This window comes from Streptomyces shaanxiensis (assembly GCF_039537145.1).
Lineage (GTDB): Bacteria > Actinomycetota > Actinomycetes > Streptomycetales > Streptomycetaceae > Streptomyces > Streptomyces shaanxiensis.
The window spans coordinates 303212-418554 of the sequence record NZ_BAAAZY010000010.1 but is presented as its reverse complement, the minus strand read 5'-3'; the positions used below and the strand labels follow the sequence as shown (position 1 = coordinate 418554).

Genomic DNA, 115343 nt, shown 5'->3' with positions numbered 1-115343 from the left:
TCGGGGTCGTAGGCGTGGCTGACGTTCGACAGCTGTGGCCGGCCGTCACGTTTGAGGGTGACCAGCACCCCGCCGTGGCCCTCGGAGAGCAGCGCGAGCAGTGCGTTCTGGGTGGCGTCCTGAGTCATGCCTGGATCAACCCTGGTCGGCGGCCGTTGCATTCCCTCCCGGGCTCCGCCGTCAGCCCTCGTAGACACTGTCTACTCGATCATGGTAGACACTGTCTATGCCTTCTGGTCAGGAACCCGCTCATGAATCCGACACCGGGCTGCGCGCCCGGCTGATCGACGTCGGCGTGGATCTCGTCGCCCGGGAGGGCGCCCCGGCGCTCACCCTGCGGGAGATCGCCCGCCGTGCGGGTGTCTCGCACGGCGCCCCGCGTCGCTACTTCCCCACCCACCTGGAGCTGCTCTCGGCCATCGCGCGCCGCGGCTTCGAGGAACTCGCCCATCGGGCGACGGTGGCCGTCGGCGACAGCAAGGCGGTCGGCCCGCGGGCACAGTTGACAGCGCTCGGTCGCGGCTATCTGGAGTTCGCGCTCGGCAACCGCGGCATGTACGAGCTGATGTTCCGTCACGATCTGTTGGAGAGCGGCCACTTGGGTCTGCGAGACACCAGTCTTCCTCTCTTCGGCCGCCTGGTGGACCTGGTCGGCCAGGTGCGCCCCGACGCCGATGCCCGGCTAGTCGCCGGCGCGCTGTGGGCCAATCTGCACGGCGTCGCCCAGCTGTGGGGCTGGGGCAGCCTCCAACTGGCCACGGGCGCCGACGACTTCGTACCGCTGCTGCGATCGGTCCTGGACGCCCATCTCGGGCAGGAGGGCGAGTGAACCCGCGGCTCACCCTCGTCGGCAGCGTCGTCGGAGCCGTGATCGTCGTGCTCGACGGCACGGTCCTGACCGTCGCCCAGCCCGCCCTGCGAAACGACCTCGGCGCCTCCTTCGGCCAGGTCCAGTGGACCAGCACCGGCTATCTCATCGCGGTGGCGAGCCTGTTGGTGTTCGCCGGGCGGCTCGGCGACCGGTACGGCCACCATCGGGTGTTCGGGATCGGCATGCTCGGCTTCGGGGCCGCGTCGGCCGGGATCGCACTGGCGCCGGACATCGGGTGGGTGATCGCACTGCGGGTCGTGCAGGGCGTGTGCGGGGCACTGCTGCAACCGGCCACGCTGGGGATGCTGCGGGCCGCCTTACCGGCGGACCGGCTGCGGACGGCGATCGCCGTACGGACGGCCGCGATCGGGGTGGCGGCGGCTGCCGGGCCGGTCCTGGGCGGTGCGCTGGTGGCGGGGCCGGGCTGGCGGGTGGTGTTCCTGCTGAACGTCGTCCCCGCCGCCGTCTTCGGTGGGCTCGCCCTCACCGTACGGCCCCCGCGCGCGGCCTCCCCGGTGCGGCTCGACGTGCCCGGCGCCGCCCTTCTCGCCGTATGCCTGGCCTGCCTGGTCCACGCCCTCGTCGCGCAGCCGGGGTGGGTCTGGACCGCCGCGATCGCCACGGTCACCGGTGCCGCCTTCGTCCGACACGAGCGCCGGAGCGCGAGCCCTCTCCTGCCGCCGATGGGGGCGCCTCCCGCTCGAGCGAATTCGAGAGTGGGGGACATCGACTCGCGGGCGGTCGGCTCGGCGCTCGGCATGCTGGTGGCCGCTTCGGCGGCGCTGTCCGGCAGCCTCTTCGTCGGCACGTTCCTGTTGCAGGGCCCCCTCGGCCTGAGCCCCTTCCACAGCGCCCTGGTCAGCCTGCCGCTGGCCGCCCTGATGGTGATCGCGGCGCCCTCGTGCGCGGTGCTGCTGCGCCGGGCCGGCGCCCGCCGCACGACCACTGCGGCGATGGTGGTCCTCGCGCTCGGCATCCTCGTCCTGTCCCGTGCGTCGGCCGTGCCCGCCCTCTGCGTGGGGTTCGCCCTGGTGGGAGCCGGGTTCGGCACGGTGATGGTGGCGGCGACCCATGCCGTCGTACGGGAGGCCGCCGTCGAGTCGGCCGGAGTGGCGGGCGGGCTCCAGCAGACCGCGATGAACGTCGGGCCGGTGCTGGGCGTGGCGGCCGCCACCGCGCTCATGGGAGCGGGCGGTGACCCTGAGCTGCCGCTGACGGTCCTCGCCGCGCTCGCCCTGGCCGGTGCGGTGCCGGGCCGGGCCCTGCCGGGAAGGACCGACCCCACGATCGACGATCATGGTCAATCTAAGGACCGTACACCTGTTCCTGCGCGACCATGAGGTCAGAGGCCGTTCCGACGGGGTATGCCGGAGCGCATCCTCGTCGCAACGCATTCGGAGGAGAGCGATGGCACTGCTGACACAAGAGGTCGACCCGGGTGAGGTCGGGCTGGACGCGAAGGCGCTGGACCGCCTCGACCAGCACTTCGCCCACTACGTCGACGAGGGGCGGCTGCCCGGCTGTCTGGTGTCCGTCGCCCGCGGTGGACGCGTCGCCCACCTCACCGCGCTCGGCCACCGCGACCGTGCGGCCGGGCTGCCCGTCGAGGCGGACACCCTGTGGCGGATCTACTCCATGACCAAGCCGGTCACGTCGGTCGCCGCGCTGCTGCTGGTGGAGGAGGGCAAGCTGTCGCTCGACGACCCGGTCGGCCGCCATCTGCCCGCCTTCGCCGAGCCCCGGGTGTACGTCAGCGGGTCCGGCGCCGACACCGTGACCCGTCCCGCCGACGGTCCGATAACCGTCCGGCACCTGATGACGCACACCGCGGGACTGACCTTCGCCTTCTACCACACGCACCCCGTCGACGCCCTCTACCGCGACGCCGATCTGGAGGCCGCGGTGGTGCCCGGTTCCGACCTGGCCCACACGGTCGACGTGTACGCGAGCCTGCCGCTTCAGTTCGAGCCGGGCACGCAGTGGAACTACTCGGTCGCCACCAACGTCCTGGGCCGGGTCATCGAGGTCGTGTCCGGGCAGCCGCTCGACGAGTTCTTCGCGGAGCGGATCTTCGGGCCGCTCGGGATGACCGACGCCGGGTTCTGTGTGAGCGACGAACAGGCGGGCAGGCTGGCGGAGTTGTACGGCGAGTCCGAGGACGGCGGTATCGAGCCGATCCCGGGCCTCCCGTTGCACGGCCGGCCCCGCTTCCTGTCCGGCAGCGGCGGCATGGCGGCCTCCGCCCACGACATCCACCGCTTCATGGAGCTCCTGCGCCGCCGCGGCGAACTCGACGGCACCCGCCTGCTGGCCCCCGCGACCGTGGACCTGATGACGTCCAACCAGCTCCCCGGCGGCGTCGACCTGCGCGCCTTCGGCAGCCGCCCCGCGCATGACGAGCCCGGCAACGACGGCCTCGGCTTCGGACTCGGCGTCTCCGTGGTGATCGACCCGACCCGTACGAAGGCCCCGGCCGGCCTCGGCACGTTCGGCTGGAGCGGGGCGGCGACGACGACGTTCTTCGTCGACCCGGGCCGCGATCTGACGGTGCAGTTCATGACGCAGGTGCGGCCGAGGACCTCGCACACGATGTTCCAGGACCTGAAGCGGCTCGTGCACGAGGCCGTCACGGGCGACTGAGTCTTCTGCACGAGGCCGCCGTGGACGGCCGAGTCCTCCTGGTTCGGCCCGGCCCTACTGGTCCACGCGCAGGGTGAACTCCAGCCCCTCCAAGGCGAGTTCGCGCAGCCACTCCTCCGAGCGGGCCGCCGTCTCGGCGGCACGGTTCAGGCCCGCCGGCAGGGAGCCGTCCAGGATGTGGCGGACGCCGAGGGCCAGGGGGCGGGACACGCACCGGGCCATCGCGCTCTCCTCCTTGTCCCCCACCAGGTCGAGGAGGTAACTGCCGGACCACGACTGCCCTTCCCCGCCGCGCACGTCCAGTGACACGGCGAGGACGACGCGGTCGCGGTCGGTGTCCGTGGTGGGGTAGGCGGCCGCCAACTCCCCTGCCAGAGCGGCGATCTGGGCGTCGTCACCCGCCTTCAGCTCCTCGAAGACGGCGTCCCAGGCACGCAGCCAGCCCTCCAGACGCAGCGTTCCGCGCACGAAGGTCTGCGGCTTCCAGGCGGGCGGCAGCCCGTACTGCTCGACGAACGGCACGCTGTCGCGGTTGGGGTAGACCTCGAACGTCTCCCCGTCGACGACATGCCGCCGGGTCACCTCCCACGGCCGCTCGGCGACGGTCTCGGCACCGTCCTTCAGATAACGCGCCGGTGAGCGAAGGGCGTTCAGCACCCCGGCGGGCGCCCAGCTGAAGCGGTACCGGAAGGAGTTCGGGATCGCGGGGACACCGCCGCAGTACGAGGTGAGGCTGTACGAGGCCGCCGTGTCGTCTCCGATGGCCTCCCGGGCGCGGCCGACGAGGCAGTGGGCGAAGAGGTGGTCGATGCCCGGGTCCAGGCCGGCCTCGGTGAGGACTACGAGCCCGGCCGCGGTGGCGGCGGGGACCTGTTCGAGGACCGCGTCCGACACATAGCTGGAGCAGCCGAAGTGGGCCTGTTCCCGGATGCAGGCCGCCAGGATCCCGGCGTGCTCCGGCGCGGGCAGCATGGATACGACGATGTCGCCGGGCGCCAGTTCGGCCGTGAGCGCGGGAAGCGTGAACGCGCGGGGCTCGGCGCGTCCGGTGAGGCCCAGCCGGGCCAGGGCGTCGGCGGCGCGGTCCTCGGTGCGGTGCCACAGCCGCACGCGGTCGGCCGTGTCGCACAGCCGGGCCAGACCGCTGCCCGTGGACAGTCCGGCGCCCACCCAGTGGACGGTGCCGCTCGCGGGAACCCTGACGGCGTGGTCAGACATTGCGGAACTCCCCTTCTGCGATGCCGAGTTCACAGCAGGCCTGGCGGAACCGGTCGACGCAGCGGCCCCATGGCCCGCCGGTCTCGAACTCCATCAGCTGGGGCAGCAGCGCCGAGGAGAAGTCGGTGCTGGACTCGCGGGGCAGCAGGGAGGGGAGGTTGTCGATGGCGATCAGATCGAGCGGGGGTTCCTTGCGCAGGCGGCGTACCGGATCGGTCCACTCGGTCGTGCGGTCGTAGATCGGCAGGACGTTCAGCGGGGAACCGACGTCGACGGTGACGTCGCAGAGGGTGCGCAGTCGGCGGGCCGGGTCGTCGAGGTCCTGCTCGCGCAGAAAGGGCGGGACGGGGGTGGTGGCGAGGACGGCGTTCACCATCACGTCGTGCGCCAGCAGGGCCCCGCGGTCCAGGTCGCGGGTCTCGGCGAGGTCCCAGGGCGTCGCCTCGACGCCGGCGGTCAGGAACGCCAGGCGCGCGCCCCGGCCGCTGCGGCCCAGAGCTCCTGTCACCAGGGCGGTGAACTCCTCGTCCCCTGCGGCCGGTTGGAGGAGCTCGTCCAGCTCGTCCTTGGACGTGGGGGTGAGCGGCGCGACGAGTTTCCCCCGGTGCTGGAGGACGGCCAGGGCGGCACCCAGGTAGCCGGCCCAGAAGCCGAAGGCGGCGAGGCGGCGGCCGTTGTCGTCGACCAGGTACTCCAGGTCGAGCAGCCTGCCTCCCCCGGCCGCGAACCGCCGGAGCAGGTCGCCGGCGCCGGGCTGCTGTTTGTAGGCGTGTCCGAAGTAGATGTGCCGGTGCGTCAGCTCGGCGGGTTCGTCCGGGAGTTCCTTCAGTCCGAGGATCACCGCGTCCGCCGGGGCCGACACCCACGAGCCGGCGGGCGCGATCCGGCAGCCGGCCGCCTCGTACTCCTCGACGGGGAAGATCCGTTGCGGTGACTCCTCGACGGTCAGCGTCACCCCGCTCTCCACCAGCCGCCGTGCGTCGGAGGGCACGATCGGGGTGCGTCGCTCGGTGGAACGGACCTCGTGGCGCAGCCACAGGTGGAGAACGGTCATACGCGGTTGGCCTCCGGGCGCGGTGCGTCGGCCGCGAACCGGCCGGCGCTCAAGGGGCTGACGTCCACGAAGGGTACGCGGCCGAGATACAGGTCGCGGACGACCTCGCCGACGGCCGGTCCCTGAAGAAAGCCGTGGCCGGAGAAGCCCGTCGCATACAGAAAACGGGATACGGAAGTCGCCTCGCCGATCAGCGCGTTGTGGTCCGGGGTGATCTCGTACAGGCCCGCCCATCCTCCCGTGCGGCGCAGGTCGAGAAGGGCGGGGGCGCGGCGCTCCATGGCCGCGGCCAGGCGGGGGATCCAGCGGTCGTGGGTGTCGGTGGCGAAGCCGGGCCGCTCGTCGGGGTCGGACATGCCGAGGAGGAGGCCTGGACCCTCGCCGTGGAAGTAGAGGCTGGTGGTGAAGTCGATGGTCATGGGCAGGTGCGGCGGCAGTCCTTCGACGGGTTCGGTGACCGCGACCTGGCGGCGCAGCGGCACCAACGGCAGGTCCACGCCCACCATCGCGCCGACGGCCCGCGACCAGGCGCCCGCCGCGCAGATCACCGTGTCGGTGGCGATGCGCCCGATGGTCGTCGTCACGGCGGTGATCCGGTCGCCGTGCCGTTCGATGCCGGTGACGTCGGTGTGGCGTAAGATCCGCGCCCCGTACTGGCGGGCGGCGGACGCGTAGCCGTGGACCACGGACTCGGGCGTGCAGTGGCCGTCGTCCGGCGAGAACGCGGCCGCGAGCAGGCCATCGGTGGTGATCAGCGGGGAGAGCCTGCGGGCCTCGGCAGGGTCGATCATCCGGCTCGGCACTCCGAGGGAGTTCTGCAGCCGGACGCTCGCCTCGAATCCGGCGACCTCCTGCGGCGTCGAGAGCAGGAACAGATACCCGACCCGGTGCAGCCCGATGTCGTACCCGGTGTCCTCCTCGAACCGGCCGAACGCCTCCAGACTGCGCGCCCCGAGCTGGATGTTGAGTTCGTCGGAGAACTGCGCGCGCACCCCGCCGGCCGCCTTCGAGGTGGAGCCGGAGCCCAGTTCGTCCCGCTCGACGAGGACGACGTCCCGTACGCCCTCGCGGGCGAGGTGGTAGGCGATGCTGGTGCCCATCACGCCGCCTCCGATGACGACGACGCTCGCGTGCGTGTTCACGGCCGCACCCCCTCGGCCGTCTCGACGACGGCTCCGATCTCGACGACGGCTCCGATGTCGCTCGCACGCGTTGTCACAGGCCCGCCTTCCTCGCCGCCTCGACCACGGCCCACGCGGCGGCCGCGTCCTGGATGCCCAGGCCGACGCTGTTGTAGTAGACGATGTCGCCGGGTCCGGATCTCGGGAAGCTCCGCTCCGTGAGGACGGCGCCGAGCCCGACCAGGTCCTCGTGCGCCAGCCGCCCTTCGCGCAGGGCCTCCACCACGGGCCCGGCATGCGCGGCCGCGGTCGCCGGGTCGTCGACGACGACAGCTCCGGACTGCGCTGCGCGCCGCAGGACCTCCGCGTCCACCTCGCGGCGCCCGGGCTCGAACGAGCCCACGCTGACCACCGTGCATCCGGGCGCCAGCCACTCCCCTCGAACCACGGGCGTCGCGCTCAGGGTGCAGGCCGCGACGAGCGACGCCCCTGTCACGGCCTCCTCCGCGGTGCCGACCGCCCGGACGGCGACCCCCAGTTCGGCCGCGAGCCGTTCGGCGGCGCGGGCTCGGTTGCGCGGGGTCGGACTCCACAGCCGTACGGACTTCAGCTCCCGCACCCGGGCGACGGCCCGGGCATGGGCGAGGGCCTGCGTGCCGGAGCCGAGGAGGGCGAGGTCGGCGCTGTCGGCAGTGGACAGGGCGTCGAAAGCGACGGCGCTCGCGGCCGCGGTGCGCAGGGTCGTGATCGGCGTGCCGTCCATGACGGCGACCAGGCGGCCCGTCTCCGCGTCGAGCGCGGTGATGACGGCGTGCACGGTGGGCAGACCGGACGCCGCGTTGCCCGGGTTGACGCTGCCGATCTTCGCGACGGCGCCGGTGTCCGCGGACAGCCGGGAGACGTACGCGAAGACGACGCTGTCGTCGAAGCGGCTCGGGTGCATGATCTTCCCGGGCAGGTCGGCCGCGTCGGCGCCGAGCGCCGCGAAGGCAGCCCGCTGCGAGGCGATCGCCGCGTCGAGGCCGAGCAGGCCCGTCACCTGGTCTCCGGAGAGGAAGAGGACGTCGTCGGTCATTCCCTCTTCCTGTCCGGACGAGCCTCGCGGCAATCAGGACAGGTGCGCGACCGCGTCCAGATGGGGCAGGTGGTGGTCCAGGCGCTCCCGCTTGGTGCGCAGGTAGGTGATGTTGTTCTCGCACGGCGGGATCAGCAGCGGAACCTGCTCGGCCACCTGCATGCCGTGCCGCAGCAACGCCTCGCGCTTGCGCGGGTTGTTGGACATCAGCCGGACCGAGTTGACGCCCAGGTCGTGCAGGATCTCGGCGGCGACGCCGTAGTCCCGGGCGTCCACCGGCAGCCCGAGCGCGAGGTTGGCCTCGACGGTGTCCAGGCCCTCTGCCTGCAGGGCCATCGCGCGCAGCTTGGCGAGCAGGCCGATGCCGCGGCCCTCGTGCCCCCGCAGGTAGACGACTATGCCGCGGCCCTCGGCGACGACCGCGCGCAGCGCCGAGGCGAGCTGGTCGCCGCACTCGCAGTGCTGGGAGCCGAAGGCGTCGCCGGTCAGGCACTCGGAGTGCAGCCGGGTGAGCACGTCCTCCGTGCCGATCTCGCCGTAGACCAGGGCCACTTGCTCGTCGCCGCGGTCATGGTCGAGGTATCCGATCGCGCGGAATTCCCCGTACACGGTGGGCAAGGGGGCATTCACCACGCGTTCCACGCCGGAACGCTGCGTACGCGGTGCGGACTTCTTGCCGAGGACACCAACTTTTTCTGTCATGATTCTTCAGTTCCTAAGCAGAGACGAAAGGCCGGGAAAAGATGAGTGATTCGCAGACGCGGCCGGCGGCACACTCGCTGGTGCCGGCGGACACCACCGAGGACGTTCGGGAGCGGGGAGCGGGCCTCTCACGACAGGTCGCGGTCCTTCCCGTCGGGAGCTTCGAGCAGCACGGCCCGTTCCTGCCCCTTGCGACGGACACGCTCGTGGCCTGCGCGATCGCACGCGAGATAGCCGCCGTACACCCGGTGCACCTCCTTCCGCCGGTGACGATCGCCTGCTCGCACGAGCACGCGGCCTGGCCGGGGACCGTCAGCATCTCCTCCGTGACCCTTCATGCGGTGATACGGGACATAGCGGCTTCGCTCCGCCGGTCGGGTGTCGACGCCCTGGTGCTGGTCAACGGGCACGGCGGAAACTACGTACTGGGCAATGTCGTTCAGGAGTCCTCCGCGCGGGGCGAGCGAATGGCACTGTTCCCGGCCCCGGAGGACTGGGAGACGGCGCGGGAGCGGGCGGGGGTGGAGACCTCGCTGCTCACCGACATGCACGCGGGGGAAATTGAGACCTCCATCCTTCTGCACACTCATCCCGAATTGATCCGACCCGGATATGAGACTTCCGATTTCGTGGCGGACGACCGCCGTCATCTCCTCACCCTCGGTATGTCCGGCTATACCGATTCGGGGGTCATAGGCCGCCCTTCGCTGGGTTCCGTGGAAAAGGGGAAGCGGCTGCTGGCGAGCCTCGCGGATTCCTTCGGCGCGTATGTGTCACTGCTGACCTCCGCGGAGGATTCCGTACGGGACTGAGGAGACGCAAGGGCGTAGCGTCCGGGTTCCGGGGCCGTCTCGGTGACGGCGGTCCCGGAACCGGCGCGCAGGCCGGTGTACCAGCGGGCGACGAGGACGAGGACGCCGGGCAGGGCGGCCACGAAGCTGAGCACGCCGTACACGACGGCGACGGCCAGCCCGCTGCCCGCGCCCAGCCCTGCCGCGCCGAACGCCCAGGCGGTGACGCCTTCGCGGGGGCCGAAGCCGCCGACGTTCAGGGGCAGGCCCATCGCGAGCAGGGCGAGCACGGCGAGCGGCAGCAGGACGGCCACGGAGGCGGTGGTGCCGGCGACCCGGGCGGCGAGCACGAACGTCGCGATGTGGCCGGCCAGGACGACGGCCGAGGAGAGGGCGACACCGGGTCCGTTGCGGCGGGACAGCAGGGCTTCCCGCGCCTCGCCGAGCGTGCTGCGCAGCGCCGTCGGGTTCGACCGGTCACGGCGGGAGGGCGCACGGTTCATGCGCACGGCGGCCACGACGGCGAGCGCACCCACCGCGGCGAACAGCAGGACCGGCGTGAGGTCGCGGGCCTCGTTGAGCACCGGTGACGGCATGGTCAGCAGGACGACGGCGCCGACGAGCGCGAGGACGACCTGACCGGCCGTCCGCTCCAGCACGACCGCGCGGACACCACGGCCCAGATCACCCGTGCTCTGCCCGTGCCGCACCGCCCGGTGCACATCGCCGAGGACGCCGCCGGGAAGGGCCGCGTTGAGGAACAGGGCGCGGTAGTAGTCGGCGACAGCCGGCCCGAGCGGCAGCCTGATCCGCAGCCCCCGCGCCACCAACTGCCAGCGCCACGCGCTGAACACGGTGGTCACGAGCCCGATCCCGAGCGCCCCGACCAGCGCCGCCCCGTCGATCCGCCGCAGCCCGTCGAGGAAGACACCGGTACCGAGCCGCCAGAACAGCACGACGAGGATGGCGATGCCGACGACCGTGCCCAGGTGGGTGCGGGCGGCGGGTGTGTTGAGGCGGGACAGGACGGTGCGCAGGCGGCTGCGGGGGGACTTGGGGGCGGTGGCCTCCGGGCGGGGGTCGGTGACGACGACGCCGATAGGGGAGGGCGCGACGGCGGTGGCAGCGGGAGCATCGGTACGTACCGTCAGGAACGGGGCGACGGACTCGGTTTCCCGGAGCGCCGGGGCCGTCGCGAAGACGTCGCCGTCCGGACGTACCGCGACGGTCTCGGCCCCCTTCCGGTCCGCTCTCCGGGCTCGCGGCTTGGTGCCCGCCCGCTCGCGGCGTGTCCTTGCCACCGTCTCCACGCTCATGACACTCCGCCCGTCGGTCGGACCAGCGCCAGCAGGTCGCTGTGGTGGACCACGACGCGCAGTTCGCCGGCCTGGCAGGCGGCGAGGCGTTCCTGCAGGTAGCGGTCGGCGCGCTCGCGGAGTTCGGGGCGCTGCTCGACCGCCGCGCCGACCCAGCCGCGCAGCCACTGGGCCGTGAGCGCCGACTCACCGGGGCCGAGCCGCCAGGGGCTCGGGTGCACCTGGACGGTCGCGCCGTGCTCGGCGAAGGCCTCGGCCGCCGCGGTGATCGCGTCCGGGCCGAGCAGCCCCGAGCGCCGCTGGTGGGCGTTGAACGCCTCGGCGATCTCCGCGTCCAGCGGGTCGGACGGGGTGAGTTCGACGCGGCCGGCGACGGAGAGCGTCAGCAGCGCCGGGCAGCCCGCGCCGGCGCAGGCGGCGGCGAGCGTGTCGATCTCCTCGCGGGTGAGGACGTCGAGCAGTGCGGAGGCGGTCACCAGCGAGGCGCCGGCGAGGGCGTCCGGGGTGAGGCGGCCGACGTCGCCGCGGCGCGTCTCGACCGTGACCCGACTGCCGTCGGCGCCGGAACGCGGGGAGGCCACCGCGGCGAAGTGCAGGAGGTACGGGTCGCGGTCGTGCAGGACCCAGTGCTGGGCGCCGTCCAGGTGGGGCGCGAGCCAGCGGCCCATGGAGCCGGTGCCGCAGCCCAGGTCGTGGATGACCACTCCGGACCGTCCCGGCAGGTTGGCGAGCCGGATCCGCAGCGGGTCGAGCAACTCGTGCGCCCGCGCGGCAGCGTCGGCGCCCTCCCGCAGCTCCAGCCACTCGGGGGCGTAGCGGGGCGGGTCGTCCGGCCCGGCCTCCCGCAGCCGCAGGGTGGCCCGCTCACCGGGCCTGACGTCGGGACCGGCACCGAGGATCACTGCGTCGGCGTCGGACTCCGCCGGTACGGACACACCACTCATGTCGCCCCCTGCTGAAACGATCCCGCTCTGCGGCGCGGGCTCCGGGGCGGCAACCGCCGCCGCGTCCCCGGCGTCCCTCGGTCCCGGCTGGGCCGGAATCGTCCCCCCGCTCTGTGCCGTCACTGTCTTCCTCATGCCGCCCTCCGGGGTTCGTTCGGCAGTCGGCCCAGTACCGCGGCCAGGCTGCGGGCCGTGCCGGCCCAGCCGTTCAGGGCGGCCCGGCGTCCCCGGGCCGCCGCCTTCAGTCGGCGCCGTACGTCCGCCTCGCCGAACCAGCCGCGCAGTTCGGCGGCGATCGCGGCGGGGTTCTCCGGCGGGACGAGGATGCCGGGGACGCCGCCGTCGGGGGCCACACCGACCGCCTCCGGGAGGCCGCCGACGTCCGTCGCCAGCACGGGGATACCGCGCGCGAGGGCTTCCGTCACCGCCATGCCGTACGTCTCCGCGTAGGAGGTGAGCACCATGAGGTCGGCGGCGTTGTAGCTGGCGTCGAGTTCGGCGCCGGCCTGCGGGCCCGCCAGGATCAGCCGGTCCTGGAGGCCGTGCCGCGCTATCAGGGACCGCAGCCCGGCCACGTACTCGGGGTCCTGGTTCAGCCCGCCCACGCACACACAGCTCCACGGCAGGTCGACCGCCGCCGCCAGCGCCTCCACCAGCCGGTGCTGACCCTTGCGCGGCGTCACCGCTGCCACGCACAGCAGCCGCGACACCCCGTCCGTGCCGGACGCGAGGGGCGCGATGTCGGCGCCGGGGGCGGCGGCGTGGACCCGGTCGGGGGCGAGGCCGTGGTGGGAGACGAGGCGGCGGACCGCCCAGTCGCTGGTGGCGATGACCGCGGGCACGGCGCGCAGCACCGTGCGCTCCCGAGCGTCCAGCTCCGCGGCGACGGCGGGCTCCAGCCCCGTCTCGTCGCCGAGCGGGAGGTGGACGAGGACGGCGAGGCGCAGCCGCTCCGCCTCCGGGACGATGATCTCGGGCACACCGCAGGCGACCAGCCCGTCCAGCAGGACGACGGTCCCGTCCGGGAATTCACCCAGCGTGCGGGCGAGTTCCGCGCGGGCGGCAGCCCCGGGCCGGGGCCAGCTGCCGTCGACCGCGTGCTTGTGCACCTGCCAGCCGAAGCCGGGCAGATCCAGACTCACCCGCCGGTCGTAGGCGTTGCCGCCGCTCGGCGCGGTCGAGTCGTCGACGCCGCCCGGCATGACGAAGTGCACGGAGCGCAGGGACATGGGGATGATCTCGGCGTTCTTCAGGACGGAGTGCTGCACGGGCACATAGCCGAGAGTGGCCGACCCTGCCTTCTCCGTCTTTTCTACCTTCTCCGCTTTCTCTGCCTTTTCCGGCTTTTCCAGCATGATGTCGGTCACAGCGCACGCTCATAACTCGCCCATGCGACATGCGACTCGTGCAGCGTGACGGTGAGCCCCGCGAGACCCTTGGCGCCCTCGCCCAGCGCGCCCTTCTCGATCCGCTCGGCCAGCCGGTCGGCGATGACCTTGGCCAGGAACTCGGTGGAGGTGTTGATCCCTGCGAAGTCGGGTTCGTTGTCGAGGTTTCTGTAGTTCAGCTCCCCGACGACGGCACCCAGTTCCCGGGTGGCCAGCCCGATGTCGACGACGATGTTGTCGTCGTCCAGCTGCTCACGCCGGAACGTGGCGTCCACCAGGAACGTCGCTCCATGCAGGCGCTGCGCGGGCCCGAAGACCTCGCCGCGGAAGCTGTGGGCGATCATGATGTGATCGCGGACGGTGATGCTGAACAACGGACGACCCTCCAGGTGCGGTGCGCTCCTCATCCCCGCTGATCCGTGCCGGGGATGTCGTGTAGTACGGCTCTTCGCTTCCCCGTGTTCAGCCGCCTCTCACTCTTTTCTCAGGTCAGGCGCTCTTGTCGTCCGGGAATGAACGAGTCCGTCAGGGCGTGTCCGCGTACCTGACGCGGTGACAGAGGGCCGGGATCTCCCCGGAGGTGAGCTTCGGCATCAGCTCGGGCAGCTCCGCGAAAGCGCTCTCCCCCGTGATGAGCGCGTCGAGGGCCGGGTCGGCGAGCAGTTCGAGGGCCAGTGCGAGCCGGTCGGCGTACGTACGGCTTGCGCGGCGGGCCGGGGAGACGGTGCCGACCTGGCTGCTGCGGATGACGAGCCGTCGGGAGTGGAAGGCCTCGCCGAGCGGCAGGGCGACCTGCCGGTCGCCGTACCAGCTGAGTTCGAGGACCGTGCCCTCGGCGGTGAGCAGTTCCAGGGAACGGGTGAGGCCCTGCTCGGTGGCGCTGGCGTGGACGACCAGGTCGCAGTCGCCGAGCGCCTTCTCGGGCGAGGCGAATCCGATGCCGAGGGCCTCGGCGACCGCCGCCCGGCGCGGATCGGCGTCGACCAGCTGCAGGCGTACCCCCGGGAAGCGGGCCAGCAGGGCGGCCACCGAGCAGCCGACCATGCCGCCGCCGACCACGGCGATCCGGTCGCCGACCAGGGGAGCCGCGTCCCAGAGCGCGTTGACGGCGGTCTCGACGGTGCCGGCGAGGACGGCCCGTGCGGCGGGCACGGTGTCCGGTACGACGGTCACGGCGCTCGCGGGGACGACGTACCTCGTCTGATGCGGATGCAGGCAGAAGACCGTACGGCCGACGAGGGTCTCGGGGCCCTCCTCCACCACCCCGACGCTGAGATAGCCGTACTTCACCGGTGCGGGGAACTCGCCCTCCTGGAACGGCGCCCGCATGGCCGCGTGCTGACTCTCCGGGACTCCGCCGCGGAACACGAGTGTCTCCGTGCCCCGGCTGACTCCCGAGTACAGCGACCGCACCAACACGTCGTCCTCGCCCGGCTCCGGAAGGGCGACCTCCCGGAGTTCTCCTTCACCCGGAGAGCTGACCCAGAACGCACGTGCGGTGCGGTTCATCGGATTCCTCCTGAACGATCGTGAAGCTGTGCACGTACCGAGGAGTGCACAGGTCGCGCACAGTACGCGGCCTTGATCGACTCTGTCACCTGGCCGGAGGAATGTGCGGTGGCCCTGAACAACACTTACGACGCGAGGCTGGTCCAGCAGGAGACCGCTGTGGGAGCGGGCGTGCAGATCCTGTTGCTGGCCCTGCTCGGATCGGCGATCGGCATGGGGCCGGCGGGCTGGCTGACCGGGCTCGTCTTCGCCATCGCCACCTGGGCGCTGCTCTCGCTGGCCCTGCACCGGTCCAGGCTCCGCTCCTTCGGCCCGGCCAACCGGGTCACCCTGGGCCGCGCGACGCTGGTGGGAGGTGTCACGGCGCTGGTGGCGGACTCCTTCTTCCAGAGCTCACTGCCCGTCACGCTCTTCGTGGGCCTGACTGCGGTCGCTCTGATCCTCGACGGCGTGGACGGCAAGGTGGCCCGCCGCACCGGCACCTCCACGCCTCTGGGCGCGCGCTTCGACATGGAGGTCGACGCGTTCCTCATCCTCGTCCTGAGCGTGTACGTCTCGATGTCGCTGGGCCCCTGGGTCCTCCTCATCGGCACCATGCGCTACGGCTTCGTCGCCGCCGCCCGCGTCTGGCCCTGGCTGAACGCTCCGCTGCCGCCGAGCACGGCCCGCAAGACGGTCGCCGCGATGCAGGGCGTGTTCCTGCTGCTGGCCGCGTCCGGTTACCTCCCGTACGCGGGGACGTTCGCGGTCGCCGCGCTGGCTCTGGCGGCGCTGGTCTGGTCGTTCGGCCGGGACATCCTGTGGCTGTACCGGACGTCGAGGACGGAGGAGGTCTCCGTGGCGGAGGTGCGGGAGCTGGTTGCGTCCTGAGCGGTCAGCCGTCGGGCGTGCGGCAGGTGGTGGTTGCGGTGGGATGCCTGCGGCGGCCTGTGCGGGTGGGGTGGGGGTGCGCGTAGCGCCTGCGGGGCGGTGGAGGTACGCGGCCACCTCTCGATGGTGGCCCAGGCAATCCAGCCCGTCCGGCGTTTGAGGACGAGGCCCTTCGGGCCGAAGCGGGGGTCTGGGGGCGGCAGCCCCCAGGGACGGGACGGGTAGGGGCGGCGGGGGCGAGACCAAGGGGGCCTCAGGCGCGGCACCCCGCCGGCGCAGGCGCCCCCGGCCCCGACGCCGGGCAAGTCACAAGTCAGCGGGCAGGCAGCTGTCCTCAGGAAGGGGGTGCGGATGCGTCGTCTCTATCTGCGCGGCAGCAGCCCGATCGCCGCCAGCGGTACGACCGCCAGCGCCAGCCACGGCACGGCAGCGGGCAGGCCGGTGTCCAGGAGGGTCCCCGTCGCCGAGCTGCCGAGCAGGACGATGAGGCCGGAGACCGAGGACAACGCGCCGGTGTAGAGGCCGAGTCGGCCCTCCTCGGCCAGGTCGGGGACCCAGGCCCGGGCCACCGGGGCGACCAGCATCTGGCCGAAGGTGAGCAGGACGACGAAGCCGGCCGCGGGCAACAGGCCCGCCGTGCCCGTCCAGTCGGCGGGACGCGCCGCGGCCACGACCGCGAAGCCCGCCGCGATCAGCAGGAGTCCGCCCACCATGGACCGGCGCAGCGTGAGCCGATCCCCCACCCAGCGGGTGACCGGCAGCTGGGCGACCACCACCAGCAGCGAGGACAGGGCGAACAGCCAGGCCAGCGCAGTCTGGGAGCCCGTGGCACGCTCCACCTCGTCGGGGAGGGCCAGATAGAGCTGGTTGTAGGCGAGCAGGTAGGCGCCGTACGCGCAGCACAGCGCGAGGAAGCGGCGGTTGCGCAGCAGCTTGCGAATGCCGCCGCGGAGCCGGACTCCCCCGCGCCCGGGTATGTGCTGCGGCAGCAGCCAGGCGTGCCCGGCGAGGACGAGTACGAAGATTCCGGCGCCGGCCAGGCACACCGTACGGAAGTCCACCGACAGCAGCAGCGCGCCCAGCAACGGTCCGACGAACGCGCCCGCCTGTCCCGCCACGGTCAGCAGCGCGAGGACACGGGTGCGCGAGCCGCCGCCCGACTCCTCCCAGACGACGGCCTGCCGGGCCACCTCGGACTCCACGGCGGGCGAGAACAGCGCGGCGGCGAACCCGATGAGCAGCACCGCGCCGATGACCGCCCACGTCTCCTGCGCATACCCGAGCCAGGCGAACCCGGCGATCCGCAGCACGCACCCCGTGAGCACGACCGGCCGGATCCCGTACCGGTCGGCCAGCGCCCCGCCCACCACGAACAGCCCCTGCTGGCTGAAGGTCCGCAGCCCCAGCACGAACCCGACCAGCCAGCCCGCCATGCCGACGGCCTGCCCCAGGTGCTCGGCGAGGAAGGGCAGGACGGCGAAGAAGCCGATGTTGAAGGCGAGTTGAGTGAGGATGAGAAGGCGGAGGAGTGGGGAGAGGCGGGGGCGGTCCGGGGCCGCCGCCTTGCGGAAGCCGAGTACCGTCGGTGTCATCGGGTCGCCACCAACTCCCTTGTCTTCGACTGCTGTTCGGGCACGGGAAGGGTGGTCTCGGCCCGGTCACTACGACGCCGCACGCGCCGCACGCCTCTGGCCGCCGTCACCGCCAGCGCCCCCAGCAGGGCCAGTACGGCGGCGGGGGCGAGGACCGCCCAGGGGGCGCGTTCGGCGTAGGGCTGGTTCTCGGCGAGGAGCAGGCCCCACTCGGGGGTGGGCGGCTGGGCGCCCAGGCCGAGGAAGGCGAGCGAGGCGAGGGCGAGGGCGACGCCGGGCAGGCGGAGCAGGGCGTGCCGGGTGACGGGCGGCAGCACGGCGGGGAGGAGTTCGTGGCGCATCAGGTACCAGGGGCCGGCGCCCAGGGCTCGGGTCGCGGCGAGGTGGAGGGCGGCGCGTTCCTGCCGGAGCAGCGCGGAGGTGTGGGCGGCGAGCGGTGCCCAGGCGACGGTGGCCACGGCGAGCGCGGGTGTGGCGGTTCCGCTGCCGACGACCGCGGTGACGAGCAGGGCGACCAGGACCGGCGGCAGCGCGGTGACGGTGTCGACGAGCGGGCCGGAGAGCCGGGGCAGCAGGCCGAGCGCCACTCCGGTGAGCAGGGCGGCAGCGGTGATCGCGAGGGCGAGCAGCAGGGTGTCGAGGGCGCCGTGGGCGACGCGGGCGAGGACGTCCCTGCCGAGGGCGTCGGTGCCGAAGGGGTGTGACCGGGACGGGGCTGTGAGTCGCTCGGTGGTGTCGAGGGCCAGCGGGTCGCGGGGCAGGCCGAGGGCGATGACGCCGACGAGCAGGCCGCCGTATGCGAAGGGCAGGAACCTGCGGGCGGGCGGTACCGGCCGGTGCAGGGACGGCAGTGCACCGTCGCGCAGGGCCGGGCCGATCAGCAGGCGGGTGAGGAGGTGGGCCAGTGCGGCGGCGGCCGCGGCGAGCAGGACGAGGGCGAGCGTGCCGGCCTGGAGGACGGGCAGGTCCTGGGCGAGGGCGGCCTGGAGGGTGGTGCGGCCGAGGCCGGGGATGTCGAAGATCTGCTCGACGGTGACCGCTCCGCCGGTGATGCCCACGACGAACAGGCCGGTGTTGGGCAGCAGTCCGGGCAGGCAGCGGCGCAGGGCCTGGCGGGCGACCGTGCGGCCGGGCAGCCCGCGGGCGGTGGCGGCCAGCGCCCAGGGCTCGGCGAAGGCGCCGGGGAGAAGGTCGTCGAGGAGCCGGCCGAGCACGGCGCCGGCGGGGAGGCCGAGGGCGAGGGCGGGCAGGATCGTCCACCGGGGCCCGTACCAGCCGAGGGCGGGCAGCCAGCCGAGCTGTACGCCGACGACCGTGGCGAGGACGGACGCGGTGAGGAACTCGGGCAGCGCGGCGAGGACCGCCGAACCGCTGCCTCCCGCGCGCCGCCCGTCGAGCCGCCGCTGCGCGCCGAGCCACAGGGTGCGGGCGCAGATCAGCGCGGCGGTGACGGCGGCGACCGCGAGGGCCACCGCCATCAGCAGCAGGGAGACGCCGAGGGCCTGCAGAACGACGGGCGTGACCTCGCTGCCGGAGATCCACGATCGTCCGGCGTCCCCGCGCCACAGCCCGCCCAGCCAGTCACCGAGCAGGTGGAACGGGCCGGCGTCCAGGCCGAGTCGGTCGCGGATGTCCGCCAGCACCTCGGGCGTGGGGTCGCGGTCCGCCGACCGGGCCTTGAGCACGGTGCGGGCCGGGTCGGTGTGCGAGAGCCAGGGCAGTACGCCGATGGCACACACCAGGGCGGCCGCGATCCCCGCACGCCACAGGAGCGTGGCTGCCTGGCTCCGCATGGATCAGCGCCGGGTGCCGGTGCCGACGAGGGTGCGCTCGTACGGGTCGAGGAGCGCGCCGGTGACGGAGGGCGCGACGCCGGTGATGATGCGCTGGTGGACCAGCGGTACGACGGCGTCGGTGCCGAGGATCCGCGCCTCGGCGGCCATCGCCGCGTCCTGCCGCTTCGCGGTGTCGGTGGCGTCCTCCGCCTTGGCCACGGCCCGGTCGACGTCCTTGTCGCAGAGCTGGGCGATGTTGTAGCCGCCGTCGCAGGTGTAGTCACTGGCCAGGACGGAGACGGGGTCGCCGGTGTCGACGAGGGTGTTGCGGGCGAGGACGAAGGCGTCGAACTTGCCGCCCAGCGCGTCGCTCTCCAGCCGCGAGTACTCGCGCACCTCCAGCGTGACGTCGAACCCGGCCTTCTCCAGCTGCTGCTTCAGCACCTGGGCGGCTTCCGGGAGTTCGGGCCGGTTGTCGTACGTGGCGAGGGTGATCCGCGTCCCGTCGGGCTTGCCCGCCTTCGCGCGCCCGACCGGCTCGGTCCGCTTGCCGGCGGCCCAGGTGACGGCGGGCCCGTAGATGCCGGCGCCGGCGTCGGCGTACCCCTCGTAGACGCCCTTGGCGAACGCGGAGGTGTCGACGGCCTGGCGGGCGGCGGCCCGCAGGGCGGCGTCCTTGAAGGGGCCCTTCTGCGTGTTGAGGAGCAGGCTCGTGGTGCGGGTGGTGGCGGTCGCCTCGCGGGTCGCCTCGTCGAGGGTGGCGGCCTGGGCGACGGGGATCGCCTCGGCGAGGTCGACCTGGTCGGTGCGCAGGGCGCCGGCGCGGGCGGTGCCGTCGGCGACGAACTTCACGTCGATGCCGCTGGCCTGGGCGCGGCCGCCCCAGTAGTCGTCGTAGCGGTCGAGGGTGGCCGCGGTGGTGCCCATGACCTTGGTGAGCTCGAAGGGTCCGGTGGCGGAGCCGACCAGGTCGACGCCCTCCTTGGTGTCCTCCTTGCCGTACGCCTTGCCCGCGAGGATGGCGAGGGAGGGGCTGGACAGGCGCAGGGGCAGGATCGGGTCGGGGTCCCCGGTGGTGATCCGTACGCCGGTGCCGCCCTCGGCCTTGGCGGTGAGGGTGACTCCGGACAGGGCGGCCGGGGCGGGCTTGGCCTGTGTGGCGTGGGTGAGGGCGGCGGCGACCGCGGCCGGGGTGACCTTCGAGCCGTCCTGGAAGGTGGCCTCGCGCAGGGTGAACAGCCAGGTGCGGTCGTTCTCCTGGCGCCAGGAGGCGGCGAGGGCGGGGGCGGCGGCGCCGTTGGCGTCCAGCGCGGTCAAGCCCTCGGTGATGCCGAGGCGGCTGAGGATGGTGGCGTCGGCGCCGTACGGCGAGAGCCCCTCGGCGGGCGGGAAGGCGAGGGCGACGCGGAGGCGGGAGCCGTCCTGGGCGCCGCCCGCCGCGTCGGTGCCCCCGCCGGAGGCGAAGCAGCCGGTCAGGACGGGGGCCAGTACGAGGGCGATGAGCGGCCGGAGTCGGCGTCGCACGGTCGGTCGCACGCTCTGTCGCACGGTCTATCGCTCCATCGGTATCTCGAAGTGGACGACGCCGTTCGCGCCGTCCCGGTCCTCGCGTTCGTCGTGCACGACCTTGCCGAGCGAACGCCAGAAGCCCTCGGCGCCGGGCACCTTCGGGTCGGTGTGCAGATACACGGCGCGGTAGCCGCCGTCCGCCGCCGCGAAGGCGAGCAGTTCCCCGACGAGGCGTCGGGCCAGACCCCGCCTGCGGTGCTCGGCGCGGACGTAGACGCGGCGCAGCTGCGCGGTCTCGCCGGAGGGGTAGCGCTCGGCGAGATCGCGCGGGTTCGGCGGGTGGGCCGGGCCTCGGGAGTCGAGGGCGGCGGTGGCGACGACACCGTTGCCGCGCGGGTCGAGGGCGACGAGGAGGGTGTGGCGGGGCGGGGCGAGATAGGCGGCGGCCGGGTCGATGATGTCCGCGTGCCAGCGGGGCACGTAGCCGGTACCGAAGTCGTGGTAGACGGTGTCGAGCATCAGGGCTCGCGCACCGTCGAGGTCGTCCGGGCTCGCCGCCCTGATGCTGTAGTCGCGCACTTGCACATCATATGCATTAAGCGCAAGGGCTGATCACGACGACCCTCGCGGCCACCCCAACCCCCTTACGGATCAAGCGATTTGACAGTGATCGCGAACCGCCGACACCCTAGCCACATGACATCCATTTTCAACAAGGGTACCCTGAAGGCTGCCCTGGGCGCGAAGGCGGGCCGCTGCTGATGCGCATCGCATTCGTCGGCAAGGGCGGCAGCGGCAAGACGACACTGTCGGCGCTCTTCTCCCGCCACCTGGCACACTCCGGCGCGCCCGTGCTGGCCATCGACGGCGACATCAACCAGCACCTCGCCGAGGCGCTGGGCCACGCCGGCGACGCCCTGGACGCCCCGCCGCTCGGCGCCCATGTGCGGGACATCAAGGAGTTCCTGCGCGGCACCAACCCGCGCATCCCTTCCGCCGACGCCATGATCAAGACCACCCCGCCCGGCAGGGGCTCACGCCTGGTGACCCTGCTCGGCGACGACGAACTGCACGCACGACACGTCCGGCGCGTGGGCGACGTGCCGCTGATGGTGACGGGCGAGTTCGACGAGAGCGACCTCGGGGTGGCCTGCTACCACTCCAAGCTCGGCGGGGTGGAGCTCTACCTCGGCCACCTGGTCGACGGCCCCGGCGAGTACGTCGTGGTCGACATGACGGCGGGCGCGGACGCCTTCGCGTCGGGCCTGTTCACCCGCTTCGACATGACGTTCCTGGTGGCGGAGCCCACGCGGAAGGGTGTCTCGGTGTACCGCCAGTACCGCGACCACGCCCGGGAGTTCGGCATCCGCATCGCGGTCGTCGGCAACAAGGTGACGGGCGAGGACGACCTGCTCTTCCTGAAGGAGGAGGTGGGCGACGACCTCCTCACCCACCTGGTCCACTCCTCCTGGGTCCGCGCCGCCGAACAGGGTCGCGAGCAGGGCGAGTTGGAGTCCCACAACGTGCACGCCCTGAACGTCCTGCGCGAGGCCGTCGACGCCTGCCCCAAGGACTGGCCCACGGCCCACGGCCACGCCGTCGACTTCCACCTGCGCAACGCGCGCGCGTGGGCGGACGACAGAACGGGCCACGACCTGGCCGCACAGGTGGACCCGGAGTTCGTGCCGGGCCCGGCCTCACTGGCCTGATCTCTCCCCTACTCCCCTACTCCCCTGCACCCCCGATCCCTGGACAGGAACCCCCGCATGTCTCTCGACGTCTCCCCGAAGCTCCTTGCCGAAGCCGAACACGGTGACATCCGCGAGGAGGACTTCGTGGACACCGTCCGCACCTCCCTGCCGTACGCCTACGACCTGATCGCCTCCCTCGCCGCCGAACTCCGCGGTGGCACGGCCGAGTTCACCGACAACCAGACCCCTCCGCCGTCCGAGCAGGAGCGCGGCCAACTCCTGCGCGCCCTCGCCAGCGACGCGATCCGCGGCAGCCTGGAGCGGCACTTCGGCGTGACCCTCGCCTTCCAGAACTGCCACCGGGTGGCGGCGTTCCGCCCGGAGTCCGCCGACGGCGAGACGTACGCCCGCTTCACTTCCCTGCGCTCGCAGGTGCTGAACCAGTCGCCGGAGTTCCGGGACTGCTGACCGCCCGCGGTCGGACCCGACGCCGTCCGGTCTGCTCGACGCATGCCGTGTCGAGCAGACACCCAGGTCGACGAGCTGTGGCGTGCGAGACTTCGTCACATGAGGGACGCGAGATTCTGGACGCAGGCCGCATGAACCCGCACGGCACCCTGCCGGACCCGGACGAGCACGTTCGCTTCGCGGCCCACCTCGACGAGCTGCGGCAGGTAGCCGATGTCGACGAGGTCGACCTTGTCCGCCGCGTCCTCACCGACCCGGACCCGACGATGGCCCAGTCCGCCGTGCTGCGGCACCTGGACCGTCGAGCCGCCGGCCTGTGCCTCGACCCCGCCTACGAAGCGTGGGTAGGGGCGATGGCCCAGGCAGTGAGCGGCCGCCCGTTCCTGACCCGACGCCTGCGGGAGTGGTCACTCTTGCGCGCCGTCACGCTCAACCTGCCCTGGCACCCGGACGACCTGCTCACGTCATCGAACTGGCTCCAGCTCAAGGCCGCCGCCGCGGCGAACACCGAGGCCCGACAGGTCCTCGCCGAGGCCGGCCGCACCAAGCGGATCCGCAACACCGCCAGAGCCGGCCTCGACCGCCGGACCGGGCATTGACGCGCAATCCGTCGCGAAGAGTTCTCGGCCGGGGTCAGGCCGCGTCCCGGGCTCGACTGCGGTGCGCGCGCACGATCTCCGCGTACCGTCGCCCGCTGCCCTTGATCGTGCGCACCTGCGTGCCGTAGTCGACATGTACCAGCCCGAACCGCTTGGCGTAGCCGTAAGCCCACTCGAAGTTGTCGAGCAGCGACCAGGCGAAGTAGCCCGCCAGCGGTGCCCCCTTGCGGGCCGCGGACGCGCAGGCTGCCAGGTGCTGGACCAGGTAGTCCTGCCGCTCGGGGTCGTCGACCGTGCCGTCCGGGCGTACGACGTCCTCGTAGGCGGAGCCGTTCTCGGTGACGTACAGCTTGCGGGCGCCGTACTCCTCGGTCAGGCGCAGCAGCAGGGTCTCCATGCCGCTCGCGTCGACCTCCCAGTCCATGCCGGTGCGCGCGACGTCGGGACGGCGGATCGCGCGGGCGTGCGGGACGGGGCCCGTGGGGTCGTCGGTGACGGTCGCCGGGAAGTAGTAGTTGAGGCCGAGCCAGTCGAGGGGGGCGGCGATCGTCTCCAGGTCGCCCGGCTGCTCGGGGAGTTCGACGCCGTACAGCTCACGCATGTCCGCCGGGAATCCGCGTCCGTGCACCGGGTCCAGCCACCAGCGGTTGGTGTGGCCGTCCATGCGGCGGGCGGCGGCGAGGTCCTCGGGGCGGTCGCTCGCGGCGTGGACGGTGGAGAGGTTGGTGACGATGCCCACCTCGGCGTCGGCGGCGGACGCCCGGATCGCCTGGGCGGCGAGACCGTGGCCCAGGAGGAGGTGGTAGGAGGCCCGGACCGCCGCCGTGAGGTCCGTCAGGCCGGGGGCCATCGTGCCTTCCAGGTGGCCGATCCACGCCGAGCACAAGGGTTCGTTGAGGGTCGCCCAGTGGGTGACGCGGTCGCCGAGGCGTTCGGCGACGACCGAGGCGTACGCCGCGAAGTGCTCGGCGGTCGCCCGCTCGGGCCAGCCGCCCCGGTCCTGGAGCGTCTGCGGCAGGTCCCAGTGGTAGAGGGTGACGGACGGGGTGATGCCCGCCGCCAGCAGGCCGTCGACCAACTCGTCGTAGAAGGCGAGGCCCTTGGGGTTCATGGGGCCGTCCCCGTCCGGGACGACTCGTGGCCACGCGATCGACAACCGGTAGGCGTTGGTGCCCAGTCGGCGCATCAGCTCGATGTCCTCGCGCCAGCGGTGGTAGTGGTCGCAGGCGACGTCGCCGTGGTCGTCGCCCGCGATCTTGCCGGGGGTGTGCGAGAAGGTGTCCCAGATCGACGGGGAACGGCCGTCCTCCGCCACGGCTCCCTCGATCTGGTACGCCGATGTGGCCGTGCCCCACAGGAAGTCGTGCGGGAGTGCGGCGAGGTCGATGGTCACTGAAGTCCCTTCGCGGACAGGAGAGTCGGTCACTTGACGGCTCCGGCCGTCAGGCCGGCGACCAGGTAGCGCTGGAGGAGCAGGAAGCCGGCGACGACGGGGACGCTGACGACCAGCGAGGCGGCCATGATCTGGTTCCAGTACACGTCGTTGAGCGTCGAGTAGCCCTGGAGGCCGACGGCGAGGGTGCGCGTGGTGTCGTTGGTCATCACCGACGCGAACAGCACCTCGCCCCAGGCGGTCATGAAGGCGTAGACGGCGACCGCGACGATGCCGGGTATCGCGGCCGGTACGACCACCCGGAACAGCGCGCCGAGCGGGCCGCAGCCGTCCACCAGTGCCGCCTCGTCCAGGTCTCGGGGCACCGAGTCGAAGTACCCGATCAGCATCCAGATCGAGAACGGCAGGGAGAAGGTCAGGTACGTCAGGATCAGGCCGCCGCGGGAGCCGAACAGGGCGATGCCGGTGGCGTTGCCGATGTTGACGTAGAGGAGGAACAGCGGGAGGAGGAAGAGGATGCCCGGGAACATCTGCGTGGACAGGACCGTGACGGTGAAGACGCGCTTGCCGCGGAAGGAGTACCTGCTGACCGCGTACGCCGCGAACACCGCGATCACCACCGAGCAGACCGTCGCCGCGCCCGCCACGATCAGCGAGTTCACGAAGTACCTCGCGAGCGGCACCGTCGACCAGATGTCGATGTACGGGCGGATAGTCAGACCGCTGGGCAGCCAGCGGAACTTGCCCGTGACGTCCGCGAGCGGTTTGAGGGAGCTGGAGACCATGACGTAGACGGGGACCAGCACGAAACCGGTGAGCAGGGTGAGGAAGATCCGCCGGGACCAGAGGAAGGAGCGCGGCGGAGCCATGGGGGACCTGGGCCTGAGCGTCGGGGAGCTAGACATCGGCGGTCCTCCGTCCGCGCGAGGTGAGCCAGAGGTACCCGCCTGTCACCAGGAGCAGGAACAGCAGCAGGAGTACGGACATCGCGGACCCTGTGCCGAAGTTCCAGGTGACGAACGACGCCTGGTAGATGTGCACCGAGATGAGGTCCGCGGCCTCGGGGGCCGTCTTGCCGAACAGGACGTACGGCGTGTTGAAGTCGTTGAACGTCCACAGGAACAGCACCAGGACGAGGACCTGGTTGACCGGGCACAGCGACGGCAGGGTGATGCGGCGGAGCTGCTGCCACCTGCCCGCGCCGTCCAGGGCCGCCGCCTCGTACAGCTCCTTCGGGATGTTCTGCAGGCCGGCCATGACGATGAGGAAGGCGAACGGCCAGCCCTTCCACACCGACACCGTCAGCAGCGCGACGAAGCTGTTGTCGCCGATGAGCCAGAAGGAGGGCTTGTCGGTGAGGCCGAGCTGGTCGTGCAGGACGTGGTTCACCAGGCCGTTGTCGTGCTGGAACATGAACACCCAGGTGATGACGGCCGTGTAGACGGGCAGCGCGTACGGCACCAGGAACAGGGCGCGCAGCAGGCCCCGGCCGCGGAAGGTGTCCTGCAGGTAGATCGCGGCGGCCGTGCCGATCAGCCAGCACAGGCCGACCGAGAGCAGTGTGAAGGCGACGGTGACCAGGAACGAGTGGAGCAGCGCCTCGCCCACGGGGGCGTTGAGGTCCACCGACATCCGGTAGTTGTCGAGGCCGTTCCAGGGCGCGGTGGTCCAGTCGCGGATGTAGAACTGGGTGAGCTCCTTGAAGCTCATCAGGATGCCGATGACCATCGGCACCAGGTGGACCAGGAGTTCCAGGAGCAGGGCGGGCAGGAGCAGCAGGTACGGCAGTCCGATGCGGCGGATCCGCCCGGGACGGCGGCGGGGGCCGTCCGCCGTCCCGGGGGAGCTCTGACGCACTGCGGTCTCCGCGGGGACCGTGGTCGTCATCGTGCTCACTTCGTCGGCATCTGCTGCTGGGCCTTCTCCAGGGCCGCCTTCACCGAGTCGGTGGTCACCGCGCGTCCGGCGGCGGCGTCGGCGAACAGCTCCTTGACGGCCGTTCCGACCGCCGTCTCGAACTGGGACTCGTCGGCGACCTGGGGAGCGGCGACGGCGCTTCCCGCGAGGGTGTCCTTGAGGACCGCGTTGGCGGGGGTGTTGAAGGCCTGGTCCGATTGCGCCCCCTTGACCGGCGGGATCGAACTGTAGGCCTCGTTGAGGATCTTCTGCTCGGCGTCGCTCGTCATGAACTTCACGAACTTCGTGGCGCCGTCGAGGTTGTCGGTGTTCTTGAAGACGGCCAGGTTGATGCCCATGACCATGGAGTTGACGCCGGTGCCGGCGCCGGGGGTGCCGGACTGGACGGGCACGGGGGCGACACCGTAGGCGTCCTCGCTCATGCCCTGCGACTTGAGGTTGGCGGAGGCGGACTGCCACAGCAGCATCGCCGTCCTGCCCTTGGCGAAGTCGCTGACGGACTGGTTCTGGGCGTACTCGGCGTTGCCCGGCGCGATGATCCTGTCCTTGGCCATCAGGTCGACGAACTGCTTGACGCCCTCGACGGCCTTGTCGGAGGTGAAGTCCGGCTTGCCGTCGGCGGTGAAGAAGTCGGCGCCGTGCTGCTTGGCGAAGACGACGGCGTGGTGGATGTTCTCCGACGGGTTCGAACCCTCAACGCCCAGGCCCCACTTGCCGTCCTGCGACAGCTTCTTGCCGTCGGCTATGAGCTCGTCCCAGGTGGCCGGCGGCTTCGAGATGCCCGCGTCGGCGAACATCTTCTTGTTGTAGTAGAGCGCGTACGCCATCGAGTACAGCGGCACCGCGGCCGGGTCCTGGCCCTGCGCACCGGTCGAGCCGAGGGCCGAGTCGACGAACCGGTCCCTGCCGCCGATCTTGTCGAGGTTCCCGGCGTCCCACGGCAGCAGCGCCCCGGTGGCCTGGAGGGAGGCGCTCCAGGTGTTGCCGATGTTGAGGACGTCCGGGCCCTGCCCGGAGGTGGTCGCGGTGAGGATCCGGTTGAGCAGGTCCGACCAGGGCACGACCTCCAGCTTCACCTCGATGCCGGTCTGCTGCTCGAACTTGTCGAGTTCGGGCTGGAGGACCTTCTTGTCGACCTCGATACTCGCGCCCTGGTTGGACGCCCAGTAGGTGAGGGTCTTCGGCGAGTCGTCGGACCCGCCACCCGTCGGCGAACCGCCACCACAGGCCGAGGCGGCCAGGGCGAGGGACACGGTGACGGCGCCTACGGCTGCGGCTCGGATGCTGCGCATGCTCCTGATGGCCCTTCCGGGAAGTGCATCACGGCTTAATTTAGAGCGTGAGTTAAGCCTCGGAAGGCGGGCGCGTCAAGGGTTTTGACACACTCTCGGAACTTCCGCCGCACCTCTTGACTCATCCGTTCCACGGTTGAACCATTCAGCGGCGAGAGAGCGCTCCCCGCACCCCACGACGTTCACTTCCTGAACCAGGAGAGCCGCCCCATGCCCCCTTCCTCCCCGCCCTCCCCGTCCTCGGGACCGCCCGCGATCGGCCGCCGGACCCTCATCGGCGCCGCGGTCGCGTCGGCGCCGGCTGTGCTCGGACTGTCGACGGACGCCTCCGCGGAAGCTTCCTCGCGGGTGTCGCCGCAGGCCGCCGGTCCGTCCGCCGGCCAGGCCTCCGCCGCGCCGTCGGCCCGGAAGAGACCGCGCCCCCTGCCCGGTGGCGGCGATCTCGGCCCGAACGTCCTCGTCTTCGACCCGTCGACCCCGGGCATCCAGGCCCGCCTCGACGAGGTGTTCCGGCAGCAGGAGTCGGCCCAGTTCGGCACCGGCCGCTACGCCCTGCTCTTCAGGCCCGGCACCTACCACGGCCTCAACGCCCAACTCGGCTTCTACACCTCGATCGCGGGCCTGGGCCTGTCCCCCGACGACACGACCATCAACGGCGACGTCACGGTCGACGCCGGCTGGTTCAACGGCAACGCGACGCAGAACTTCTGGCGCTCGGCGGAGAACCTCGCCCTGGTTCCGGTGAACGGCACCAACCGGTGGGCGGTGGCGCAGGCGGCACCCTTCCGCCGGATGCATGTGCGCGGCGGCCTCAACCTCTCCCCCACCGGCTACGGCTGGGCCAGCGGCGGCTACATCGCCGACAGCCGGATCGACGGTCAGGTCGGACCGTACTCGCAGCAGCAGTGGTACACCCGCGACAGCGCGGTCGGCGGCTGGCTCAACGGCGTGTGGAACATGGTGTTCTCTGGCGTCGAGGGCGCACCCGCGCAGAGCTTCCCCGACCCGCCGTACACCACGCTCGACACGACTCCCGTCTCACGCGAGAAGCCGTTCCTGTACGTCGACGGAAGCGAGTACGGAAGCGAGTTCCGTGTCTTCCTGCCGGAGAAGCGGACCAACGCCCGCGGTGTCACCTGGGGCAACGGCACACCGAGAGGCACTTCGCTGCCTCTGACGCGGTTCTACGTGGCACGCCCCGGTGTCCCGGCGGCCACGCTGAACCAGGCGCTCGCACAGGGACTCCACCTCCTGCTCACGCCGGGGATCTACCACCTCGACCAGCCGATCCTGGTGAACCGGGCCGGCACGGTCGTACTCGGCCTGGGATACGCGACGATCATCCCCGACAACGGCGTCACCGCACTGCGGGTCGCCGACGTGGACGGCGTACGGCTCGCGGGCTTCCTCGTCGACGCCGGTCCGGTCAACTCCGCGACCCTGCTGGAGGTCGGCCCGAGCGGCGCCTCCCGGGACCACTCCGCCAACCCGACCACCGTGCAGGACGTGTTCATCCGGATCGGCGGCGCGGGCGCCGGCAAGGCCACCACCAGCATGGTGATCAACAGCCGGCACACGATCATCGACCACACGTGGGTATGGCGCGCCGACCACGGCGAGGGAGTCGGCTGGGAGACCAACCGCGCCGACTACGGCGTCGTCGTCAACGGCCACGACGTCCTGGCCACCGGCCTGTTCGTGGAGCACTTCAACAAGTACGACGTCCAGTGGTACGGCCAGCGGGGTCGCACGATCTTCTTCCAGAACGAGAAGGCGTACGACGCCCCGAACCAGGCCGCCATCCAGAACGGGCCGGTGAAGGGCTACGCCGCCTACAAGGTCGGGGACGGCGTGACCTCGCACGAAGGCTGGGGACTGGGCAGCTACTGCTATTACAACGTCGACCCCACGATCGTGCAGCACCACGGCTTCGCCGCCCCGAACACGCCGGGAGTGCGGTTCCACGATCTGCTGGTCGTGTCGCTGGGCGGCAACGGGCAGTACGAGCGGGTCATCAACGACACGGGAGCGCCTACCTCGGGGACGTCGACGGTGCCGTCGACGGTGGTGTCGTATCCCTGAGCGGGATCCCTGAGCGGAATCCCTGAATGGGCTCCCCCAGAGGGCGGAGGGCCCCGTCCCTGGAGGAGACGGGGCCCGAACGCCCTACCGCGATGCCGTCGGCATCGGCGCCGCTGCCGCTGCCGGCGCCGGCGCGTACCCGGTCGGCCGGGACGTGAAGCTGCCCCGGCCCTGCGTCCGGCTGCGCAACCGGGTCGCGTAGCCGAACAGTTCCGCCAGCGGCACGGTCGCCGTGACGACCGCCGCGCCCGCCCGCGTGGTCGAGCCGGTCACCCGGCCCCGGCGCGCCGCGAGGTCGCCGAGGACTCCGCCGACCGCGTCGTCGGGCACGGTGACCGTGACCTCGACGACCGGCTCCAGGAGGACCATCGCGCAGGTGCGCAGGGCATCGCGGAGGCCGAGTCGGCCGGCGGTGCGGAAGGCCGTGTCGGAGGAGTCCTTCACATGGGTCGCCCCGTCGGTGAGGGTGACGCGCAGCCCGGTCACCGGGTGGCCGCCGAGCGGGCCCTCGGCGAGGGCGTCCCGGCAGCCGGCCTCGACGGCACGGACGTACTCCTGCGGCACGCGACCGCCGACGACGGCCGAGCGGAACTCGAAACCGCCTTCTGCAGGCGCCACGTCCAGGACCACGTGCGCGAACTGCCCGGCGCCGCCGTCCTGTTTGACGTGCCGGAAGACGAAGCCGGACACCCCTCGGCCGACCGTCTCCCGGTAGGACACCCGGGGACGGCCGACGTTGACCTCCAGCCCGAGATCCCGACGGATCTTCTCCACCGCGACCTCCAGATGCAGTTCACCCATGCCGGACAGCACCGTCTGCCCGGTCTCGGCGTCGGTCCGCACGACCAGCGACGGATCCTCCTCGGCCAGCCGCCCCAGCGCGGAGGCCAGCCGGTCCGTGTCGGTGGACCTGCGCGCCTCGACCGCCACCGACACCACCGGGTCGGCCACACTGGGCGGCTCGAGGACGAGCGGGGCGTCCGGTGCGCACAGGGTGGAGCCCGGGCGGGCCGACTTCAGGCCGACCACGGCCACGATGTCCCCCGCGACCGCCCGGTCCACGCGGGCGTGCCGGTCGGCCTGGACCCGCAGGATCCGCCCGATCCGCTCGGTGCGCCGCGCACCCGCGTCGTACACCGTTTCTCCCTTCTCGATCGTTCCCGAGTACACCCGCAGGTAGGTCAGCCGCCCGGTCGGGGTGGCGCTCACCTTGAACGCCAGTGCCGCGAACGGAGCCCGCGGATCCGCGGGCCGCTCTCCGTCGGCACCGTCGCGCAGGCCGCGTACGGCCGGCACGTCGAGCGGCGAAGGCAGATACGCCACGACCGCGTCGAGCAGCGGCTCGATCCCCCGGTTGCGGTAGGCCGAGCCGCACAGCACGACCACGCCGTCGCCGCTGCGCGTCAGGTCGCGCAGGGCGGTGACGAGGGTCTCCGGCGCGAGCGTCGACCGCGCGCAGAACTCCTCCAGCGCACCGGCGTGCAGCTCGGCCACGGCCTCCTCCAGCATCCGCCGACGCCGCAGCGCCTCCTCTCGCAGGTCCTCCGGCACCGGTTCTTCCACGGCCGTTTCGGCGCCGTCGGCCCATACCAGCGCTCGCATGCGTACGAGGTCCACGACGCCGCGGAAACCGTCCTCCACGCCGATGGGCAACTGCACGACGAGTGGCGCCGGATGCAGCCGGTCCCGGATCGAGGCGACCGCCGTGTCGAGGTCCGCCCCGGCCCGGTCCAGTTTGTTGACGAACGCGATCCTCGGCACGCCATGGCGGTCGGCCTGCCGCCACACCGACTCGCTCTGCGGCTCCACGCCCGCGACGGCGTCGAACACCGCGACCGCGCCGTCGAGGACGCGCAGCGAACGCTCCACCTCGTCGGCGAAGTCGACGTGACCGGGCGTGTCGATGAGGTTGATCCGGTGACCGTCCCAGGCACAGCTGACCGCCGCCGCGAAGATGGTGATACCGCGATCGCGTTCCTGCGGGTCGAAGTCGGTGACAGTGGTGCCGTCATGGACCTCGCCGCGCTTGTGCGTGGTCCCGGTGGCGTACAGGATCCGTTCGGTGACAGTGGTCTTGCCGGCGTCGACGTGGGCGAGGATGCCGAGGTTGCGGACGACGGCGAGGGTGTTGAGGTTGGTGCGCACGGCCGTTGGCCTTTCGGATGATCCGGAAGCGGAAACGGGTCAGCGCGATTCCCGGACGGGTTCGGCGCGCACACGAGCACGGCCTGCCGTCCCGTCAGAAGGGTGTTGTGGCAGGCGCGTTGACGTACTTGACGTACGGGATGTACTCGGGCGCTCTCAGACGTTCGTCACGGGCGTCCGGTGCCGGCCGCGCAGCGGGCACCGGGCGGACGAGGACACGAGGATCACCTCGTACCGGCAGAGGGAGACGACGGCAGCGGTGCGGTCACGCACGGCCCGGCTCCCCTCTGCTCGTCACGACGACGCGCCGCCTAGTGGTGGGCGGCGCGTGATTGCGTGGTGAGTCTAGGGAACCGGGCCGGGTCGAAGCAGCTGATTTTTTGCTGGTCGGCGTCTTCCTGACTGATCGACGTCTGCTTACCGGTCGTCGTCTTCTTACTGGTCGACGTCTTCTTACCGGTCGTCGTCGATGGTGATCGCCGCCGCGGGGCACACCGCGGCGGCCTCACGGACGGCCGCGTGCACGTCCGCGGCGGGGCTCGGTTCCAGGAGGGTGACGATGCCGTCGTCGTCACGCTGGTCGAAGACCTCGGGTGCGATCAGCACACACTGGCCGGCACCGCAGCAGCGGCCCTGGTCCACATTGACTTTCACGTCCGTTGCCCTTCTTCCTTCGTTGCCTTTCTTCCTTCGTTGCCTTTCTTCCTCGCATGGGAGCCGTCACCACCGCACGGGCACCGTGCGCAGTCCGCCGACGAGGAGCCCCTCCACGCGCTGCAACTCATCGATGGAGACCGCCAGTTGAAGGGTCGGCAGCTTGCGGAGGAGGACGTCGAGGGTGACCTGGAGTTCGGTGCGGGCGAGGCTCTGCCCGAGGCACGAGTGCGGTCCGACGCCGAACGTCAGGTGCGGGTTCGGGGACCGGGACAGCACCATGTCGTCCGCGTCGGCGAAGACCTGCTCGTCCCGGTTGGCGGACGGCATGCTGCACACGACGGTCGTGCCGCTGGGCAGCACTTCGCCGTCGATCTCGACGTCCTGACATCGAGCGCATCACCAGCCGCCCTTGGCCGAGGAACGCGGACGACGCGCGTCACGAAGACCGTTCCGCCGTCGGCGCGGTGACGGCCGACCACGACTGACGCCGACCGACTGACACCGGTGACGACTGACGAGGTCAGGCCTCACCGGGGCCGGCGCGAAGCCCGCCGAGGAGGATGTCGACCAGCGCGGCCGCCCGCCGCTCCGACGCGGCGGCGTTTCCGGTCAGGAGCTGATAGAGCAGCGCGCCGGTGACGGCGTCGGCGACGGCGTCCAGGTCGGCGTCCGCACGCACCTGGCCGGCGTCCACACCGCGGCGCAGCCGCTCCACGAGAGCCTCGTGCCGGGGGCCGGTGAGCTGCTGGTAGAGGACCTCGGCGTCCTGCGGGTTCTCCGCCGCAGCGGCGGTCAGGGCGAGGACGAGGGGGGTGTGGCGGGGGTCCGCGGCCAGCGCCGCGTACCCGCGCAGCCATTGGCGGATGTCGGCCTCGATGTCGCCGGTGTCGGGCGGATCGACGCCGCGGCCGGGCGTGGCGGCCAGGAAACCGTGGTTGACCGCTTCGGCGACGAGAGCGCCCTTGGAGGGCCAACGCCGGTACACGGTCGGCTTTCCCACGCCGGTCCGCGCGGCCACGCCTTCCATCGACAGTCCGGCGTAGCCGTTCTCGACGAGCAGTTCCCGCGTCGCTTCGAGGATGGCACGGTCGGCTGTCGCGCTGCGGGGCCGGCCTCGCCGGCGTACCTCTCCCATGGCACCCATCGTAGAGGCCAGGTGCATCCTTCCGTTACGGAACGGATCGTAATGTAATTGGGCCGGGAGAGAGCCGTGCGCGGCGGAGGGAGAGCGCCTCATGGCGAGGAACGTGCTGGTCGTCATCGGTGTCGGCGGAATGGGGCAGAGCATCGCCCGGCGGCAGGGTGCGGGCAGGAAGGTGCTGCTCGCCGATTTCGACGAGCAGGTGCTGAGCACCACGGCACAGGCGCTGCGCGGCGAGGGATACGACGTCGTCACGTCCCCCGTCGACGTCTCCTCCCGCGCTTCGGTGGCCGCCCTCGCCGACCTGGCGGCGGAACTCGGCAGCGTCACCGAGGTCGTCCACACCGCTGGCCTCTCCCCGGTGCAGGCGCCCGCCGCAGCGATCCTCGCCGTCGATCTGCTCGGCGTGGCGCTGACCCTGGAGGAGTTCGGACGGGTGATCGCCCCCGGCGGCGCGGGCGTCGTCATCTCCAGCATGGCCGGGCATCTGGCCGCTCCCCTGGACGCCGAGCAGGAGCGGGTCCTGGCCCGCACGCCCGCCGACGAACTGCTCGATCTGCCGTTCGTCAGCGAGGTGACCTCGGGTGCCGTCGGTTACGGCCTCGCCAAGCGCGCCAACCATCTGCACGTCCAGGCGGCCGCCGGGACGTGGGGCAGGCGCGGTGCCCGGATCAACTCGATCAGTCCCGGCGTCATCTCCACCCCCATGGGACAGCAGGAACTGGCGGGCGACAGCGGCACCGCGATGCGCGCGATGGTCGATGCCTCGGCCACCGGACGGCTGGGCACACCGGCCGACATCGCGGCCGCGGCCGCGTTCCTGCTCGGTCCGGACTCGGGCTTCGTCAGCGGCACCGACCTCCTCGTCGACGGCGGCGTCGTCGCGGTCCTGCGCGCCGGCGCACCGAGCCCGGCCGCCTGACCGGCCCTTTCGGCAGCACCGCCGGCCGTGTGATTCGTCCAGGCGGGCCGTGCGAATCTCATGGTCCTGCGGTGACAGTCGAACGATGTTCGTACTCCCCTGTTCTGTCATCGTGAGAGGTGAGCGACGCGGACCAGGTGGCCCGACCCACCGTCAGCTCGTCCCCCGCGGGGAGGCATTCCGTGGACAAGCGGTACGAGATCTACTGCCTCACTCACCCGCATTTCTACGACACCCCGTCCCATGGCCGGACGCGTGGACACTTCCGCCAGACCCTGCGCCCGCTGCCCTCGTCGTGGACGCGCAAGGAACTCGGCGACTGGGTGGTCTGCCGTCCCGCCGACGCGGAACTCCCCCCACAGGGCTGGAAGATCCACGTCTCGGCGTGTCCGGACAACGCGCAGACCATCCTGGACACGGTGTGGGACTACTGCCTTTCGCGCCGTATCGCCTTCAAGTTCCTGCCCGGCATGGACACCCTGTTCCTCGCCAACGCGAAGTACGCGCACCGCGGCTCCAGCGGGAAGTTCGTGACCGTCTACCCCGCGGACGAGGCCCAGTGCGAGCGTGTCCTCACCGAGCTCGGCGCCCTCCTCGACGGCCGGCAGGGGCCGTACATCCTCAGCGACCTGCGCTGGGGTGCCGGTCCGCTGTACGTCAGGTACGGCGCCTTCGCCGACCGGTACTGCGTCTCGGCCGGCGGGGTGCTGGAGCAGGCGGTGGCGGAACCCTCCGGACGTCTGGTCCCCGATGTACGCGGCCCCACCTTCCGGATGCCGGAGTGGGTACACCTGCCCGCGTTCCTCGAACCGCATCTCGCCGAAAGCCGCCGGACCACCGTCACCGACCTGCCCTACCGCATCGAGAAGGCGCTGCACTTCTCCAACGGCGGTGGGCTGTACGCCGGTGTCGACACCCGCACCCAGGAACGTGTCGTCCTGAAGGAGGCACGGCCCCACGCCGGGCTCACCCCCGACGGCGCGGACGCCGTCACCCGGCTGGAACGCGAGCGGACGGCCCTGGCCCGGCTGCGCGGCCTGACCTGCGTACCCGGGCTCCGCGACCACTTCGAACTGGGCGGGCACCGCTTCCTCGTCGAGGAGTTCATCGAGGGACGGGCCCTGCACGAGGTGTTCGTCGAGAAGTATCCGCCGGCCTCCCTGGACGCCGACGCGGCGGCCTACGCCGACTACACCGCCTGGGCCCTCGACGTGCACCGGCAGGTGGAGGAAGCGGTCGCCGAAGTCCATGAGCGGGGCGTCGTCATCGGCGACGTGCACACCTACAACGTCCTGCTCCGCCCCGACGGCAGGGTGGTGCTGATCGACTTCGAGGGCGCGTCGGACGTGGCGGAGACGGGGCACCAGGTCCTCGCGGCCCCGGGCTTCATGGCGCCGAGCGGCGCGACCGGCTTCGACATCGACCGGTACGCGCTGGCCTGTCTGAGGATCTTCCTCTTCCTGCCGCTGACCGGCCTCATCGACCTGGACGGCGGCAAGGCCGGGCAGCTCGCCAGGGAGGCCGCCCGGCTGTTCCCGGTCCCCCGGGAGTTCCTCGACGAGGCGGTCCGCACGCTCACCGGCGACGGCGGGATCGCCGCGGGGGTGAACGACGGTCCCCGCCTGAGGCCCGACCGCTCGGGCTGGCTTCGCGCCCGCACCTCGATGACCGACGCCGTCCTCGCCGCCGCCACACCCGAGCGCCACGACCGGCTCTTCCCGGGCGACATCGAGCAGTTCGCCGACCCGGGCGGCGGCCTCGGCATGGCCCACGGCGCGGCGGGCGTGCTGTACGCGCTGGACGTGACCGGCGCCGGACGCCGGCCCGACCACGAGGACTGGCTGATCCGGCACGCGCTCCACCCCGAACCCGGCACCCACCTGGGCTTCTACGACGGCCTGCACGGCGTCGCGTACGTCCTGAAGCACCTCGGGCACCACGAGGAGGCCGTCAAGGTCCTCGACATGTGCCTGGGCGAACAGTGGGAGAGGCTGGCCCTGGACCTCAAGGGAGGCCTGTCCGGCATCGGGCTCAACCTGCTGCACTTCGCGACCGCCCTCGACGACGCCACCTGCCGTGACACGGCCCTGCACGTGGCGCAGGCCGTCGCCGACCGGCTGGGACCGGCCGACGGCCCACCGGAGACCAGCGGCGGCACGCACCCGAGAGCGGGACTGCTGTACGGCTCCTCCGGGCCCGCGCTGCTGTTCCTGCGCCTGTACGAGCACAGCCTTCGGTACGGGCACGGCGGCGACCCGGCACTCCTCGACCTGGCCGCCACCGCGCTCCGCCAGGACCTGCGCCGCTGCCTCCTGCGCGCGGACGGGTCGATGGAGGTGAACGAGGGCTGGCGCACCATGCCCTATCTCGCCGACGGCAGCGTGGGTATCGGCATGGTCCTCGACGAGTACCTGGCCCACCGCGCGGACGAACGGTTCGCGGATGCCGCCGAGGCGATCCGCAGGGCCGCGCGGGCGTCCTTCTACATCGAACCCGGGCTCTTCGACGGCGTCGCCGGAATGATCCTCCACCTCAGCCGCGCGCACCCGCCGGGCACGGCCGCCGCGCGCGACCCCGTGATCGCGGATCACGTACGCCACCTGGAGCGTCACGCCTGCGTCCTCGACGGCCGACTCGCCTTCCCCGGCGAGCAGTTGCTGCGGCTGTCCATGGACCTGGCCACCGGCACCGCGGGCGTCCTGCTGGCCCTGGGCGCCGCCTTCCACTCCCGGCCCACCGGACTGCCGTTCCTGGCACCGGGCCTGAGGCCGGCTCATGACCTGCCCGTCCCCACGGAGATTCGAGAGAGGAGGTGAGCACACATGTCGCTCCTCGAACTGCAGGGTCTGACCATCGAGTCGGAGACCGGATACGCTCCGCCGCCCGGAAGCCGCGCGAGCAAGGGCTGCGGTGGTGGCGGAAGCCGCCTCAGCCTGCTGCTCTGCTAGTCCCTGTCGAAACGGCGGGGGCCCACCGCGCGCCCCCGCCCCCATTTCGCCGGAACCGTACGACGACGGGAGCAAACCGGTGGAGCGACGCGCGGCGGACTGCCTGCTGCTGGCGACGGTCCGGCGAGGCGGTGCGTGGGGCGTGTTCCAGGCCGCCGTGTCCCTCCTGCTGGCGGGGGTCTACATCGCACTGCCCGCCGTCGTGGGCCGCACGGTGGACGCCGTGCTCGGGCGCGGCGACACAGCACTGTGGCTGACCCTGTCCGCCGTCACCGTCGCACTGCTGGTGGTGTGCGACGCCGCGGACGACTACGCGGGCGCCGTGGCCAACGCCCGGTGCACGGCATGGCTGCGGCACACCCTGCTCGGCCATGTGCTCGACCTGGGCGCCCCGGCCGCCCGCCGGCACACCCCCGGCGATCTGGTGGCCCGTCTGGTGGGCAACACCGCCCGGGCCGGCAGCGCCCCCTCGGGCCTGGTGTGGGCGGTGACCGAACTGGTCCCCCCGGTCGGGGCCGTGGTGGCCCTGGCCCTCATCGACCCCTGGCTGTGCCTCACCTTCCTGGCCGGACTGCCGCTGGTCGTCCTGGTGGTCCGCGCCTTCATCCGCGACGTCTCCGACCTCAACGACCGCTACTTCGCCACACAGGGTGACATCGCCACCCGGTTCGTCGACGCCCTCACCGGCATCCGCACCATCACGGCCGCCGGTACCACGGCCCGCGAGGCCGAGCGGGTCCTGACACCCCTGCCGGAGCTCCACCGCCACGGTCTGGGCATGTGGCGCGCGTTCGCCCGGGTCTCCGCACGCGACGCCGCGATCGTCCCCCTGTTGGAGGTCGCCGTGCTGGCCGTGGCCGGACTGGGACTCGCCCAGGGCCGCATCACACCGGGTCAGATGCTCGCCGCGAGCGGGTACGTGCTCCTGGCCACCGGCGTGAGTTCGCTGGTGGCCTCGGTGCACCGGCTGGCCTTCGCACGCGCGACCGCGGGGCGCATCGCCGAGGTGCTGGCCGAGCCCGCGATGGCGTACGGCGACGCGCGCCTGCCCTCCGGGGGCGGCGGGCGGCTGGAGTTCCGCGGGGTCACGGTACGCAATCCAGCGGGTGACGCAGCGCTGGACTCGATCGACCTGGACGTGCCGGCGGGCGCGCTGACCGCCGTCGTAGGACGCTCCGGGTCCGGCAAGTCCCTGCTGGCCGCGCTGGCCGGACGGCTCGCCGACCCTGACGAGGGCGACGTACGGCTCGACGGTGTACCCCTGCGTGCCGTGGGCCGCGCGGAGTTGCGGCGGGCCGTCGCCTACGGCTTCGAACGCCCGGTGCTGCTCGGCGATACCTTCGCCGACGCCATCGGGTTCGGGCCGCGCACACCCGGGGGCGGGGAGGTGCGTGCGGGGGCCACCGCGGCACGCGCCGACGCCTTCGTCCGGACCATGCCCGAGGGGTACGGCACCCGGCTCGCCGCCGCGCCGCTGTCCGGCGGCGAGACCCAACGCGTCGGTCTGGCCCGCGCCTTCGTCCAGTCCGCGCCGTGCGGCCGCCTCCTGGTGCTGGACGACGTGACGGCCAGCCTCGACACCGTCACCGAGCACCACATCGGCCAGGCCCTCACCGGCACCGGCCCACTCGCCCACCGCACCCGCCTCGTCGTCACCCACCGCGCCTCCACGGCCGCCCGCGCGGACGTGGTCGTCTGGCTCGACGCGGGACGGGTGCGGGGGGTGGGCACGCATCGGGAGCTGTGGGCGCAGGCGGGGTATCGGGCGGTGCTCCGGGCGGAGGACGGGCCGGGGCGTGACGGAGGCGTGTGGTGAGCCCCGGACCGGGGGTCCTGCTGCGCGCCACGCTGCGCACGCGGCGCCGGGAGTTCGTACGGCTCACCGGCTGGTCGCTGGTCGAGGCCGTGCCCGCGCTGCTGTCGGGCTGGCTGGTCGCCCGTGCCGTCGACGACGGCTTCCTCGCCGGCCGCAGCGCCGCGGGCTTCGGCTGGCTCGGCCTGCTGGCCTGCGCGGTCCTGGTCGGCGCGTGGGGCACCCGGCAGGTCACGCTCCAACTGGCCGGTGTCGTGGAGCCGTTCCGTGACGATTTGGTCACTCTCGCCACCACCGGCACGCTGCACCGCTCCGCCCGTGTCGGGCAGGGCGTCGACACGGCGGGCGTCGCACGGCTGACCGAGCAGGTGGAGATCGCCCGCGAGTCGTACGGGGCGGTCGTGATGTTCGTACAGAGCTTCACCGTCACGACGGTGAGCGTGCTGCTCGGGCTGGCCGCGCTGGATCCCGCCCTCCTGCTCTTCGTCGCACCGCCCCTCATGGCCGGCCTCGTCCTCTTCCTGCTGGCCCTGCGGGCGATGGCGGCCCGACAGCGGGCGGTCGTCCTCGCCGACGAGGCCATCGCCGAGCAGGTGAGCACGGTGGCCGGCGGGCTGCGGGACGTGGCGGCGTGCGGTGCCGAGGAAGCCGTACGCCGTCGGGTCGGCGCCCGTGTCGACGAGGCGGCGGGCGCGGCCCGCGCTCTGGCCCGCCTCACCGCGTTGCGCACCGCCGCGCTGGGCGTCGGCGGCTGGCTGCCGATCGTGCTCATCCTGGCCGGGGCGCCCTGGATGGTGCGAAGCGGGGTGACGGCCGGCGCGATCCTGGGCGCGCTGACCTACGTCTCCCAGAGCCTGCAGCCGGCCCTGCGCGGATTCGTCCAGGGGCTCGGCGGCAGCGGGCTGTGGCTGCTGGTCACACTCGGCCGGATTCTGGAGACGGCCGGTCCATGGGCGCCGGGAGCGTCGGAGGTCCCTCGAGCAGCGCGGGTGACCGGCACCTCGGCGGTCACGAGTGCTCGGGTCGCGGCCCCGTCCCGAGCGGTCGAGGGACAAGCCGCCGGCCGAGCGGACGGCACCCCATCCGCCACCGGCCCGGGCAAACCCGAAGCCGCCGCACCACCGCGCGCACCAACGCCGCCGGACCCGCCGCGCGCAACCCACCCCCGGGACGGCCGCGTCGACCTGCGCGACGTCACCTTCGGCTATGCCCCGTCCGCCGAACCGGTCGTCCAGGGCCTCGACCTCTCCCTCGTGTCCGGCACCCACCTGGCAGTCGTCGGCCCCAGTGGCGCGGGCAAGTCCACGCTCGCCGCGATCGTCGCCGGGGTGCTCGAACCGCAGGCCGGCCAGGTACGGCTGGGCGGTGTCCCGGTCCGCTCCCTGGACACCGGCAGGCTCACCCGATCGCGCGTCCTGATCCCCCAGGAGGCGTACGTTTTCGTCGGCACCCTGCGCGAGAATCTCGCCTACCTGCACCCGACGGCCACCCAGCCGGCCCTCGACGCGGCGGTCCACGCCATCGGTGCCGCCCCGCTCGTCGCACGCCTCGGCGGCTACGACGCGCCCGTCGACCCGGCCCTCCTCTCCGCCGGTGAACGGCAGCTGATCGCCCTCGTCCGCGCCCTGCTGCCGCCCGCCCCGCTGGTCCTGCTGGACGAGGCCACCTGCCACCTCGACCCCGGCGCCGAGGCCGTCGCCGAACGGGCCTTCGCCTCCCGCCCGTCCACGCTGATCGTCTGCGCCCACCGGATCAGCTCCGCCCTGCGCGCCGACCTCGTCCTCGTCATGGACGGCCCCCGCTGCACCCTGGGCACACACGACCGGCTGCGGGCCGACTGCGCCCTCTACCGGGACCTGATCGGCCACTGGGACCAGGTGGGCGCCGAGATCCGGCGCTGACGACACCGGTGCGGACGGCGGCGCTACAGCCAGCCCGACTCCCGCGCGATCCGGATCGCGTCGATGCGGTTGCGTGCGCCGGTCTTCCTGGAGACCGCGTTGAGGTGATTGCGGACCGTCCCCACGCACAGCGACAGCCGGTCGGCGATCTCACGCGTGGGCGTGCCGTCCGCCGCCAGCCGCAGGACCTCGCGCTCTCGGTCGGTCAGCGGGTTCTCCGCCGAGGAGAGCGCCAGCAGTGCCAGTCCCGGGTCGATGAACCGCTCGCCCGCCGCCACCTTGCGGACCCCCTCGGGCAGGGTGTCGCAGGGGCTGTTCCGGCCGATCAGGCCCGACACGCGACGCGCCAGCGCCCGCCGCAGATACTCCGGGGTCGCCGAGCCGACGACCAGCAGGGTCCGGCATTCCGGCAGCCGCGCGGACAGCTCCAGCGAGGTGCCGAGGGCGCGGTCCTCCTCGCCGTCGACGTCGATGACGACCACGTCGGGGCGGTACGACAACGCCTGCGAAACCGTGTGTCTGTACTCCGGTGGCGCCGGGACCACTTCGATGTCCTTCTCACGTGTGAGCAGGGCGGCGAGTGCCCCACGCACCAGGTCTGCCTCCTCGACGAGAAGAACACGGATCAACATCGCTCCTGCCCGGCCGACGCGGCCTGCATGACACAACGCGCCCCGGACACTCCGACGACGCCTTACGAAGTATCTCCGCCTGTCCACCCAATTGCCGGGAACCGCCCCGCCCGCACGCCACCGTCGCCCGGAAGCGCGAGCGGGAGTCCGCGCGTGGTCCAGCCGCTGAACGACCGGGCCGCCGTGCGCCCCGTCAGCGGTGAGGCGGACATCGCAAGAGTCGGCTGGTGGGCCAGCAGCCGCTCCAGCCGCCCGAGTTCGGGGGCGGCCGGGGCGGAGTCGTCGGGGGCCCGGAGCCACGACTTCCGGTGCGTCGACTATAGTTACGCGCAACGGGCGTCAACTATAGTCACGCCAGTGGGAAGGGAGGCGGTGCGCAGTGACGGAACCAGGGGTCGGCCCCCATGTGCCGGAGGCCGCTCAACCGGCTCCTGCTCCGGTTCCCGTTCCAGGACCCGGTGCTCCCTTCAGTGATCGCCTCAACTTCCTGTTCGACCGCGTGCGTCCGCCAGGGGCGGAGGAGTACTCCAACGCCCATGTGGCCCGCACGATCTCGTCGTACGGGGAGGACAGCTACACGCGTTCCCACATCAGCCTGCTGCGCGCGGGCAAGCGGACCCCGACCATCACCATCGTGCCGCTCCTCGCCCGGTTCTTCGGCGTGGAGGCCGCCTACTTCGTCGAGGACGAGGTCACGCGGAAGATCGCGACGCAGTTCGAGATCCTGCGAAAACTGAGGGAGAACGGGGTCGAGCAGATCGCGCTCCGGTCGATGGGCGTGTCGGCCGCCGGACAGCGCAAGGTCCTGGCCGCCCTCGAAGCCGTACGCAAGGAGGAAGGCCTGCCCGACGACCCCGCAAGGGATCTGCCGTGACCGGCGACCGGTGTCTCCATGAGAAGGGGAAGCTCCATGTGGCTCGACCGTCGTAACCGCGGAGCCGATCGTGAGGCCGACGAGGTCGAGCGCCGGAGCAGGGAGTTCATCGCGGGCCTCGGCCTGCCCGCCGTCGACAGCGTCCTGGACCTGGCGCCGTTCATGGAGGAGCACCTCGGCCGTTCGATCCGGCTCATGCCGTTCGCCTCGGACCCGGCCGACCCCGACTCCCTCGACGCCTCGGCCCCGTGCGGTCTGTGGCTCGCCACCGCGGACACCGACTACGTGTTCTACGACACGGCCGTCAGCCGGGCGCACGCCGAGATCATCGTGGGCCACGAGTTCGGGCACATGCTCAAGCGACACCGGGGCAACGCCCCTCTCGAGGCCGGCAGCCTCGGCGGTCTGATCACCGACATCGACCCCGCCACGGTGCAACTCGTCCTGGGGCGGACCCGGTACAAGGAACCGGAGGAGTTCGAGGCCGAGATGCTGGGCTCTCTCCTGCAGGAGCACGTGAGCGCGGTCCGCACGTCGGACCGCCGGGAAGCCGACCCGATATCCCGCACGTTGCTGCGCTGACCGAATAGGGCCCCGTGAAAGACATCCTCCACCCCCTGTGTCTTGCCATCGCCGGCACCGGTTTCCTCATCCTGGTGCGCGACCTGGGCAGGAGCCGCCGCGACCCGGCACTCGTCGCGCTGGCCTTCACCTACGGCTTCTCCGCCCTCAGTTACGCGGTCTCCCTCACCTGGGTGTGGGTACGCATCGACGGCTTCTTCGGCGTCCCGAACATCGTCGTGCCGATCGCCCAGGGCTTCGTGATCGTCGTCTTCGCCCTCCAGGCGACCGTCCTCGCGTACTGGTCGAAGCCTCCGGCACAGGCCCGCAGGCACGGCCGGCTGCTGCTCGTCGCGGCCCTGGTGGTCATCGCGAGCATGGCGGTGCTGTTCGCGTCACTCACACCGGCCGCCACCCGGCCCACCGACTTCTCCCTTTACTACGCGCACGACCCCGTCTTCCAGACGTACGTGCTGCTGTACTTCGGGACGTACACCGTCGCCGAGATCTACCTGGCGGTGTCCTGCTGGACCTACGCACGCCGGGCCACGAACCGGTCGATCGCCGTCAGCCTGCGTGTCGTGACCGTCGGCGCGATCATCACCCTCGGCTACAGCGGCATCCGCATCGCCGCCGTCGTCGGGGCCGAGGTCGGGTTCGGCGTCGACCACCTCAACGACTTCGCCTGGGCCTGTGGGGACATCGGCGCGACCCTCACTCAGATCGGCTATCTCATGCCCACCGTCGCCCGCCGTGCCACCGGCGTCCGCGACTGGGCCACCGCGCACCTCCGCTACCGGCGCCTCGGCCGGCTGTGGGCCGCCCTCGACCAGGCCGACCCTGGCATCACGCTGCGGCGCCCGGCTCGCCAGAGCCAGGACGTGCTGCGCGGCCGCAGCGTCCATTTCCCCCTGCTGCGCCGCCGAGTCGAGATCCGGCAGGGACAGAAACTGATGCGCCGCTACCTCGAACCGGCCGTGCGGGTGGAAGCGGAGGCCCGCCGCGCGTCCGAGGGGCTGTCCGGGACCGAGTTCGTCGCGGCCGTCACCGCCGACCAGATCCACGCCGCCCTCGTCCGGCACGCGGCGGGTGAACCCGTCGACACCCCCGCCGAGTTCGCCGACGCCGAGCTCGCCCTCGCCACCACGGAGGACGAACTGCTGCACCTCCAGCGCGTCGCCGCGCACTTCACGGCCCCTGTGAGCGAGAGCCGCAACGCTTCCGACGTCCTCAGCAGCACCTCAGGAGACCGTTCGTGATCGTCCGTCGCACCCTGCTCATCGCCTCCACGGCCATCGCCGCGGTGGCGTCCATGGCCACCATGTCCGCGGTCGCGCGGTCCCGCACGGGTGGCGCGCGATCCCCGCGCACCGACCTGCACCTGGCCCCCGCGCGCGAGCAACTCGAAGCACTGCGCCGGCGCACGATCACCAGCCGCGCCCTCCTGGAGCGGTATCTCCAGCACATCGCCGAAACCAATCCGGGCCTCAACGCCGTGATCACCCTGGACGCCGACGCCGCACGCGCGGCGGCCGACGAGGCCGACCGCCACATGGCGAGGACGGGCAAGCCGCTAGGTCCACTCCATGGCCTGCCCCTCACGGTCAAGGACGCTCTGGAGACGAAGGGGCTGCGCACGACCTGCGGTTCCCCCGACCTCGCCGCCCATGTGCCCGACCAGGACGCGGACGCCGTCGCGCGCCTGCGCTCCGCCGGGGCCGTGATCGTCGGCAAGACGAACGTCCCGGTCATGTGTCAGGACCTGCAGACCTCGAACCCGGTCTTCGGCACGACCAAGAACCCGTACGACGACGCCAAGACCGCCGGCGGATCCTCCGGAGGGCCGGCCGCAGCCGTCGCGTCCGGCATGACCAGCCTCGAACTCGGTTCCGACCTCGCGGGCTCACTCCGCCTCCCGGCCGCCTACTGCGGTGTGTACGCGCTGCGCACCAGCGGGGGCATCGTCCCCACCCGGGGGCACATCCCCCGGCCACCGGGGTGGCTCACCAGCTCCGACATGCTCACCATCGGTCCCATCGCCCGGAACGCCGACGACCTCGACAGCTTCCTGCAGGTCCTGGCGGCGCCGGCCCCGGCCGACGCGGACGCATGGCGGATCGAACTCCCGGCGCCCCGGCACGGCCGGCTGGCGGACTACCGCTTCGGACTGTGGCTGGACGACCCGTACTGCCATGTCGACGAACATGTCCGCCGGCTCCTGGAGCAGGTCTCCGACCTCCTGCGGTCCGCGGGCGCCACCGTGGACGGCAGCACGCGGCCCGTGCAACTCGCCGACAGTGACAGGCTCTTCCAACAGCTCATGTTCGCCACGGCGAGCGCCACCGCCACCGACGCCGGCTTCGCCGACGACATCGCCGCCGCCGACAGGGTTCCGGCCGACGCCCCGAGCGGCCTCTTTCTGCACTCACGTACGATGCGGCACCGGGACTGGCTGCGCGCGAACGAGGAACGCGAGAAGCTGCGCGACCGCTGGGCCGACTACTTCGCCTCGCATGACGTCCTCATCACGCCGGCGGTCCCTTCCACGGCCGTCGACGACCAGACCTCGACGCCGGTTCCCCAGAGGTTCATCACCGTCGACGGCGAGCGGCGCCCGTACTTCGACCAGACGGCGTGGCTGAACCTGGCCGGCCATGTCCGGCTCCCCGCCCTCGTCATGCCCGCGGGGAAGACCGCCGACGGTCTGCCGCTGGCCCTCCAGATCATCGGTCCCTACCTGGCCGACCGCACCGTGATCGACGTGGCCAGGCAACTGGCACGGCACCTTCCCGGACCCTCGCAACCGCCCGCGTCCACCTCGTGACCGGGCTCCCATGACCGGGCTCGCTCTGCCCCCACGGGGGTGGGGCGGGGCGAGCCCGCACAGCAGAGGGCTCGGACACCGACGGGGGATGCGGTGCCCGAGCCCTCGTGATCATCATAGTCCCATGGGCACGGGAAGCGGCTTGAGGACCAGCACCCGATGACCGGATCAACGCGGTTCGGCCGGCTGTCGAAGGGCAAGCGTCCGCAACGCGGCTCCCCAGTCGGCCGTTGTCACCTCCTGCGTGGCCAGCACGCATGCGCCCAGATCGGCGGAACGGGTGAACGACCGACATCGTTGCGCGGTTGTCGATTCATGACCTGATCCGTGCGGAACGGTGGCGAACCCGCCTCACATTTGCCGTTTTTGGTCCGGCAGCCGGGAACGCATGTTCAGTATGCTGAGCCGGAACTCGGTGCCCAGCACACGCCGGACGGCCGCCAGCACCCCGGGGTGACTCAGGCAGACGTCGCCCACCGTGTCCTTGTCGAGGAGGTTGCGCATACGCAACGCCCCTCGTCGCAGAAGGTGTACTCGTGATCGAGCGCGTGGGAGCGACGGGCAATGTGACCGGGGGCCCACCTGCACCTGACGGTCAACCCGGGCGGGCGGACACCGGTATCTACCCGATGGCGTGGCTGCGGAGCAAGGGGCTCAACCTCTGAGGCCCTTGAGGCGCCTGAGGTGTGCTTTCCTCTGAACCCCAGCGGTCTGCCACTTGGCCAGAATGTCTTCCTCCGCTTCTTTTAGGGGAACTTTGCGGCCGTGCCGGAAGATCCGCCTCCTACGCCGGCGTTGTCCATGACCATGACTTCTCTTCGCAAGCTGGGCACATCCGACCTCGAGGTCTTCCCTCTCTCCCTCGGCGGCAACGTCTTCGGCTGGACCGCCGACGAGGCGCAGTCCTTCGCCGTACTCGACGCCTACGCCGCCGCGGGCGGCAACTTCGTCGACACCGCCGACTCGTACTCAGCGTGGGTGGAGGGAAACTCGGGCGGCGAGTCCGAGACCATCATCGGCAAGTGGGTCAAGGCGCGCGGCAACCGCGACGACGTCGTGATCGCCACGAAGGTCAGCCAGCACCCGGAGTACCCCGGACTGACGGCGACCAACATCAAGGCCGCGGCCGACGCGTCACTGCGCCGCCTGGGCACGGACCACATCGACCTCTACTACACCCACTTCGACAAGCCGGAAGTGCCGGTCGAGGAGATCATCGGCGCGCTGGACGAGCTGGTGAAGGCAGGCAAGGTGCGGCACATAGCCGCGTCCAACATCTCGGCGGACCGCCTGGAGGCGTCCCTGGCCTTCTCCGAGCGAGAGGGCCTGGCTCGATACGTGGCAATCCAGCCGCACTACAACCTGGTCTCCCGCGAGACGTACGAAGGTGAGCTCCAGGACGTGGCGGAGCGCGCCAACCTGGCCGCCGTCCCGTACTTCGCACTCGCGTCCGGGTTCCTGACAGGCAAGTACCGCGAGGGTGAGGTGGTGGAGGGCGCCCGTGCCGCTGCCGGCGCCGGCAAGCACCTGGAAACGGAACGCGGCCGCAAGGTCCTCGCCGCCCTCGACGACATCGCCGAGGCCCACCGCGTCCCGGTGGCCACGGTGTCCCTGGCCTGGCTGGCCGCCCAGCCGACGGTGACGGCCCCGATCGCGTCCGCGCGAGTGGTGGAACAGCTGCCGGCGCTGGTGAGGGTGGCAGAGGTGACTCTGACGGCGGCGGAGGTGGAGCGGCTTACGGCGGCGTCGGCCTGAGGTCCGGGCGGGCCTGCGAGACTCCGGCCTCACGCTCCGGTCGGCCTTTCGACGCGTCGGCCCAAGGCTTTGGTCGGTCCTTCGAGGTGTCGGCCTCATCCTGGGTCGGCTTCTCTTCTCCTGCCGGTCCCTTCTCCGCCGCGACGATGCTCAGCCGTTACGGCGGTGTCCGGCAGTGCCGAACTGCCCATAATCCGCCGCTCTACGTCTGGTAGGGGTTGTACGCGGGTACGGCGCCGCCGGCCGGCCGTACCCGTAAACCCCGTGCATCGGGCATGGCGCCGCGACCACGCTCCCTCTCCCGTACAACGAAGTCCGCGCCGGCACGGCCCTTGCGCCCCCGTGTCGTAGGAAGGCGAGGGACGTCACGTATGCCTCGTACTGCGCCACCACGCGCGGCCGGTTTGCCGGCGTGGTGGCGGGCGATGCGGCGCCCGCATCGAGCCAAGCGCGAAGGGTTCGGCGGGGGTCAGCCAGCCGGCGACGGTGTAGGCGGGCAGTTCCTCGCGGAAGGTCTTCAGCTCGCGCTGTCGCGTCCGGATTACGAGCCAGGTCAGCAGCCCAAACGCGGGGACCATGAAGGCTACGTACACAGCGAAGAAGCCGTACTCCCCGACGGCGGACGAGCCGTTCCGAAAGCAGCTTGTGCGAGCCGAGGCAACGCTCGACCCGCACAAGTTTGGGGATATGGTCTGTCTCTGTGTCCGAGGGGGGACTTGAACCCCCACGCCCGATAAAGGGCACTAGCACCTCAAGCTAGCGCGTCTGCCATTCCGCCACCCGGACTAGGTGTCTGCCGCCTTGCCGGGGGTGTTCCCCGCGGCGACATGGACAACAATACCAAGGTTTCGGAGTGCCCTTCACCTGCATATCCGCCCGTCGGACGGTCGACGCGAGCCGATAGACCAGGCGACCGGAGGGCTTCACCTTCCGTGATATCGCGGTCACGCAGGGGTGATATCGAGTGTTGGCGCCCGGCCGGTCACCTCACGGCATGAGGTGGTAGTCCGGGAAGTTCCCGGGCAACCGCTCCCCCACCGGCCCCTGCGTCACCGCGCGCACCAGCAGTTCGCCACCGACGAACGCCCCGCGCCAAGAGGCACCGAAGCCGCCGAAGAGCTCGTCGCGGTCGCCGCGGGAGCGCGGCCTGCCGTGACCGACCTTGAACGCGCGGATCTGCGGGGCCAGGCGGTCGTACGTCGCCCGGTCGTCCGTGGACAGCGTGGCGACCAGCGCGCCGTTGGACGCGTTCATCGCCGCCAGCAGTTCCGCCTCCGTGTCGACCAGGACGATCGTGTCGACCGGGCCGAACGGCTCCGCGTGGTGGAGCGGGGAGGACGGCGGCGGGTTCAGCAGCGTGACCGGCTGAACGTACGCCGAAGTGTCCTGGCCGGGGAGGAAGCGGGCGTCGGAGAGCCTGCCCCGGTGCAGCGGGACGGCGCCGCGGTCGATCGCCTCGGCGACCTGGTCGTGCAGTTCCTTGGCCTTGGCGGCGTTGATCACCGGGCCGAAGTCCAGCTGCGGGTAGGGGTCGTCCCGCTTTTCGACCGCGAGTGGGTGGCCGACCCTCAGCGTGCGCACCGCCGGGAGGTACGCCGCCAGGAACTCGTCGAACAGCTCACGCTGGACGACGAAGCGCGGGTACGCCGTGCAGCGCTGTTTGCCGTAGTCGAAGAGCTTGGGGACGACCGCCGTCAGCGCATCCCAGTCCGTGTAGTTCCAGATACCCCAGGTGTTGAGTCCTTCCTGCTCTAGTACGTGTCGTTTGCCGAGGTCGGCGACGGCCGTGGCCACCGCGGCGCCGGTGTCGCGGCCGCCGACGAAGGAGACGCAGCCGATCTCGGGCGCTCGCACCAGCGCTTGGGAGAGCTCGCTGCCGCTGCCGCTGACGAGGGTGACGGGAATTCCCTCGCGGGCAGCGAGCGCGCAGGCCAGGGTCAGACAGGCGACACCGCCGTCGGTCGGGGTCTTGGCGATGACCGCGTTGCCTGCCAGTGCCTGTACCAACACTGCGTGAACGAGCACGCTCATCGGGTAGTTCCAGCTCGCGATGTTGGATACCGGACCGTCGAGCGGGGCCCGGCCGGCGACCATCGGTTCGACGCCGTCGACGTACCAGCGCACGCCGTCGATGGCCCGGTCGACGTCCGCCTGGGCGAGCCGCCACGGCTTGCCGATCTCCCAGACCAGAAGCAGGGCGAGCAGTTCCCGGTGCTGGGTCAGGGCGTCGAGGGTGGCCGCGACGCGGGCCCGGCGTTCGTCCAAGGGGATGTGCCGCCACGCGCGGTGCTGGTCGAGCGAGGCGCGTACGGCCTGGTGGGCGGTGGCCCGGTCCAGGCGCGGCGGGCCGGCGATCGGGCTGCCGTCGACGGGGCTGGTGGCGGGCAGGGCTCGGCCGTCCGCCTGCCAGGTGGAGTTCCAGAGGTTGAGGACACGGTCGTCCCGGAAGGCCTCCGGGGCGACGGCGAGGCAGCGCTGCCAGGCGTCGGACCAGGAGGTACCGGCCTTGAGGGTGAGGGTGGTTGCCATTCGGTTCTCCGCTCTCGGTGCACAGTCGAGAGAAATGGGGTCCGCCCGCAGGGCCCTTCCCTGGAAAGGGGGCCCGCAGGGACCTTCCCTGAAAGGGCTGTGGTGGGAGACGTGCGGGCGGTCGTACATGGCTACGGCGGAAGCTAGCTGCGCGCGGTCACGCCTGAAAGTGACTTCGCGCCGACTATGAGTGACGTCACGCCCCGGCTCCCAGGCGTTCCAGCACCAGGCGCGCGGTCTCGGTGGGCGTGCTGCCGACCCCTACGCCCACCGCCTCCAGCGCCTCCTTCTTCGCCGACGCCGTACCGGACGAGCCGGACACGATCGCGCCCGCGTGCCCCATCGTCTTGCCCTCGGGTGCGGTGAAACCGGCAATGTAGCCGACGACCGGCTTGGTGACGTGGTCGCGGATGTACGCGGCGGCGCGCTCCTCGGCGTCGCCGCCGATCTCCCCGATGAGGACGATGAGTTCGGTGTCGGGGTCGTCCTGGAAGGCGGCGAGGCAGTCGATGTGGGTCGTGCCGACGACCGGGTCGCCTCCGATGCCGACGCAGGTCGAGAAGCCGATGTCACGGAGCTCGTACATCAGTTGGTAGGTGAGCGTGCCGGACTTGGAGACCAGGCCGATGCGGCCGGGCTTGGTGATGTCGGCCGGGATGATGCCCGCGTTGGACTGGCCCGGGGTGATCAGGCCGGGGCAGTTGGGGCCGATGATGCGGGTGCCGCGCGTTTTCGCGTATGTGGTGAAGGCGACGGAGTCGTGGACCGGGATGCCCTCCGTGATCACGACGGCGAGTGCGATGCCGGCGTCGGCGGCCTCGACGACGGCCGCTTTGGCGAAGGCGGGCGGCACGAAGACTACGGTCGCGTCGGCGCCGGTCGCGCGTATGCCGTCGGCGACCGAGCCGAAGACGGGGACGGCGCGGTCGTCGAAGTCGACGTTGCGGCCGGCCTTGCGCGGGTTGACTCCGCCGACGACGTTCGCGCCGGCGGCGAGCATGCGCCGGGTGTGCTTCATGCCCTCGCCGCCGGTCATGCCCTGGACGAGGACCTTGCTCTCCTTGGTGAGGTAGATGGCCATGTCGTCATGTCTCCTCAGGCTGTGGCGGCTCAGGCTGTGGTGGCGAGTCGGGCGGCCCGCAGCGCGGCGCCGTCCATGGTGGTGGCCTGCTGGACCAGGGGGTGGGCGCGGTCGTCGAGGATGGCGCGGCCGCGGGCGGCGTTGTTGCCGTCGAGGCGCACGACGAGTGGCTTGGTCAACTGGACGCTGTCCAGCGCCTGCACGATGCCGTCGGCGACCGCGTCGCACGCGGTGATCCCGCCGAAGACGTTGACGAAGACCGACTTCACGGCCGGGTCGGAGAGGATCACGGACAGCCCGTCGGCCATGATCCGGGCCGACGCCCCGCCGCCGATGTCGAGGAAGTTGGCGGGTCGGGCGCCACAGCCCGCGACGACGTCGAGGGTCGACATGACGAGTCCGGCGCCGTTGCCGATGATGCCGACCTCGCCGTCCAGTTTGACGTAGTTGAGGCCTTTGGCAGCGGCCGCCGCCTCCAGTGCGTCGTCGTGCTCCAGGCCGTCGGCGCCCCAACGTGTCTGGCGGAAGCGGGCGTTGTCGTCGAGGGTGACCTTGCCGTCGAGGGCGAGGATCTGCCCCTGCGCGGTGCGAACCAGCGGGTTCACCTCGACGAGTACGGCGTCCTCACGGACCAGTACCTCCCACAGCCGGACGAGGACATCGACGGTCTGTGGCGGCAGTCCGGCCGCCTCGGCGATCTCGCCCGCCTTCGCGGAGGTCACTCCCTCGGCCGGGTCGACGGGGATACGGGCGACGGCCTCGGGCCGGGTGGCAGCCACCTCCTCGATCTCCATGCCTCCTTCGGCCGAGGCGATGGCGAGGAAGCCGCCCGCCGCGCGGTCGAGTACATAGGACACATAGAACTCGGTCTCGATGTCCACGGGTTGGGCCAGCATCACCTTGCCGACCGTGTGGCCCTTGATGTCCATGCCGAGGATCTGCCGTGCCGTGATCTCGGCGGCCGCCGGGTCCGCGGCGAGCTTCACACCGCCCGCCTTGCCGCGGCCACCGGTCTTCACCTGCGCCTTGACCACGACACGGCCACCGAGCCGGCGTGCGATCTCGCGGGCTTCCTTGGGCGAGTCCGTCGCCTCTGCCCGCGGCACCAAGATGCCGTGTTCCTCGAAGAGTTCCCTTGCCTGGTGTTCGTACAGGTCCATTCCGGCTCCTGACTCAAAAGTGCCGCACGCCCCCTGGACACCACCCACCGGATGCGGGATAACAAGGTTCATACAGTATTCGTCGACTGTATGCAATGTACCGCGAGAGCCGTTCCAACCCCCTACGAAGGGACAGGACTTCGCCATGCCCGACGACACCCAGGACGTCATTTCCGGTGGTCATCTCGTTGCCAAGGCGCTGAAGGCCGAGGGGGTCGACCGCATCTACACGCTGTGCGGCGGCCACATCATCGACATCTACGACGGCTGCGTCGACGAGGGCATCGAGGTCGTCGACGTCCGCCACGAGCAGGTCGCCGCCCACGCCGCCGACGGATACGCCCGCATCACCGGCAAGCCCGGCTGCGCGGTCGTCACCGCGGGTCCCGGCACCACCGACGCCGTCACCGGTGTCGCCAACGCCTTCCGCGCCGAGTCCCCGATGCTGCTCATCGGCGGCCAGGGCGCCCTCACCCAGCACAAGATGGGGTCCCTGCAGGATCTGCCGCACGTCGACATGATGACGCCGATCACCAAGTTCGCGGCGGCCGTGCCGGACACGGCGCGCGCGGCGGACATGGTGTCGATGGCGTTCCGCGAGTGCTACCACGGCGCGCCCGGCCCCTCCTTCCTGGAGATCCCGCGCGACGTCCTCGACGCCAAGGTGCCGGTGAGCAAGGCGCGCGTGCCCAAGGAGGGCGCCTACCGTGCCTCCACCCGCTCGGCCGGCGACCCCGAGGCCATCGAGAAGCTCGCCGACCTGCTGGTCCACGCGGAAAAGCCGGCCATCCTGCTCGGCAGCCAGGTCTGGACGACGCGCGGCACCGAGGCTGCCATCGAGCTCGTCCGCACCCTCAACATCCCCGCGTACATGAACGGGGCCGGCCGCGGCACGCTGCCGCCGGGCGACCCGCACCACTTCCAGCTGTCCCGGCGCTACGCCTTCTCCAACGCCGATGTCATCGTCATCGTCGGCACGCCCTTCGACTTCCGCATGGGCTACGGCAAGCGGCTGTCGCCGGACGCGACCGTCGTGCAGATCGACCTCGACTACCGCACCGTCGGCAAGAACCGCGACATCGACCTCGGGATCGTGGGCGACGCCGGGCTGGTGCTGAAGTCGGTGACCGAGGCCGCCTCCGGACGCGTCAACGGCGGTGCGTCGAAGCGCAAGGAGTGGCTCGACGAGCTGCGCGCGGCCGAGCAGACCGCCCTGGAGAAGCGGCTGCCGAGCCTGAAGTCGGACGCCTCACCGATCCACCCGTACCGGCTGGTCAGCGAGATCAACGACTTCCTCACCGAGGACTCGATCTACATCGGCGACGGCGGCGACATCGTCACCTTCTCCGGTCAGGTCGTGCAGCCCAAGTCGCCCGGGCACTGGATGGACCCGGGCCCGCTGGGCACGCTCGGCGTCGGGGTGCCGTTCGTGCTCGCGGCCAAGCAGGCGCGGCCCGACAAGGAGGTCGTCGCACTCTTCGGCGACGGCGCGTTCTCCCTCACCGGCTGGGACTTCGAAACGCTCGTCCGCTACGACCTCCCCTTCGTCGGCATCGTCGGCAACAACTCCTCCATGAACCAGATCCGCTACGGCCAGGCCCAGAAGTACGGCCTGGAGCGCGAGCGGGTCGGCAACACCCTCGGCGACGTCCACTACGACAAGTTCGCGCAGATGCTGGGCGGTTACGGCGAAGAGGTCCGCGACCCCGCCGACATCGGCCCCGCGCTGCGGCGCGCCCGAGAGTCCGGGAAGCCGTCGCTGATCAACGTCTGGGTCGACCCGGACGCGTACGCCCCCGGAACCATGAACCAGACCATGTACAAGTGAGGTGGCCTCCATGACTGGCACGCCGACCAAGGCTCTCGAAGGCATCCGCGTCCTGGACATGACCCATGTCCAGTCCGGGCCCTCCGCGACCCAGCTGCTCGCCTGGCTCGGCGCGGACGTCGTCAAGCTGGAGGCGCCGACCGGTGACATCACGCGCAAGCAGTTGCGTGACCTCCCGGACGTCGACTCCCTCTACTTCACGATGCTCAACTGCAACAAGCGGAGCATCACCCTGAACACCAAGACCGAGCGCGGCAAGGAGATCCTCACCGAGCTGATCCGGCGCTCCGACGTCATGGTCGAGAACTTCGGACCGGGCGCGGTCGACCGTATGGGCTTCACCTGGGACCGCATCCAGGAGATCAATCCGCGTATCGTCTATGCCTCCATCAAGGGGTTCGGGGACGGCCCGTACACCAACTTCAAGGCGTACGAGGTCGTCGCGCAGGCCATGGGCGGGTCGATGTCGACCACGGGTTTCGAGGACGGGCCGCCGCTGGCGACCGGAGCCCAGATCGGGGACTCGGGGACCGGAGTGCACGCCGTGGCGGGGATTCTCGCGGCGCTGTTCCAGCGCGAGAACACCGGGCGTGGGCAGCGGGTCAACGTGGCCATGCAGCACGCTGTACTCAACCTGTGCCGGGTGAAGCTCCGGGACCAGCAACGCCTGACACATGGGCCACTTGCTGAATATCCGAACGAGGACTTCGGCACGGAAGTTCCCCGCTCGGGAAACGCGTCCGGCGGCGGTCAGCCCGGCTGGGCGGTCAAGTGTGCACCGGGCGGCCCGAACGACTACGTGTACGTCATCGTGCAGCCCGTCGGCTGGCAGCCGATCAGTGAGCTCATCGGCCGGCCCGAACTCGCCGACGACCCCGAATGGGCGACGCCGGAGGCGCGGTTGCCCAAGCTCAACAAGATGTTCCAGCTGATCGAGGAGTGGTCCTCGACCCTGCCCAAGTGGGAGGTGCTGGAGCGGCTCAACGCCCACAACATCCCGTGCGGGCCGATCCTGTCGACCAAGGAGATCATCGAGGACTCCTCGCTGGTGGCCAACGAGATGGTCGTCACCGTGCCGCATCCCGAGCGAGGCGAGTTCGTGACCGTCGGCAGCCCGCTCAAGCTCTCCGACTCCCCGGTCGAGGTGTCCAGTTCACCGCTGCTCGGCCAGCACAACGAAGAGGTCTACATCGGCGAGCTCGGCCTCGGCGACGAGGAGCTGCGCCTGCTCAAGTCGAACGGAGTGATCTGACGTGATGGCCGAAGACCGCGTCCTGCGGGTGCGGACGCTCCTCGACTCCGTGCGAGCCGAGGGACGCACGGCGCTGACCGCGCCCGAGGGCAAGGTGGTCGCCGACGCGTACGGCATCGCCGTACCCGGCGAGGAGCTCGCGACGGACGTCGACGAGGCGGTGGCGTACGCGGCGCGCTTCGGCGGGCCGGTCGTCATGAAGATCGTCTCGCCCGACATCCTCCACAAGACCGACGCGGGCGGCGTGATCGTGGGCGTCGAGGGGGCGACGGACGTACGGACCGCGTTCCACGAAATCATCGACAACGCGCGCGCGTACAACGCGGATGCCCGCATCGCGGGCGTGCAGGTGCAGGAACTGCTCCCCAAGGGGCAGGAGGTCATCGTCGGCGCGGTCACCGACCCGACGTTCGGGAAGGTCGTCGCCTTCGGGCTCGGCGGAGTGCTGGTCGAAGTCCTCAAGGACGTCACCTTCCGGCTCGCTCCCGTGTCCGCCGACGAGGCGCTGTCCATGCTGGACTCGATCCGGGCGGCGGAGATCCTGCGCGGGGTGCGCGGCCAGGCGGCCGTGGACCGGTGGGCGATCGCCGAGCAGATCCGCCGTGTCTCGCAGCTCGTGGCGGACTTCCCGGAGATAGCCGAGGTGGACCTCAACCCGGTGATCGCGACCGCGGAGGGGGCGGTCGCGGCCGACATCCGCGTGATCCTCTCCGAGGCGCCCGCGAAGCCACGGCGCCGCTACTCGCGCGACGAGATCCTCACCTCCATGCGCCGACTGATGCAGCCGTCGTCGGTCGCCGTCATCGGCGCCTCCAACGAGCAGGGCAAGATAGGCAATTCGGTCATGCGCAACCTCATCGACGGCGGTTTCGCCGGGGACATCCATCCGGTGAACCCCAAGGCCGATGACATTCTGGGCCGCAAGGCGTACAAGAGTGTCACGGACGTTCCCGGTGAGGTGGATGTGGCGGTCTTCGCTATCCCCGCCAAGTTCGTGGCCTCGGCCCTGGAGGAGGTGGGACGCAAGAAGATCCCGAACGCCGTGCTGATCCCCTCCGGGTTCGCGGAGACCGGTGAGCACGAACTCCAGGCGGAGATCATGGAGATCGCCGAGCGGCACGGCGTCCGGCTGCTGGGGCCGAACATCTACGGCTACTACTCGACGTGGCAGGACCTGTGCGCCACGTTCTGCACGCCGTACGACGTCAAGGGCGGGGTGGCGCTGACCTCGCAGTCCGGCGGCATCGGGATGGCCATCCTGGGCTTCGCGCGGACCACCAAGACGGGCGTGTCGGCGATCGTCGGACTCGGCAACAAGTCGGACCTGGACGAGGACGACCTGCTCACCTGGTTCGGCGAGGATCCGCACACCGAGTGCATCGCGATGCACCTGGAGGACCTCAAGGACGGGCGCGCCTTCGTCGAGGCCGCGCGGGCGACCGTACCGAAGAAGCCGGTCGTCGTCCTCAAGGCGGGCCGTACGGCCGCGGGCGCGAAGGCAGCGGGCTCACACACCGGAGCCCTCGCCGGCGACGACGCCGTGTACGAGGACATCCTCAAGCAGGCCGGTGTCATCCGGGCGCCGGGGCTGAACGAAATGCTGGAGTACGCGCGCGCGTTGCCCGTACTTCCCGCCCCCAAGGGCGACAACGTCGTGATCATCACCGGGGCCGGCGGCAGTGGCGTACTGCTGTCGGACGCGGTGACCGACAACGGCCTGTCCCTGATGGAGATCCCGCCGGACCTCGACGAGGCGTTCCGGAAGTTCATCCCGCCCTTCGGGGCGGCGGGCAACCCCGTCGACATCACCGGTGGTGAGCCTCCGTCGACGTACGAGGCGACGATCCGGCTCGGTCTGGAGGACCCGCGCATCCACGCGCTGGTCCTGGGCTACTGGCACACGATCGTCACTCCCCCGATGGTCTTCGCGGAGCTCACCGCGCGCGTGGTGGCCGAATTCCGGGAGCGCGGCGTGGAGAAGCCCGTCGTCGCGTCGCTCGCGGGCGACGTCGAGGTCGAGGAGGCCTGCCAATACCTCTACGAGCGGGGGGTCGTGGCGTACCCGTACACGACCGAGAAGCCGGTGGCCGTGCTGGGCGCCAAGTACCGGTGGGCGCGGGCGGCGGGGTTGTTGGGGGGCGGTTCATGAGGTGAGGCGGTGGGGGCCGGCCGACGGTGCGCGTCGGCCGGCCCCGGGACCCGTGCGCGCACGAAAGGCATTGGACAGGGGGCGCTGGCCAGAACTTTCGACGCAAGGGGTGCAACCAACGTGACTACCACCGACGTTTCACGGGTCGCCGCCTATCGGGAGGTGACCGACAAGAACGGACGCGTCTATCGCGTCGGCGAGTCCGACATCGACATCATGGGCCGCAAGCGCAAGTGGATGGTGATTCTGCCCTGGATCGGCATGATGGGCATCTCCTCGGCCGAGTACGCGTTCGCGTCCGCCGAGGACACCCTGCACACGGCGCACCATTGGAACAGCATGCACATCTTCTGGATGATGACCGTGTGGGTCTTCTTCCAGGCCGCGGTGGCCTTCCCCGCGGGCAAGCTGCGTGAGAGCGGCAAACTGCCGGCCCGCTGGGCGATGATGCTCGGTGCGACGGGCACGCTGATGGGCTATCTCTCACTGGCCTTCGCGCCACACGTCGTCGTCGCCTACATCGGCTTCAGCATGTTCAGCGGCATGGGCGCGGGCATGGTGTACGCCACCTGCGTCAACATGGTCGGCAAGTGGTACCCGGAGCGCAAGGGCGGCAAGACCGGCTTCGTCAACGGCGGTTTCGCCTACGGCTCCGTGCCCTTCGTCTTCCTCTTCACCGGCTACATGGACCTCACCAACTTCCGCTGGGTGCTGGTTTCGGTGGGTGTCTTCCTCGCCGGAATCGTCGCCGTCTCCGGCTACTTCTTCAGGGACCCCCCGAAGAACTGGTGGCCCGCGGACGTCGATCCGCTCAACCCGCCCGCTGACCCGCGCGCGGCACGGTCGCTGCGGATGAACCCGCCGGCGGTCCGCCAGTACTCCCCCAAGGAGGCGTGGAAGACCGGCCGGGTGGCCCTGATGTGGTTCTGTCTGGCGTGCACGTCCGGCGTGAACATCTTCGGTATCGCCTTCCAGGTGGACATCGGTGAGGAAGCCGGGTTCGCGGGCGGGATCGTGGCCACGGCCATGTCCCTGAAGGCGATCGTCAACGGCACCGGCCGCGGCGTCATCGGCTGGCTGTCCGACCTGTACGGCCGCAAGCGGTGCCTGCTCGCCGTGTGCGTCATCCTGGGGCTGTCCCAGTACGGCATCCTCTGGTCGGCCGAGGCCAAGAACCTTCCGCTGTTCCTGATCTTCTCCTCGATCTCCGGCTTCGGCGGCGGCGCCATCTTCCCGATGTTCGCGGCGCTCACCGCCGACTACTTCGGCGAGAACAACAACGCGTCCAACTACGGCATGGTCTACAGCGCCAAGCTCGTCTCCGGTCTGGGCGCGGGCATGGGTGCCGTGGTCGTCAGTGCCTGGGGACACTCGGGTGCCTTCATCCTGGCCGGCTCCATCTCGCTCTTCGCCGGCTGCGTGGCGCTGTTCCTCAGCCCGCCGGGACGCGACAAGGAAGAGAGCCGCATCGTTCCCAACCCACGACCGCTCGGCGAGGACATGGCCTGACATGACGGCAGATCCGTACGCAGGAAGCAGTTCGTCCGCACCATCCGACGCCGCACCCCGTCCCTACCGTGAGGTGACCGACGCGCGCGGGCGCGTCTACCGCATAGGCGAGACCGACCGGGACATCCTCGGCCACCCACGCAAGATCATGGTGTACCTCCCGTGGATCGCCATGATGGCCATCGGCGTCTTCGAGTACGCGTACGGCTCCGCCGAGGACACCCTGTCCCACGCGCACGGCTGGACGCAGAGCAACACCTTCTGGATCCTCAGCGTCTGGGTGTTCTTCCAGGCCGGTATCGCCTTCCCGGCGGGCTGGCTGCGGGATTCGTCAATGGCGGGTTCGCGTACGGATCACTGCCGTTCATCTTCATCTTCAACTACGGGTTCGACACCGCGAACTACCATCGGGTGCTGGACCTGATCGGCTGCTACATCATGATCGTCGTCTTCGGATGCGCGTTCTTCTTCAAGGACCCACCGAAGAACTGGTTGCCCGCGGACGTCGATCCGCTGACGTACACGGGCAACCCGAAGAACGCGGCGAGCCTGGCCAAGAACCCTCCGGCGGTGAAGCAGTACACGCCCCGGGAGGCCGTCAGGACGGGCGTGCTGCCCCTGATGTGGCTCTCCGTCGTGCTGACCGCCGGAGTGTCCGTCTTCGGCATCTCCTTCCAGGTCGACTACGCCAAGGAGGTGGGCTTCGGTCCGCTGGTCGCCGCGTCGTCGATGGGCGTGATGGCAGTGATCAACGGCATCGGCCGCGGTGTCGTGGGCTGGCTGTCCGACCGGTGGGGCCGCAAGTCGACCCTGGTGTTCGTGATCGTCGTGCTGGGTCTGGCCCAGTTCGGCGTGATCTGGGCGGGCGACCTCAGGAGCGAGTGGCTGTTCCTGTTCTTCGCCTTCCTGTCCGGCTTCGGCGGCGGCGCCTTCTACCCGCTGTTCGCGGCGCTCACCCCGGACTACTTCGGGGAGAACTTCAACGCGACCAACTACGGCCTCGTCTACAGCGGCAAGCTGATCAGCGGCCTGTTCGGCGGCGGCCTGGGCGCCATGGTCGTCGCGGCCTGGGGCTATGACGGCGCGTACGCGCTGGCCGGCGGCGTGTCGATGGTGGCGGCGGCGATCGCGTTGCTGCTGCGCCGGCCGGGGCGGGCGGCGACGCCGCATCCAGCGAGCTGAATTGGCGCGAACATGAGGAGGCCCTCCCCGCTTCGGGGAGGGCCTCCTCATGCCGTTACGGCCATCAGCACTTCTCCCGCAGCGAGTGCAGGTGCTCGCTCGAACGGCGGGCGAACGTGAGGGACTCGCTCGGGTTGTCGTGCTCCGCCTGCCAGTGGTGGGCGAATCGCTGCCCGCGCAGTCTGGTGACGGCGGAGATGAACCGCTTGTAGTCGATGTCGCCGTCCCCGACGTCGACCATGCGGTAGCCGTACTGGTTGGCCGGGTCGTTCACGCCGTCCTTGACGTGGAAGAGCGGGTAGCGGTGGGGCTGCTTGAGCACGTAGTCCAGCGGCTCGAAGGGGGCGGGTGAGCCGTCGGGCCGCTGCGAGAAGCGGAACTGGCCCGAGTACGCCCAGAAGATGTCCATTTCGAGGTAGACGAGGTCGGGGTCGGTCTCGGCGAGCAGCACGTCGTAGAGGCGGACCTTGGGGTTGTCGGTGGCGAAGGAGAACTCCTCGGAGTGGTTGTGCTGGTAGAACTTCATGCCGCGTGCCCTGGCCGCCGCGCCGTAGGTGTTGAACTCCTCGGCGGCACGCTTCCAGGCGTCGACGGTGGATCCGTAGCGGAACGGGCCGGAGGCGGTGCCTATGTGCTTCAGTCCGAGCGCCTGGGCGTCGTCGAGGACCTTGGTGAGGTTCTGGGCGAAGGTGTAGGCACCCGGGTCGCTGGAGTAGTAGCCGACATGGCTGCCGATCGGGTTCAGGCCGTGGTTGCGGGCCAGGCGCTTCAGTTGGGCGAGGGTGATCGGACCGGCCGAGCCCTGGGTGTATCCGGCGAACTCGACCTCGTCGTAGCCGTACTTCTCGAGTTCGGCGAAGACAGGGGCGAAGCCGAGTGTGGAGACCTTGTCGCGCAGGCTGTAGAGCTGGATGCCGAGGCGGCCGGGCGGGAGGACGGGGCGGCCGCGGCCGGCGGTGCCGGAGGCTGTGCCGGTGGCGGGGGCGGACGCGGTGCCTGCGGCGGGGGCTGCGGTCGCCGGGGCTGCGGCGCCCAGCAGGGCAGCGGCCGTGCTGCCCGCCGCCACCCCGAGCATGCCTCGTCTGGTGAGGCGGTGGGTGAGTTCGGGATCCGTCTGGGAAAAGCGGCTCATGCCTGGAACTCCTTGGGATCGAAGGCCGTTGTCAGTGGTGAGTGCTTCACTGGGGACCAGTCGGAAGAGACGGGCCGGTGAGACCGGCGAGCTGCTGTGTGCCGGCCGTGACCCGTCAGCCGAGACCGGCGAGTTGGAGCAGAAGTGACTTCACATCGGTGGCCGCGACGCGGTCGCCGACAGCGCGGGGGGTGGAGCAGATGAGGAGCGGACCTTCGTCGTCGCTCGCGGGAAGGCGGCCATGGCTGCCGCGAATAGGTGACGGATCCAGGGGCACGACCGCCATGCGGTAGCGCATGCCGAGTTTCTTGCGGGCCAGCGCGGTCGCGGCCTTGACCTTCACGTAGGGGTCGAGGGGATCCATGAAGAGTTCGACCGGGTCGTAGCCGGGTTTGCGATGGATCTCGACGAGTCGCGCGAAGTCGGGAGCGCGGTTGTCGTCGAGCCAGTAGTAGTACGTGAACCAGGCGTCCGGCTCCGCGACGGCGACGAGTTCGCCGGAGCGCGGATGGTCGAGACGATGGACCTTCTTGCCCTCGTCGTCGAGGAGTTGCTCGATGCCGGGCAGTCCGTCCAGTGCGGCCCGGGTCGCGTCGAGGTCTTCCGATCGGCGTACGTAGACGTGCGCGATCTGGTGGTCGGCGACGGCGAAGGCTCGTGACGCCATCGGGTCGAGGTACTCCATGCCGTCCTGCGTGTGCACTTCCAGCAGTCCTGCGCGGCGCAGGGCCCGGTTGATGTCGACGGGTCGGTCCGCGCGGGTGATGCCGTATTCCGAGAGCGCGACGACGGTACGGCCCTCCGCTCGGGCGTCGTCCAGGAGCGGAGCCATGGCCGCGTCCAGGTCGGCGGCCGCTTTCAGCGAGCGCGGGTCGTCGGGGCCGAAGCGCTGCAGGTCGTAGTCGAGGTGAGGGAGGTAGCAGAGCGCCAGGTCGGGGTGCCGGGTGCGGATGATGTGGCGGGTCGCGTCGATGATCCAGCGGCTGGAGACGAGGTCCGCTCCGGGTCCCCAGAAGTGGAAGAGCGGGAAGGTGCCCAGTTTCTCGGTGAGTTCGTCGTGCAGGGCGGGCGGCCGGGTGTAGCAGTCGGGTTCCTTGCGGCCGTCGGAGTAGTAGATCGGACGGGGGGTGACGGTGATGTCGGTGTCGGCGCCCATGGCGTACCACCAGCAGATGTTGGCGACGGTGTAGCCGGGGTGGGCGCGGCGAGCCGCGTCCCAGAGCTTGTCGCCGGCGACCAGGCCGTTGTGCTGGCGCCACAGGAGTACGTCGCCGAGGTCACGGAAGTACCAGCCGTTGCCGACGATGCCGTGCTCCGACGGGTGGGTGCCGGTCAGGAAGGTGGACTGGGCGGCGCAGGTGACGGCGGGCAGGACGGTGCCGAGCGGCGCGTGGGAGCCGGACTGGGCGAGCGTCTTGAGGTGGGGCATGTGGTCGAGGAGACGGGGGGTGAGGCCGACGACGTCGAGGACGAGGAGAGGGGTGGGGCGACGCATGGCGGTGACGTCCGGGCGGGGTGCCGGGCGGCCACGCGGTGAGGCCGGGACTGCTGGATCCGGTCGCTCGGTCATGGCAGCTCCTTCAGGCCGAGGTCCGTCAACAGGTCCCGGGCGCGGGTGAGTTCGGCGGCGATGCCGTCGGCGAGCTGACTGCGGGCGCGGGGTCGCAGTTCGGCCGGGAGGGCCTGCCAGGTGTAGGTCTCGACCTCGAGGTGCCGGGTGAGCGGGGTGGGGCCGCCGACGAGCCGGGTGAGTGCGGCCTTGAGGACCGGGAGTGTGGAGGTGAGGGGCGCGGCGGGTGCCGCGTGGAGCGGAACGTGGAAGTGGGCGCGCCAGGGGGAGGCGTCGGGCAGGGAGTCGCCCTTGAGGGCCTCGTCGAGGTCGTCGGTGCCGCGGAGACCGGCGGCGGTGGCCGTGCGCGTCTGATGCAGGAAGCGGGGTTCGTCGAAGGCGGCGAGTGCCTCCCGGACATCCGGGAGGTGAGGGTGTTCGGCGTGAAGGGCGGCTGAGAGCTGGGATTTGACGACGGGGACGCGGGCTTCGGCGAGCGCGTCCAGGGCGGTGTGCGGATCTTCGAAGGAGGTGGCGAGGTGACAGGTGTCGACGCAGATGCCGAGGCGGTCGTGGCCGATCCCGGTGAGCGGGGCGATGGCATCGGCGGTGGTCTCGACGATGCAGCCGGGCTCGGGTTCCAGGCCGATGCGGATGTCTCGGCCGGTCAACTCCTGCAGGGCGTCGAGGCGTTCGGCGAGCGTGAGCAGGGCGGCGCGGGCGGTCTCGGCGCGGGCGTCGTCGTGAGCGGTGCGCCAGGCGAGGGGCAGGGTGGAGATGCTGCCCTCGGTGACGTCGTCGGGGAGGAGGCCGGCGAGGACGCGGGCCAGGGCCGTGGTGTGCTCGAGGCGTTCGGGGTCGGCCCAGTCCGGCTTGTAGACGCGGTACTTGACCTCCTCGGCGCCGAAGCCCTCATAGGGGAAGCCGTTGAGCGTGACGACCTCGAGGCCGCGCCGGTCGAGTTCCGTGCGCAGACCGCGCAGGGCGGACGGGTCGGAGACGAGGGCGTGCGCGGCGTCCTTGGCGAGCCACAGGCCGATGCCGAGGCGATCGCGGCCGAGCCGTCGGCGGACGGGTTCGCAGTGGTCCCGGAGTTGAGCGAGGACGCCGTCGAGGGTCTCGGCCGGGTGGACATTGGTGCAGTAGGCGAGGTGGACGGTGGACCCGTCGGGGTGGCGGAAGCGCATGGCTCACGCTCCCGAGACCGGGGCGCCGGTCGGGTCGACCCGCTCGCTCGGTGTGCCGGCCTGCCCTTCGGGGTTGTTCGGAGCGCCACGCAGGATGGAGTTGCCCTCGTGGGTGGCCCCCGGGGGCTCGACGTCGAGGGTGAGGCGGCCGCTGAGGCCGTAGAAGGCGACGGGGTTGCGCCACAGCACCCGGTCGACGTCGTCCTCGTCGAAGCCCTCGGCCAGCATCAGGTCGGCGACCTTGCGGGTCTTGAGCGGGTCGCTTCTGCCCCAGTCGGCGGCGGAGTTCACCAGCACTTGCTCGGGTCCGTAGGCGCGCAGGATGGCGACCATCCGTTCCTCGTCCATCTTGGTGTCGGGATAGACGGAGAAACCGAGCCAGCAGCCGCTGTCCTTGGCCTCCTTGACCGTCGTCTCGTTGAGGTGGTCGACGAGGACACGGTCCGGGGGCAGTGCGGACTCCCGGACGACGTCAAGGGTGCGGCGCAGTCCGGCAAGCTTGTCGCGGTGCGGGGTGTGGACGAGCGCGGGCAGTTCGTGCTCGGCGGCGAGCTGGAGCTGTGCCGCCAAGGCGGTGTCCTCGGCGGGGGTCATCGAGTCATAGCCGATCTCTCCGACGGCGACGACCTGGTCCTTGACGAGATACCGGGGCAGTTCGTCGAGGACGGGGACGCAGCGCGGGTCGTTCGCCTCCTTGGGGTTGAGGGCGAGTGTGCAGTGGTGGGCGATGCCGTACTGGGCGGCGCGGAAGGGCTCCCAGCCGAGGAGGGAGTCGAAGTAGTCGAAGAAGGAGGCGGGAGAGGTGCGGGGCTGGCCGAGCCAGAAGGAGGGCTCGACGACAGCGCGGACGCCGGCGGCGTGCATGGCCTCGTAGTCGTCGGTGGTGCGCGACGTCATGTGGATGTGGGGGTCGAAGAGGCGCATCAGGACTCCTTGCCGTCGGTGCCGCGAGTGCCGCGCTCGGCGGCGGGTGCGGGTGGGGTGGCCGTGGGGTCGGTGAGGGTCAGGACGCGGTGCAGGTCTTCGGGCACGGGGCGGCCCGCGGCGGTACGCTCCGCGGCGTAGTCGCCGAGCATGCGGGCGAGTTCGGTGTCCCGGTGGGCGCGGCGGCCCAGGTCGGCAACCGTGTCGACGGGCACACCGGTGAACAGGCACTTCAGGACGGCGTGCCGCCACTGGTGGGGGTCGAGGTGCCGGGCGGCGTATGGGCCGACCGCGGCGGCGAGGAGCCGGGTGTCGTTGGTGCGCAGCGCGTCCTCGACCAGCGGGAGGGCCTCCCGGCCGGGCACCAGGGAGGGCAGTGCGTGCAGGACGGCGCGGCGTTCGGCGGCGGTGCCCTGGAAGTAGACCCGGGTGAGGGCGTCCACGTCGGCGCGGGCCGCGTGCAGGATGAGGACGCGGGCAGCGTCGGCGTGCTCGGGACCACAGCGGCGGCCGGCCTCGGCGATGCGCAACTCCCAGACTGAGATGGGCCCATGGGTGCCGGGGTTTGCGGCGGCCTCGCCGAGAGCGCGGTGCAGCCAGGTGCGGGCGGCGGCGCCGAGGCGGGCGGTGAGGTGTCCGCGCAGCTCGGTGGGTGTGGCGAGGGCGAGGGTGGCGTCCTGCGGTGCCGGCCGGCTCTGGGCACCTGCCCGACGGCCGACGCCTGGGGGAGCCTCCGTGCCTGCTTGGCCCGGGGCGAGTGGACCGGCCTCCGAGCCTGCCTGAAGCCCGGCATCAGACTGACGCCCCCGGCCTCCTTGGCGAGCCTCCGCATCCGCCCGACCCTCGACACCCGGCCCAGCCTCCACGTCCGCCCGGCGCACGGCATCCGCCTGAAGCCCCCAGCCTTGGCCAGCCTCCGCATCCGCCCGACCCTCGACACCCGGCCCAGCCTCCACGCCCGCCCGGCGCGCGGCATCCGCCCGACGCCCCCGGCCTGACCGGGCTTCCTCGCCCACGTCGCCGGCGTCGCCCGCGTCGCCCACTTCCCCACCGCCCACATCGGCGTCCGCATGGCGTCCGGTGCCCGGGGGAGGCTGCACGGCCGGCGGGGTGTCGGTGAGGGCGGGGCCCTTGGTGTTCGCGCCTGGGGTGGCCGGGCGGGTGCGGGGGTGGGTCATGAGGTGCTCCCTTCAGGGGTGGCGGAGGGATCGCCGTGGGGTCGCACGAGTGCGGGTGATCCGGTGGCCGTGGCTTCGGCACGGCGGAGGAACGGGAGGGAGAGTTCGGCGAAGTGGGGGCCCGCGTGGGAGTGGCGGGGCAGTTCGACGACGGTCAGGCCCTGGTAGCCGGTGGCGGAGAGGGCGGCGAGTACGGGTGGGAAGTCGATCTCGCCGTCGCCGAAGGGGAGGTGTTCATGGACGCCGCGGCGCATGTCCTCGATCTGGACGTGGCGCAGCCAGGGAGCGGCGGCGCGTACGCAGTCGGCGGGAGAGAGGGGTTCGAGGCACTGGCAGTGGCCGATGTCGAGGGTGAGGCCGAGGTGTTCCGGTTCGCCGAGCGCGCGGCGGAGTCGGTGGAAGTCGGCGAGGGAGGCGAGGAGGTGGCCCGGTTCGGGTTCGACGGCGAGGGGGGCGCCGGCGGTGGTGGCGGCGTCCAGGACCGGAGCGAGGGCGTCGGCCAGGCGGTGCCAGGCCGTGTCCGGGTCCGTTCCCGGCGGGGTGATCCCGCTGAAGCAGTGGACGGCGTGGGCGCCGAGGTCGGAGGCGACCCGGACGGCACGGATCAGCAGGTCGACGCGGCGGGCACGGTCGTCCGGGTCGGGGTCCAGCAGGGAGGGGCCGTGCTTGCGACGCGGGTCGAGCACATAGCGGGCGCCGGTCTCCACGGTGACGTCCAGACCGAGCGTGCCCAGCCGCTGCGCGAGGCGGCGGGTGCGGGCGGCGAGGTCGGGGGCCAGTGGATCGAGGTGCATGTGGTCGAGGGTCAGGCCGACACCGGCGTATCCGAGGTCGGCGAGCAGGGTCAGGGCGTCGTCGAGACGGAGGTCGGCGAGGCCGTTGGTGCCGTAGCCGAAGCGGAGGGGGGTGACGGTGTGCTCGTGGGAGAGGGTGATGGCGTCCTCGGGGCTGGTGCTGTGCGGAGCACCGCCGGAACCTCGTGCCTCGGTGGGCCGCGTCGGGACGGACGTCGTGTGGCTCATGTGACGCTCACCTGCCTTCCGAACCGTTGGCCCAGCGGGGCGAGACCCGCGACGAACAAGCAGACGAACGAGGAGTTGGGACGCGCGGCGGTCGCGGCGGCGCCTGCCAGGGCGTCGTCGGGGACGGTGAACAGGGCGGGGAGGCGCAGGAGTTCGGCCCAGGCCAGGGATCGGCGGCGCAGGTTCCGTGCCGCGGTCGGGCGGGCCGCGTCGGCACTACCCGGCGGCATCCGTGGCACCAGGGCCGACGTGGCCACGGCCGCCGCCGAGCGCGCGCCCTCATCCCTGCCGACCTCCGTTCCCCCCAACCCCTCATCGGGCCGCCCATCGCCCGACCAAGACGAGCACCGCTCCCCGCGCCCCCTCACCACTGCTCCTCGGAACGGTCGCCGCCCCGGCGCCCACCAACGCGCCCCGGACGGTCGTCCAGCGGCCGGGCATCCGCTCCCCGCAACCGCTCCGCGAACCGTCCCAGTGCCGCGTACTGCTCCCCCAGTGCCGACGGCCCGTCCCCCACCGGATCCTTGAAGAAGAAGCCCAGCTCACCCAGCGGTCCGGACAGGCCGGACTCGTGGGCGCGTGCCGTCAGGCGTGCCAGGTCGAGCACGAGCGGTGCTGCCAGGGACGAGTCGCAGCCCTGCCAAATGGTCTGGAGGATCATGCGGGTGCCGAGGAAGCCGTCGAAGGCGATGTGGTCCCAGGCGGTCTTCCAGTCACCGAGGGCGGGGACGTCGTCGATGTGGACCTCGCCCTCGGGAGGTGTGCCGAGGGTGTCCGTCAGGACCCTCTCCTTGCCCGCGTTCTTCGCCGCCGCGGCGGCCGGGTCGGCAAGGGCGGCGCCGTCGCCGCCGCCGAGCAGGTTCGTGCCGGACCAAGCACGGACCGCCAACGCCCGTTGGCTGAACATCGGGCCCAGGACCGAGCGGAGAAGTGTCTGCCCCGTCTTGCCGTCGCGGCCTGCGAACGGCAGATCGGTCGACGTCAGCAGGGGCGCGAGGGCCGGGTGGTTCAGGCCCGTCGAGGGCGTGAAGTTGACGTAGGGGCAGCCGGCGCGGAGCGCTGCCGCCGCGTACAGCGAACTCGGGGGCAGGGCGGCCCCGATGGGCGCGGGCTCGGTGAGCGCGGGCTCGGTGGAGGCCACGTTCACCACGACCGCCCGAGTGAGGCCACATCGCCGTTTGAAGTCCTGGATGTCCGAGGCGAAGGCGGCGATCAGGTCCTCCGCGTCGCGCGTGTCCCCGGGGAGCGGACCGCCGGGCCTGATCTCCCGGTCCGCGGCGGCGAGTTCGGTCCGTGTCGCCGCGGGCAGTCCCGGGGGCAGGACGCCGCCTGCCGCAAGGGCCTCCGCCCGTTTGGGCAGGGGGCAGTCGACCGTGTCGTGGCCGCCGAAGACGAGGGACGACAGCGCGGGCAGGCCGCTGTCCGCGAACATCGGCGTCTCGGTGACCAGGCCCGTCGGAGGGTGCAGGCCCGCGGTGACGGCCGCGCACCCGGCGACGACGGTCGTGGCGACGGAGCCACGCGCCCCGATCAGCCAGACGCCGACGCGTGATGCGGACGGGGAAACGGACCCGGACATGGCAGCCTCCTTGTCGAGCGCGTCGTATGTGAGCCCCAGCGGCTTGGCCCCTGGCTCTGTGAGCTCCATGGGCCAGGCTCCTGGCTCTGTGAGCCTCATGGGCGACCCCTGGCTCTGTGAGCCCCATGGGCCGGGCCCCTCGGCGAGGCCCGGTGGGGTGAAGACGGCGAGCGGGAGTCCGGCGTCCCCCGCCCGCCGTCGCTCAGTCGCCCTGCGAAGCCGCGGCTCCGTGCGAAGCCATGGCTCCGGAGGACTTCGCGGACTTCACGGGCAGTTCCTTGATCCGGATGTCCCGGAAGGACACCTCGTCGTCGGCGCCGTGGTTCTGGATGCCGATGTGTCCGTCGATGAGGCTCCGGGCCGGGTCGGTGTTGGTGAAGTCGTTGATCTTCACGCCGTTGAGATAGACGCGGAGGCGTTCGCCCTCCACGCGGATCTCGTACGTGTTCCACTCCCCCGGCGGGTTCAGCGCACGGTCGCGCTTCTTCAGGTCGGCGGACTTGAAGCCGTAGACGGCACCGGTGGTGCGGTCGGCGGCGTCGGTCGCGTCGATCTGGATCTCGTAACCGTTGTTGACGGCCGACCACGGGTCGTCCGAGGGCGGGAAGCCCACGAACACACCGGAGTTGTCGTCGCCGGCCATCCTCCAGTCGAGCTTCAGGGAGTACGCCCCGAAGCCCGGTCCGGCGTACCAGAGCATCCCCATGCCGCCGGTCGACGTGAGCGTGCCGTCGTCGGACAGGGCGAAGGAGCCCGGGCCCGCCTGTCGCCAGTCGTCCAGCGAGGCCTGCGTGCCGTCGAAGAGTGCGCCGTAGCCGTTCTCCGGGCGGCAGTCGGCCTGGGCGTCGCCGATGGCCCAGCGGATTCCGCCCAGCAGGTGCTGACGGAACTGGGGTTCGGAGTAGGACTCCTTGGTGTGGCCGCCCCCGGTGTAGAAGGCGCGGCCGCCCTGGTAGTTCTGGCACCAGGCGATCGGATGGTCGCCGTTCATGGTGCCGCCGGTGTACGAGGACTCGTCGAGGGACGCGAGGACATGTGCCCTCTCCCGGGGATTCGAGCGGTAGTTGTACCACTCGTCCGTCCGGTTCCACGTCTGCGCCAGACCCGATGTCGCGGGGTGGGCGTGGTCCTCGACGTCGACCGTCGCCGGCTGGATCGCCGGGTGCGACTGGAAGTAGGCGCCGGCCAGGCCGCCGTAGAACTCCCAGTCGTACTCGGTGTCGGCGGCCGCGTGGACGCCGACATACGCGCCGCCGCCCCGGATGTAGCCCTCGAAGGCCCTCTGCTGGGCGGCATCCAGGACGTCTCCGGTCGTCGACAGGAACACGACCGCGGCATAGCGGCGCAGGTTGCCGGCGGTGAAGGCCGTGGCGTCCTCCGTCGCGTCGACCGTGAAGCCGCCGGTCTCGCCGAGCTGTTTCACCGCGGCGACGCCGTCGGGGATGGAGTCGTGACGGAAGCCCGCCGTCTTGGAGAAGACCAGCACCCGCTTGCCGTCGTCACCGGGTCGCGGCGGCTGTGACGCCGCCGGTCCCGAGACGCAGCCGAGGAGTACGGCCGCTCCCACAACTGCCGTTGTCAGTCGACCTGTTGGACGCATACGCATCCTCCGTTCCTCCTCTCAGCCCGTAGTGAAGGTGAAGTCGTCCACGTCGAACAAGGCGCCCGAACCGCTGCCCTTGAAGACGAGGTGGAGCGTGGTCGTGCCCCTCGGCGCGCGGGACAGGTCGGCGGTGACGTCCTGGAAGGTCTCCCAGCCGCCGGTCACCGGCACGGTCGCCTTGCCGAGCAGGGTGCCCGTCGAGGACCCGGCACGGACCTCGATGGTGCCGCCCGCGCCTCCGGAGGAGATCCGGGCGGTGATCTTCTTGGCGTTGCCCAGGGCGTACGGCGTGAAGGAGATCCAGTCGCCGTTGTTGATGTCGCCGACCGTCCGGCCGCCGTGTGCGGTGGCCTTGGTGATGATCGAGACGCCGGAGCCGTTGCCGAAGTGCTCGGCCTGGCGATGCCTGGGCTGGACGACGTTCTGGTCGTGCGTGGTGAGCGGGGCCTGGCCGCCGCCTCCGCCGTCGGTGTACTCGGCGTCCATGACCCCGAAGATGTTGGCGTCCTCGTCGTGACCGCCGTCGGCGCTGGTCTGGATCGTGCCGGTGCAGCCGTTCGCCGAGGTCACCGGGTGGCCGTGGCTGTCGTGGCCGAGGATGAAGGTGACCTTGACCTTGGAGCAGTCGATAATCCGGTCCTCGGGGTCGGTGACCTTCACCTTGAACGGGATCGCGTCGCCGAAGCTGAACAGCTGCCCGTCCTGCGGCAGTTCCAGCGTCACCTTGGGCGCGGTGTTGCCGACCACGATCTGCACGCTCGCGCTGCCGGTGCGGCCGGAGGCATCCTTGGCGGTCAGGGTCGCGGTGTAGGTGCCGTTCTTCTTGTAGCGGTACGACGGGTTCGCCGCGGTCGACCTGCCGCCGTCGCCGAAGTCCCAGCTGTACGTCAGGGCGTCGCCGTCCTGGTCGGTCGTGCCCTCGGACGAGAACTGCACCCTCAGCGGCGCCGTCCCGGAAGTCCTGCTCGCCGCGGCCTGCGCCACGGGCGAGTGGCCGTCGGTGGCGTTCTCGATGCGGTACAGGGCCGAGTGCTCGTCACCGCCGAACCAGGAGACGCCGTAGTCGAGGACGTACAACGCACCGTCCGGGCCGAAGGCCATGTCCATGATCTGGGTGCCGGTCCAGGGAACGTTGTTGATCGACTGCACGGTCCCGGCGTCGTCGCTCACGATCCGCTTGATCCAGCGGCGGCCGAACTCCCCGGCGAAGAAGTTCCCGTCGTAGGCCTCGGGGAACTTGACCGGCGAGTCGAGCGAGGCGTCGTAGCGGTAGACCGGGCCGCCCATCGGGGACTCGGAGCCGGTGCCGAACTCGGGCACGGATCCGCCGTCGTACGGGATCCAGGCGGCCTGAGCCGGGGGAAGGTCGGTCAGGCCGGTGTTGTTCGGCGAGGTGTTCTTCGGTGCGGCGCAGTCGAAGGCCGCGCCGGACTGGCCGGTCGCGAAGTCGTAGTCGACGTAGGCGTCGTTGTCACCGGTGCAGTACGGCCACCCGTAGTTGCCGGGGCCGGTGACACGGGCGAACTCGACCTGCCCGGCCGGTCCGCGCGCCGGGTCGGCGGCGCCGGCGTCGGGGCCGTAGTCGCCGACGTAGAGGATCCCGGTCTCCTTGTCGACACTGAAGCGGAACGGGTTGCGGAAGCCCATCGCGTAGATCTCGGGGCGCGTCTTGTCGGTGCCCGGCGCGAAGAGGTTGCCGTCGGGGATCGCGTACGAACCGTCGGCGTTCACCTTGATGCGCAGGATCTTGCCGCGCAGGTCGTTGGTGTTGCCGGAGGAACGCTGGGCGTCGAAGGCCGGGTTGCGGTTCGAGCGCTCGTCGATCGGGGTGAAGCCGTCCGACTGGAACGGATTGGTGTCGTCGCCCGTTGAGAGATACAGGTTGCCCGCCGCGTCGAAGTCGATGTCACCGCCGACATGGCAGCACAGGCCGCGGGAAGCCGGGATGTCCAGGATCTTCGTCTCGCTGGCTGCATCCAGCGTGCCGTCGGTCTTCAGGACGAAGCGGGAGAGGCGGTTGACTCCGTCGAAGGGAGCGAAGTCGGCTGCCGTTCCGGTCTCGGGGGCGTCACCGGCAGGTGTGTCGAGCGGGGGTGCGTAGTAGAGGTAGATGAAGCGGTTCTCGGCGAATGCGGGGTCGACGCCGATGCCTTGCAGGCCTTCCTCGTCGTGGGTGTACACGTCGAGCTTGCCCGCGAGCTTGGTGTTGCCGGCCGCGTCGGTCAGACGCAGCTCGCCGTCCCGTGAGGTGTGCAGGACCGAGCGGTCCGGGAGGACGGCGAGCGACATGGGCTCGCCGACCTCCGGTTCGCCCTTGGCGAGGGTGACCTGCTGGAAGTCCTCGGCGGCCGCGGCTTCCTGGTCGGCTCCGGCTGCGCCGGCCGGGGGTGCGGTGAACGTGAGGGTTGCGCCTGCCAACAGCGCGCCGCTGAACAGCGCGACTGCCTTGCGGAAGGGCAGGCGTCGTCTGTGGGTCTCGATTCTGTCGGTGTCCTGGGTTTTCCGGTGCACGGGTGCCTCCAGAAGGGGCCGGTTGTACGTGCGGGTGCGGTACGCCGGGATGCGCCGTCACCCCGGAACTCATGGAGCGGTCCTAGTCGTTGCCGCCGAACGCCGCGTCGAACGAGGCCGACGGCGGCTCGAAGTCGTACGCCTTGAGACGGGTCAGCGCCTCGGGGGCGCCCTGGAGCCGGTCCATGCCGGCGTCCTCCCACTCGACGGAGATCGGGCCCTGGTAGTCGATGGAGCGCAGCATGCGGAAGACGTCCTCCCAGGGGACGTCGCCGTGCCCCGCCGACACGAAGTCCCAGCCCCGGCGCGGGTCGCCCCAGGGCAGGTGGGAGCCGAGACGGCCGTTGCGGCCGTCGAGTCGCTTGCGGGCCTCCTTGCAGTCGACGTGGTAGATGCGGTCGCGGAAGTCCCAGAGGAAGCCGACCGGGTCGAGGTCCTGCCACACGAAGTGGGAGGGGTCGAAGTTCAGGCCGAAGGCGGGACGGCCCCCGACGGCTTCCAGGGCACGCCAGGTCGTCCAGTAGTCGTAGGCGATCTCACTGGGATGGACCTCGTGCGCGAACCGCACGCCCTCCTCGTCGAAGACGTCCAGGATGGGGTTCCAGCGGGACGCGAAGTCGTCGTAGCCGCGCTCGATCATCGACTCGGGGGCGGGCGGGAACATGGCGACCAGGTGCCAGATGGCGGAGCCGGTGAAGCCGATCACCGTGTCGACGCCGAAGGCGGCCGCGGCCCGCGCGGTGTCCTTCATACGGGCCGCGGCGCGCCGGCGGACCCCCTCCGCCTCTCCGTCGCCCCACACCTCGCCCGGCAGGATGGCCTGGTGGCGTTCGTCGATGATGGCGTCGCAGACCGCCTGGCCGACCAGATGGTTGGAGATCGCCCAGCACTTGAGGCCGTACTTGTCGAGCAGGGCCTTCCGGGAGTCGATGTACGACGCATCGGCGAGGGCTTTGTCGACCTCGAAGTGATCGCCCCAGCAGGCGAGTTCGAGCCCGTCGTAGCCGAAGTCACGGGCGAGCCGGCAGACCTCCTCCAGCGGCAGGTCGGCCCACTGGCCGGTGAACAGCGTGAACGTACGCGGCATCGCGCGTCAGCCTCCTCAGACCGCTATGGGGGTGTAGACGGAGTTCTTCTCGGCGCTCTCCTCCACCGCCGCGAGCACGCGCTGCACCTGCAGCCCGTCGGCGAAGGAGGGTTCGGGCCGGCGGCCCTCCGCGATGGCGTGGACCAGGTCGCGGGCCTGGTGGACGAAGGTGTGCTCGTAGCCGAGGCCGTGACCCGGCGGCCACCAGGCGTCCAGGTAGGGGTGGTCGGGTTCGGTGACGAGGATGCGGCGGAAGCCGGCATGCGTGCCCGGTTCCGTGCCGTCGTGGTAGGCGAGCTCGTTGAGCCGCTCCAGGTCGAAGGCGATCGAGCCGTCCGAGCCGTTGAGTTCGATGCGCAGGGAGTTCTTGCGGCCGGTGGCGTAGCGGGTGGCCTCGAAGGAGGCGAGGGCGCCGGAGGGGAAGCGGCCGGTGAACAGGGCGGCGTCATCGACGGTGACCTGTCCGGTGGCGCCCTCGGCCGCCGCCGCGGACAAACCCTTCACGGCCCCGCCGGGCAGCGGGCGTTCCTTCACGAAGGTCTCCGTCAGGGCGGACACCCCGGTGAGCCGCTCCCCCGCCAGGTACTGGGCGAGGTCGACGATGTGCGCGCCCAGGTCGCCGAGCGCGCCCGAGCCGGCCAGCTCCTTGCGCAGCCGCCAGGTGAGCGGGAACTCGGGGTTCACGAGCCAGTCCTGAAGGTACGTCACCCGCACATGGCGCAGGCTGCCGAGTCGGCCCTCGGCGACCATGGTGCGGGCCAGCGCGGTGGCGGGCACCCGGCGGTAGTTGAAGCCCACCATCACCAACTGGCCACGCCGGTACGCCTCTTCGGCCGCCTCCGTCATCGCCTCGGCCTCCTCGACGCTGTTCGCGAGGGGCTTCTCGCACAGGACGTGCTTGCCTGCGGCCAGCGCCGCGAGCGCGATCTCGGCATGGCTGTCGCCAGGGGTGCAGATGTCGACGAGGTCGATGTCGTCCCGTTCGATCAGCGCACGCCAGTCGGTCTCGGCCGCCGCCCAGCCGTGCCGGTCGGCCGCCGCACGCACGGCGGTGGCATCCCGCCCGCAGATCGCGGCGAGTACCGGGCTGCGGGGCAGGTCGAAGACGCTGCCGACGGTGCGCCAGCCCTGGGAGTGGGCGGCGCCCATGAAGGCGTAGCCGACCATGCCGACGCGCAGCGGTGGCTTCGCGGCGGGTCCGGCCGACCGGGACACATCGGCCCTGCTCCCGACCGTGGCCGTGGCCCCGGGCACACCCGGCTCGGTGGTCATGGCCCCTGCGTCCGCCTCGGCCTCGTCGGGCTGCTGCGGCTGTCCCATGCGATGGTCCTCCTCGTCGTCGTGCCGCGGTGGGGGGTTGGGGAGCGTCTTGCGGATCTCGCCGTCCGTCGTACGGGCCTGGCTGCCGTCGTACGGACCTGGCTCCGCCGTACGGACCGGACTGCCCGTGCGGACCTGGCTCCGCCGTACGGACCGGGCTGCCCGTGCGGACCTGGCTGCCGTCCTACGGGCCTGACCGGCCGTCACACGAACCCGACCGGGGCCGTCACACGAACCTGCCCGGCCGTCGCACGACCCTGGCTGCCCGTCCCACGAACCTGCCTGTCCGTCGTCCGGACCCGGCTGTCCGACCCGCGAACCTTGCCGACGTCGCAGCCAAGGTCCACATGCGGCCACAGCCCGCGCTACGGCATCAGCCGGCCGCTGCTACGACGCCGGCCAGTGCCGGAGCCTCGCGGGACCCCGGCCCGTATGCCGGCCTCGGCCAGTCCGGCGCCCTCAGCCCGTCCGGCGACCCAAGCCGTACGACGACCTCGGCCCGCCCAGACCTACCCGCAGCCCAGTCCGGCTCGATCCACAGAACGCTCCCAGCCCTGCCCGACGGACGTCTCGGCCCCGTCGGGCAGGGTGCGCCTCACTTGAAGCCGGTGGACATGTACTGGTCGACGTTGTCCTTGTCGACGACCGCCGAGTAGAGCGTGATCGAGGCCGGGATCTCGAACTCGGCCATGCCGCTGACGCCCTTGCCCTGGCCCAGCGCACGGGCCAGGTCGATGGCGGACGCGGCCATGGTCGGCGGGTACAGGACGGTGGCCTTGAGGACGCCGTCGTCCTGCTTGATCGCCTGGAACGCGGACAGCGCGCCCGCGCCGCCGACCATCAGGAAGTCGTCGCGCCCCGCCTGCTCGATGGCCCGCAGCGCGCCCACGCCCTGGTCGTCGTCGTGGTTCCACAGGGCGTCGAACTTCGACTGGGCCTGCAGGAGTTGGGCCATCTTGGCCTGGCCGGACTCCACCGTGAACTCGGCCGCCTGGCGGGCCACCTTCTTGATGTTGGGGTAGTTCTTCAGGGCGTCGTCGAAGCCCTTGGTGCGCTGCTGGGTCAGCTCCAGGTTGTCCAGCCCGGCCAGTTCGATGACCGTGGCGTTCGACTTCCCCTTGAGCTTCTCGCCTATGTAGTGCCCGGCGTTGAGACCCATCCCGTAGTTGTCGCCGCCGATCCAACAGCGGTAGGCCTGCGGGGTGTTGAAGATCCGGTCGAGGTTGACGACCGGGATGTTCGCCCGCATCGCCTTGAGCCCGACCTGGGTGAGCGCCTTGCCGTCGGCGGGCAGCACCACCAGCACGTCGACCTTCTTGTTGATCAGCGTCTCGATCTGGCCGATCTGGGCGGCGGTGTCGTTGGAACCCTCGGTGATCTCCAATGTCACGTCGGAGTATTTCTTCGCCCGGCTCTTGGCGTTGTCGTTGATGGCGTTGAGCCAGCCGTGGTCGGCCTGCGGTCCGGCGAAGCCGATGGTGACCTGCTTGCCGGGCTTGTCCTCGGCGGCCGGCTGGTCGTTCGCGGCCGGCTCGTCCTTGGACTCGTTGCTCGTGCAACCCGTGAGGAGGGCACCGGCACCTACGGCGGCGGTCCCGAAGAGCAGCCCTCTGCGACTGGTGAAGCGACTCGTGAAATCGGTCGGCTCTGGCATGGCGGTGAACCCTTTCCTCAGGTCGTGCTCGCGGTACGGCGCTGGACCAGCACGGCGGCGACGATGATCGCGCCCTTGGCGATCTGCTGGACGTCGCTCTGCAGGTTGTTCAGGGCGAAGATGTTGGTGATCGTGGTGAAGATCAGGACGCCGAGCACGGAGCCGACGATGGTGCCGCGGCCCCCGGTGAGCAGCGTGCCGCCGATGATCGCGGCCGCGATGGCGTCGAGTTCGTAGAGGTTGCCGTTGGTGTTCTGACCGGAGCCGGACAGGATGATCAGCAGGAAGGCGGCGATGCCGCAGCACAGTCCGGACAGCAGGTAGAGGTAGAGCCGCTGGCGGCGTACGTCGATGCCGGCGAGGCGGGCCGCCTCCGCGTTTCCGCCGACGGCGACCGTGCGCCGCCCGAAGGTCGTGCGGTTCAGGACCAGCCAGCCGATGACCGTCACGACCGCGAACACCATGACCAGCGGCGGGATACCTAGGACGTATGCGTCGCGCTCGCCGAGGTCGAGTACCGAGGGGATGGTGACGATCTGCGTCTTGCCGTCGGTGATCTGGAGGGCCAGACCGCGCGCGGACGCCAGCATGGCCAGCGTGGCGATGAACGGGACCATCGCGCCGTAAGCGATCAGCATCCCGTTGACCAGGCCGCATCCCACACCGACGATCACCGCGGTGAAGAGGATGCCGGCGAAGCCGTACTCCTGGGTCGCGACCGTCGTCGCCCATACCGAGGCCAGCGCGACGATCGCGCCGACGGACAGGTCGATGCCGCCGGAGATGATCACGAAGGTCATGCCGACGGTGACGACGCCGATCACGGAGGCCTGGGTGAGGACGAGTTGGAGGTTGCGGGTGTCCAGGAACTCGTCCGGCTTGGTGATGCCGCCGATGAGGATCAGCGCGGCGAGGACGCCGAGCAGGGACAGGGTGCGCACGTCGGCGCGGGCCATCAGGCCCCGCCAGGCGGGCGGTTGACCGGCCGACGGCACCTTGTCGGTGCTGTCCCGGGGCGGGGAGGCGTGCTGCGTCATGACGCCGGGCTTCCTTCCATGACGAGGTCGAGTACGCGGTGTTCGTCGAGTTCACGGGCCGGTGCGGTGTGCACGACACGGCCCTCGCGCAGCACCAGGACGCGGTCGGCGAGGCCGAGCACTTCGGGTACTTCGCTGGAGACCAGCAGGACGGCGAGGCCTTCGTCGGCCAGGCGGCGGACCACCGCGTACAGCTCGGCGCGGGCTCCGACGTCGACGCCGCGGGTGGGTTCGTCGAGCAGCAGGACGCGGCAGCCGCGCAGCAGCCAGCGGGCCAGGACGGCCTTCTGCTGGTTGCCGCCGGAGAGGGTGCGCACCGGCGCGGACGGGTTGTCGGGGCGCAGGGACAGCTCACGCGTAGCGGCCCGCGCGGCCCGCAGTTCGGCGGCGCGGTCGATCCAGCCGCCGCGCGAGAAGCGGGACATGGACGACACCGACACATTGCGGGTGACGGACTCCAGCATCAGCAGCGCCTGAGCCTTGCGCTCCTCGGGGGCGAGGCCCAGCCCGGCGCGAACGGCGGCCCGTACGCTGCCGGGCCGCAGCGCCCGCCCGTCCACGAGGACCTGACCGGAGGTCGGCCTGCGGGCGCCGTAGATCGTCTCCAGGATCTCGGACCGCCCCGAGCCCACCAGCCCCGCGAGCCCGACGATCTCGCCGGGCCGTACGGCCAGGTCGAGGGGCTCGAACTCACCGTCCCGGGCGAGTCCCCGCACCTCCAGAAGCGGCTTCCCGGCCGCAGCCGCGTCCTTCTCCGGCCGCTCGGGGAAGACGTACTCGACGTTGCGCCCCGTCATCAGCGCCACGACCTCGCGTGTCGGCGTCGTCTTCGCCGGCAGCCCGCCCGCCACGGCCCGCCCGTCCTTCAGCACGGTCACCCGGTCGCCGATCCGGCGGATCTCCTCCAGCCGGTGCGAGATGTAGACGACGGCGACGCCGGCGGCGGTGAGGTCGCCGACGATGCGGAAGAGGTTGTCGACCTCGTCCGGGTCGAGGGCGGCGGACGGCTCGTCCATCACGATCAGCCGTACGTCGTGGGAGAGCGCCCGCGCCATGGACACGATCTGCTGCTGCGCCGCCGACAGCTCCCCGACGAGGCGGGCCGGGTCGATCTCCGGGTGCCCAAGTCGCTTGAGAAGCTGCGCGGTTGATGCGCGTGCGGCCTTTCCGCGTACGACGAAACCGGCGGCCGTGGGTTCATGGCCGAGGTGGACGTTCTCGGCCACCGACAGGTGCTCGACCAGGTCGAGTTCCTGGTAGATGGTGGCGATGCCCAGGCGCATCGCGGCGATCGGCGAGCGGAGGGTGACCGCCTCGCCGCGCCAGTGGATCGTGCCGGTGTCGGGCTGGTGGGCGCCGGCCAGGACCTTGATGAGCGTGGACTTGCCGGCGCCGTTCTGGCCGAGCAGGCAGTGCACTTCACCGGCCTGGACGTCGAGGTCGACACCGTCGAGGGCGCGGACTCCGGGGAACGACTTGGTGATGCCGGACATGCTGAGCAGCGGTGGTTCTGGTGCCATGAGGTCCCCTTGGCGGGCGTGCGGGCCGGTTTCAGGGCAGAGCAGGGCAGATCGGGCGGAGCGGGGGCAGGGCAAGGCGGAGCAAGGGCAAGGCAGGGCAGAGCAGGGAACGGGTCGTGCCGGTGAGCCGTGTCGAGCCGGTGACTTACGCGGGTGAGAACAGGTGGTCGCTGATGAGGCGGGCCGCGCCGATGACTCCGGCGGTGGGGCCCAACTCGCCAAGGACGATGGGCAGGTTGCCGGTCGCGAGGGGCAGCGACTGGCGGTAGACCTGGGTGCGGATCGCGGCGAGCAGGTTGTGGCCGAGGCCGGTCACCCCGCCGCCGATCACCACCAGGCCGGGGTTGAAGAAGCTGACGAGTCCGGCGATGACCTGGCCGACGCGGTTGCCGCCCTCGCGGATCAGGTCGAGGGCGGTGGCGTCGCCCGCGGCGGCCGCGGCGGCGACGTCGACGGCGGTCAGGGTGCCGTTCGCGTCCAGCCGCGAGGCGAGTTCCTCCGACAACCCCTGCTGGGCCGCCTCCACGGCGTCCCGGGCGAGGGCCGCCCCGCTGAAGTGGGCCTCGAGACAGCCCCGGTTGCCGCAGGCGCAGGGGCGGCCGTCGGGCACGGCCTGGATGTGCCCGATGTCGCCCGCGCTGCCCGTGACACCTCGGTGCACGTCACCGCCCGCGACGATGCCGCAGCCGATGCCGGTGCCGATCTTGACGCAGAGGAAGTCGCCCACGGAGCGTGCGACGCCCGCGTGCTGCTCCCCCATCGCCATGAGGTTCACGTCGTTGTCGACCATGACCGGGCAGCCGAGTTCCTGGCTGAGCGCCTCCCGCACGGGGAAGCCGTCCCAGCCCGGCATGATCGGCGGAGCCACCGGGACGCCTTCGGGGAAGCGGACCGGTCCCGGGACACCGATGCCGGCGCCGTCGTACCCCTCCGCGAGCCCGGAGGCCCTCAACTTCGCCGCCATGGACAGGACTTGCTCGAAGACCGCGACCGGGCCCTCGCGGACGTCCAGGGGCTGGTTGAGATGTCCGAGGATCTCCAGTTCGGCGTTGGTGACGGCGACGTCGACCGAGGTCGCGCCGATGTCGACGCCGAGGAAGCGCAGCCCGGGGTTGAGCCGGATGTTGTGGGAACGGCGCCCACCGCGTGAGGCGGCGAGTCCGTCGGCCACGACCAGGCCCGTCTCCAGCAGGCGGTCCACCTCCACGGCCAGCTTGGACCGCGAGAGGTCGATCTGATCGCCCAGCTGGGCACGGGAGTTGGGTCCGCCGTCGCGCAACAGCCTGAGCAGTTTGGCCTGATGGGCGTTCGCGGGTCGCGCCGTCATGCGTCTCACGAGCCCCTCCCCGCCTCAATCGGCCTGAGCGCGCCGGGTTTCGGCCACTTCCGCGGCCTGCTTTCGAGGGGAACGTAGCAGCGGTCGTCGGGACTGGGAAGAAGTTGCGCAGAGATTGCCGTCAACTTTCTCCACTCACAGGACAAAGCCCTGCGGTGCCCTGGTGCCATCGGCCCGGGCCCCGCAGGATGGGCTCGGCCCCGGGGCCGCCGGGGCCCGGAACGGGGAGAGGGGGACCGCGTGTTTCTGGTGACGGGTGCCACGGGCAACGTGGGTGCGGAGCTCGTGCGGGCGCTGGCGGAGGCCGGGGAGCCGGTACGTGCGCTGAGCCGTGCCGGCCGGGCGGAGGGGCTGCCGCCGGGGGTGACGGCCGTCGCGGGCGATCTCAACCGGCCCGAGACGGTGCGGGCCGCGCTCGACGGCGTACGGGGCCTGTTCCTGATGCCCGGTTACGGCGGGCAGCGGCAGATCCTGGCCGACGCGCTTGCGGCCGGCGTGGAGCACGTCGTGCTCCTGTCCGGGAAGTCGGCCGAGGTCGACGACGACAACGCGGTCACGCGCTACCTGCGGGCGGCCGAGTCGGAGGTGCGGGCGTCCGGCCTGTCGTGGACCTTCGTGCGGCCCGTGAGCTTCATGTCCAACGCGTCGGCCCTGGCGGACCAGATCCGCAAGAGCGACGAGGTGCGCGTACCGTTCCCCGGCGTGCGCACGGCGGACATCGATCCGTACGACATCGCCCACGTGGCCGCGCATGCCCTCCGCTCGCCCGGACACGAGGGCCGCGTCCACACGGTGACCGGGCCCGAGGCCCTGCTGCCCGCCGACCGCGTCCGCATCCTCGGCGAGACGCTCGGCCGGGAACTGCGCACCGTGGGCCTCACCGACGAGGAGGCGCGCACGGCGATGGGAGCCCACTTCCCGGCCCCGTACGTCGACGCGTTCTTCCGCTTCTTCGTGGACGGGATCCTGGACGAGTCCGTGGTGCTGCCGACGGTGCGGGAGATCACGGGGCGGGCACCGCGCACGTTCGAGCAGTGGGCCCGAGCGCACGCGGACGCGTTCTGAAAGACGCGACCCTCTCGGCTCTATGACCTCTGGCGTGCGTGGTACGACGCCCGCGTGTGCTCCGTGTGCTCCCGCATCAGCTGCGTGGCACGGTCCTCGTCCCGGTCGTTGATCGCGACGATCATTCCGCGGTGCTCGATCCAGGACTGGTGGCCGCGCTGACGGGCGACGGGTGTGTAGTACCAGCGCACGCGGCGGTCGACCTGGGCCGCGAGTTCGGCGAGGACGGCGTTGCCCGCGAGTTCCATGATCTTCGCGTGGAAGCGGGCGTTGAGGGCGACGGCCGCGTCCACGTCGTCGGCGGCGACGGCCTTCTCGCCCTCCGCGCACAGCTGTTCCAGGGCCGTGATGCCGGCGCTGTCGGCGTGGGCGGCGGCGAGGCGGGCCGCCTCGGCCTCCAGGAGGGTGCGGACGGTGAGGAGCTGGTCGGCCTCCTCCTCCGTCGGCTCGTGCACGAACGCGCCCTGCGCGGGCCGCAGATCGACCCAGCCCTCGGTGTTCAGCCGCTGCAGCGCCTCGCGCACCGGCTGCCGCGACACGCCCAGGTGACCTGCCAGTTCGCTCTCGACCAGGTGCTGGCCGGGCTGGAGCGCCCGGGTCGTGATGAGTTCGAGCAGCGCCTCGTAGACGCGGTCGCGCAGCGGGCCGGGCCGTTCGAGCTTGGGCACCGCACCCTGCGGTAGTCCTGTCGACAACATCGGTTCCCCTCCTGGGCGAACGCCGGACGACTGCATCCCGTAGCCGGTCGTCACTGGAAAGCCAGTATCGATTGTCTTTCGTCTACAGTCTACGGCGCACAAAGGCCAGGGAAACGGGGAGTTGACCGCGTCACACGGTCCGTCATCGAGGCGTCACAAGGCCCTTCCCCGCGGCGTCAGGGGCAGCGCACGACCTGCCCCGCGTAGGACAGGTTCCCGCCGAACCCGAAGAGCAGCACCGGGTCCCCGGTCGAGATCCGCCCCTGCTCCACGAGCTTGGACAGCGCCAGCGGAATGCTCGCCGCCGAGGTGTTCCCGGACTCCGCGACATCGCGCGCGACCACGGCGTTGACCGCGCCGAGCTTCTCCGCGAGGGGCTCGATGATGCGCAGGTTGGCCTGGTGCAGGACGACCCCGGCGAGGTCCTCGGGCGCGAGGCCCGCCCGCTCGCAGGCCCGGCGGGCGATGGCCGGCAGCTGCGTCGTCGCCCAGCGGTAGACGCTCTGCCCCTCCTGCGCGAACCGCGCGGGCTGCCCCTCGATGCGCACGGCGTGCCCCATCTCGGGCACCGAGCCCCACAGCACCGGCCCGATCCCGGCCTCCTCGGACGCCTCCACGACGGCCGCGCCCGCCCCGTCGCCGACCAGCACACAGGTCGTACGGTCGCCCCAGTCGGTGACGTCGGACATCTTGTCGGCGCCGATCACCAGGGCCCGCGCCGCGCCGCCCGCGCGGACGGCGTGGTCGGCGGTGGCCAGGGCGTGGGTGAAGCCGGCGCAGACGACGTTGAGGTCCATCGCGGCGGGCGACGGGATGCCGAGCCGGGCGGCGACCCGGGCCGCCATGTTCGGGGAGCGGTCGATGGCGGTGGAGGTGGCGACCAGGACCAGGTCTATGTCGCCGGGTGCGAGACCTGCCGCCGCGAGGGCCTTGGCGGCGGCGTGCGCGGCCAGCTCGTCGACGGGCTCGTCGGGGCCGGCGATGTGGCGCGTGCGGATACCCACCCGGCTCATGATCCACTCGTCACTGGTGTCGACCATGCCCGCCAGGTCCTCGTTGGTGAGAACCTTGGCGGGCTGGTAGTGGCCGACTGCGGCGATGCGCGAGCCGTTCATCGTTGGTGATCCCCTCGGGCCTCGGGTAGCGGGATTCACCAGTCTGATCAGTGACTCACGGGTACGACGGCACGTGATGCCACAGGAATCGGGCGCCCGTGTTGTCAGCTTCCATCAGACCCTCGGACGCCCGAACAAATTCCGAACACCTAGCCGGTGAACAGCTGCGTCGCCTTCTGCACGAGTTCGTAGACCCCGTAGGCGAGCGGCACCCCCACCCATACCCAGGCGAAGGCGATCAGCCCCCGTCGGCTGGGCGGACCGCTAGGCGGACTGCTGTCGCTGGACATCGGCGGCCTCCTTCTCCTTCGACTCCGGGGCGGGAATGTGATGGCGGGGGTGGACCGGCCGGACGAGTTCGTTGGCGACGAAGCCTACGGCGAGCAGCCCGATCATGATGAACAGGGACATCGTGTACAAGGAGGAGCCGTCCTTGCCGGCCTCCTCCTGCCGGTCGGCGATCCAGTTCACGATCAGTGGTCCGAGGACCCCGGCCGTGGACCAGGCGGTGAGCAGCCGGCCGTGGATGGCACCCACCTGATAGGTCCCGAAGAGGTCCTTCAGATAGGCGGGGATCGTCGCGAAGCCGCCCCCGTAGAAGGACAGGATCACCAGCGCGCACAGGATGAACAGCGGCTTCGACGAGTCGCCGGCCAGCGCGATCAGCCCGTACATGAGCGCGCCCGCGCCCAGGTACAGGCGGTAGATGTTCTTGCGCCCGATCAGGTCGGACGTCGACGACCAGCCGATACGGCCCGCCATGTTGGCCGCCGACAGCAGTGCGACGAACCCGGCCGCCGCGGACACCGACACCGGCGTGGAGGTGTTCTTGAAGAAGTCCGTGATCATCGGCGCGGCCTTCTCCAGGATGCCGATGCCGGCGGTCACGTTCATGCAGAGCACGACCCACAGACACCAGAACTGCGGCGTGCGCACGGCGTTACGGGCGGACACCTGCGGCCCGTCGAAAGCGCTGGGACCGCCACCGACCGGCTTCTCGGTACGCGGCACCCGGACCAGCAGCACACCGAGCAGCATGAACACGGAGTACGACAGTCCGTGCACCAGGAACGCCATGGCGATCCCGGAGCTGTCGCTGCCGAACGACTCCAGCATCTGCGCCGACCAGGGCGAGGCGATGAGCGCGCCGCCGCCGAAGCCCATGATGGCGATGCCGGTGGCCATGCCGGGCCGGTCCGGGAACCACTTGATCAGTGTCGAGACAGGCGAGATGTAGCCGATGCCGAGACCGATACCGCCGACGAAGCCGTAGCCGAGGACGATCAGCCAGTACTGCTCGGTCGCCGCGCCCAGCGCGGAGAGCAGGAAGCCGGACGAGAAGCAGATCAGGGCGACGGTCATGGCCCAGCGCGGGCCGTTGCGCTCCACCAGCGTGCCGCCGAACGCGGCCGACAGGCCGAGCATGACGATGCCGAGCTGGAAGGGCAGCGCGCTCTGCGTGCCACTGAGGCCGAGCGCGGATTCGAGCGAGGGCTTGAACACGCTCCACGCATAGGCCTGGCCGATGGACAGATGGACAGACAGAGCGGCGGGCGGAACCAGCCAGCGGCTCCATCCCGCGGGTGCGACAGGGGGACTCATGATCCCGAACGGTAGGGAGCGGCGCGGCAGTTGAGAAGGCGGCGCGTCGACCGTATGCGATGAACGGTATGCCGGGCGCGACGAACGGTCGAACGCCGTACGGGATGACGCGCCGAGGCCGTGCGTAAAGCCTGGCCGAACGCCGTGCGCGACCCCTTGCTGACCCCTTATCCATACTGTAGACAATATTCAGTCGACGAGATTCGACCTGACCGAACACTGCTTCCCAGCCACCTCCGCGGTACTCCCTCGACCGAACGGAGCGTTCCGAAGTGAAAGTTGCAGTCCTCGGCGCCGGTGCCATCGGCGCCTACGTCGGAGCCGCGCTGCATCGCGCGGGCGCCGACGTGCACCTCATAGCCCGTGGACCGCATCTGGCGGCCATGAGGCGGCACGGAGTGCGGGTGCTCAGTCCGCGCGGCGACTTCACCGCCCGCGCCCACGCGACCGACGACCCGGCCGAGATCGGCCCGGTCGACTACGTCTTCCTGGGGCTGAAGGCCAACTCGTACGCGGCGTGCGGGCCGCTGATCGAGCCCCTTCTGCACGACACCACAGCGGTCGTGGCCGCCCAGAACGGCATCCCCTGGTGGTACTTCCACCGGCACGGCGGCCCGTACGACGGCCACCGCATCGAGAGTGTCGACCCGGACGGCGCGGTCAGTGCGGTGCTCGCGCCCGAACGGGCCGTCGGTTGTGTCGTCTACGCCGCGACCGAGCTCGAAGGCCCGGGTGTCGTACGGCACTTGGAAGGCACCCGGTTCTCCATCGGCGAGCCCGACCGCAGCGTGTCCAAGCGCTGTACGGACCTCGGCGAGGCCATGATCGCCGGCGGCCTGAAGTGCCCGGTCGAACCCGACCTGCGCAACGACATCTGGCTCAAGCTGCTCGGCAACATCTCCTTCAACCCGATCAGCGCGCTCGCCCGCGCCACCATGCGGCAGATGTGCCTGCACGGCGGCACCCGCAAGGTCATCGAGATCATGATGACCGAGACGCTCGCGGTCGCCGAGGCCCTCGGCTGCGAGGTCGGCGTCTCCATCGAGCGCCGGCTCGCGGGCGCCGAGCGGGTCGGCGACCACCGCACCTCCACGCTCCAGGACCTGGAGCGTGGCAAGCCGCTCGAACTCGACGTACTCCTCGCGGCGGTCGTCGAGTTGGCGGAGATCACCGGCGTGCCGGTGCCCACCCTGCGCACCGTGCACGCCATCTCGGACCTGCTCGCGCTGAGGAGCGCCGCATGAGGAGCGCCGCATGAGGAAACGCGACCGTACTCCGAAGAACTACACCCGGCTGACCCACCCGCTCGTCCGCGACTCCCGCGACGAACCCTTCCGACAGGCGAGCTGGCAGGAGGCCCTGGACCGCGCGGCCGAGGGTCTGGCCCGCAACCGAGACGCCTTCGGCATGTTCTCCTGCGCCCGGGCCACGAACGAGATGAACTACGTGGCGCAGAAGTTCGCCCGGGTCGTCATGGGCACCAACAACGTCGACTCCTGCAACCGCACCTGCCACGCCCCCAGCGTCGCCGGCCTGTCGGCGGCCTTCGGCTCGGGCGGGGGCACCTCCTCGTACGAGGAGATCGAGCACACCGACGTCATCGTGATGTGGGGCTCCAACGCCCGCTTCGCGCACCCGATCTTCTTCCAGCACGTACTGAAGGGGATCCGGGGCGGCGCCCGCATGTACGCCGTCGACCCGCGCCGCACCTCCACCGCCGAGTGGGCGGAGAGCTGGATGGGGCTCAACGTCGGCACCGACATCCCGATGGCGCACGCGATCGGCCGCGAGATCATCCACGCGGGGCTGGCGAACGAGGCCTTCATCGAGCGGGCGACCAGCGGCTACGAGGAGTACAAGGCGCTCGTCGAGCCGTGGACGCTGTCGCTGGCCGAGAAGGTGACGGGCGTTCCGGCCGCCGCCATACGGGAGTTGGCGCACGCCTACGCCCGCGCCGAGCGGGCCCAGCTGTGCTGGACCCTCGGGATCACCGAGCACCACAACGGCACCGACAACGTCCGCGCGCTGATCAACCTGTCGCTGCTGACCGGCCATGTCGGGCGCTACGGCTCCGGGCTCCAGCCGCTGCGCGGGCAGAACAACGTGCAGGGCGGCGGCGACATGGGCGCGATCCCCAACCGCCTGCCCGGCTTCCAGGACATCCTCGACCCCGACAGCCGGCTGAAGTTCGAGTCCGCGTGGAACACCGTCATCCAGCCCCACTACGGCCTCAACCTCACGCAGATGTTCGAGGCGATGGAGGAGGGCTCGCTCAAGGCCGTCTACTGCATCGGCGAGAACCCGGCGCAGTCGGAGGCGGACAGCGAGCAGGCCGTACGGCGCATGCGGCAGCTGGACTTCCTCGTCGTCCAGGACATCTTCCTGACGAAGACGGCCGAGCTGGCGGACGTCATCCTCCCCGCCACCGCCGGGTGGGCCGAGACCGACGGCACGACCACCAACAGCGAGCGGCGGGTTCAGCGGGTGCGCCGCGCGGTCACGCCGCCCGGCGAGGCCCGCGAGGACATCGACATCATCTGCGAGCTGGCGGCGCGGCTCGGCCACGAGTGGAAGTACGCGGACGCCGAGGCGGTGTGGAACGAACTGCGCTCGGTCTCCCCGGACCACTACGGGATGACGTACGAACGCCTGGAGGAGCACCAGGGCATCCAGTGGCCGTGTCCGAGCACCGAACAACTAGAACCGACCTATCTGCACGGCCGGTTGTGGGAGACGGACCCGGCCGAGCGCGGGACGCCGGCGCCGTTCGGGATCGTCCAGCACGATCCGCCGGTCGACCTCACCGACGAGGAGTACCCGATCCGCCTCACCACCGGGCGGCGCCTCGACTCCTACAACACCGGTGTGCAGAGCGGGAGTTTCGCCTCTCCGCTGCGGCGCGGCGAGTACGTCGAGCTGTGCCCGGAGGACGCCGAGCGGTACGGGGTCGTGGTCGGCGAGGAGGTCCAGGTGAGCTCGCGGCGCGGGTCGGTCGTCGCGCCGGTGTGGGTCGACACGGCGCTGCGGCCGGGGCTCGCCTTCATGACCATGCACTTTCCCGACGAGGTGGACACCAACCAGCTGACGATCGAGGCGAACTGCCCGATCGCGGGGACGGCGGAGTTCAAGGCGTCGGCGATCCGGATCGAGAAGCTCCCCGTCGCGACCATCGTGAGGTGACGTAAGTGGACCTGCACTTCGGCGACAGCAAGCCGACGGACGACGAACGGGCCGCCGTCGACGCCCTGTTGGGCCCGCCGGAGTCCTCCTGGGAGGGCGCCGACCGATCCGACGCCGACCTCAGGTGGGCCAGGGGCGGCCGCGAGGCCCGGGACCGCCGCGACCTGCTGTTGCCGGGGCTGCACGCGATCAACGACCGGATCGGCTGGATCAGCGAGGGCGCCCTCGACTACCTGTGCCGGCGGCTGACGGTGCCGCCGGCGGAGGCGTACGGGGTGGCCACCTTCTACGCGATGTTCTCGGTCAAGCCCCGCCCCGCCACCGTGCTCCACGTCTGCACCGACCTCGCGTGCGCGGCGGCCGGAGCGAGCGAGCTGTGCGCCGGGATCGAGGCGCGGCTGGGGCTCGGAAGTGGTGTGTCGGTGGAGCGCAGTCCGTGCCTGGGCCTGTGCGAACGGGCTCCGGCGGCGCTCGCGATCAAGGCCGGGGACCCGGTGCGTACGGCGGTCTCGGCACCGGCGACCGTGCACGACGCCGTCCTCGCCGCGAGCACGCCGGACTCGGCGCCCGAGGAGCCGTCCGCGGCACTGGCGGTTCCCCAGGCGGGCGGCGACGAGCTGATCCTGCTGCGCCGGGTGGGAGTCGTCGACCCGTCGTCGCTGGACGACTATCGCGCCCACGGCGGCTACACCGCCCTGCGCCGGGCCTTCGAGCTGGGCCCCGCCGGAGTGATCCGCGAGGTCACCGACTCCGGCCTGGTCGGGCGCGGCGGCGCCGCCTTCCCCACCGGCCGCAAATGGCAGGCCACGGCGTCGCAGCCCGACCACCCCCACTACCTCGTCTGCAACGCCGACGAGTCCGAGCCGGGCACCTTCAAGGACCGCGTGATCATGGAGGGCGACCCGTACGCGCTGGTCGAGGCGATGACGATCGCGGCGTATGCGACGGGCGCCCACAAGGGCTACCTGTATCTGCGCGGTGAGTACCCCCGTGCGCTGGGGCGCCTTGAGCACGCCATCGCGCAGGCACGCGCGCGTGGGCTGCTCGGGGACGACGTCCTCGGCCAGGGATACGCCTTCGACATCGAGATCAGGCGAGGCGCGGGGGCGTACATCTGCGGCGAGGAGACGGCTCTCTTCAACTCCATCGAGGGGTATCGGGGCGAGCCGCGCTCGAAGCCGCCGTTCCCGGTGGAGAAGGGCCTGTTCGGCAAGCCCACGGTGGAGAACAACGTGGAGACGCTGGTCAACGTGCTGCCGATCCTGACCATGGGAGCACCGGCGTACGCCGCGATCGGCACGGCGCGCTCCACCGGGCCGAAGCTGTTCTGCGTGTCCGGGAGTGTGGCGCGGCCCGGCATCTACGAGCTCCCCTTCGGCGCGACGCTGGGCGAGCTGCTGGAGCTGGCCGGGGTGCGGGAGGGGCTGCGGGCGGTGCTGCTGGGGGGCGCCGCGGGTGGCTTCGTACGGCCCGACGAGGTGGACATTCCCCTCACCTTCGAAGGCACGCGGGAGGCCGGCACGACCCTCGGCTCCGGCGTGGTCATGGCCTTCGACGACACCGTCCCGCTGCCCCGGCTGCTGCTGCGCATCGCCGAGTTCTTCCGTGACGAGTCGTGCGGGCAGTGCGTGCCGTGCCGGGTCGGGACCGTGCGGCAGGAGGAGGCGCTGCACCGGATCGTGGAGCGCACGGGTGCGGCGGCCGCCTATGACATCGCCCTGCTCAGGGAGGTCGGCCGCGCGATGCGGGACGCCTCGATCTGCGGTCTGGGACAAACCGCGTGGAACGCCGTGGAATCCGCCATCGACCGTCTGGGGGCGTACGAATGACCGTGGTACCGCTGGGGATCCCGCGCCGGCTGCTGGAGTTCACCATCGACGGGGAGCCCGTGCGCGCGGCGGAGGGCTCCACGATCCTCGATGCCTGCCGAGCCGCGGGGAAGGACATCCCGACCCTGTGCCAGGGGGACACGCTGCGGCCCAAGAACGCATGCCGCGTGTGTGTCGTCGAGGTCGAGGGGTCGCGGACGCTCGTCCCGGCCTGCTCGCGCAAGGCCGAGGCGGGCATGGAGGTGAAGACCGACACCGAGCGGGCCAGGCACAGTCGCAAGATCGTCCTGGAGCTTCTCGCCTCGTCGGTCGACTTGTCGACGACCCCGGAGGTCGCCGGGTGGATCAAGGAGTACGAGGCGAAACCGGACCGCTTCGGCCCGGACGCGGCGCGGCTCAACGAGGAACCGAAGGTCGACAACGAGCTGTACGTGCGCGACTACGACAAGTGCATCCTCTGCTACAAGTGCGTGGACGCCTGCGGTGACCAGTGGCAGAACAGCTTCGCCATCTCCGTGGCCGGGCGGGGGTTCGACGCGCGGATCGCGGTGGAGCACGACGCCCCGCTGACCGATTCGGCATGCGTGTACTGCGGGAACTGCATCGAGGTGTGCCCGACGGGGGCCCTGTCCTTCAAGTCCGAGTTCGACATGCGGGCGGCGGGTACGTGGGACGAGGCCCGGCAGACCGAGACGACCACGGTGTGCGCGTACTGCGGTGTGGGCTGCAACCTCACCCTGCACGTGCAGGACAATGAGATCGTGAAGGTCACCTCACCGCACGACAATCCGGTGACCCACGGCAACCTGTGCATCAAGGGCCGCTTCGGCTACCAGCACGTACAGAACCGGGACTGACGGGACTGATCGGGACATGGGACGAGTCACGGAACGACGCAAGGTGATCCGGATCCGGGACGGGGCGGTCTCCACCCGGCCGGACACGCTCGTCGCCGAGGAACCACTGGAGATCCGGCTCAACGGCAAGCCGCTGGCGATCACCATGCGCACCCCGGGCGACGACTTCGCGCTGGCGGCGGGCTTCCTGGTGAGCGAGGGCGTGCTGGCCGACCAGGGGGACCTGCAGAACATCGTCTACTGCGCGGGCGCGACGGCGGACGGCTCGAACACGTACAACGTGGTGGACGTGAGGACGGCCGCGGGGGTGGTGATCCCCGACATCACGCTCGAACGCAACGTGTACACGACGTCCTCGTGCGGCCTGTGCGGCAAGGCGTCGCTGGACGCGGTCCGTACGACGGCCCGCTGGCCCATCGACGACGGCGAGGGCACCCCGGTCCGGCTCGACCCCGACCTGCTCGCGGTCCTCCCCGACCGGCTCCGCGCGGCCCAGCGGGTCTTCGACCGGACCGGGGGTCTGCATGCGGCGGCCCTGTTCACCGAGGACGGCGAGCTGCTGGACATACGGGAGGACGTGGGCCGGCACAACGCGGTCGACAAACTGGTCGGCCGCGCCCTGCAGCACGGAAACCTGCCGCTGTCCCGGACGATCCTGCTGGTGTCGGGGCGGGCCAGCTTCGAGCTCGCCCAGAAGGCCGTGATGGCGGGGATCCCGGTGCTCGCGGCGGTCTCGGCGCCTTCCTCCCTGGCGGTGGATCTGGCCGCGGAGACGGGGCTGACGCTGGTGGGCTTCCTGCGGGGCAGCTCCATGAACGTGTACGCGGGCGAACACCGGCTGGCCCTGCGGACCGCGGCCGCCCAGGCCTGACAGGCTCCCCGCGACACGGCGGCGGGGCCCCGATCGGCGGGGAGCGCCCCCTGCGCCGGGTTGGGGTCCCGTCGTGATTTTCGCCCTCTCCGGTAGGGCCGAAGGCCCGACTGTCAGCCGTTTACGAAGCCCACCCCCGTGGATTGCGCCACCGACCCCAGCCTCGGAAAGTCCAGCCGAACCGACGCCTCGTGCTCGGCCGCCGTGAACGCCGTCATCGCGTCCTCCACGAAGACCAGGTCGTAACCGAGGTCGGCGGCCGCGCGGGCGGTGGACTCGACGCCGAGGTTGGTGGCGATGCCGGCGAACACCAGGGTGGTGAGCCCTCGTTCGCGGAGGCGCTCGTCCAGGCCCGTGCCCTGGAAGCCGCCGATCGTGCGCTTGACGATCTCGATGTCGCCGTCCTTGAGCAGCCCTGCCACCAGCCCGCTGCCGGGCGGCTGCTCGGCGCCGGGGCGTTCGACGCGGATGAGGACGACGGTCGCTCCCGCCGAGCGGAAGGTGGACGCCAACTCCTCGCAGGTCAGCAGGACTTCGGTCCCCTTGCGGGGCTCCAGGGGCAGCGCGACGATCCGGTCCATCAGGTCGACGAGCACGAGGGCGGTGCGGGCGGGTTCGAGCGCGAGCGGTGCGGTCATGACGGAACGTTATCCGCCGTCAGCGCTGCGTACCGGAAATCCGGATCAACAGGTCCATGAACCGGTCGCGTTCGGCCGCCGAGAGCGGGGCGAGGAGCGCGTCGTTGGCCTCGCGCGCCGCCTTCTCGCACCGCTTCAGCAGGCGTCCGCCCTCGCCGGTGAGGGACACCGCGTTCTTGCGGCGGTCGTTCGGATCCGGCTCGCGAACGACGAGGCCGGCGGACTGCAGGTCGTTGAGGATGCCGACCAGGTCCTTGGGGTCCAGCTGGACGCTGCGGCCGAGATCCGCCTGCGCGACCGGGGCGAGGTCACGGACGGCGGACAACACCACGTGGTGCCACATCTTCATGCCCTCCGCCGCCAGCGCCTCGGCCACCAGGGCCCGGCCGCGGGCCGCCGCACGGCCGAGCAGCCAGCTGGGGAGGGAGCGGATCGCGGGGAGGGGGGCTTCGGGCATGGACGGCAGCCTAGCCGAAAGTCGTTGGACCTCCCAATGATTCGAGCCTATCGTTGGGATCCCCAACGTTCTGGAGGTGTGGTCAATGCGTCGTGTCCGCTACGACTCCCCGGGCGGCCCGCTCTTCGTGGAGGAGGCCCCCGTCCCCGAGCCGGCCGTCGGCGAACTCCTCGTCCGCTGCGAGGCGGTCGGCGTCACGCTCCCCGTGGTGCGCAAGGTCACCGAGGCGGCCGAGCCGGTCGCGCTCGGGGGCGAGATCGCCGGGGAGGTCGCGGCCGTCGGCGAAGGCATCAGCCGGTTCCGGGTCGGCGACCGGGTGACGGGGCTGTGCTTCGGGCACGGGTACGCCGACTTCGCACCGCTGCTGGAGACCATGGCCTCCCCCGTCCCTGACGGCGCCTCGGCCGTCGACGCGGTCGCCCTGGTCCGCAGCGGCCTGGTCGCACTCGGCGCGCTGGCGGCAGCCCGGCCCGAGCGCGGGGAGGCGGCGCTGGTCACCGCGGCGGCGAGCGGCGTCGGCCATCTCGCCGTGCAACTCGCGCGAGCACGGGGTGCGGGGCGGGTCGTGGGTGCCGTGTCCGATCCGGCCAAGGCGGGCTTCGTGCGCTCCCTCGGCGCCGATGACGTCGTCGTCTACGCGGACGACAGCTGGGGGCGACCCGTCGACTACGTCCTCGACGCGGTCGGCGGCGACCTGCTCACGCCGGCCCTCACCGCGCTCGGCCCGGGCGGGCGCCTCGTGGCGTACAGCTCGGGCGGCGGCACCATCGAGGCGTACGACCTTCTCGTGGGGGCCAAGTCCGTCGTCGGGTTCCAGATGGCGCGGATCGCGCGCGGGGAGCCCGAGTTGTACGAGCGGTGGCGGCAGGAGCTGTGGAGGCTGTTCGCCGAGGGGGTCGTGAAGCCCGCCGTGCACGGGGAGTTCGCGCTGGAGGAGGCGGCCGAGGCGCATGCGGTGATCGAGGCGCGGAGCAACCGAGGGAAAGTAGTACTCCATCCGTGATGTGACACGTGCACGGTTCTTGTGATGCGTGCGATAGCCCAACTAACGTCTGTGATGCGCACTTTGGACGTGGGATGTCCGAATGTTCAGATGCCTGGACGCATGACCAGACGACGAAGGGGCGGGCCGCACCATGCCGTCAAGAGTTCGCGCACGTCTCAGAGCTGCCCTCGTCGCGGCCGTCGCCACCACGGCGACGGCCGCGACCTTAGGTCCGGCGCAGTCCCAAAGTCCGGCTCAATCCCAATCCACCACCCGGACACCGGTGTTCGAGCAGCAGATCCTCTTCAGGGCCGACCAGGACCCCGGCTACGCCTGCTTCCGCATCCCGGCGATCGTGAAGACCAAGGACGGCACCCTGCTGGCGTTCGCCGAGGGGCGGGTGCTCAACTGCGGCGACGCCGCCGACATCGACATCGTGCTCAAGCGGTCCACCGACGGCGGCCGCACCTGGGGCCCGCTCCAGGTCGTCAACGACGGCGGCGGCGACACGCACGGCAACCCCGCGCCGATCGTGGACCGCGAGACCGGCCGCATCCTGCTGGCGGAGACGTACAACACGGGCCGTACGGACAGCGGAAATTGCTCCGTGCCGTGTGATCGCTCGCCCTATCTGCAGTACAGCGACGACGACGGCAGGACCTGGTCCACCCCGCGCGATCTGAGCGACCAGATACTGCCGGCGGACTGGAACTCCTGGTACGCCACCGGCCCCGTGCACGGCATCCAGCTCACCAAGGGCAAGCACGCCGGGCGCCTCGTCTTCGGCGTCAACACCGAGACGTGGAACGGCAGTCGGGTCTCCGCCAACCACGCCGCCCTCATCGTCAGCGACGACGGCGGCGACACCTGGCGGGCCGGGGCCATCGACTCCTGGCCCATCGCCGCCGCCGACGGCACCTTCCGGCAGAAGCCGTCCGAGGTGACCCTCAGCGAGCGCACGGACGGCACGATCATCATCAGCGGCCGGGAACAGGACGGCTCCGACCTCGGGCACCGCTCCCAGACGACCAGCCGCGACGGCGGCGACAGCTTCACCGGACCCTTCCGCGGCCTGCCGGACCTGTACACGCCGCAGGTCCAGGGCGCCACGCTGCGCCTGGGCAACCGCATGCTGCTGTCCGCGCCCGCCGACCCGGACCGCCGGCGGACGATGATGGTCCGGTCCTCCTACGACGGCGGCAACACCTGGGAGAGCGTGGACCGCGGCAAGGTCGTCACCACGGACTGGTCGGGCTACTCGGACATGGTCGACATCGACGCGTCCACGGTGGGCCTGATGTACGAGGGCGGCGCCGTCGACGCACGCGACGAGATCCGCTTCGCCCGGTTCGACCAGGACTGGCTCGGCCCGCGCCGCGCCCCCGACCCGACCACCCCCGACCTCGCCCCGGGCGCTCCCCGCGCGACCGTGCTCGGCGGCGCGCGCACGACCGGCGGCGTGTTCGGCAACGCCATGGAGTTCGACGGCACGGACGACGCCGTACGTCTGCCGTACCGCTCCCGACTCCCGCTCGGGACTGGGGACTTCACGGCTTCGCTGTTCTTCCGGTATTCGGCCACCAGTGGCGAGCAGCCCTTCCTGTGGATGGGCGGGATCGGCACCACCCAGCCCCAGATCTGGCTGCGCGGCGAGCCCGACAACGACCGGGTGCGCGCCCTGATCACCACACGGGAGGGGTTCCGGACCGTGCGCACCGCGTCCGTGTGGTTCGACGGCGCCCGCAACGACGGGCAGTGGCACCACCTCGCGCTGCGGCGCGGCGGCGGACGGCTGACGCTGTTCCTCGACGGTACGGCGATCAGCACCGCGGACGTGGCCGGCTCGGTCAGCCGCAACTCGCCGTTCGGCGTGCACGTCGGCCAGCGCATGGACAGCCGGGCCTTCCTGACCGGCGCGATCGACGACGTCCATGTGTGGAACCGGGCGCTCGGCGACGCCGAGATCGGGGCCGCGGCACGGGCCACCACCGGCCAGAAGGCCTCGACCACCGCCGACACCGTTCTGTGGCTGCCCATGGACCAGGTGCGCCGAGGCCACTAACGTCCCTCCCGTGCCCGACGACGCACGAGCACGGCAGCGCACGGGAACCGGCCTCGGCATCCTGCTGGCCCTGGTTCTCGCGGCCGTGCTGCTCACCGCCCTCCCGGACGACGGCGAACGGGAGGGCGGTGGCGCGTGTGCACCGCACTCGGTCGCGTCCTGGTCGGCCGAGAAGGATCTCAACGCCGAGTTCTCCCGCTACGGCGACGATCCCTCCCGCGGCGACGACTGGACCGGCGGCGACGGGACGCACTCCGTGCGGCTGCCGGACGGGCGGCTGCTGTGGCTGTTCTCGGACACCTATCTCGGCCAGGTGTACGCCCCGCCCAATCCGTTCGGCGAGTCCTTCACCTGGCGGGACACGACCGCTCCCCTGGTGCGCAACTCGGCCGTCGTCATGCGCGACGGCCGCCTGGAGCGCACCCTGGCCACCCCGCTCTTCCCCGATCCCGCCCCCGGCCAGTGGCGCTGGCCGGTCGCGGCCCGCGTGGAGCCCCGCTCCCCCGGCTCGTCCGAGCAGGTCCTGCGGGTGCTGCTGTGGGTGCGCACGGCCGGGCAGGCCCCCTGGATCTACGGTGTGCCGACCGCCACCGAGGTCGCCACGCTCTCGCTGCCCGACCTGCGCGTCGAGTCGGTGGTGAAGGTCTTCGACCAGCAGCTGGTGCCGGATCCCTCCCGGCGGGTCCTGTTCGGGACGACGCTGCTCGAGGAGGACGGCTGGACGTACGTCTTCGGCGGTGACGACGGCCAGGCCGCGTCCCGGCCCGCCTCGCAGGCCTACGTCGCCCGCGTGCGGGAGGGCAGGCTGGCGGAGCCGGGGGCCTGGGAGTACTGGAACGGCTCCGCCTGGGCGGGTGGGGCGGGTGCCCGGCCGAGCGCGGTGCTCGGGGACGGGCAGCGCACGGGGGTGGGCAGTGCGTTCTCGGTGGCGCGGGTGCGGGGGACGTACGTCCTGTTCACGATGGCCGCGGGGACCGAGGGGCTGACGACCGTCACCTCGTACTGGTCCTGCGCCCCGACCGGCCCGTGGCACGGGCCGACGAAGGACTTCAGCCCGTCGCTGCCGCAGGGCGCGCAGGTTGCCGCCTACAACCCGCAGACGCATCCCGAGCTGAGCGACGACGGGCGTCTCGTCCTGAGCTACGACGTCAACTGGCTTCAGACGGCGGGCGCCGCGGCGCAGCTCAACCGGAACGTGTCCCTGTACCGACCGCGGTTCGTGTCTCTGAAGGTGGCGCCGACGCGGTGACCTGCTCGGGAGCCTCGACCTCGGTGGCGGCGGCCTCCGCGTCGTGGGCGCGCCGCTTGGCGATGACCGCGCACACCATCAGCTGCATCTGGTGGAAGAGCATCAGCGGCAGCACGGCCAGCGAGGCGTGCGCGCCGAACAGGACACTCGCCATGGGTAGCCCGGCCGCCAGGGACTTCTTCGAGCCCGCGAACTGGATCGCGATGCGGTCCGCGCGGTCGAAGCGCAGCGCCTTGGCGCCGTACCACGTCAGGGCCAGCATCACGGCCAGCAGCACCGCCTCCACGGCGAGCAGGCCGGCCAGCCGGATCGGGCTCACCTGGCTCCAGATGCCCTGGACCATGCCCGCACTGAACGCGGTGTAGACGACCAGCAGGATCGAGCCGCGGTCGACGAGGCCGAGGACCTTCTTGTGCCGGGTGACGAACCCGCCGATCCAGCGGCGCAGCAGCTGCCCGGCGACGAACGGCACCAGCAGCTGCAGCACGATCTTGACCAGCGAGTCGGCGGAGAACCCGCCGGCGCTGCCGCCGAGCACGGCCGCCGCGAGGAGGGGGGTGATGACGATGCCGACGAGCGAGGAGAAGGAGCCCGCGCAGATCGCGGCGGGGACGTTGCCGCGCGCCATCGAGGTGAAGGCTATGGACGACTGGATCGTCGACGGCACGAGGGTGAGGAAGAGCAGGCCCTGGTAGAGCGGGTGCGTCAAAACCACCGGGACGAGGCCGCGGGCGGCCAGGCCGAGCAGCGGGAAGACGGCGAAGGTGCAGGCCAGGACGGTGACGTGGAGCCGCCAGTGCTTCAGCCCGTCCAGCGCCTCACGAGTGGACAGCCGGGCGCCGTAGAGGAAGAAGAGGAACGCGATCGCGGCCGTGGAGGCACCGGACGCCACGTCGGAGGCCGTCCCGCGCGCCGGGAGGAGGGCCGCGAGGCCGACGGTCCCGAGCAGCAGCAGGATGTACGGGTCGATCGGCATCCAACGCGGCCATTGCAGGCGTTTCACTGTGCTCCACTACTTCGCTGTCGCTTCGCTGAACCTGAGGTTCAGGACACGGACGTGCCCTTTCCATCGTCCTCCGACGATCAGCGATCGGGAATCCGGCATACCACTCTGACTGTCATCACGGTTCGCGATAACAGGGCTAGCCTGGGCGGTGTGTACGACCCCTCCCACCTCCGTACGTTCCTCGCGGTGGCCCAGACGCTGAGCTTCACGCAGGCCGCCCGACGGCTCGGCCTGCGCCAGTCGACCGTCAGCCAGCACGTACGACGCCTGGAGGACGCCACCGGGCGGCCGCTGTTCACCCGGGACACCCACTCCGTGGAGCTGACCGAGGACGGCGAGGCGATGCTCGGCTTCGCCCGCCGGATCCTGGAGGTGCACGACCAGGCGACGGCGTTCTTCACCGGCACCCGGCTGCGCGGGCGGCTCCGGTTCGGCGCGTCCGAGGACTTCGTGCTCACCCGGCTGCCGGAGATCCTGGAGGGCTTCCGCTACGACCACCCCGAGGTCGACCTGGAGCTGACGGTCGAGCTGTCCGGCACGCTGCACGAGCAGCTCGCCGCCGGAAAACTGGACCTGGTGCTGGCCAAGCGACGCCCCGAGGACCCGCGGGGCGAGCTGGTCTGGCACGACCGGCTGGTGTGGATCGGCGCGGAGCGGCTGCGCCTGGAGCCGGACCGTCCGGTGCCGCTGATCGTCTATCCGCCGCCGGGGATCACCAGGGCGCTCGCGCTGGAGGCGCTGGAACGGCAGGGGCGGGATTGGCGGATCGTCTGCACGAGCGGGAGTCTGAACGGGCTGATCGCGGCAGCGCGCGCCGGCCTCGGCGTGATGGCCCACTCCCGGGGCCTGATCCCCCCTGGCCTGGTCCGCGTCGCCGAACGCTCGGGCCTGCCGGAACTCGGCCGCGTCGACTTCGTCCTGGTCCACGGCCCACGCCGCACGACGGCCCAGAGCGCGGCGGACGCGCTGGCGGCGGCGATCCTGGCGGGCGGGGACCGGCTGCACCGGCGCTAGAGGTCGCCCGCCGGACAGACCGGAGTGACGGATTCAGCCATCCTCACGCTGACAGAAGAGGGGACGGCACACCGCGGTTAGCATGATCGACAGGGCCCGGACCGGGTAATCGGGTCGTACAGATTCGGTGGAGATTACGGGTCCGAAACTTACTCAACCGTCAGTTTTCTGTCCGACCCTTCCCCATGTGAGCGCATTTTCCGGCCCTGACCAGTGCATACCTGAGCAGCCGTCGATTTCCGGCCCCCTCCCGCCTCAACGACGGGTGGGGTAGCTTTCACGGCGCTGAGCGGAGCGTCAGCGAGGCAGTCGGAGCGGGGAGCGGGGTTTGCGCGAGTTCACCAACCCTCCGTTGGCGTTGGCACCGCCCGTGGGCGGCCTGGCCGACGTCGTTTTCGAGCATGCCCAGGACGACCCGTTGTATGTCGCCCTCGGCCGCAAGGACGACAGCGGGCAGTGGCGGGACGTCACCGCCGCCGAGTTCCGGGACGAGGTGCTGGCCCTGGCCAAGGGCCTCCTGGCCCGCGGCATCCGGTTCGGCGACCGCGTCGCGATCATGTCCCGCACCCGGTACGAGTGGACGCTCTTCGACTACGCCCTGTGGACCATCGGGGCCCAGGTCGTGCCGATCTACCCCACCTCCTCGGCCGAGCAGTGCTTCTGGATGCTGTACGACGCCGAGGTGTCGGCGGCGATCGTCGAGCACGAGGACCACGCGATGACGATCGCCACCGTCATCGACCGGCTGCCCCGGCTGCAGCAGCTGTGGCAGCTGGACTCGGGCGCCGTGCAGGAGCTGTACGACGCCGGAGCCCCCCTCGACGACGACGTGGTCCACCGCCACCGGCAGGCGGTCACCCCCGACTCCATGGCGACGATCATCTACACCTCGGGGACGACGGGCCGCCCCAAGGGCTGTGTCATCTCGCACGGCAACTTCATGTACGAGGCGGACACCGTCATCCAGCGCTGGGAGCCGGTGTTCCACTCCAAGAAGGGCGACGAGGCGGCGACCCTGCTGTTCCTGCCGCTCGCGCACGTCTTCGGGCGGATGGTGCAGGTCGCGGCGATCCGCGGCAAGGTCCGCTTCGGCCACCAGCCGCAGATGAACGCGGCCGCCCTGCTGCCCGACCTGGCCGCGTTCAAGCCGACGTTCTTCCTCGCCGTGCCGTACATCTTCGAGAAGGTCTTCAACGCCGCCCGCCGCAAGGCCGAGAAGGAGGGCCGGGCCGGCGCGTTCGAGAAGGCGGTCGAGGTCGCCGTGAAGTACGCGGACGCCGTGGAGGCCAAGGCGTGGGGCGTCGGCCCCGGCCCCTCGGCGGGGCTGCGCGTGCAGCACCAGCTGTTCGACAAGCTCGTCTACTCCAAGATGCGGGCCGCGATGGGCGGTCGTATCAAGCAGGCGATGACCGGTGGTTCGGCGATGGACCGGCGCCTGGGCCTGTTCTTCGCGGGCGCCGGCGTCCACGTCTACGAGGGGTACGGCCTCACCGAGTCCACGGCGGCCGCGACCGCCAACCCGCCCTATCGCACCCGCTACGGCACCGTCGGCCAGCCCATCCCCGGCATGACCGTGCACATCGCGGACGACGGCGAGATCTGGCTGCACGGCGCCAACATCTTCCAGGGCTACCTCAACAACCAGAAGGCCACCGACGCGGCCCTGCACGACGGCTGGCTGGCCACCGGCGACCTGGGCTCCCTCGACGAGGACGGCTACCTCACCATCACCGGCCGCAAGAAGGAGATCCTCGTCACCTCCGGCGGCAAGAGCGTCTCGCCGGGCGTGCTGGAGGAGCGCGTCCGCGACCATCCGCTGGTCGCCCAGTGCATCGTCGTCGGCAACGACCGGCCGTACATCGCGGCCCTGGTCACCCTCGACCAGGAGGCCGTCGAGCACTGGCTGATGATGCGCGACAAGCCGCAGATGACGCCGGCGCAGCTGGTCCGCGACGCGGACCTGGAGACCGAGGTGCGGCGCGCGGTGGTCGCCGCCAACACCCTTGTCTCACAGGCCGAGTCGATCCGCACCTTCCGCATCCTCGCCCAGCCGTTCACCGAGGAGCACGGACTGCTCACGCCGTCGCTGAAGTTGAAGCGCAAGGCGATCGAGAACGCGTACTCGGGCGAGGTCGACGCGTTGTACCAGGCGTGAGGCCGATTCCGGCGGATCGGTTTCCCCCGGATTCGCTTCTGGCGGATTCTCCGGTCAGGAATGCATCGCGGCCCGTGATCGTTGACGATGGAGGTACCACCTGACGACAACCGTAAGGATCAAGAGCTCGTGAGCAGCAAGGTCCCCCCGATCATCCTCAACAACGGCGTCGAGATGCCCCAGCTGGGCTTCGGCGTCTGGCAGGTGCCGGACGACGAGGCGGAGCGCGCGGTCACCACGGCGCTGGAGGCCGGGTACCGCAGCATCGACACAGCGGCGATCTACGGCAATGAAGAGGGCACCGGCAAGGCCATCGCCGGCGCCGGCGTCCCGCGCGAGGACATCTTCGTCACCACCAAGCTCTGGAACGGCGACCAGGGATACGACTCCACGCTGCGTGCCTTCGACGTGTCGCTGGAGAAGCTGGGCCTGGAGTACATCGACCTGTACCTCATCCACTGGCCGCTGCCGGCCCGCGGCACCTACGTCGACACGTACAAGGCCTTCGAGAAGCTCCACGCCGACGGCCGTATCCGCGCGATCGGCGTCTCCAACTTCCTTCCGGAGCACCTTCAGCGGCTCATCGCCGAGACGTCGGTCATCCCGGCGGTCAACCAGATCGAGCTGCACCCGCACCTGCAGCAGCACGCCTCCCGCGAATACCACGCCGAGCAGGGCATCGCCACCGAGGCCTGGTCGCCGCTCGGCCAGGGCAAGGGGCTGCTGGAGGTTCCGGCGATCGTCGCCATCGCGCAGAAGCACGGCCGCACCCCGGCCCAGATCGTGCTGCGCTGGCACCTGCAGCTGGGCAACGTCGTGATCCCGAAGTCCGTGACGCCGTCGCGGATCAAGGAGAACATCGAGGTCTTCGACTTCAGCCTGGACGACGAGGACCTCGCGGCGATCAGCGCCCTGAACGAGGACCGGCGGATCGGCCCGGACCCGGCCACGTTCGACGTGGCCTGACACCCACCTCGGTACGACCGTCCGCCCGCCGCTCAGCTGCCTGAGCGGCGGGCGGACGCGTTTCGCGTCGGGGGCGCCTCAGTCGCCGCGTACGTCGGTGTGGACGACCTCGAACTCCTCCAGCCCGACCACGGTCACATGAGCCTTGGCCGCACCCTCGTGCCGGGCCGCCGCCTGGCCCGCGCGGGACGCCGCGAGGGTCGCCTGGTCGACGAAGACCACTCCGACCAGCCCGCGCCCCCGCTCCCGGTCTACCAGGAGGGACGCCCGGGCCAGGCCCTGCAGGGTTTCGAGCCTGGGGATCACCGACGCCTGGAACGTGTCGGCGAGCAGGTCGGTGTCCCTGGGGTCGAACTCCAGCCTGGTGACCCGCAGTCCGGCGCCCGCATGCGGCTGCTGGACCTGGTGGAAGACCAACGCCTCGTAGTTGTCGACGGCCAGTGTCCCCAGGAACGGCTCCAGCATCCCAGCCCGCCGCTCCCGCAGCACTTCGTCGCTGTTGCGCCGGGCCTCCTCCGTCTCCCACCAGCTCGCCGCGAGCAGCTTTCCGAGCGTCCGGTCCACGAAGACACTCGCTCCGCGGTACCCCGGACGGTCCTCCAGCAGGTCCCGCCCTTCCGTGTTCAGTGCTCTGATGGCCGTGTCGATCTTCGTGGGATCGCCGGTCGTGTAGATGGCGCGTACGAACATGACACCTCCAGAAACCGGGGCGAATGTCCGAGACCTTTCGACACGACCAGTCTTCTACGGGGTTCATGACACCGCAATCAGCACCCGCGGATAAGGAAACTTTCCTGACAGAAGGGTTCTTCGTGCGCATACGAACACTGACTCTGACCGCGGCCTCCGGCGCCGCGCTGCTGGCCACCGCACAGCTCCCCGCAAGCGCCTTCGGCAGGCCGCAACCGCCACCCCTGGAAGGTTCCGTCCGCGCGGCCGACCTGCTCGCGAAGGTGACGTCCTGTGCGCAGATCTCGAAGGGCAAGTACCGCACCGACCAGGGGGCCCCGGCCACCGTTCCCGTGTGCGGCAAGCACGGCGCCGTCTTCTGGAAGGCCGACATGGACATCGACTGCGACGGCCAGCGCACCGACAGCTGCAACGAGAACACCGACCCCTGGTTCCAGCCCGACACGTCGTTCCACCAGTCCGACGGCAAGCCGCTGCGGTCCGACACGCTGCCGCACGTCGTCGTCCCGGGCGTCAGCGATACGTGGGACCACAAGGCGGCGGGCATCCAGGGCGGCAGCGTGGTCGCCGTCATCCACGGCGACCAGGTCCTGTACGCCGTCGTCGGCGACACCGGCCCCAAGGCGGTCATCGGCGAGGCCTCCTACGCCGCCGCCGAGGCCCTCGGCATCGACCCCGACCCCGCCACCGGCGGTACCGGCTCCGGCGTGACGTACATCCTCTTCAGGAACTCCAAGGTCGCGCCCATCGAGAGCCACGCCGCGGCGGTGTCGCTGGGCGAGAGGCTGGCGAAGGAGTTCCTGCAGAGCAACTGACCGCGGACTCACCTCAGTTGGGCTGTCCGATCGGCCGTACGACGACGGTGTTGACGTCGACGCCTTCGGGCTGCCGGACGGCCCACACGACGGAGTCGGCGATCTGGTCGGCGGTGAGCAGATGGCCCGGCGGCAGGCTGCCGTAGGCGTCCCAGAACGGTGTCTCCACGCGGCCGGGCGCGATCAGGGTCACGCCGACGCCCCACTCGGTGACCTGCCGCCGGGTGTTCTCGGCGAGCCCGGTCACCGCCCACTTCGTCGCGCCGTAGATGTTGCCCGGCCCGTGCACGAAGCCGGCGACGCTGCCGACGAGGACGATCCGGCCGCGGGTCTCCTTGAGGGCGTCGATGGAGGCGCGGATGAGCAGGGCCGGGCCGAGGACGTTGGTCAGCACCATCTCGGTCCACCCGGCCGGGTCGCCCTCGGCGACCGAGTCGTGGGTGGCGAAACCGGCGTTGGCGACGACGGTGTCCAGTCGGCCGAAGGCCTTCAGCGTCGCGTCGACGGCCGCCTGGACATCGCCGTACTCCGCCGTGTTCCCGACGATCGTCAACAGGCCTTCGGGCTCCCCGAGTTCCTCGGCGAACCCGCGCAGCCGCGCCTCGCCGCGCCCGGTCACGGCGACACGGTGACCGGCGTCGAGGAGTTGCCGCGCGACCGCGGCACCGATGCCGCTGCCGCCGCCGGTGATGAGTGCGACCGGAGAGTCGGTCATGGTTACCCCCTGTGTGTGGTGAACAGGGGGGAGTAGATCAGCTGGAGCGCTCTCGAAGTCAAGGGACTTCGCAGGGTGCCGGGGCTCGGCACGTGGACCGCCCCCCCTCTGCGGCTGCCTGTGCACGGCCCTGCTGGTCGGCGCGGACCTCGACCGGATCCTCCCCGCCGCTATTTGGTCCGCACCGCCGTGTACACCGTCTGCGCCGCGAGGACGAACACGTCCGGCCGGTGGTGCACGCTCGCCTTGTCGTCCGGGTCGAGGAGCTGGTCCAGGGTCGCCCGGTCGTCGGCGTCGAGGTGGTCGGCGAGGGCATCGCGGGTGCGGGTCAGGGAGTCGACGATGTAGGCACGGGCGCGGTCCGTGGTCGGGGCGGGCAGGTCGAGGAGGAAGGTGCGGGTGCCGGTGGGCCGGAGGCCGACGGCGGTGAGCAGGGCGGGCCAGTCCTCCGTTTCGGCGACGGAGCCGGGCAGGTCCGCGCGCATCGCGGCGAACCACTCCTCCTCCAGGACGTCGAGGCGTGCCTGCAGCCCGGGCCGCCCGAAGCCGAGGTCGCGCGGGAGGAAGCGGGTCGGCAGGCCGCCTTCCTGCAGGGCCAGCGTGCCGCCGTGCGTGAGGCGGGCGGCGAACGCGGCGAGAGCCGCGCGCTGGTCGCCGAGGTGGTGCAGGCTGCGGCCGGCCCACAACAGGTCGGCGGGGTAGTCCAAGTCGTCCAGGACGCCCGGGAGTTCACCGGCGAGGGCGCCGAAGCGGTCGGCGACACCGAGCCGCTCGGCCCGGGCCCGGGCCCGCTCGAGGAGCGGCTCGGAACCGTCCACGGCGACGATCCGGGCACCGGGGAAGGTGTCGGCGAGCAGGCAGGCGATGACGCCGGGCCCGCTGCCCGCGTCGACGATCAGCCCCGGCTCGGTCTGCCGCTTGGCCAGCCATGCCAGGGCGTGCTCGTACAGGGGCGTGAACAGCTCCGCCTGTGCCTCCAGGCGTGGAGCCATCGCGCCCCAGTCGATGTCGGAGTGGTCGTGATGACGGTGTCCGGCCTGGTGGTCTCCGTGGTGGGTTCCCTCGTTGTTGTGCGCCATGCTCGCCAGCCTCTCCTTCGGATGGGGCCAGCGTGCGCCGACGCACCGGCGCGGGGCCAGTGTCGTTGCCGTAGCGGCAAAAAGGGCGGCCAAAAAAATGGGATGCGGGCCGGACGGCCGGTCCCCCACGATGGCCCGATGGACGACGAGATGGTGGAGCGCTTCCTTCAGGACGGATTCGTGCGGATCGAGGGCGCTTTTCCGCCACGCGTCGCCGAGCACTGCGCCCGGATGCTGTGGCGGGAGACGGGGTACGACCCGGCGGACCCGGGCACCTGGAAGGACCCCGTGCACTGGGTGTACGACATGGCGCAGGGCCCGTTCGCGGCCGCCGTGAACACGCCCGTGCTGCACGAGGCCTTCGATGTGCTGGTGGGTGAGGACCGCTGGCAGTCGCGTTACTCGCTGGGCAGCTTCCCGCTGCGGTTCCCGCACGAGGAGGAACCGGACGACGCGGGCTGGCACATCGAGGGCAGCTACGTGCCCGAAGGCGCCGAGCACCCGCATACGAACCTGCACTCCAGGGACCGCTCACTGCTGATGCTGTTCCTGTTCAGCGAGGTCACCGAGGACGACGCCCCGACCCGCATCCGGGTCGGCTCGCATCTCGACGTACCGCCGGTCCTGGCACCGTACGGCGAGACCGGCGCCTCCTTCCTGGAGCTGGGCCCGAAGGTCGCCGAGGCCTCCGCCCACCGCCCGCTCGCGTACGCCACCGGCCGCCCCGGCGACGTCTACCTCTGCCACCCCTTCCTGGTCCACGCCGCCCAGCCCCACCACGGCACCCGCCCCCGCTTCATGGCGCAGCCACCGCTGCACCCGACGGCGCCGCTGGAACTGGAGCGGGCCGACGGCGACTACTCGGCGGTGGAGTTCGCGATCCGCCGGGGCCTGGCCAGAGAGAACTGACCGACCCCGGCGGACTGCCACGCCCTAGGGGCGCGGGGCTGTATCTCTGTGCGGCTCCGCCGCGCGGGCGCGACCAGCCACAGCGGACGCACAGCCGCAGTCATCGCACTACGACAACGGCGGGTAGGCGTTCTGCATCAACTGCTGGAACTGCGCCGAGAACCAGTGCCCGGACAGCGGAGCGTTCGGCAGGGAGCCGGACATGTTGTTGCCGTTGCGCGGGTTGCCGGTGTAGGTCGGGTCGCACATCCGGTCGAAGCCCTTGCCCTCGTCGTTCGGGATCTCCCGGCTGGCCCCGTCGGACTCACCCGGCGGCTTGATCCAGACGTACGCGTCGATCCCGGCCGCCGGGTTGGCCTGCGGGCGCTCCCCGAGGCCGGCACCGGCCTGGTTGCACCAGTTGCCGACGTGGATGCGGCGGTCGTAGCGGCCGCCGCTGACATAGGTGTCGACGTCGGTCGTCGCGCCCGGACCGGCGGGTCGTGCGCTGCCGCCCCAGCCGTTCCGCGACGTATCGATCAGCATGCCGATACCGGAGTTGAACCCGGTCGTGACCAGCTGGTTGCGGAAGCCCTGTGCGAAGGACAGCTCGTCCACGTACCGGTTCCAGTCGACCCACTTGGACTCGCGGACGGACTTGCCGCCGACTGAGTCGTTGATGGTGAAGTTGTTCTCCTTCAGGGCGCTGTAGTTGGCCGTGTTGGCGATGAAGCCGTGCACGTCGTTGACGGTGGCGCCCTCGGAGGTGGCGGCCTCCTTCATCACGGTGGCGCTGGCGGCGAAGTTGTCGTCCCAGCCGATCCAGCCGTGGTGGCCGGCGTCGATGTAGTTGTAGACGTTGGGCGCGTCGCCGAGCTTGTTCAGGGCGTAGCCGACGCCCTTCTGATAGTTGCCGTTGGCCTTCATCACGTCGCACTGCGGGGTCGCCGTCGGCCGGCTGCCGGTGTTGGTGACGAGGTTCGGCAGCGAGTCGATCTCGATCGTGGTGACGATCCGCAGCGCGGCGTACTTCGGGTCGGCGAGGATCGCGGCGATCGGGTCGATGTACTCGGTCTTGTAGCGGCCGAGCTCCGTCGGGCCGAGCTCGCCGTTGGAGGCGAGTGCGGCGCAGTCACGGCCCGGCAGGTTGTAGATGACCAGCTGGACGACCAGCTCGCCGGAGCCCTTCTGGGTCAGGGCCTCGTCGAGGTGGTCGCGCAGTCCCATGCCGCCGTTCACGCCGTTGATGGCGGCGATCCGGTCGAGCCACACGCCGGTCGGCTGGCCCGCGATCCGGCTGCCCCCCGGTTCGGCGGCGGCCTTCGCGGACCACTCCGGGTTCACGTACACCTTGGCGCCGGAGTACGGGTTGTCGACCTTTGGGCCGGTCGGGTCGGGGTCCGGCGGATCGGTGGGGCCGCCACTGCCGTCGTCGACGTTGCAGGTCACGCCGTCGAGGGTGAAGGTGGCCGGGACGGCGTTGGTGCCGCTGTAGGAGCCCTGGAAGCCGAAGCTGACCGAACCGCCGGTCGACAGGGTCCCGTTGTAGGTCTCGTTGGTGGCGGTGACAGCGGCGCCGCTCTGGCTGATCTTCGCGTTCCAGCCGCTGGTGACCTTCTGGTTTCCGGCGTACGACCACTTCACCGACCAGTTGGACCTGGCGGCGCCCTGGTTGGTGACCGTCACGGCGGCGGTGAAGCCGGTGTCCCACTGGTTCTGCACCTTGTAGTCGACGGTGCAGGGGACGGCCGCCGTGCCGATGTCCTCGGGGGCGGCCGCGGCGAGCGCGGTCCCCGAGGCCCCGGCGACCAGCGCCAGGGCGGCGAGCATCGCAGTTCTGGTACGACTCATGAGTGCGGGTTCCTTCTTGGTTGCGGGTGCTGACGGTCCGTCCGTACAGGGCGCGCAAGAGGCAAGGAGGAGGTGCCGACGACGGCTAAAAGTACTGAACACGGGGGGTGTCGCATGAGCGACTCCTTGCAGATCCGGCACGCCGTGGCGGACGCGTCGACTGATGGAATCGCTCCCACTGGTGCTTTTGAAGCTAGCGCCAAGTGACGGTCAAGGACAGGGGAGTTGCTGACTTTTGCTCAACTGAACTCGTCGAATCTTTTCGACTCTTCAAGCACCTTGACCCCTCGCACCCCCATCCCCACTATGGGAGCGCTCCCACTGGTTCAAGCCTTGACTTCTCCGAGCCGCGAGGAGGAACCAGCACGTGCATCCCCCACGCAGACGCAGCGCCGTACGACGGTTGTGGACGGCCGTCGTGGCGGCCCTGGCGCTTCCCTTGACGATGCTGAGCGCGGGTTCAACACCCGCTCAGGCGGCGGCACTTCAGTGCAGTGTCGACTACAAGACCAACGACTGGGGGTCCGGCTTCACCGCGGACCTGACGATCACCAACCGCGGTACGGATGTCATCGACGGCTGGACCCTGACATACGGCTACGCGGGCAACCAGAAGCTCAGCAACGGCTGGAACGGCACCTGGTCCCAGTCCGGCCAGTCGATCACGGTGAAGGACGCCGGCTACAACGGCCGGATCGCCGCCGGAGCCGCGGTCACCACCGGCGCGCAGTTCACCTACAGCGGCTCCAACGCCGCTCCCACGAACTTCGCGATCAACGGCACGTCCTGCACGGGCGCCCACCAACCCCCCATCACCGTGCTGACCAGCCCGGCGGCGGGCGCCGTCTACTCGCAGGGCGACGCCGTCCCGCTCGCGGCCACCGCCGCGGCCGCGGACAACGCGTCCATCAGCAAGGTGGAGTTCTACGACAACACCACGCTGCTGGGCACGGACACGACGGCGCCGTACTCGCTCTCGGTCTCAAGCTTGACCGTGGGCAGTCATTCGCTCCTGGCGAAGGCGTACGACAGCCTGGGCGCGTCCGCGGAGTCCACGCCGGTCGGCATCACCGTCGCCTCGGGTCCCGCCGTGGTGGCCTCGCCGACCCAACTCCCGGTCCAGCAGGGCAAGACGGCCACGTACGACGTCAAACTGTCGACCCAGCCGTCGGCGAACGTGACCGTCACCACCGCCCGCACGAGCGGTAACTCGGGTCTGTCGGTGACGGGCGGCGCCTCGCTCACCTTCACGCCCTCGAACTGGAACACCGCCCAGAAGGTGACCATCACCGCCGCAACTTCCGGCACCGGCTCGGCGACCTTCGAGTCGACGGCCACGGGGCACGCGAAGGCGTCGGTCACGGCGACCCAGATCGCGGCGACGAAGGCGTACGACGCCCGCTTCCTGGAGCTGTACGGCAAGATCACCAACCCGGCGAACGGCTACTTCTCGCCCGAGGGCATCCCGTATCACTCGGTCGAGACGCTGATCGTCGAGGCACCGGACCACGGTCACGAGACCACGTCGGAGGCCTACAGCTACCTTCTCTGGCTGCAGGCCATGTACGGCAAGGTCACGGGCGACTGGTCCAAGTTCAACGGGGCCTGGGAGATCATGGAGAAGTACATGATCCCGACCCACGCCGACCAGCCGACGAACTCCTTCTACAACGCCTCGAAGCCGGCGACGTACGCGCCCGAGCTGGACACCCCCAACGAGTACCCGGCGAAGCTCGACGCGTCGGCCTCTGTCGGCTCGGACCCGATCGCCGGTGAGCTGAAGAGCGCGTACGGCACGGACGACGTCTACGGCATGCACTGGCTCCAGGACGTCGACAACACCTACGGCTACGGCAACTCGCCGGGCAAGTGCGAGGCCGGGCCGACGGACACCGGGCCGTCGTACATCAACACCTTCCAGCGCGGCGCTCAGGAGTCGGTGTGGGAGACGGTGCCGCAGCCGACCTGCGACGCCTTCAAGTACGGTGGAAAGAACGGGTACTTGGACCTGTTCACCGGTGACGCCTCCTACGCCAAGCAGTGGAAGTTCACCAACGCCCCGGACGCCGACGCGCGTGCGGTGCAGGCGGCGTACTGGGCCGACAAGTGGGCCGACGAGCAGGGCAAGGGCGGCGACATCTCCGCGACCGTGGCGAAGGCCGCGAAGATGGGCGACTACCTGCGCTACGCGATGTACGACAAGTACTTCAAGAAGGTCGGCAACTGCGTCGGGGCCTCCTCCTGCCCGGCCGGCACCGGCAAGGACGCCTCGCACTATCTGCTCTCCTGGTACTACGCCTGGGGCGGCGCCACCGACACCTCGGCGGGCTGGGCCTGGCGCATCGGCTCCAGCCATGCGCACGGCGGCTACCAGAACCCGATGGCCGCGTACGCCCTGGCCAACTACGCCGACCTGAAGCCCAAGTCGGCGACGGGGCAGGCGGACTGGGCCAAGTCCCTGGAGCGACAGGTCGAGTTCTATCGCTGGCTGCAGTCCAGCGAGGGCGCGATCGCGGGCGGTGCGACCAACAGTTGGGCGGGCCGGTACGCGACGCCCCCCGCCGGTAGGTCGACCTTCTACGGCATGTACTACGACCAGCAGCCCGTCTACCACGACCCGCCGTCCAACCAGTGGTTCGGCTTCCAGGCGTGGTCGATGGAGCGGGTCGCCGAGTACTACCAGCAGACGGGGAACGCGGCCGCGAAGGCCGTCCTCGACAAGTGGGTCGACTGGGCGCTGTCCCACACCACGATCAACCCGGACGGCACCTTCCGGTTCCCGTCCACGCTCCAGTGGTCGGGCCAGCCCGACACCTGGAACGCCTCAAGTCCCGGTGCGAACAACGGACTTCACGTCACCGTCGCCGACTACACCAACGACGTCGGCGTGGCGGCCGCGTACGCCAAGACCCTGACGTACTACGCCGACCGCTCCGGTGACACCGCGGCCGCGTCCACGGCCAAGGCGCTCCTCGACGGCTTGTGGGACAACCACCAGGACGCCCTGGGCATCGCCGTCCCGGAGACCCGCGCCGACTACAACCGCTTCGACGACGCGATCTACGTCCCGAGCGGCTGGACGGGCACCATGCCGAACGGCGACGCGATCAACTCGTCGTCGACGTTCGACTCGATCCGCTCGTTCTACGAGGACGACCCGGCCTGGTCGAAGATCGAGGCGTATCTCGCGGGCGGTGCGGCGCCGTCGTTCACATATCACCGGTTCTGGGCCCAGGCGGACATTGCCTTGGCCATGGGTTCGTACGCGGAGCTTCTCGAATAAACAGCCCCCGCCAAGCGCTCCGCGAGAGGGCTGTGACTTGCCTGCCGGTCCGCTGTGGCTGGTCGCGCAGTTCCCCGCGCCCCTAAAAGACAAGGGGCGTGGCAGCTCACGGCGTTCTTGCGGGACCGCTTGAAGGTTCCGCGTGCGTGGTCTCGTCACCTGACGGCGAGGCCGATTCGCCGGGCGGCCCCCTCCCGCACTGGGGGTCGCCCGGCTACTCTCGCGATCGATAGCAAGCGCTTGCCATCGCGGTCGCGGTTTCCTCTCCCTCCCCCACATCCCGGAAAGGACCCCCCGTGCGAAGAACCCGCATCCTCACGGCCGTGCTGGCGCTCGCGGCCGGCCTGCTCGCGGGCAGCCCGCCCGCGCTGGCCGCCGACAGCGCCTCGAAGGTGACGCTCGCCGCCGACACCTACACGTGGAAGAACGCCCGTATCGACGGCGGCGGTTTCGTGCCCGGCATCGTCTTCAACCGCTCGGAGAAGAACCTCGCCTACGCCCGCACCGACATCGGCGGCGCCTACCGCTGGCAGCAGTCGACGAAGACCTGGACGCCGCTGCTGGACTCGGTCGGCTGGGACGACTGGGGGCACACGGGCGTGGTGAGCCTGGCGTCCGACTCCGTGGACCCGGACAAGGTGTACGCGGCGGTCGGGACGTACACCAACAGCTGGGACCCGGGGAACGGCGCGGTCATGCGCTCGGCCGACCGGGGCGCGAGCTGGCAGAAGGCCGCGCTGCCGTTCAAGCTGGGCGGCAACATGCCCGGCCGTGGCATGGGCGAGCGGCTGGCGGTCGACCCGAACAGGAACAGCGTGCTGTACCTGGGCGCGCCCAGCGGCAAGGGGCTGTGGCGGTCGACCGACTCCGGGGTGACCTGGTCGCAGGTGGCGAACTTCCCCAACGTCGGGAACTACGTGCAGGATCCGAGCGACACCAGCGGATACGCGAGCGACAACCAGGGCATCGTCTGGGTCACCTTCGACGAGTCCACGGGGACGTCCGGGAACGCGACGAAGACCATCTACGTCGGGGTCGCCGACAAGGACAACGCCGTGTACCGGTCGACCGACGCGGGCGCGACCTGGTCGCGCCTCGCCGGGCAGCCGACCGGATACCTGGCCCACAAGGGCGTCCTGGACGCGGCGAACGGCTACCTCTATCTCGCCTACAGCGACAAGGGCGGGCCGTACGACGGCGGCAAGGGCCGGCTGTGGCGGTACGCGACGGCGAGCGGCACCTGGACGGACATCAGCCCGGTCGCGGAGGCCGACACCTACTACGGCTTCAGCGGACTGACCGTCGACCGGCAGAAGCCGGGCACGGTGATGGCGACGGCGTACAGCTCCTGGTGGCCGGACACGCAGATCTTCCGCTCGACGGACAGCGGCGGCACCTGGACGAAGGCGTGGGACTACACGTCGTATCCCAACCGCGCGAACCGCTACACGATGGACGTCTCGTCGTCGCCGTGGCTCACCTGGGGCGCCAACCCCTCCCCGCCCGAACAGACGCCGAAGCTGGGCTGGATGACGGAGGCGCTGGAGATCGACCCGTTCGACTCGAACCGGATGATGTACGGGACGGGCGCGACGATCTACGGCACCGAGAACCTCACGAACTGGGACGGCGGTGGCCAGTTCACCATCAGGCCGATGGTGCAGGGCCTGGAGGAGACGGCGGTCAACGACCTCGCCTCTCCCCCGTCGGGCGCCCCGCTCCTGAGCGCTCTCGGCGACATCGGCGGCTTCCGGCACACGGATCTCACCAAGGTGCCGTCGATGATGTTCACCCAGCCGACCTTCACCACGACGACGAGCCTGGACTACGCCGAGTCCAACCCCAACACGGTCGTACGGGTCGGCAATCTCGACTCCGGCCCGCACATCGCGTTCTCGACGGACAACGGCGCCAACTGGTTCGCGGGGACCGACCCCTCGGGGGTGAGCGGCGGCGGTACGGTCGCGGCCGCGTCGGACGGCAGCCGGTTCGTGTGGAGCCCGGCCGGTGCGGGCGTGCAGTACGCGACGGGCTTCGGTACGTCCTGGCAGGCGTCGAGCGGGATCCCGGCGGGCGCGATCGTGGAGTCCGACCGGGTCGACCCGAAGACCTTCTACGGCTTCAAGTCGGGGAAGTTCTACGTCAGTTCGGACGGCGGCGCGACCTTCACGACGAGCTCCGCGAGTGGCCTGCCCAGCGGTGACAGCGTCCGCTTCCAGGCGTTGCCCGGGGTGAAGGGGGACGTGTGGCTGGCCGGCGGTGCGACGGACGGTGCGTACGGGTTGTGGCACTCGACGGACGGCGGCGCGAGCTTCACGAAGCTCTCCGGCGTCGAGCAGGCCGACACGATCGGCTTCGGCAAGGCGGCGACGGGAGCGTCGTACCAGACCCTCTACACCAGCGCGAAGATCGGCGGCGTACGCGGCATCTTCCGCTCCACCGACAAGGGCGCGACCTGGACCCGCGTCAACGACGACGCCCACCAGTGGGGTTGGACGGGTGCGGCCATCACGGGTGACCCACGGGTGTACGGGCGGGTGTACGTGGCGACGAACGGCCGCGGCGTCATCTACGGCGACACGTCGGACACGGGCGGCGGAGACGGCGGCGGAACCGACCCCACGCCGACGCCGACCGGTGCCTGCGCGGTGACGTACAAGGTCACCAACCAGTGGTCGGGCGGATTCCAGGCGGACGTGCGGTTGTCCAACACCGGCACAAGTGCCTGGAGCGGCTGGTCACTCGGCTGGTCCTTCGCGGACGGGCAGCGGATCTCCCAGCTGTGGAACGCCGAGTACACGCAGTCGGGATCGGCGGTGACCGCGAAGAACGTGGGCTGGAACGGGAACGTGGCGGTCGGGTCGTCCGTGAGCTTCGGGTTCACGGGGAGCTGGTCGGGGACCAACGCCAAACCGACCGCGTTCAAGGTGGGCGACCAGAGCTGCACGGTGAGT

93 protein-coding genes, 1 tRNA gene and 5 pseudogenes (1 of these 99 cut by a window edge) are annotated in these 115343 nt (G+C 71.0%); 42 read left to right on the top strand and 57 right to left on the bottom strand.

Translation table 11 applies throughout. From position 1 onward, the window contains the following. Window positions 1–128: the start of a PPOX class F420-dependent oxidoreductase gene (locus ABD932_RS15965; protein WP_345013084.1), read on the bottom strand. The gene continues 322 nt to the left of window position 1, outside the view; 128 of the gene's 450 nt are visible here — the first part of the coding sequence; the start codon lies at window positions 126–128; its stop codon lies beyond the left edge, outside the window. Between the two features lie 98 nt (window positions 129–226). On the opposite strand from ABD932_RS15965, the gene ABD932_RS15960 reads away from it, so the two are divergent. The 3 genes from ABD932_RS15960 (at window position 227) to ABD932_RS15950 (ending at window position 3511) form a co-directional block, all read left to right on the top strand. Continuing rightward, window positions 227–829, top strand: a complete 603-nt coding sequence (locus tag ABD932_RS15960; protein ID WP_345013082.1) for a TetR/AcrR family transcriptional regulator — start codon at window positions 227–229, stop codon at window positions 827–829. Further along, a complete protein-coding gene (locus tag ABD932_RS15955; protein WP_345013080.1) occupies window positions 826–2211 on the top strand; it encodes an MFS transporter in 1386 nt (461 codons plus the stop codon). The genes ABD932_RS15960 and ABD932_RS15955 overlap by 4 nt, the downstream gene beginning before the upstream one ends. A gap of 67 nt (window positions 2212–2278) precedes the next feature. Beyond that, window positions 2279–3511 carry a serine hydrolase domain-containing protein gene (locus ABD932_RS15950; protein ID WP_345013078.1) on the top strand — a complete coding sequence of 411 codons (1233 nt, stop codon included), beginning with the start codon at window positions 2279–2281 and terminating at the stop codon, window positions 3509–3511. A 54-nt stretch (window positions 3512–3565) separates the two neighbouring features. Here ABD932_RS15950 and ABD932_RS15945 read toward each other — a convergent pair whose 3' ends face one another. From ABD932_RS15945 to ribA, 5 genes are all read right to left on the bottom strand, one after another. Further along, window positions 3566–4729 carry a saccharopine dehydrogenase family protein gene (locus ABD932_RS15945; RefSeq protein ID WP_345013076.1) on the bottom strand — a complete coding sequence of 388 codons (1164 nt, stop codon included), beginning with the start codon at window positions 4727–4729 and terminating at the stop codon, window positions 3566–3568. Then, window positions 4722–5783: a saccharopine dehydrogenase gene (locus ABD932_RS15940; RefSeq protein ID WP_345013074.1), complete on the bottom strand. Its 1062-nt coding sequence runs from the start codon at window positions 5781–5783 to the stop codon at window positions 4722–4724. The genes ABD932_RS15945 and ABD932_RS15940 overlap by 8 nt, the downstream gene beginning before the upstream one ends. Further along, window positions 5780–6925, bottom strand: coding sequence for an NAD(P)/FAD-dependent oxidoreductase (locus tag ABD932_RS15935; protein ID WP_345013072.1), 1146 nt, complete (start codon window positions 6923–6925; stop codon window positions 5780–5782). The genes ABD932_RS15940 and ABD932_RS15935 overlap by 4 nt, the downstream gene beginning before the upstream one ends. Window positions 6926–6998: 73 nt before the next feature. Further along, window positions 6999–7979 carry an ornithine cyclodeaminase family protein gene (locus tag ABD932_RS15930; protein WP_345013070.1) on the bottom strand — a complete coding sequence of 327 codons (981 nt, stop codon included), beginning with the start codon at window positions 7977–7979 and terminating at the stop codon, window positions 6999–7001. Window positions 7980–8012: 33 nt separating this feature from the next. Next, the gene (gene ribA, locus ABD932_RS15925; RefSeq protein ID WP_345013068.1) at window positions 8013–8681 is read right to left on the bottom strand and encodes a GTP cyclohydrolase II; all 669 of its coding nucleotides are present in this window, start codon (window positions 8679–8681) and stop codon (window positions 8013–8015) included. Between the two features lie 41 nt (window positions 8682–8722). Between ribA and ABD932_RS15920 the strand changes: the two genes are divergently transcribed. Next, on the top strand, window positions 8723–9493 hold the full coding sequence (locus tag ABD932_RS15920; RefSeq protein WP_345013066.1) for a creatininase family protein: 771 nt from the start codon (window positions 8723–8725) through the stop codon (window positions 9491–9493). Window positions 9494–9660: 167 nt separating this feature from the next. Here ABD932_RS15920 and ABD932_RS15915 read toward each other — a convergent pair. From ABD932_RS15915 to ABD932_RS15895, 5 genes and pseudogenes are all read right to left on the bottom strand, one after another. Beyond that, window positions 9661–10788 (bottom strand): annotated as a pseudogene (locus ABD932_RS15915) (lysylphosphatidylglycerol synthase transmembrane domain-containing protein); the annotation flags it as partial. Beyond that, entirely contained in the window at window positions 10785–11867 is a 1083-nt protein-coding gene (locus tag ABD932_RS15910) for a class I SAM-dependent methyltransferase (RefSeq protein WP_345013064.1), read from the bottom strand. The pseudogene ABD932_RS15915 and the gene ABD932_RS15910, both read right to left, overlap by 4 nt. Then, complete coding sequence (locus ABD932_RS15905; protein WP_425587466.1) at window positions 11864–13099, bottom strand: glycosyltransferase family 4 protein; 1236 nt, start codon at window positions 13097–13099, stop codon at window positions 11864–11866. Before ABD932_RS15905 ends, ABD932_RS15910 begins: the two co-directional genes overlap by 4 nt. After that, window positions 13096–13494 (bottom strand): 6-pyruvoyl trahydropterin synthase family protein, encoded by a 399-nt coding sequence (locus ABD932_RS15900; protein ID WP_031475993.1) that lies wholly within the window; start codon window positions 13492–13494, stop codon window positions 13096–13098. The genes ABD932_RS15905 and ABD932_RS15900 overlap by 4 nt, the downstream gene beginning before the upstream one ends. Before the next feature lie 151 nt (window positions 13495–13645). Then, window positions 13646–14629: a zinc-dependent alcohol dehydrogenase gene (locus tag ABD932_RS15895; protein ID WP_345013062.1), complete on the bottom strand. Its 984-nt coding sequence runs from the start codon at window positions 14627–14629 to the stop codon at window positions 13646–13648. A 108-nt stretch (window positions 14630–14737) separates the two neighbouring features. Between ABD932_RS15895 and ABD932_RS15890 the strand changes: the two genes are divergently transcribed. Continuing rightward, window positions 14738–15499 carry a CDP-alcohol phosphatidyltransferase family protein gene (locus ABD932_RS15890; protein WP_345014416.1) on the top strand — a complete coding sequence of 254 codons (762 nt, stop codon included), beginning with the start codon at window positions 14738–14740 and terminating at the stop codon, window positions 15497–15499. Window positions 15500–15861: 362 nt separating this feature from the next. Here the strand turns inward: ABD932_RS15890 and ABD932_RS15885 are convergent, their stop codons facing one another. From ABD932_RS15885 to ABD932_RS15870, 4 genes are read right to left on the bottom strand one after another with little or no spacing between them, the layout of a single operon-like run. Further along, on the bottom strand, window positions 15862–17091 hold the full coding sequence (locus ABD932_RS15885; protein WP_345013060.1) for an MDR family MFS transporter: 1230 nt from the start codon (window positions 17089–17091) through the stop codon (window positions 15862–15864). Next, window positions 17088–18884 (bottom strand): ABC transporter permease subunit, encoded by a 1797-nt coding sequence (locus ABD932_RS15880; RefSeq protein WP_345013058.1) that lies wholly within the window; start codon window positions 18882–18884, stop codon window positions 17088–17090. Before ABD932_RS15880 ends, ABD932_RS15885 begins: the two co-directional genes overlap by 4 nt. A gap of 3 nt (window positions 18885–18887) precedes the next feature. Further along, a complete protein-coding gene (locus tag ABD932_RS15875) occupies window positions 18888–20390 on the bottom strand; it encodes an ABC transporter substrate-binding protein (protein ID WP_345013056.1) in 1503 nt (500 codons plus the stop codon). Between the two features lie 27 nt (window positions 20391–20417). After that, a complete protein-coding gene (locus ABD932_RS15870; protein WP_345013054.1) occupies window positions 20418–20954 on the bottom strand; it encodes a GNAT family N-acetyltransferase in 537 nt (178 codons plus the stop codon). 182 nt (window positions 20955–21136) lie between these two features. Between ABD932_RS15870 and ABD932_RS15865 the strand changes: the two genes are divergently transcribed. The 3 genes from ABD932_RS15865 (at window position 21137) to ABD932_RS15855 (ending at window position 23133) form a co-directional block, all read left to right on the top strand. Next, window positions 21137–22084: an ATP-binding protein gene (locus ABD932_RS15865; protein WP_345013052.1), complete on the top strand. Its 948-nt coding sequence runs from the start codon at window positions 21137–21139 to the stop codon at window positions 22082–22084. Window positions 22085–22141: 57 nt separating this feature from the next. Further along, entirely contained in the window at window positions 22142–22534 is a 393-nt protein-coding gene (locus ABD932_RS15860; RefSeq protein WP_345013050.1) for an SCO5389 family protein, read from the top strand. Between the two features lie 131 nt (window positions 22535–22665). Continuing rightward, window positions 22666–23133 carry a hypothetical protein gene (locus tag ABD932_RS15855; protein WP_345013048.1) on the top strand — a complete coding sequence of 156 codons (468 nt, stop codon included), beginning with the start codon at window positions 22666–22668 and terminating at the stop codon, window positions 23131–23133. A 34-nt stretch (window positions 23134–23167) separates the two neighbouring features. Here the strand turns inward: ABD932_RS15855 and ABD932_RS15850 are convergent, their stop codons facing one another. From ABD932_RS15850 to ABD932_RS15835, 4 genes are read right to left on the bottom strand one after another with little or no spacing between them, the layout of a single operon-like run. Further along, window positions 23168–24526 carry a GH1 family beta-glucosidase gene (locus tag ABD932_RS15850; RefSeq protein ID WP_345013046.1) on the bottom strand — a complete coding sequence of 453 codons (1359 nt, stop codon included), beginning with the start codon at window positions 24524–24526 and terminating at the stop codon, window positions 23168–23170. 29 nt (window positions 24527–24555) lie between these two features. Beyond that, window positions 24556–25431, bottom strand: coding sequence for a carbohydrate ABC transporter permease (locus ABD932_RS15845; RefSeq protein ID WP_345013044.1), 876 nt, complete (start codon window positions 25429–25431; stop codon window positions 24556–24558). Continuing rightward, on the bottom strand, window positions 25424–26413 hold the full coding sequence (locus tag ABD932_RS15840; RefSeq protein WP_345013042.1) for a carbohydrate ABC transporter permease: 990 nt from the start codon (window positions 26411–26413) through the stop codon (window positions 25424–25426). Before ABD932_RS15840 ends, ABD932_RS15845 begins: the two co-directional genes overlap by 8 nt. Window positions 26414–26418: 5 nt before the next feature. Beyond that, window positions 26419–27735, bottom strand: coding sequence for an ABC transporter substrate-binding protein (locus tag ABD932_RS15835; protein WP_345013040.1), 1317 nt, complete (start codon window positions 27733–27735; stop codon window positions 26419–26421). Window positions 27736–27945: 210 nt separating this feature from the next. Here ABD932_RS15835 and ABD932_RS15830 point away from each other — a divergent pair, with 210 nt between their 5' ends. Further along, window positions 27946–29817 (top strand): coagulation factor 5/8 type domain-containing protein, encoded by a 1872-nt coding sequence (locus tag ABD932_RS15830; protein ID WP_345013038.1) that lies wholly within the window; start codon window positions 27946–27948, stop codon window positions 29815–29817. An 84-nt stretch (window positions 29818–29901) separates the two neighbouring features. Here the strand turns inward: ABD932_RS15830 and fusA are convergent, their stop codons facing one another. The 4 genes and pseudogenes from fusA to ABD932_RS15810 form a co-directional block, all read right to left on the bottom strand. Then, window positions 29902–31962, bottom strand: coding sequence for an elongation factor G (gene fusA, locus ABD932_RS15825; protein ID WP_345013036.1), 2061 nt, complete (start codon window positions 31960–31962; stop codon window positions 29902–29904). Between the two features lie 453 nt (window positions 31963–32415). Further along, window positions 32416–32616, bottom strand: coding sequence for a ferredoxin (locus tag ABD932_RS15820; protein ID WP_345013034.1), 201 nt, complete (start codon window positions 32614–32616; stop codon window positions 32416–32418). Window positions 32617–32682: 66 nt separating this feature from the next. Continuing rightward, a pseudogene (locus ABD932_RS15815) lies at window positions 32683–33003 on the bottom strand (cytochrome P450); the annotation flags it as partial. A 136-nt stretch (window positions 33004–33139) separates the two neighbouring features. Further along, entirely contained in the window at window positions 33140–33754 is a 615-nt protein-coding gene (locus ABD932_RS15810) for a TetR/AcrR family transcriptional regulator (protein WP_345013032.1), read from the bottom strand. A gap of 100 nt (window positions 33755–33854) precedes the next feature. Here ABD932_RS15810 and ABD932_RS15805 point away from each other — a divergent pair, with 100 nt between their 5' ends. From ABD932_RS15805 to ABD932_RS15785, 5 genes are all read left to right on the top strand, one after another. Next, a complete protein-coding gene (locus ABD932_RS15805) occupies window positions 33855–34682 on the top strand; it encodes an SDR family oxidoreductase (protein ID WP_345013030.1) in 828 nt (275 codons plus the stop codon). 182 nt (window positions 34683–34864) lie between these two features. Further along, on the top strand, window positions 34865–37498 hold the full coding sequence (lanKC, locus tag ABD932_RS15800) for a class III lanthionine synthetase LanKC (protein ID WP_345013029.1): 2634 nt from the start codon (window positions 34865–34867) through the stop codon (window positions 37496–37498). A gap of 6 nt (window positions 37499–37504) precedes the next feature. Next, window positions 37505–37630: a SapB/AmfS family lanthipeptide gene (locus ABD932_RS15795; RefSeq protein ID WP_345013028.1), complete on the top strand. Its 126-nt coding sequence runs from the start codon at window positions 37505–37507 to the stop codon at window positions 37628–37630. 79 nt (window positions 37631–37709) lie between these two features. Continuing rightward, window positions 37710–39446 carry an ABC transporter ATP-binding protein gene (locus ABD932_RS15790; protein WP_345013027.1) on the top strand — a complete coding sequence of 579 codons (1737 nt, stop codon included), beginning with the start codon at window positions 37710–37712 and terminating at the stop codon, window positions 39444–39446. Continuing rightward, window positions 39443–41344, top strand: coding sequence for an ATP-binding cassette domain-containing protein (locus tag ABD932_RS15785; protein ID WP_345013025.1), 1902 nt, complete (start codon window positions 39443–39445; stop codon window positions 41342–41344). Before ABD932_RS15790 ends, ABD932_RS15785 begins: the two co-directional genes overlap by 4 nt. Before the next feature lie 23 nt (window positions 41345–41367). Here the strand turns inward: ABD932_RS15785 and ABD932_RS15780 are convergent, their stop codons facing one another. After that, complete coding sequence (locus ABD932_RS15780) at window positions 41368–41973, bottom strand: response regulator transcription factor (RefSeq protein WP_345014414.1); 606 nt, start codon at window positions 41971–41973, stop codon at window positions 41368–41370. A 502-nt stretch (window positions 41974–42475) separates the two neighbouring features. Here ABD932_RS15780 and ABD932_RS15775 point away from each other — a divergent pair. From ABD932_RS15775 to ABD932_RS15760, 4 genes are read left to right on the top strand one after another with little or no spacing between them, the layout of a single operon-like run. Continuing rightward, window positions 42476–42850, top strand: a complete 375-nt coding sequence (locus ABD932_RS15775; protein WP_126396439.1) for a hypothetical protein — start codon at window positions 42476–42478, stop codon at window positions 42848–42850. 18 nt (window positions 42851–42868) lie between these two features. Next, complete coding sequence (locus ABD932_RS15770) at window positions 42869–43432, top strand: hypothetical protein (RefSeq protein WP_345013022.1); 564 nt, start codon at window positions 42869–42871, stop codon at window positions 43430–43432. Window positions 43433–43446: 14 nt separating this feature from the next. After that, window positions 43447–44670 (top strand): MAB_1171c family putative transporter, encoded by a 1224-nt coding sequence (locus ABD932_RS15765; protein WP_345013020.1) that lies wholly within the window; start codon window positions 43447–43449, stop codon window positions 44668–44670. Continuing rightward, window positions 44667–46235 carry an amidase gene (locus tag ABD932_RS15760; protein WP_345013018.1) on the top strand — a complete coding sequence of 523 codons (1569 nt, stop codon included), beginning with the start codon at window positions 44667–44669 and terminating at the stop codon, window positions 46233–46235. Before ABD932_RS15765 ends, ABD932_RS15760 begins: the two co-directional genes overlap by 4 nt. A gap of 351 nt (window positions 46236–46586) precedes the next feature. Here the strand turns inward: ABD932_RS15760 and ABD932_RS15755 are convergent, their stop codons facing one another. Continuing rightward, window positions 46587–46739: a hypothetical protein gene (locus ABD932_RS15755; protein WP_345013016.1), complete on the bottom strand. Its 153-nt coding sequence runs from the start codon at window positions 46737–46739 to the stop codon at window positions 46587–46589. Between the two features lie 32 nt (window positions 46740–46771). Here ABD932_RS15755 and ABD932_RS15750 point away from each other — a divergent pair. Next, window positions 46772–46900 (top strand): annotated as a pseudogene (locus tag ABD932_RS15750) (M23 family peptidase); the annotation flags it as partial. Window positions 46901–47042: 142 nt separating this feature from the next. Further along, on the top strand, window positions 47043–47990 hold the full coding sequence (locus tag ABD932_RS15745; protein ID WP_345013014.1) for an aldo/keto reductase: 948 nt from the start codon (window positions 47043–47045) through the stop codon (window positions 47988–47990). Between the two features lie 202 nt (window positions 47991–48192). Here ABD932_RS15745 and ABD932_RS15740 read toward each other — a convergent pair. From ABD932_RS15740 to sucC, 5 genes and pseudogenes are all read right to left on the bottom strand, one after another. Further along, window positions 48193–48622: pseudogene (locus ABD932_RS15740) on the bottom strand (PrsW family intramembrane metalloprotease); the annotation flags it as partial. 69 nt (window positions 48623–48691) lie between these two features. Then, window positions 48692–48776 (bottom strand) — tRNA-Leu (locus ABD932_RS15735). Between the two features lie 201 nt (window positions 48777–48977). Further along, the gene (locus tag ABD932_RS15730) at window positions 48978–50519 is read right to left on the bottom strand and encodes an aldehyde dehydrogenase family protein (protein WP_345013012.1); all 1542 of its coding nucleotides are present in this window, start codon (window positions 50517–50519) and stop codon (window positions 48978–48980) included. A gap of 196 nt (window positions 50520–50715) precedes the next feature. After that, window positions 50716–51600 (bottom strand): succinate--CoA ligase subunit alpha, encoded by an 885-nt coding sequence (sucD, locus tag ABD932_RS15725; protein WP_345013010.1) that lies wholly within the window; start codon window positions 51598–51600, stop codon window positions 50716–50718. Between the two features lie 29 nt (window positions 51601–51629). Continuing rightward, window positions 51630–52760 (bottom strand): ADP-forming succinate--CoA ligase subunit beta, encoded by a 1131-nt coding sequence (gene sucC, locus ABD932_RS15720; RefSeq protein ID WP_345013008.1) that lies wholly within the window; start codon window positions 52758–52760, stop codon window positions 51630–51632. 145 nt (window positions 52761–52905) lie between these two features. Between sucC and ABD932_RS15715 the strand changes: the two genes are divergently transcribed. From ABD932_RS15715 to ABD932_RS15695, 5 genes and pseudogenes are all read left to right on the top strand, one after another. Next, window positions 52906–54588, top strand: coding sequence for a thiamine pyrophosphate-binding protein (locus tag ABD932_RS15715; protein WP_345013006.1), 1683 nt, complete (start codon window positions 52906–52908; stop codon window positions 54586–54588). Window positions 54589–54598: 10 nt separating this feature from the next. Beyond that, window positions 54599–55840, top strand: a complete 1242-nt coding sequence (gene frc, locus ABD932_RS15710; protein WP_345013004.1) for a formyl-CoA transferase — start codon at window positions 54599–54601, stop codon at window positions 55838–55840. 4 nt (window positions 55841–55844) lie between these two features. Further along, the gene (locus ABD932_RS15705; protein ID WP_345013002.1) at window positions 55845–57989 is read left to right on the top strand and encodes an acetate--CoA ligase family protein; all 2145 of its coding nucleotides are present in this window, start codon (window positions 55845–55847) and stop codon (window positions 57987–57989) included. A 120-nt stretch (window positions 57990–58109) separates the two neighbouring features. Beyond that, the gene (locus ABD932_RS15700) at window positions 58110–59498 is read left to right on the top strand and encodes an OFA family MFS transporter (RefSeq protein WP_345012999.1); all 1389 of its coding nucleotides are present in this window, start codon (window positions 58110–58112) and stop codon (window positions 59496–59498) included. A 1-nt stretch (window position 59499) separates the two neighbouring features. Continuing rightward, a pseudogene (locus ABD932_RS15695) lies at window positions 59500–60680 on the top strand (OFA family MFS transporter). Window positions 60681–60744: 64 nt separating this feature from the next. On the opposite strand, the gene ABD932_RS15690 reads toward ABD932_RS15695, so the two are convergent. The 12 genes from ABD932_RS15690 to ABD932_RS15635 all read right to left on the bottom strand — a co-directional run bounded on the left by ABD932_RS15690 (window position 60745) and on the right by ABD932_RS15635 (window position 75619). Further along, window positions 60745–61812, bottom strand: a complete 1068-nt coding sequence (locus ABD932_RS15690; protein WP_345012997.1) for a sugar phosphate isomerase/epimerase family protein — start codon at window positions 61810–61812, stop codon at window positions 60745–60747. A 115-nt stretch (window positions 61813–61927) separates the two neighbouring features. Then, the gene (locus ABD932_RS15685) at window positions 61928–63382 is read right to left on the bottom strand and encodes an alkaline phosphatase family protein (protein ID WP_425587465.1); all 1455 of its coding nucleotides are present in this window, start codon (window positions 63380–63382) and stop codon (window positions 61928–61930) included. Continuing rightward, the gene (gene eboE, locus ABD932_RS15680) at window positions 63379–64548 is read right to left on the bottom strand and encodes a metabolite traffic protein EboE (RefSeq protein ID WP_345012995.1); all 1170 of its coding nucleotides are present in this window, start codon (window positions 64546–64548) and stop codon (window positions 63379–63381) included. Before eboE ends, ABD932_RS15685 begins: the two co-directional genes overlap by 4 nt. 3 nt (window positions 64549–64551) lie before the next feature. Then, window positions 64552–65472, bottom strand: coding sequence for a TatD family hydrolase (locus ABD932_RS15675; RefSeq protein WP_345012993.1), 921 nt, complete (start codon window positions 65470–65472; stop codon window positions 64552–64554). Then, the gene (locus ABD932_RS15670; RefSeq protein ID WP_425587482.1) at window positions 65472–66116 is read right to left on the bottom strand and encodes an EboA domain-containing protein; all 645 of its coding nucleotides are present in this window, start codon (window positions 66114–66116) and stop codon (window positions 65472–65474) included. Before ABD932_RS15670 ends, ABD932_RS15675 begins: the two co-directional genes overlap by 1 nt. 530 nt (window positions 66117–66646) lie before the next feature. After that, complete coding sequence (locus tag ABD932_RS15665; protein ID WP_345012991.1) at window positions 66647–67672, bottom strand: sugar phosphate isomerase/epimerase family protein; 1026 nt, start codon at window positions 67670–67672, stop codon at window positions 66647–66649. Then, entirely contained in the window at window positions 67669–67902 is a 234-nt protein-coding gene (locus ABD932_RS15660) for a hypothetical protein (RefSeq protein ID WP_425587464.1), read from the bottom strand. Before ABD932_RS15660 ends, ABD932_RS15665 begins: the two co-directional genes overlap by 4 nt. A gap of 134 nt (window positions 67903–68036) precedes the next feature. Next, entirely contained in the window at window positions 68037–69251 is a 1215-nt protein-coding gene (locus ABD932_RS15655; RefSeq protein WP_345014410.1) for an inositol-3-phosphate synthase, read from the bottom strand. 202 nt (window positions 69252–69453) lie between these two features. Next, the gene (locus tag ABD932_RS15650) at window positions 69454–70851 is read right to left on the bottom strand and encodes a ThuA domain-containing protein (protein WP_345012989.1); all 1398 of its coding nucleotides are present in this window, start codon (window positions 70849–70851) and stop codon (window positions 69454–69456) included. A 21-nt stretch (window positions 70852–70872) separates the two neighbouring features. Next, window positions 70873–73365, bottom strand: a complete 2493-nt coding sequence (locus ABD932_RS15645) for a PQQ-dependent sugar dehydrogenase (RefSeq protein ID WP_345012987.1) — start codon at window positions 73363–73365, stop codon at window positions 70873–70875. 82 nt (window positions 73366–73447) lie between these two features. After that, window positions 73448–74452 carry a sugar phosphate isomerase/epimerase family protein gene (locus ABD932_RS15640; RefSeq protein ID WP_345012985.1) on the bottom strand — a complete coding sequence of 335 codons (1005 nt, stop codon included), beginning with the start codon at window positions 74450–74452 and terminating at the stop codon, window positions 73448–73450. A 15-nt stretch (window positions 74453–74467) separates the two neighbouring features. Continuing rightward, a complete protein-coding gene (locus ABD932_RS15635; RefSeq protein WP_425587481.1) occupies window positions 74468–75619 on the bottom strand; it encodes a Gfo/Idh/MocA family protein in 1152 nt (383 codons plus the stop codon). A 202-nt stretch (window positions 75620–75821) separates the two neighbouring features. Here ABD932_RS15635 and ABD932_RS15630 point away from each other — a divergent pair, with 202 nt between their 5' ends. Next, window positions 75822–75968 carry a hypothetical protein gene (locus tag ABD932_RS15630; protein ID WP_345012980.1) on the top strand — a complete coding sequence of 49 codons (147 nt, stop codon included), beginning with the start codon at window positions 75822–75824 and terminating at the stop codon, window positions 75966–75968. 399 nt (window positions 75969–76367) lie between these two features. Here the strand turns inward: ABD932_RS15630 and ABD932_RS15625 are convergent, their stop codons facing one another. The 4 genes from ABD932_RS15625 to ABD932_RS15610 all read right to left on the bottom strand — a co-directional run bounded on the left by ABD932_RS15625 (window position 76368) and on the right by ABD932_RS15610 (window position 81310). Beyond that, window positions 76368–77426 (bottom strand): substrate-binding domain-containing protein, encoded by a 1059-nt coding sequence (locus ABD932_RS15625; protein WP_345012978.1) that lies wholly within the window; start codon window positions 77424–77426, stop codon window positions 76368–76370. A gap of 17 nt (window positions 77427–77443) precedes the next feature. Further along, the gene (locus ABD932_RS15620; protein WP_345012976.1) at window positions 77444–78463 is read right to left on the bottom strand and encodes an ABC transporter permease; all 1020 of its coding nucleotides are present in this window, start codon (window positions 78461–78463) and stop codon (window positions 77444–77446) included. Continuing rightward, entirely contained in the window at window positions 78460–79983 is a 1524-nt protein-coding gene (locus ABD932_RS15615) for a sugar ABC transporter ATP-binding protein (RefSeq protein ID WP_345012974.1), read from the bottom strand. Before ABD932_RS15615 ends, ABD932_RS15620 begins: the two co-directional genes overlap by 4 nt. 145 nt (window positions 79984–80128) lie before the next feature. Beyond that, entirely contained in the window at window positions 80129–81310 is a 1182-nt protein-coding gene (locus ABD932_RS15610; protein ID WP_345014408.1) for an ROK family transcriptional regulator, read from the bottom strand. A gap of 249 nt (window positions 81311–81559) precedes the next feature. On the opposite strand from ABD932_RS15610, the gene ABD932_RS15605 reads away from it, so the two are divergent. Continuing rightward, window positions 81560–82384: an NAD(P)H-binding protein gene (locus ABD932_RS15605; protein ID WP_345012972.1), complete on the top strand. Its 825-nt coding sequence runs from the start codon at window positions 81560–81562 to the stop codon at window positions 82382–82384. Between the two features lie 20 nt (window positions 82385–82404). On the opposite strand, the gene ABD932_RS15600 is transcribed toward ABD932_RS15605, so the two are convergent. The 4 genes from ABD932_RS15600 to ABD932_RS15585 all read right to left on the bottom strand — a co-directional run bounded on the left by ABD932_RS15600 (window position 82405) and on the right by ABD932_RS15585 (window position 85799). Further along, window positions 82405–83082 (bottom strand): GntR family transcriptional regulator, encoded by a 678-nt coding sequence (locus tag ABD932_RS15600; protein ID WP_345012970.1) that lies wholly within the window; start codon window positions 83080–83082, stop codon window positions 82405–82407. A 176-nt stretch (window positions 83083–83258) separates the two neighbouring features. Continuing rightward, window positions 83259–84197: a beta-ketoacyl-ACP synthase III gene (locus tag ABD932_RS15595; protein ID WP_345012968.1), complete on the bottom strand. Its 939-nt coding sequence runs from the start codon at window positions 84195–84197 to the stop codon at window positions 83259–83261. Between the two features lie 149 nt (window positions 84198–84346). Then, window positions 84347–84487, bottom strand: a complete 141-nt coding sequence (locus ABD932_RS15590; protein WP_250088895.1) for an MFS transporter small subunit — start codon at window positions 84485–84487, stop codon at window positions 84347–84349. After that, a complete protein-coding gene (locus ABD932_RS15585) occupies window positions 84462–85799 on the bottom strand; it encodes an OFA family MFS transporter (protein WP_345012965.1) in 1338 nt (445 codons plus the stop codon). Before ABD932_RS15585 ends, ABD932_RS15590 begins: the two co-directional genes overlap by 26 nt. Before the next feature lie 272 nt (window positions 85800–86071). Here ABD932_RS15585 and ABD932_RS15580 point away from each other — a divergent pair, with 272 nt between their 5' ends. From ABD932_RS15580 to fdhD, 5 genes are read left to right on the top strand one after another with little or no spacing between them, the layout of a single operon-like run. Then, a complete protein-coding gene (locus ABD932_RS15580; RefSeq protein WP_345012963.1) occupies window positions 86072–87043 on the top strand; it encodes a 2-dehydropantoate 2-reductase in 972 nt (323 codons plus the stop codon). Between the two features lie 10 nt (window positions 87044–87053). Further along, complete coding sequence (locus tag ABD932_RS15575) at window positions 87054–88979, top strand: molybdopterin oxidoreductase family protein (RefSeq protein WP_345012961.1); 1926 nt, start codon at window positions 87054–87056, stop codon at window positions 88977–88979. A gap of 5 nt (window positions 88980–88984) precedes the next feature. After that, window positions 88985–90808 (top strand): NAD(P)H-dependent oxidoreductase subunit E, encoded by a 1824-nt coding sequence (locus tag ABD932_RS15570; RefSeq protein ID WP_345012959.1) that lies wholly within the window; start codon window positions 88985–88987, stop codon window positions 90806–90808. Continuing rightward, window positions 90805–91665 carry a 2Fe-2S iron-sulfur cluster-binding protein gene (locus ABD932_RS15565; RefSeq protein WP_345012957.1) on the top strand — a complete coding sequence of 287 codons (861 nt, stop codon included), beginning with the start codon at window positions 90805–90807 and terminating at the stop codon, window positions 91663–91665. Before ABD932_RS15570 ends, ABD932_RS15565 begins: the two co-directional genes overlap by 4 nt. Window positions 91666–91681: 16 nt before the next feature. Continuing rightward, complete coding sequence (gene fdhD, locus ABD932_RS15560) at window positions 91682–92536, top strand: formate dehydrogenase accessory sulfurtransferase FdhD (protein WP_345012956.1); 855 nt, start codon at window positions 91682–91684, stop codon at window positions 92534–92536. Window positions 92537–92649: 113 nt separating this feature from the next. Here the strand turns inward: fdhD and ABD932_RS15555 are convergent, their stop codons facing one another. Beyond that, on the bottom strand, window positions 92650–93174 hold the full coding sequence (locus tag ABD932_RS15555; protein WP_345012954.1) for an isochorismatase family protein: 525 nt from the start codon (window positions 93172–93174) through the stop codon (window positions 92650–92652). A 19-nt stretch (window positions 93175–93193) separates the two neighbouring features. Further along, the gene (locus ABD932_RS15550; RefSeq protein ID WP_345012952.1) at window positions 93194–93631 is read right to left on the bottom strand and encodes a MarR family winged helix-turn-helix transcriptional regulator; all 438 of its coding nucleotides are present in this window, start codon (window positions 93629–93631) and stop codon (window positions 93194–93196) included. Between the two features lie 85 nt (window positions 93632–93716). On the opposite strand from ABD932_RS15550, the gene ABD932_RS15545 reads away from it, so the two are divergent. The 3 genes from ABD932_RS15545 (at window position 93717) to ABD932_RS15535 (ending at window position 97927) form a co-directional block, all read left to right on the top strand. Then, a complete protein-coding gene (locus tag ABD932_RS15545) occupies window positions 93717–94634 on the top strand; it encodes a quinone oxidoreductase family protein (protein ID WP_345012950.1) in 918 nt (305 codons plus the stop codon). Window positions 94635–94767: 133 nt separating this feature from the next. After that, window positions 94768–96678, top strand: a complete 1911-nt coding sequence (locus ABD932_RS15540) for an exo-alpha-sialidase (protein ID WP_345012948.1) — start codon at window positions 94768–94770, stop codon at window positions 96676–96678. 10 nt (window positions 96679–96688) lie between these two features. Beyond that, window positions 96689–97927, top strand: a complete 1239-nt coding sequence (locus ABD932_RS15535; RefSeq protein WP_345012946.1) for a DUF4185 domain-containing protein — start codon at window positions 96689–96691, stop codon at window positions 97925–97927. Here the strand turns inward: ABD932_RS15535 and ABD932_RS15530 are convergent. Then, complete coding sequence (locus ABD932_RS15530) at window positions 97863–98903, bottom strand: bile acid:sodium symporter family protein (RefSeq protein WP_345012944.1); 1041 nt, start codon at window positions 98901–98903, stop codon at window positions 97863–97865. The two genes, ABD932_RS15535 and ABD932_RS15530, sit on opposite strands and share 65 nt — an antisense overlap. A gap of 180 nt (window positions 98904–99083) precedes the next feature. Between ABD932_RS15530 and ABD932_RS15525 the strand changes: the two genes are divergently transcribed. From ABD932_RS15525 to ABD932_RS15515, 3 genes are all read left to right on the top strand, one after another. Further along, window positions 99084–99947, top strand: coding sequence for a LysR substrate-binding domain-containing protein (locus tag ABD932_RS15525; RefSeq protein WP_345012942.1), 864 nt, complete (start codon window positions 99084–99086; stop codon window positions 99945–99947). A 328-nt stretch (window positions 99948–100275) separates the two neighbouring features. Continuing rightward, window positions 100276–102102: an AMP-dependent synthetase/ligase gene (locus ABD932_RS15520; protein ID WP_345012940.1), complete on the top strand. Its 1827-nt coding sequence runs from the start codon at window positions 100276–100278 to the stop codon at window positions 102100–102102. Window positions 102103–102231: 129 nt separating this feature from the next. After that, complete coding sequence (locus tag ABD932_RS15515; RefSeq protein WP_345012938.1) at window positions 102232–103068, top strand: aldo/keto reductase; 837 nt, start codon at window positions 102232–102234, stop codon at window positions 103066–103068. A 78-nt stretch (window positions 103069–103146) separates the two neighbouring features. Here ABD932_RS15515 and ABD932_RS15510 read toward each other — a convergent pair whose 3' ends face one another. After that, complete coding sequence (locus ABD932_RS15510) at window positions 103147–103758, bottom strand: hypothetical protein (protein ID WP_345012936.1); 612 nt, start codon at window positions 103756–103758, stop codon at window positions 103147–103149. A 122-nt stretch (window positions 103759–103880) separates the two neighbouring features. Here ABD932_RS15510 and ABD932_RS15505 point away from each other — a divergent pair, with 122 nt between their 5' ends. Beyond that, the gene (locus tag ABD932_RS15505) at window positions 103881–104573 is read left to right on the top strand and encodes a glycoside hydrolase family 75 protein (RefSeq protein ID WP_345012934.1); all 693 of its coding nucleotides are present in this window, start codon (window positions 103881–103883) and stop codon (window positions 104571–104573) included. Between the two features lie 13 nt (window positions 104574–104586). Here ABD932_RS15505 and ABD932_RS15500 read toward each other — a convergent pair whose 3' ends face one another. Next, complete coding sequence (locus tag ABD932_RS15500; RefSeq protein ID WP_345012932.1) at window positions 104587–105288, bottom strand: SDR family oxidoreductase; 702 nt, start codon at window positions 105286–105288, stop codon at window positions 104587–104589. 170 nt (window positions 105289–105458) lie between these two features. Next, window positions 105459–106367, bottom strand: a complete 909-nt coding sequence (locus tag ABD932_RS15495; protein ID WP_345012930.1) for a class I SAM-dependent methyltransferase — start codon at window positions 106365–106367, stop codon at window positions 105459–105461. A 138-nt stretch (window positions 106368–106505) separates the two neighbouring features. Here ABD932_RS15495 and ABD932_RS15490 point away from each other — a divergent pair, with 138 nt between their 5' ends. Further along, the gene (locus ABD932_RS15490; protein WP_345012928.1) at window positions 106506–107276 is read left to right on the top strand and encodes a phytanoyl-CoA dioxygenase family protein; all 771 of its coding nucleotides are present in this window, start codon (window positions 106506–106508) and stop codon (window positions 107274–107276) included. Window positions 107277–107384: 108 nt separating this feature from the next. On the opposite strand, the gene ABD932_RS15485 is transcribed toward ABD932_RS15490, so the two are convergent. Continuing rightward, window positions 107385–109106, bottom strand: coding sequence for a glycoside hydrolase family 6 protein (locus ABD932_RS15485; protein ID WP_345012926.1), 1722 nt, complete (start codon window positions 109104–109106; stop codon window positions 107385–107387). A 367-nt stretch (window positions 109107–109473) separates the two neighbouring features. On the opposite strand from ABD932_RS15485, the gene ABD932_RS15480 reads away from it, so the two are divergent. Continuing rightward, window positions 109474–112389: a glycoside hydrolase family 48 protein gene (locus ABD932_RS15480; protein WP_345012924.1), complete on the top strand. Its 2916-nt coding sequence runs from the start codon at window positions 109474–109476 to the stop codon at window positions 112387–112389. 296 nt (window positions 112390–112685) lie between these two features. Beyond that, window positions 112686–115343: cellulose binding domain-containing protein (locus tag ABD932_RS15475; RefSeq protein ID WP_345012922.1), on the top strand; the 2658-nt coding region annotated here is incomplete at its 3' end.

Bases quoted from the DNA above. Each gene is read 5' to 3' on its own strand.
- ABD932_RS15960 (WP_345013082.1), top strand. From the start codon at position 227: ATGCCTTCTGGTCAGGAACCCGCTCATGAATCCGACACCGGGCTGCGC.
- ABD932_RS15950 (WP_345013078.1), top strand. From the start codon at position 2,279: ATGGCACTGCTGACACAAGAGGTCGACCCGGGTGAGGTCGGGCTGGAC.
- ABD932_RS15945 (WP_345013076.1), bottom strand. From the start codon at position 4,729: ATGTCTGACCACGCCGTCAGGGTTCCCGCGAGCGGCACCGTCCACTGG.
- ABD932_RS15940 (WP_345013074.1), bottom strand. From the start codon at position 5,783: ATGACCGTTCTCCACCTGTGGCTGCGCCACGAGGTCCGTTCCACCGAG.
- ABD932_RS15930 (WP_345013070.1), bottom strand. From the start codon at position 7,979: ATGACCGACGACGTCCTCTTCCTCTCCGGAGACCAGGTGACGGGCCTG.
- ribA (WP_345013068.1), bottom strand. From the start codon at position 8,681: ATGACAGAAAAAGTTGGTGTCCTCGGCAAGAAGTCCGCACCGCGTACG.
- ABD932_RS15920 (WP_345013066.1), top strand. From the start codon at position 8,723: ATGAGTGATTCGCAGACGCGGCCGGCGGCACACTCGCTGGTGCCGGCG.
- ABD932_RS15910 (WP_345013064.1), bottom strand. From the start codon at position 11,867: ATGAGGAAGACAGTGACGGCACAGAGCGGGGGGACGATTCCGGCCCAG.
- ABD932_RS15895 (WP_345013062.1), bottom strand. From the start codon at position 14,629: ATGAACCGCACCGCACGTGCGTTCTGGGTCAGCTCTCCGGGTGAAGGA.
- ABD932_RS15885 (WP_345013060.1), bottom strand. From the start codon at position 17,091: ATGACACCGACGGTACTCGGCTTCCGCAAGGCGGCGGCCCCGGACCGC.
- ABD932_RS15880 (WP_345013058.1), bottom strand. From the start codon at position 18,884: ATGCGGAGCCAGGCAGCCACGCTCCTGTGGCGTGCGGGGATCGCGGCC.
- ABD932_RS15865 (WP_345013052.1), top strand. From the start codon at position 21,137: ATGCGCATCGCATTCGTCGGCAAGGGCGGCAGCGGCAAGACGACACTG.
- ABD932_RS15860 (WP_345013050.1), top strand. From the start codon at position 22,142: ATGTCTCTCGACGTCTCCCCGAAGCTCCTTGCCGAAGCCGAACACGGT.
- ABD932_RS15855 (WP_345013048.1), top strand. From the start codon at position 22,666: ATGAACCCGCACGGCACCCTGCCGGACCCGGACGAGCACGTTCGCTTC.
- ABD932_RS15845 (WP_345013044.1), bottom strand. From the start codon at position 25,431: ATGTCTAGCTCCCCGACGCTCAGGCCCAGGTCCCCCATGGCTCCGCCG.
- ABD932_RS15840 (WP_345013042.1), bottom strand. From the start codon at position 26,413: ATGACGACCACGGTCCCCGCGGAGACCGCAGTGCGTCAGAGCTCCCCC.
- ABD932_RS15835 (WP_345013040.1), bottom strand. From the start codon at position 27,735: ATGCGCAGCATCCGAGCCGCAGCCGTAGGCGCCGTCACCGTGTCCCTC.
- ABD932_RS15830 (WP_345013038.1), top strand. From the start codon at position 27,946: ATGCCCCCTTCCTCCCCGCCCTCCCCGTCCTCGGGACCGCCCGCGATC.
- ABD932_RS15810 (WP_345013032.1), bottom strand. From the start codon at position 33,754: ATGGGAGAGGTACGCCGGCGAGGCCGGCCCCGCAGCGCGACAGCCGAC.
- ABD932_RS15805 (WP_345013030.1), top strand. From the start codon at position 33,855: ATGGCGAGGAACGTGCTGGTCGTCATCGGTGTCGGCGGAATGGGGCAG.
- ABD932_RS15795 (WP_345013028.1), top strand. From the start codon at position 37,505: ATGTCGCTCCTCGAACTGCAGGGTCTGACCATCGAGTCGGAGACCGGA.
- ABD932_RS15770 (WP_345013022.1), top strand. From the start codon at position 42,869: ATGAGAAGGGGAAGCTCCATGTGGCTCGACCGTCGTAACCGCGGAGCC.
- ABD932_RS15755 (WP_345013016.1), bottom strand. From the start codon at position 46,739: ATGCGCAACCTCCTCGACAAGGACACGGTGGGCGACGTCTGCCTGAGT.
- ABD932_RS15745 (WP_345013014.1), top strand. From the start codon at position 47,043: ATGACTTCTCTTCGCAAGCTGGGCACATCCGACCTCGAGGTCTTCCCT.
- ABD932_RS15730 (WP_345013012.1), bottom strand. From the start codon at position 50,519: ATGGCAACCACCCTCACCCTCAAGGCCGGTACCTCCTGGTCCGACGCC.
- sucD (WP_345013010.1), bottom strand. From the start codon at position 51,600: ATGGCCATCTACCTCACCAAGGAGAGCAAGGTCCTCGTCCAGGGCATG.
- sucC (WP_345013008.1), bottom strand. From the start codon at position 52,760: ATGGACCTGTACGAACACCAGGCAAGGGAACTCTTCGAGGAACACGGC.
- ABD932_RS15715 (WP_345013006.1), top strand. From the start codon at position 52,906: ATGCCCGACGACACCCAGGACGTCATTTCCGGTGGTCATCTCGTTGCC.
- frc (WP_345013004.1), top strand. From the start codon at position 54,599: ATGACTGGCACGCCGACCAAGGCTCTCGAAGGCATCCGCGTCCTGGAC.
- ABD932_RS15705 (WP_345013002.1), top strand. From the start codon at position 55,845: ATGGCCGAAGACCGCGTCCTGCGGGTGCGGACGCTCCTCGACTCCGTG.
- ABD932_RS15690 (WP_345012997.1), bottom strand. From the start codon at position 61,812: ATGAGCCGCTTTTCCCAGACGGATCCCGAACTCACCCACCGCCTCACC.
- ABD932_RS15685 (WP_425587465.1), bottom strand. From the start codon at position 63,382: ATGACCGAGCGACCGGATCCAGCAGTCCCGGCCTCACCGCGTGGCCGC.
- eboE (WP_345012995.1), bottom strand. From the start codon at position 64,548: ATGCGCTTCCGCCACCCCGACGGGTCCACCGTCCACCTCGCCTACTGC.
- ABD932_RS15675 (WP_345012993.1), bottom strand. From the start codon at position 65,472: ATGCGCCTCTTCGACCCCCACATCCACATGACGTCGCGCACCACCGAC.
- ABD932_RS15665 (WP_345012991.1), bottom strand. From the start codon at position 67,672: ATGAGCCACACGACGTCCGTCCCGACGCGGCCCACCGAGGCACGAGGT.
- ABD932_RS15660 (WP_425587464.1), bottom strand. From the start codon at position 67,902: ATGCCGCCGGGTAGTGCCGACGCGGCCCGCCCGACCGCGGCACGGAAC.
- ABD932_RS15655 (WP_345014410.1), bottom strand. From the start codon at position 69,251: ATGTCCGGGTCCGTTTCCCCGTCCGCATCACGCGTCGGCGTCTGGCTG.
- ABD932_RS15650 (WP_345012989.1), bottom strand. From the start codon at position 70,851: ATGCGTCCAACAGGTCGACTGACAACGGCAGTTGTGGGAGCGGCCGTA.
- ABD932_RS15640 (WP_345012985.1), bottom strand. From the start codon at position 74,452: ATGCCGCGTACGTTCACGCTGTTCACCGGCCAGTGGGCCGACCTGCCG.
- ABD932_RS15635 (WP_425587481.1), bottom strand. From the start codon at position 75,619: ATGGTCGGCTACGCCTTCATGGGCGCCGCCCACTCCCAGGGCTGGCGC.
- ABD932_RS15625 (WP_345012978.1), bottom strand. From the start codon at position 77,426: ATGCCAGAGCCGACCGATTTCACGAGTCGCTTCACCAGTCGCAGAGGG.
- ABD932_RS15620 (WP_345012976.1), bottom strand. From the start codon at position 78,463: ATGACGCAGCACGCCTCCCCGCCCCGGGACAGCACCGACAAGGTGCCG.
- ABD932_RS15615 (WP_345012974.1), bottom strand. From the start codon at position 79,983: ATGGCACCAGAACCACCGCTGCTCAGCATGTCCGGCATCACCAAGTCG.
- ABD932_RS15610 (WP_345014408.1), bottom strand. From the start codon at position 81,310: ATGACGGCGCGACCCGCGAACGCCCATCAGGCCAAACTGCTCAGGCTG.
- ABD932_RS15600 (WP_345012970.1), bottom strand. From the start codon at position 83,082: ATGTTGTCGACAGGACTACCGCAGGGTGCGGTGCCCAAGCTCGAACGG.
- ABD932_RS15595 (WP_345012968.1), bottom strand. From the start codon at position 84,197: ATGAACGGCTCGCGCATCGCCGCAGTCGGCCACTACCAGCCCGCCAAG.
- ABD932_RS15590 (WP_250088895.1), bottom strand. From the start codon at position 84,487: ATGTCCAGCGACAGCAGTCCGCCTAGCGGTCCGCCCAGCCGACGGGGG.
- ABD932_RS15585 (WP_345012965.1), bottom strand. From the start codon at position 85,799: ATGAGTCCCCCTGTCGCACCCGCGGGATGGAGCCGCTGGCTGGTTCCG.
- ABD932_RS15575 (WP_345012961.1), top strand. From the start codon at position 87,054: ATGAGGAAACGCGACCGTACTCCGAAGAACTACACCCGGCTGACCCAC.
- ABD932_RS15565 (WP_345012957.1), top strand. From the start codon at position 90,805: ATGACCGTGGTACCGCTGGGGATCCCGCGCCGGCTGCTGGAGTTCACC.
- fdhD (WP_345012956.1), top strand. From the start codon at position 91,682: ATGGGACGAGTCACGGAACGACGCAAGGTGATCCGGATCCGGGACGGG.
- ABD932_RS15555 (WP_345012954.1), bottom strand. From the start codon at position 93,174: ATGACCGCACCGCTCGCGCTCGAACCCGCCCGCACCGCCCTCGTGCTC.
- ABD932_RS15550 (WP_345012952.1), bottom strand. From the start codon at position 93,631: ATGCCCGAAGCCCCCCTCCCCGCGATCCGCTCCCTCCCCAGCTGGCTG.
- ABD932_RS15545 (WP_345012950.1), top strand. From the start codon at position 93,717: ATGCGTCGTGTCCGCTACGACTCCCCGGGCGGCCCGCTCTTCGTGGAG.
- ABD932_RS15540 (WP_345012948.1), top strand. From the start codon at position 94,768: ATGCCGTCAAGAGTTCGCGCACGTCTCAGAGCTGCCCTCGTCGCGGCC.
- ABD932_RS15530 (WP_345012944.1), bottom strand. From the start codon at position 98,903: ATGCCGATCGACCCGTACATCCTGCTGCTGCTCGGGACCGTCGGCCTC.
- ABD932_RS15510 (WP_345012936.1), bottom strand. From the start codon at position 103,758: ATGTTCGTACGCGCCATCTACACGACCGGCGATCCCACGAAGATCGAC.
- ABD932_RS15500 (WP_345012932.1), bottom strand. From the start codon at position 105,288: ATGACCGACTCTCCGGTCGCACTCATCACCGGCGGCGGCAGCGGCATC.
- ABD932_RS15495 (WP_345012930.1), bottom strand. From the start codon at position 106,367: ATGGCGCACAACAACGAGGGAACCCACCACGGAGACCACCAGGCCGGA.
- ABD932_RS15490 (WP_345012928.1), top strand. From the start codon at position 106,506: ATGGACGACGAGATGGTGGAGCGCTTCCTTCAGGACGGATTCGTGCGG.
- ABD932_RS15485 (WP_345012926.1), bottom strand. From the start codon at position 109,106: ATGAGTCGTACCAGAACTGCGATGCTCGCCGCCCTGGCGCTGGTCGCC.